Origin of the sequence: Kaistella montana, assembly GCF_024436175.1 — a bacterium.
In the GTDB taxonomy this organism is placed as follows: Bacteria; Bacteroidota; Bacteroidia; order Flavobacteriales; family Weeksellaceae; genus Kaistella; species Kaistella montana.
Genome location: NZ_JANFQP010000001.1, coordinates 346,028 through 461,370 on the forward strand (window position 1 = coordinate 346,028; position 115,343 = coordinate 461,370).

Below are 115,343 nucleotides of genomic sequence, written 5' to 3' on the forward strand. Positions count from 1 at the left end.
AGGAGAAAATCCTTTTTCTTGTTCGGCTGATGAGTTGGCCGAAAATCAAAAATTACCGACTCTATCCTTTGATTCTAAAACGATGATCGCAAATAAAACCGATAACTGTGTAAGGATTTTTTATGAAGCAGGTTACGGTCCATATACTCAAAACGGTTCTAATGTTGCTAAGACGACCAATTGGGTTACCTCGATGCACAATAATATTTCAACGCTTTATGCGAATGACGGAATTACCGTCGCTTTAAGTGAAGTAATGGTTTGGACGAAGACCGATCCTTATTCCGGAACTCCTTCGAATATCTTAAATCAATTCAGAAATACAAGAACTTCATTTAATGGTGATATTGCTCAACTATTGAGAAATCCTGCTACAACAAGTATCGCTTGGGTAAATGCTCTTTGCACAACATACAAATATTCTTATTCCGGAGTGAATTTAGCTTATGCTAATGTTCCTACTTATTCTTGGAATATCGAGGCAATGACTCACGAAATCGGGCATAATTTGGGTTCTCCACATACTCACGCTTGTAACTGGAACGGAAATAACACAGCAATTGATGGTTGCGGACCGGCTTCAGGAAATGATGAAGGTTGTGATGGCGCTCTACCTACAGAAACAGGCGGTACAATCATGAGTTATTGTCATTTGGTTTCTTCCGTAGGAATCAATTTTGCCAACGGATTTGGTCCTCAACCTGGAGCTTTAATCAGAGCTACAGTGAATTCTAAAGGATGTTTAGGCACTGATTGTATTACTTCTTGCGAATCAACCATTACGGGACTTGCCATAAGTAATGGTACAACCAATTCGGTTACTGCGACAATCGTGGATAATGTAGCGACAGGCTGGAAATATAAACTTGCTAAAATGGACGGAACTGTAATTACTTCTGGAACTACTTCGAATAAAGTTTTGAACTTTAATAATCTGAATGGAGGGACTTACTACAATGTTTCTGTAGGAACTGAATGTTCAGGACCTCAAGCTTTCGATTATGAGCAACTTATTTTTACGGATGCAAATTGGTGTAGTGGTGTTGCATTTTCCGACCCGGGAAGTGCAGAAGCCAATTACGGAGATAACCAAATTATCACCAAGACTTTCTATCCAACAAATTCAAATGAAAAGTTGAAACTTACCTTTACTCAATTTGATACAGAACAAGGATATGATTTTATGAATATTTACAACGGACCAACTACTGAATCACCTGGATTTGCCAACGGCACACAACTTAGCGGAAATACTATTCCTGGACCATTTACTTCTACCCATGCAACTGGAGCTATTACTGTAAGATTTATTTCTGATTCCAGAGTTACTGCAACAGGTTGGAATTCTAATTTCGAATGTTTGACCTTGGCAACAGACGAAACTGCTGCTTCAGCATCAGTAAGTATTTCTCAATCATCTGTGAAAGGAATTTTTGACATCAAATCAAAAGATAAAATACTTTTTTACTCGGTGTTTGATGCATCAGGAAAATTGGTGAAAAATAACGCTAAATCTAATTCAACCGAAGAAAAAGTAGATCTTGCCGCTTTCCCGAAAGGAACTTATGTGGTAAGTGTGACTACTTCAAAAGAAACTGTTACCAAAAAAGTAATTAGATAAAAACTCTAAAAGCAATGAAAAAGCCGTTTCGAAAGAAGCGGCTTTTTTTTATTAATAAAATTAAAGAAATTCAATATAAATGCTTTCTCCTACTTTCATTCCGAAAAGGGTTTTAGCGCCGTTTTGGCTATTTCCTTTGTAAATGGTAAGTTCCAGCAAACCTGCATCATTGAAAATAGCTACCGATTTTCCGTGATATTCATGCTCATTTTGCCAATCGTTGACGAATTCGGTGTACTGATTATAGATCCTTGTAAGCGCCAAATTCCTAAATTTCACGATGAAATTTTCATAACCAACACCGTTCTTTTCGAAGAATTTTTTGCTGATATTCGAAATTACATTCCCGAAATTATCAATGTACATGATTTCTCCGATAATCATTTTTTCACTTTCATTGTACACGGCTCTCGGAAAAGAAAGTTGCTTCGGATGTTTGTATTTTCTTCCGATCACTTCTGGCAATCCACCGTTTTTCAAATGAACAGCAGCGGGAGCAAAAATATCAGTAGAAGTAAAGTTTACTTCATCATCAAACCTATTATTAAACGTGATTTCGTACACCGCTTCCGGTTTGATATCATAAAAAATTAAACTTAAAACTCCATTATCCGCTGCGATAAAATAATGTCCATCCGCTTTATAAAGGATGCATTTTCTATCTTTGGTATAAAAACTATCTACCGCAATAATGTGTACGGTGCCTTTCGGGAAAAAAGAATATGCATTTCTAACAATATAGGCGGTTTGAAGGAGGTTGTAGGCTTGGATTTCATGTGAAATATCGACAATATTTACATTTTCATTTAAACTCAGGATTTTTCCTTTCACAGAAGGAACCCTGTGATCTACCAACCCGTAATCTGATGTGAATGTAATAATGGACATGATGAAATTTAAAGAAACGCAAATTTAGTTTAAAAAAAATATTTTGTTCCTATTGTGGAAAACAAAAATACCGTATTTGAAATTATTTCGATAATTTTAGAAAAAATATTAATATTAAAGAACACCTAAATGTTTGAACTGAACTACGAAATTACAGGCATCGATGCCAAAACTTTTTACGGAGTTAATAATCAGTATTTCAATCTTTTAAAATCGAGTTTTCCTACCCTTAAAATTACGGGAAGAGACCATTTTATATTTGCTTTGGGAAACAATGAAGCGCTTGATGTATTGAAAAATAAGTTGGATGATATCGTAAATTTTATCTCTAAACACAATTCCATTACCTTAAAAGATGTTGAAAATATTCTGAATATTAAAAATGAAACTGAAAAACAGTTAGTTTTCGATCAGGATATCATTGTAAAAGGCGTGAATGGAAAAGTAATCAAAGCCAAAACCACCAATCTAAAAAAACTCGTAAAAGAATGCGAGAAAAAAGACATGGTTTTCGCAATTGGACCCGCCGGAACCGGAAAAACTTATACGAGTGTAGCGCTTGCAGCAAGAGCTTTGCGCGATAAAGAAGTTAAAAGAATCATCCTCACGAGACCTGCGGTAGAAGCGGGGGAGAGTTTGGGGTTTCTTCCCGGAGATTTAAAAGAGAAGCTGGATCCTTATTTACAGCCACTTTACGACGCGCTGCGCGATATGATTCCTCACGAAAAGTTGGAGGGATTTATTGAGAAAAAAGTAATCGAAGTGGCTCCGTTGGCTTTCATGCGTGGGAGAACACTTGATGAAGCTTTTGTAATTCTTGACGAAGCGCAAAATACCACGCATTCGCAAATGAAAATGTTCCTTACCAGAATGGGAATGAATGCGAAATTCATCATCACCGGCGATCCGAGTCAGGTTGATTTGCCTTTAAGACAAAAATCCGGCCTCAAAGAAGCGATGAGAATTTTGAAGGATGTACAAGAAATTGGTTTTGTGCACCTTACCGACGAAGATGTGGTGCGACATCCTGTAGTCCGAAAAATCATCAATGCGTATGGAAATGAAGAAAAAAGGCAAAGAGAAGAGTAGTTACTAACAATTCCACAATAAGGGTTTGTTTAAATAATTAGATTGTTATTAAGTATTTAGAAAATAAATTGACAAAAATTATTAATAACTTGTTAATAAATAAATTTTCTTTATATTAGTTTTACTAATTTAAAAATAATTAATCATGAAAAATTTTTTTTAGTGGGTGCATTAGCACTTTTTGGTGCTTTGAACGCACAGACTTTTGGTGTAAAAGCCGGAATGAACATTTCAAGTGTATCGAATGCTGAAGATTCAAAATCTAGAGTGGGTCTTAATGCTGGAATTTTTATGAATGCTCCAATTGCTGAAAATTTCAGTATACAACCTGAATTGCTGTATAATTCAAAAGGTGTAAAGTGGGAAGGTAGTGAGGATGGTTCTACGGTTGGAGATTATCTATCTGTACCGGTATGTTTCAGTACAACGCAACGCCTCAGTTTTATTTAGAAGCAGGTCCTGAATTTAGTTTCTTGCTTAGTGCTAAAGATAAATGGGATGGTGGTAGTGATGATGTTAAAGATGAGTTCAATAGTTTCGACTTTGGAATTGGGTTAGGTATGGGTTATTATTTCATTCCTAATTTTGGGATTAACGCAAGATATGTAGCTGGTTTCACTGATATTGCGAAAGATAATCCAACAAGTGATACTTATAAAGATAATGTTTTCCAGATAGGTTTATCTTATAAATTCGGAAAATAATCTCTTTTCAATAAATTTATAAATCCCGCGTAGTTGCGGGATTTTTTTATGAGAAAAATCATATTAACGAAATGTTAATTAAATTTATCTTTGCAGCCAATTTAAATTAAAAATTCATGAAAAAATTATTGTTAGTTGGTGCATTGGCACTTTTCGCAGCGGTGAATGCGCAAACTGAAAAAGGAAATTGGATGGTATCAGGTAAATCTGAAATCGCTTTTAATTCAACCAATGCTAAAGTGAAATTTCAAGGAAATGAAGTTAGTGATGTTAAAACTTCTACATTTGCTTTCACTCCTGCAGCTAGCTATTTTGTAATTAATAATTTGGCAGTTGGTTTAGGATTAAGTTATAACCATTCCAAAACTGGAGATTCTAAATCTGATACATTCACTGTTATTCCTCAAACTACTTACTTTTTTCCTGTTGCTGGAGAAGTGAAGCCTTATGTTGAAGCAGGTATTGGATATGCTACTAACAAAACTACTGAAGGTGGTGAAGATTTTAAATTAAATGGTCTTGCTTACGGTTTCGGAGCTGGAGTTGCTTATTTCGTAACCCCAAATGTTGCATTTAATTTAGGATTAAATTATACTGCTGCTAATTTGAAATATAGCGAAAACAATGATCTAGAAAGCAATACCAATAACTTAGGTGCTGGAGTTGGAATTTCTGTTTTCTTTAAATAAGAAATTCATCTAAAAAAGAAATCCCGAATCATTACAATTCGGGATTTTTTTATTTCTAAATTTGGGATATTTAATTTTATTTTCCGAAAAGATTGCCGCCCATTCCTGGGATTTTCGGCATTCCTTTGCTCATCATTTCCATCATTTGTTTTCCTTGTGGACCTTGCATCATCTTCATCATTTTTCCCATTTGGTCAAATTGTTTCATCAAAGCATTTACATCTTCAATTTTTCTTCCGGAACCTTTTGCGATTCGGTTTTTTCTTTGGGTATTGATGATTGATGGTCGTCTTCTTTCCTCCGGCGTCATCGAGTGGATGATTGCTTCGATGTGTTTGAACGCATCATCTTGAATGTCCACATCTTTGATGGCCTTTCCAACTCCAGGAATCATTCCCATCAAATCTTTCATATTTCCCATTTTTTTGATCTGATTGATTTGCTTTAAGAAATCATCAAAACCAAATTCGTTTTTAGCAATTTTCTTGTGAAGTTTTTTCGCTTCTTCTTCGTCAAATTGTTCCTGAGCTCTTTCTACAAGGGAAACTACATCACCCATTCCCAAAATTCTGTCCGCCATTCTTTCAGGATAGAAAATATCCAAAGCTTCCATTTTTTCGCCGGTAGAAATGAATTTGATTGGTTTTTCAACCACGGAACGAATCGTTAAAGCTGCTCCACCTCGTGTATCACCATCTAATTTGGTCAAAACAACCCCGTCGAAATTCAAAGCTTCGTTGAAGGCTTTTGCAGTATTCACAGCATCCTGACCGGTCATGGAATCTACCACAAATAAAGTTTCGTGAGGTTTAATGAAATAATGTACCGATTTTATTTCGTTCATCATTTGCTCATCAATCGCCAATCGACCTGCGGTATCCACGATTACGACATCGTGGTTGTTTTCTTTCGCAAATTTCACTGCGTTTTCAGCAATTGAGGAAGGATTTACAGCGCCTTCTTCGGTATAAACAGGAATTCCGGTTTGGCTTCCCAAAACTTTCAATTGTTCTATCGCTGCAGGTCTGTAAACATCACAAGCGACCAATAAAGGTTTTTTGTTTCTTTTTTGTTTAAGGTAATTGGCCAATTTTCCGGAGAAAGTGGTTTTACCGGAACCTTGTAATCCGGCAATTAGAATTACGGTTGGTTTTCCAGAGAGGTTGATTCCTTCCTGAGTTCCGCCCATTAATTCTACCAACTCGTCGTGAACGATTTTGGTCATCAATTGTCCCGGAGTTAAACTGGTTAAAACATTTTGTCCTAAAGCTTTTTCCTGAACTCTTTTGGTTAAATCTTTCGCAACTTTATAATTAACATCGGCATCCACCAAAGCGCGGCGGATTTCTTTTACGGTTTCTGCAACGTTGATTTCGGTAATTTTTCCGCGTCCGGAAATATTATGAAGTGCTTTGTCTAACTTATCCTGTAAACTATTGAACATTGTTTTTTATTTAAGATGCGCAAAAATACAGAAATTTGATGAATTTTAAAATTCTAAATTTTTCTATTGTCTTATAATCATTAGATTTGCATAAACGAAAAGAAAATGTCCGACGAAAAACCAACAGAAGAGGAGTTCAGCAAAGAAGACCAAGAAAAGTTTGAAAAGAATGGTTTGCGGCAATATGGCGTCTATTCAGCGATTGTTTTTCAAATGCTCGCTACGATGGGACTTGCATTTTGGGGCGGAAAAAAAATTAACGATTATTTCGAGATTCAGAGTAATCTGTTAACGGTAGGTATCGGTTTTTTGGGAATGGGACTCGCTTTTTACAATCTTTTGCATCAATTAAAAAATATTCAGAATAATGAAAATAAAAAGTAGCACGTTATATGTCATCTTGTTTTTTTTGATGTTCTTTTTGCATTTTGTAATCTGGCAGATTTTAGAAATAGGTTTTGAAACCACATTTGTAAAGTATTATTTATTTCTTACGTTGCTTTTTATGATGGTGATTACGATTCTTTCAATCATCAAAAAAACTTTTCCAACGTATATAGGATTTGCTTTCATGGGTTTGGTAATGTTTAAATTGATGATTATGTTTCTTGTGATGAAGAAACTTAATTTGAGTGAAGTTCCCAATTATAAAATTCATTTTATTGTCCCTTATCTTGTCTCTTTGCTTCTCGAAACGCTGTATTCGGTGAAATTGATACAGAACGGTGAAGTCGGGGTTACGGAAAAAGATGAAAAAAATCAGTAAAAAAGGATTTTTATATTATGATTATTTATTCTATTTTTGCAAAACTTTAAAATAAGATATATCAATGCTGAAAAGAGTAGTACTTATCGTAGGTTTTTTATCGACATTTTCATCATCATTTGCACAGCATGAAAATGCAGCAGTAGCGGCCCCTAATCACGGAACTGAAGTGACTAAGGTGGTCTCTGAAGATGAAAAAATAAAAACAGAAAACAAGAACTTTATCGATCATCACTTATTAGATGCTCATAGCTTTGATATTATGGTGGCCAAAAATGCCGACGGAACCGAGAAGCATATTGGTTTCCCATTGCCGGTGATTTTTTATGATAAAGCCAACGGTTTTCATGCTTTTATGAGTTCTGAATTCCACCACGGAGAAAAACCAGTTGAAAGCAAAGGTGCTTATTACACGCTTTCTCACGAGAAAATTTATAAAACTGATGCTAACGGAACACTTACTTTAGACGAGCATCATCATGCAACCAACGAAAAAGTTATAGATCTTTCGATCACTAAAAGTGTTTTGATGATTTTGGTGACTGCTGTATTAATGTTGTTGATTTTCGGATCGATGGCGAGAAATTACAAAAAATCGCTTGTTCCTTCTGGAGTTGGAAAGATTTTCGAACCATTGGTACTTTTCGTAAGAGATGAAATCGCGAAACCAAACATCGGGAACAATTATAAAAAATATATGAGTTATTTATTGACCGTATTTTTCTTTATTTTGTTCTTAAATATATTTGGTCTAATGCCTTTTGGGATCAACGTTACGGGTAACTTGGCTATCACTGTTGCATTAGCTTTAATTACATTTTTCATTACTCAGTTTACTGCAAATAAAAATTACTGGCAACACATCTTCTGGATGCCGGGATTGCCTTGGCCGATGAAAATAGTAATGATGCCGATCGAGCTTGTTGGTTTATTCATTAAGCCTTTCTCATTGTTAATACGTCTATTTGCAAACATGTCTGCAGGACACATTATCATCATGAGTTTGATTGCTTTGATTTATTATTTCAAAAACGTAATTGCAGGGGTTGCTTTTCCATTCTTAACATTCGTTTTATATTTATTGGAAGTATTGGTAGCGTTTTTACAGGCGTATATTTTCACCATGCTTTCTGCAGTATATTTCGGGATGGCAAATGAGGAGCATCATCATGAAGAAGCTCATCACTAATTGAAAACATAGTTGTTCGTTTGGAACTTATTTAAATAGAAACTAATTTTTTAAAATTATATATTATGCAAGAAATGCCTAAAATCATTGGTGCAGGTTTAGTAGTAATCGGAACAGGTATTGGTATCGGTAAAATCGGTGCTGCTGCTCTAGAAGGTATGGCTAGACAACCAGAACAAGCTGGTAAACTTCAAACTGCGATGTTGATCGCTGCAGCTCTTGTAGAAGGGGTTGCGTTTGCTGCATTATTTGCTGTAAACTAAGAAGTTGTAAAACTCTATCACTTGCCGGGAACGGTTGGTTACGGCAAGTGATTTTTAAAAAATTAAAAAAAACAATTACAATATTTTATTATAACTCTTATGGGATTATTAGAAAATTTTTCATCAGGTTTATTCATCATCCAGTCGGTGATTTTTATCATCCTTTTATTGGTTCTAAGAAAATTCGCTTGGAAACCAATTATGGATGCTGTGAATGAAAGAGAAGTTACAATCGTTGACTCTCTAAACCAAGCGAAATTGGCAAAACAAGAAGTTCAGAATTTGAAAGCTGAAAACGAAATCATCATCCGCGAAGCAAAAGTAGAACGTGATAATATTTTGAAAGAAGCTAGAGAAATTAAAGACAGAATCGTAGGTGAAGCAAAAGATGCTGCTAAAACCGAAGCTGATAAAATCATTGAACAAGCTAGACAGTCTATCCAGTCTGAAAAAGCTGCTGCAATGAGCGATATTAAAAACCAAATCGGTGCATTGTCTGTAAATATTGCAGAATCTATTTTGAAACAAAAATTAGATAATAGCGATGCGCAAAATGCTTTGGTAGAAAATATTTTGAACAAATCTAATTTGAACTAAGATGCTTACAAGTAAAGTAGCAAAAAGATACGCACAAGGATTACTCAATTTCACTCAGGAATCAGGACAAACTGATGCTGTTTTTGGTGAAATGGGTGATATTGTGAAAACCATTGAAAAATCAAAAGAACTTCAGAATTTTTTCGGTTCTCCGATTATTGATGTAAAGAAAAAAGTGAGCATTGCTTTAGAGATTTTTAAAGATTTCTCGCCTGTAACTAAAAGTTTGCTTCAATTGATCATCAAGCACGGACGCGAAAGCCAAATGCAAAATATCGCACAGGAATTTATCAATAAAGTTGAAGATATGAAAGGAGTTCAGCGAATTACCTTAACTTCAGCAACCGAACTTTCTTCTGAAAATATCAGCAATATCCTGAAATCAACCAATTTGGTAAACCATGATAATCAGTTTGATGTGAAATCAATCATCAATCCCGATCTTTTGGGAGGTTATATTTTACGAGTTGGGGATCAGCAGATAGATCATTCAGTAAAATCAAAACTGAATAAGCTTAAAAAAGAATTTCAATTAAATTAAGACAAAAACAACCATAAAATGGCAGAAATAAATCCGGCAGAAGTATCTGCAATTCTTAAACAGCAGCTAGCAAACTTCGACACACAATCGAATGTGGAAGAAGTAGGAACTGTATTGACCATCGGTGATGGGATCGCTTTAGTATACGGTTTAGAAAATGTTCAGTACGGTGAATTGGTAAAATTCGAAAGCGGTATTGAAGGTATTGTTTTGAACCTTGCAGAAGATAATGTGGGTGTGGCACTTCTTGGTGAATCCAAATTGGTAAAAGAAGGTGATACCGTAAACAGAACCAAAAGAATCTCATCAATCAAAGTTGGTGAAGGGATGTTGGGAAGAGTAGTAGATACCCTTGGAAACCCTATCGACGGTAAAGGACCTATCGCTGGTGAATTATTCGAAATGCCATTGGAAAGAAAGGCTCCTGGAGTTATTTTCCGTCAACCTGTTACTGAGCCACTTCAAACTGGTATCGTAGCAATCGATTCCATGATTCCTGTAGGAAGAGGGCAAAGAGAGTTGATCATCGGTGACCGTCAAACTGGTAAAACCACTGTGGCAATCGATACTATTCTTAACCAAAAAGAATTTTATGATGCAGGAGAACCTGTATTCTGTATATATGTTGCAGTAGGACAAAAAGCTTCTACCGTAGCACAAATCGTAAAAACATTAGAAGATAAAGGAGCAGCAGCTTATACCGTAGTTGTAGCAGCAAACGCTTCCGATCCAACTCCAATGCAGGTTTACGCGCCAATGGCGGGAGCTTCAATCGGAGAATATTTCCGTGATACTGGTAGACCAGCTTTGATCATTTATGATGATTTATCTAAACAAGCGGTAGCTTACCGTGAGCTTTCTCTATTGTTGAGAAGACCACCGGGCCGTGAAGCTTATCCTGGAGACGTTTTCTATCTTCACTCCAGATTATTGGAAAGAGCTGCAAAAGTTATTAAAGATGATACCATTGCTGCTCAAATGAATGATTTGCCTGAATCTTTGAAACCAATCGTAAAAGGTGGTGGATCTTTAACAGCACTTCCGATTATTGAAACTCAAGCGGGTGACGTTTCTGCATATATCCCAACCAACGTAATTTCGATTACTGATGGACAGATTTTCTTGGAGTCAGATTTATTCAACTCTGGGGTTCGTCCAGCGATCAACGTAGGTATTTCTGTATCGCGTGTGGGTGGTAATGCTCAGATTAAATCAATGAAAAAAGTTTCTGGTACTTTAAAATTGGATCAAGCTCAATACAAAGAATTAGAAGCTTTTGCTAAATTCGGTTCCGATCTTGATGCTTCAACTCTTGGGGTAATTTCTAAAGGTGAAAGAAACGTAGAAATCTTGAAACAACCGGTAAACTCTCCACTTCCTGTAGATTCTCAGGTAGCAATGATTTACGCAGGTACTGAAAACTTATTGAGAAATATCCCTATCAGAAAAGTAAAAGAATTCCAAAAAGAATACGTAGAATTCTTGAGATCTAAACATCCTGATACTATGGCAGCCATCAAAGCAGGAAAAATTGATGACAGCATCACAGGAGTTTTGAAGCAAGCTGCTACAGAACTAGCTTCTAAATACAACTAAAATTAATTCAATATTCAATATTCAGAATAAATTTTCTGAATATTGAATTTTAAATTTTCAACCCATAGAATGGCAAACTTAAAGGAAATACGGGGAAGAATTACTTCAATCTCTTCTACAATGCAAATCACGAGTGCGATGAAAATGGTTTCGGCAGCGAAACTGAAAAAAGCAACTGATGCTATTGTAATGTTGAGACCTTACTCAGAAAAATTGCAGGAAATTATCGAAAATGTAAGTTCCACTACCGATCTTGAAGGAGTTTCTACTTTTACTGCTGAAAGAGAGGTGAAAAAAGTTCTTTATATTGTAGTTACTTCAAACAAAGGTCTTGCAGGAGCTTTCAACTCTTCAGTAATCAAAGAATTGAATAATGTCGTAGGCAATTCCCAACATGAGGTAGAAATTCTTTCTGTTGGAAAAAAAGTGTTTGATGCAGTAAAAAGAACCAGAAAAATCTATGATAATCAAAGTGCAATCTTTGATGGTATGAGTTTTCAGGTAGTTTCCAACTTTATGGAAAATGTGATGAAGGATTATAAAGAAGAAAAATTTGATAAAGTTTTTGTTATTTATAATAAATTCATCAACGCTGCAACCCAAGAAGTAAAAACCGAGCAAGTGTTGCCAATCGCAATGTCGGAAAGAGAAGGTAATACAAATACTGATTATCTTTTTGAACCGAATGCCGCTGAAATCCTCAATGTTTTGATTCCTAAATCCATCAAAACTCAGGTTTACAAAGCAATTCTAGACTCTATCGCTTCTGAACACGGAGCCAGAATGACAGCGATGCATAAGGCAACAGACAACGCGCAAGCATTGAAAAATGAACTTGTAATTTTCTATAACAAAGCCCGTCAAGCTGCAATTACCAATGAAATTTTGGAAATTGTTTCTGGTGCTGAAGCGCTGAAAAATTCTTAAAAGGAATATTTTTAATATCATAAAAAAGCATCGATTAAAGTCGGTGCTTTTTTTATATTCTTAAAAGAAAGGCCAATAAAATTCCAAAATATTTAATTATTTAATTTTCTATATCTTTGCATCAAATATTTTTTAAAATTTAAATGGATTCAGACGTCGTCAAGCTTTTATTAGCATTATTCTTAGTATTACTCAATGGGTTTTTCGTAGCCGCAGAATTTTCTATCGTAAAAGTTCGTTACTCTCAGATTCAGATTAAAGCCGCCGAAGGCAACTCGATGGCAAAACAAGCAGAACACATTATCAAGCATCTTGATGAATATCTTTCTGCAACACAACTCGGGATCACATTAGCTTCGCTTGCATTAGGTTGGGTCGGCGAAAGTGCGATGCACCACGTGATTGAAAATATTTTCCATTATTTTAATTTTGAAATAGCTGAAACGAGTGTCACCACGATTTCATTGGTTCTAAGTTTCCTTTTGATCACCGTGATGCATATTGTTTTCGGTGAATTGATTCCTAAATCTATTGCGATCCGTAAAGCTGAAGCCACCACAATGGCGATTGCGATGCCGTTGCGGGTTTTCTATACTATTTTTAAACCTTTCATTTGGACGATGAATAAAATGTCGAACACTGCTTTGCGTTTGATGAAAATTCATCCAGCTTCAGAACATGAAATTCACTCGACGGAAGAGCTGCAACTTTTGGTAAAACAATCTGCAGATTCTGGTGAAATAGAAGAAGAAAATTACGAAATCATCAAAAATGCTTTCGATTTTACCGATCATTCTGCGAAACAAATTATGGTTCCGCGACAGAATATTTCTTCCATCGATATCGAAGAACCTGTTGAAGATATAATCACCAGAATTATGGATGGTGGATATTCGCGACTTCCCGTTTATAAAGATTCTATAGACAATATTATTGGTATTTTTTATGCCAAAGAAATTATCCGTGAATATGTAAAAAGAAAAGGAGAGCTGAACCACAACGATTTGGAAGAATTGATGAGAGAAGCTTTCTTCGTAGTTGGAAGTAAGAAAATTTCCGATCTTTTGAAAGTTTTCCAGCAGAAAAAACAGCATTTAGCGGTTGTTATTGACGAATTCGGAGGAACTGAAGGAATCATTACTTTAGAAGATATTTTGGAAGAATTAGTAGGCGAAATTCAGGATGAAGAAGATGATGAAGAGAAAATCGTGGATAAAGTCGGTGAAAATGTTTTCTGGGTTCAGGCAACTCAGCCTTTGGATGAAATTAATGAGCATTTGCCAAAATTATTCCCGCTTTCTGAAGACGGTGAATACAATACTTTGGCAGGTTATATTTTGCATGAATTGGAAGATATTCCAGGTGAAAATCAGGAATTTAATATCAATGATTACCATGTGAAAATCTTGAAAATGCAGAACAAAAGTGTTGATTTGGTTGAATTGGTTTATGAAGAACCGAGTATTATCGACGATTTGACCGAAGAAATCAGTGAAATTTAATTTAAAAATTTAATCTTTGATGATTACTTTTAATAACAAACCCGGATTTGTAAAAGATTACGAAAAACCCCAGCGCGAATACGAAGAAGACGTTGCGCTGATGGAAAATGAAGACGAAGTTTACAAATTGGTGCTTTGGAACGACGATGTCAATACTTTCGATTATGTGATTGAATGCCTTATCGAAATCTGCGGACATACTTTGGAACAAGCCGAACAATGCACAATTTTGGTTCATTACAAAGGAAAATGTACCGTAAAAACAGGTAGTTTAGAACTCCTGAAACCGATGCACGAAAAATTAATCTCCAGAAGTTTAACTTCAGAAATAGTATAACCAAAGTTTCGTTTTCGAAACTTTTCTTTTATAACAAAATATGAGTTCAATTCTTTTAATCGTGATTGCGATTACCGCTGTTATCAGTTTTATCGCTTTCAACAATCAAAATATTTTCGAGAAATATAAATTCAACGTAGGTGCAATTCTTCGAAACAAAGAATACATCAGACTGCTTTCCGCCGGTTTTTTACATGGCGATTTGATGCATTTGCTTTTCAACATGATGACCTTGTATTTCTTCGGACCTATTGTTAATCAAGGTTTCGGTTATTTTGGTTTTTTGATTATTTATTTCGGATCGATTCTTCTTGGGAATTTATTTTCCTTGTATTTGTATAAAAATCAATCGTGGTATTCGGCAATCGGCGCGAGTGGCGGAGTTTCTGGGATTTTGTTTGCTTCTATAGCCATGATTCCGGATTTGGGAATTTATTTTTTCTTCATACCAATTCCAATTCCGGGTTATATTTTTGGATTTCTTTACTTCGGCTATTCGGTTTATAGTATGCTGAATCCGCGTCAACACGATAATATCGGTCATGCGGCGCATTTGGGAGGTGCATTTTTCGGTTTGGTTTATGCAGTAGCGTTACAACCTGAACGTGCATTTGAAAACGCACTTTTCCTTGGAATTATGTCGATTCCGTTGATTTATATGTCGTATCAGGTTTTTGTGAAAAAGAAAATAGGGTAGGTTTATTTCTTTCCCCAAACAAATCGGTCATTTCCAGAAATATCTTTCATTAAATGAACTTCCGATAAATTTTCGGTAAAAAGATTTTGTGTTTCAATACCCAATTTCTGGTTAATTTCCAGAAAAATCATTCCATTTTCTGTGAGATGATTTTTGCAATCTTCTGCAATTTTTTCATAGAAAATTAAAGCGTTTGAAGTAGGAGAGAAAAGTGCCATTTTGGGTTCAAATTCCTTTACCGAATCAGCAATTTCGTTTTCTTCGTCAATTCCGATGTACGGCGGATTTGAGATGATGATGTCGTATTTTGTTTTTAAATTTTCATCTAAATAATTTTGATGAATAAATTCAATTTCAACTTCATGAAATTTGGCGTTTTTCTGAGCAATTTTCAAAGCATTTTCCGAATAATCAATCGCGGAAACCTCCGAATTTGGGAAATTTTTCTTCAAAACAATTGGAATAATTCCGCTTCCAGTTCCGATATCCAAGATTTTTAATTCTTTTTTTTGAAAGTTTTCTTTTATTTTTTCAATCGCAAGTTCAAGCAATTCTTCGGTTTCCGGACGTGGAATCAGAACGTTTTCATCAACAAAAATTTGAAATCCATAAAATTCAGTTTCTCCTAAAATTTGCTGAAATGGTTTGCCGGTTTTCAGTTCGTCAATTATTTTTTCCAAATCTTCGATATGACTTTGCAAAAGCTCCTGATTCTGAAAACGTCTTTGCAAATGCCGATCAAATCCTACCATTTTCTGTACAAATATTGCATAAATTTCGGCGCTTTCAGATTCCGAATACAATTCGGCAAGTTCTTCTTTAAAGTGTCTTTTGAATTCTAAAATGGTCATTTTTTTGGTGCTTTTTCTTTTTTCTCTTTCAAAAATTAAATATAATTCCTTTTTTCTAAGGAACGCAATAAATAGGCTCAAACATTTATTAAATAAGGAAAAAATGTAAAATTAATATCAATTGAGAATAAATTTACTATTTTTGAGAAATTGCTTTTTTAAAATATGAAAAACTTATTTTTTTATGTCTTTGCTATGATGGTTTTAGTTTCTTGTGGATCTTCCAAAACCGTCGTTAAGAGATCATCACCTACAAAAACTGTGGCTAAAAGTCCAGATTTGAAAACTTTGTCTTCTCATTATTCTGGAAATATCAATGGTCAAATTAAAGAAATTTTAAAAGATGCCGAAAAATATTTAGGCGCACCATACAAATACGCTGGAAATACTTCAGCAGGATTCGATTGTTCGGGTTTGGTTTCCAAAGTTTTTGATGAAAACGATAAAAAACTTCCGCGTAGATCTGAAGACCAATCGAATACAGGCAAAGAAATCAGCATTAAAGAGGCAAAACCAGGCGATCTCGTATTTTTCGCAACATCGGGCGGAAGCAGAGTTTCTCATGTTGGAATTGTACAAGATATCGGCAATGACGGAGAAGTGAAATTTATTCACGCTTCTACTTCTAAAGGAGTGATTATTTCATCTCTCAATGAAAGATATTGGAACAAAGCCTACCTTTTCGCACGAAGAGTTTTGTAAATTTGCTGAAATTATTATTCTTAAAACTAAAATAAATTATGTTACAACAAACCATCGAAAATATCTGGGATAACAGAGAATTATTACAAAATGAAGACAGCCAGAAAGCCATTCGTGAAGTTATCCGACAATTAGATTTGGGCGAACTCCGCGTTGCTGAACCTACCGAAAATGGTTGGAAAGTAAATGAATGGGTGAAAAAAGCGGTCGTGATGTATTTCCCAATTCAGAAAATGGAAACCATTGAAGTTGGCCCTTTTGAATTCCACGATAAAATGCCATTAAAAAGAAATTATGCTGAAAAAGGAGTTCGTGTAGTTCCTCATGCGGTTGCTCGTGAAGGCGCTTTCATCGCTTCTGGAGTGATTTTGATGCCGTCTTATGTGAACATAGGCGCTTACGTAGATTCTGGAACGATGGTTGATACTTGGGCTACGGTTGGAAGTTGCGCGCAAATCGGAAAAAACGTTCACCTGAGCGGTGGAGTAGGAATTGGTGGAGTTTTAGAACCGCTTCAAGCTGCACCGGTAATTATTGAAGATGACGTTTTTGTAGGTTCAAGATGTATCGTTGTGGAAGGTGTTCACGTAGAAAAAGAAGCTGTTTTGGGCGCAAATGTAGTGCTTACCGCTTCCACAAAAATCATTGATGTTACCGGTTCCGAACCTGTAGAAATCAAAGGTCGAGTTCCTGCTCGTTCGGTGGTGATTCCTGGAAGTTATACGAAACAATTTCCGGCAGGTGAATTCCAAGTTCCTTGCGCATTGATTATCGGACAAAGAAAAGAATCTACTGATAAAAAAACCTCTCTAAATGATGCATTAAGAGAAAATAATGTTGCAGTTTAATTCATTTTAAACGTATTCATTTTGAAAGATAAATTCCTAAAATTTATTGCGAATCCTCGATATATTTTTGGGATTTATCTTTTGATTTCAGCAATTTCGTCCATTACAAAATATGCAGGAGGCCCGCTGAAATATAATAATTACTTGATTTTCAAGAATGTTTTTACCAATACTTTAGCTCAAAAAAACATTTATCTTCTGTATCCTGATGTGCATTTTGATTCTAATCATTACGGCGTTTTTTTCAGTATTTTAATAGCTCCGTTTGCAATTTTGCCCGATTGGCTAGGAATGATTTTGTGGAATGTTGCGAACACTTATGTTTTTTTATTTGCCATTCATAAACTGCCTTTTTCTAATGCTAAAAAAGCGTTTTTTGCGTGGCTTTGTTTGCAAGAATTCATTACCGCAGCAGTAAGTTTACAGTTTAATATTGCCTTAACCGGATTGCTGATTCTAACGGCGGTGTATGTTTATGAAAGAAAAGAAACCAAATCTGCAATCACGATTCTCATTGGTTTTTTCGTGAAATTATATGGAATTGCGGGGCTTTCTTCCTTCTTTTTTATTAAAAATAAATGGAAGTTTATCTTCTCAATGATAGGTTTTGGAATCTTATTTTTGGTTTTGCCAATGCTCATTTCGAGTCCACATTTCGGAATTCAATCTTATATGGATTGGTTTCAATCTTTATCAGAAAAAAATTCTTCAAATCAGGTCTTGGGAAATCGGCAAGATTATTCTTTGATGGGAATTGTACGTCGTGTTTTGGGGAATCCGGATATTTCAAATTTTGTTTTTTTGGTTCCGGGAATTTTGGTTTTCGGTTTGCCTTATTTAAGAATTAATCAATACAAAAATCTTGCTTTTCAGTTGATGATTTTGGCTTCAACGCTTTTATTCATCGTGCTTTTCAGTTCAAGTTCCGAATCGCCAACTTACATTATTGCCGTTTCTGGAGTGATGATTTGGTTTATTATTCAAAAAGAAAAATCGCCTTTGATCATCGGTTTGCTTATTTTTGTAATGATTTTAACCTGTTTTTCTTTTTCGGATCTTTTCCCGAAATTTATCAAAGAAAATTATATCATGAAATATTCTCTGAAAGCGCTACCTTGCTGCGTTGTTTGGCTTAGAATTATTTATGAATTAATGACCAAAAATTTTGAAAAAGATTACAAATTAAACTAAAAAATTAAACACAAAAGTGAAAAAAATTTCCATTGTTATTCCCGCTCACAACGAAGAAGGCAATATTCCACTGATTTATCAAAGGATTAAGGATATTTTTTCTAAAATCGCCAATTATCGATTCGAAATTATTTTTGTAAATGACGGTAGCCGCGATAATACGCAACAAATTCTGGAGCAAATTTCCCAAAATAATGAAGACATAAAATTCATTGAATTTTCTAGAAATTTCGGTCATCAACACGCTGTGAAAGCCGGAATGGACTATTCCACAGGAAATGCAATGATTTCCATGGATGCTGATTTGCAGCATCCGCCGGAACTTATTCCCGAGCTCATCAAAAAATGGGAAGAGGGTTTCGATATTGTTCATACGATCCGAAAATATCCGAAACAAATTTCATCTTTCAAAAGAAAAACTAGTAAATTATATTATCGTTTTTTAACAAGAATTTCAGATGTAAACCTAAGTGAAGGCGGCGGTTCAGATTTCCGATTGATGGATGCTTCAGTCGTAGATGTGGTTCGAAATATGCATGAATCTGATATTTTTTTACGCGGATTGTCTTATTGGATGGGTTTCAAATGTGTTGGTATACATTTCACTGCCTGCGAAAGAGCAACAGGAGAAAGCAGCTATAATCTCAAAAAAATGATGAAATTCGCCTTCACTGGTATTACCGCTTTCAGTGTGAAACCGCTTTATCTCGCAGCTTATTTGGGCTTTATATTTTCAGCAATTGCAACAGTGGGTTATGGTACTTATGTCATTCATTCTTTTCTTACCGGAACAGAAATTTCTGGTTGGGCATCGCTGATAATGACTGTGGTTTTTTTTGGTGGTGTTCAGTTGATTATTTTAGGAATTATGGGGATTTACCTTGGTAAAATTTTCAATCAGGTGAAACAAAGACCCAATTATATCATTCGTTCTAAAAATTTTTAATAAATGGTTTTACTTAGTTTCGACATCGAAGAATTTGATATGCCTTTGGAATACGAAGGTGAAATTCCCTTTGAAGAACAGCTTTCCATATCAAGAAAAGGTTTACAAAATATTTTGTCATTATTAAAAAAACATCAAGCAAAAGCGACTTTTTTTTCAACGGTTACTTTTGCGGAAAATAATAAAGACTTAATAGAACAATTACTTGCTGAAGGTCACGAATTGGCTTCCCATACTTGGTTTCATTCAAAATTTGAGAATAGCGATTTGAAAAAATCAAGAGAAAAACTAGCTGAACTTTTTAATACAAAAATCACAGGTTTGAGAATGCCGAGAATGATGAAAGTCGACGAAAATGAAGTTGAAAAAGCCGGCTACTCCTACAATTCTTCGGTGAATCCTACTTTTTTGCCAGGAAGATATAACAATTTGAAAGTTTCGCGAACGTATTTTAAAGAAGGAAATGTATTGCAAATTCCGGCTTCGGTTTCTCCAAACTTCAGGATTCCGCTTTTTTGGCTGAGTTTTCATAATTTTCCTTTAAGTTTTTATAAAAAATTAGCAGCTGATGTATTAAAAAATGATCATTATTTGAACATTTATTTCCATCCGTGGGAATTTGCAGATATCAATGATGAAAAATTTAAACTTCCGGGTTTTACTACTAAAAACACTGGAAATTCAATGGTAGAAAGGTTTGACGATTTTTTGAATTATTTAAAAGAAAAAAAATATTCATTCGGAACTTTTCAGGAATTTCAAAAAAGTATTCAATCATGAAAATTGCTTTCGACGGAAAACGTTTTTTCAACAATAGTTCGGGATTAGGAAATTATTCTCGCGATTTGGTGAGGATTATGGCAACTTATTTTCCTGATAATCAATATTTTATTTTAAACAATAAAAAATCAGAACGCGCAAAGGAAATTGTAGAATTGGAAAATGTCTCGTTTTTGGAAACTTCGAAAGGAAAGCTTTCCCGACAGTTTAAAATGGGAAAAGATGCACAAAATGCCGATTGCGATATTTTCCATGGACTTTCTGGGGAACTACCGTTAAAATGGAATGAAAAACCCATTAAAAAAATTGTGACAATTCACGATTTAATTTTCTTGAGATATCCTGAATATTACAGTTTTTTCGATCGGAAAATTCACTTTTGGAAGTTTAAAAAAGCAACTGCACAGGCAGATTTAATTATATCAATTTCCGAACAAACCAAAGCTGATATCATCAAATTTTTGAAAGTTCCGGAAAGCAAAATTAGGGTAGTTTATCAGGGTTGTCATCATTCTTTTAAAGAAACTCAGAGTCAAGACTTTTTAAATTCAGTTCAGGAAAAATATAAACTTCCTGAGAAATTTATTTTGAATGTTGGCACAATTGAAGAAAGAAAAAACCTCTTGAATATTGTAAAAGCTATACAAAACACCGAAATTCCTTTGGTGGTTGTAGGGAAGAAAAAAGAGAAATATTTCAAAAAAGTAGAGCGTTTTATCACCAAAAATAAGATGCGAAACCAAGTTTTTTTCTTGGAAAATGTTTCAATGGAAGAGTTGGCTGCAATTTATAAATTGGCAGAATTTTTTGTTTATCCAAGCGTTTTCGAAGGTTTCGGAATTCCGGTTATCGAAGCTCTTTTTTCAGGAACAGCAGTAATTACGAGTAATATGAGTTCGCTTCCGGAAGCCGGCGGAAATGATTCGCTTTATATTAATCCCAATAATTTTGAAGATTTAAAATCTAAAATTTCATTTCTTTGGAACAACGAATCCGAGCGGAAACGGCGTGTAGAAAAGGGTTTGATTTACGCACAGAAATTTAGCGATGAGAATATTGCAAATGAACTGATGAAAGTTTATAAGGAAACGATTTCGATATCGTGATTTTTTTCTATTTTGAAATGATGATTTTCTTGGTGAGTTTTTGGTCTTCAACATTCATCGTTTCGAAATAAATTCCGGGTGAAAGTTTGGAGATATCTACTTTTTTAGCGTTTTGAGTCTTGACCAAAAGTTTTCCTGACAAATCGGTAATGCTGAAAGAATAATCTCTTAAATTCGAATTCAACATTTCAATATTAATAAAATTTGAAGCCGGATTCGGATAAATTCTCAATGATTCTAACATTTTTTCCGGTGGACAATCTGCTGCCGACAAATTACTTGTTTCGGCAGTTGAAAAGTGCTGAACCGCGCCTAGAGCCGCTTTAGCAACATTATAAACAAAAACAGGATCCATATTTACGTAGGTGTCACTGGAAGAATGCGGTTGTGAGCTTTCATTATATTCGTAAAGTCCAGTAATCACCTCACCATTCGATTGAAAAGGCATATAATCCGATCCGTATGCATAAGATAAATTGGTTTGTAGCGGCGAATATAAAGTGACACAATTCATCAATTCTTGGGTAACGGTGTTCGAAGCTACGTTGTTGGTAGAAGGGGAGTTGCTAGTATCTCGTTCGCAGGTGATAGTGTTATTTACTTCGCCCGCAACGCCACCACTTGGTCAATATTGAAAACCACTTTGATATTCATCTTTGGATTAGTGCTATTTACAACGGTATTTACGTAGTTTTGGCTTCCTCGAAGTCCTTGTTCTTCACCGGTGAAATTGATGAATTTTATGGAATATTCTGTTGGAACATCTTTCAGAATTCTTGCCATTTCCAAAATAATGGAAGTTCCGCTTCTGTTGTCATTTACTCCAGGTCCGACGATGGTATGGTAATGCCCACAAACAATGACGTAGGTGTTTGGATATTTGGTTCCGGTTTTGGTGAGAATGAGGTTCTTCGTTGTATTTCCATTGTAGGAAAAGGCATTTTCAGAAACTTGAGCTTCGGTGTAGCCAAATGCGAGATATTTATTTTTAAGCCAATTAAATGCGTTATTGTTATTTGCGCTTCCAGTTGTTTTCACTCCAAAACTTGCAAATTCTGTAAGATAAGTATTTATATTATTCTGGGTGATTTGATTTACTCTGTCTTGATAAGCTTGAACAAAAGTTTGTGCAGAAAATGAAGTTGAAAGGGTAATAGCTGAAAGAAGAAATAGTTTTTTCATTTAATAAATTATATCGTCAAATTTAATAAAAAAAATCTCATACAAATTTGTATGAGATTTAAACATTGATAACAAAAAATTTTACATTTATTTGATTTGATCTACAACTGCTTTGAAAGCTTCAGGGTGATTCATTGCTAAATCTGCTAAAACTTTTCTGTTCAGTTCGATATTGTTGCTTTTTAGAGCGCCCATAAATTGAGAATAAGACATTCCGTGTTCTCTAGCACCTGCATTGATACGGGTAATCCAAAGGCTTCTGAAATTTCTTTTCTTCTCTTTTCTACCGCGGTAAGCATATTGCATTGCTTTTTCTACGGCGTTTTTAGCTACAGTCCAAACATTTTTTCTTCTACCGAAAAAACCTTTAGCCTGCTTCATTACTTTTTTTCTGCGAGCTCTAGAAGCTACTGCATTTACTGATCTTGGCATAATTTAAATTGTTTTTTTTGAAAAGGGCGGTAAATTATTTCATTACACTTTTCTGCTCCGTTTCAGGGTTAAAATTTCTGAATTTTTTTGAATTCTTATAAACCGAAAGATTTATAAAAACTACTTGATTGCTAATTGACGTAAAACGCTTTTCTCATCCACAGTAGCAACGTAAGAAGTTTGCGTAAGATTTCTCTTTTGCTTAGTTTCTTTTTTCGTCAAGATGTGGCTTTTGAAAGCATTTTTTCTTTTAATTTTACCTGTTCCGGTAAGCTTAAAACGCTTTTTAGCACCTGATTTAGTTTTTAATTTTGGCATTTTGCTTAATTTATAATATTTGTTATCAATATCTTTTTAGATGATTTAATCAAGTTAAATCTGAAAATTGCTTATTTCGCAGCTTTTTTCGGGCTCATCATCATAATCATTCTCTTGCCTTCTAGTTTTGGCAATTGGTCAACTTTTCCAACATGTTCCAACTCCTGAGCCAATTTTAAAAGAAGAATTTCTCCCTGATCTTTGAAAATAATTGAACGGCCTTTGAAGAAAACATAGGTTTTCAATTTAGAACCTTCTTCCAAGAACTTTTCAGCATGTTTTTTCTTGAATTCGTAATCGTGGTCATCAGTTTGTGGACCAAATCTAATTTCTTTTACGACTACTTTTACTTGCTTGGCTTTCAGCTCTTTTTGCTTCTTCTTTTGCTCGTAAAGGAATTTTTTATAATCCAGAATTCTGGAAATATAAGGTTCAGCTTTGTCGGAAATTACAACCAAATCCAGCTCCTGTTCTTTAGCTATTTCCAATGCTTTTGCTAAAGGATACACGCCTGGTTCTACGTTATCACCGACTAAGCGTACTTCTTTCGCACGAATCTTTTCATTGATCTGGTGCAAATCTTCTTGTACGCGTCTCTGTGGACCTCTACCTCGGTAATTAAATTTCTGTGCTATGGTGTTATGTTTTAAAGTTAATTCTAAATTTTTGATTCTTTTTTGAAGTAGGTGATGAATTCTTCTATGGTCATCGTTCCTAAATCTCCTTCGCCTCTTCTTCTTACAGAAACCGTTTCGCCAACTTCTTCATTTTCACCTACAATCAGCATAAATGGAAGTTTTTTCAACTCGGCATCACGGATTTTTTTACCCGTTTTCTCGTTTCTGTCGTCAATCAGCCCGCAAATATCGTGATTTTCTAGCAATTGTGAAACTTTTTTTGCATAATCAACATATTTTTCACTAATCGGCAAGATGGTGAATTGGTCTGGAGCAAGCCACAATGGGAAATCACCTGCGGTATTTTCCAATAAAATTGCGATGAATCTTTCCATAGAACCGAATGGTGCGCGGTGAATCATTACGGGTCTGTGTTTTTCGTTGTCGCTTCCGGTGTACCAAAGATCAAATCTTTCAGGCAAATTATAATCTACTTGAATGGTTCCCAATTGCCAGCTTCTTCCCAAAGCATCTTTCACCATGAAATCGAGTTTTGGTCCGTAGAAAGCAGCTTCGCCGTATTCGACAATGGTTTTTAAACCTTTCTTTTCAGCAGCTTGAATGATTGCGTCTTCCGCTTTTTTCCAGTTTTCGTCGCTTCCAATATATTTTTCTTTCTTCTCAGGATCTCTGAGTGAAACTTGCGTTACAAAATCTTCAAATCCTAATGATTTGAAAACATAAAGTGTTAAATCGATTACGTTTTCAAATTCAGCCAAAAGTTGATCTGGAGTACAGAAAAGGTGAGCATCATCTTGAGTAAAACCACGAACTCTGGTTAAACCGTGAAGTTCTCCGGATTGCTCATAACGATAAACGGTTCCGAATTCGGCAAATCTTTTTGGCAAATCTTTATAAGACCATTGTCCAACTTTGTAGATCTCGCAGTGGTGAGGACAGTTCATCGGTTTCAACATGAATTCTTCACCTTCATTTGGTGTTTTGATCGGTTGGAAACTATCTGCACCATATTTATCCCAGTGACCGGATGTTACGTATAATTCTTTGGCTCCGATATGTGGCGTCATTACGAATTCGTAACCCGATTTTTTCTGAGCTTCGGAAAGGAAGTTTTCCAATTTTTTTCTCAAAGCAGTTCCTTTTGGTAACCACAATGGAAGTCCGGCTCCTACTTTTTCTGAGAAAGCATAAATACCTAATTCTCTACCGAGTTTTCTGTGATCGCGGCGTTTTGCTTCTTCTAATCTTTCTAAATATTCGGTTAAATCTTTCTGTTTCGGGAAAGAAATTGCGTAAACTCTGGTAAGTTGCTTGTTTTTCTCATCACCTCGCCAATAAGCACCGGCTGCATTTAAAATTTTCACAGCTTTCACAATGCCGGTAGATGGAATGTGACCACCGCGACACAAATCTGTAAAGTTATCATGGGAACAGAAAGTGATTTCGCCGTCGTTCAAATTAGAGATGAGCTCGGTTTTGTATTCATTGCCTTCATATTCCTTCAAAGCATCGGCTTTAGAAACCGAATAAAGGTTGAATGTAGAATCTTTCTTTGCATTTTCGAGCATCTTTTTTTCGATTTTTTCGAAATCTTTTTCAGATAAACTTTCGTCGCCGAAATCTACATCATAATAAAATCCTTGCTCAATAGCTGGACCGATGGTAAGTTTTGCTTCAGGATAAAATTCCATAATTGCCTGTGCCAAAAGGTGTGCAGAGGAATGCCAGAATGCTTTTTTTCCCATATCATCATTCCACGTCAGAAGCTGTAGCGTAGAATCTGTGGTTATCGGTGTGGTGATTTCAACCTGCGTTCCGTTTACGATTGCGGAAATGGTGTTTCTTGCCAAACCTTCACTTATTGATTTTGCTACTTCAAGCGGTGTTACAGCGCTTTCGAATTCTCTGATGCTTCCGTCGGGAAGAGTAATTTTTATCATACTGAATTAAAAATTTTAAGTTGCAAAAATACGGATTTAATGTGAAAATTAAAGTGTTTTTAACCGACTATTTTATTAATTTGAAACTGATTTTTTAGAAAAGAATCTTCTAATTGTTTTTTATGTTTTTTTAGTTTGTAAATTTACTTGTACAATTTGAAAACTCTTTGAATTGTTTGATAATGAATAGTTTATTGTTAAAATGAGCGAAAAAAAGAAATCACCACTGAAGAAATTTTGGAAAATGATTGGTCCGGGTCTTGTAACCGGTGCAAGCGACGACGATCCTTCTGGAATTGCCACTTATTCGCAAGCCGGTGCTGCATTTGGATTGACAACGCTTTGGACCGCCATTGTGGCTTTTCCGCTTATGGCAGCAATTCAGCAGATGTGCGCCAGAATTGGCTTGGTTACTTCAGAAGGATTAACGGGAACATTAAAAAAACATTACCCAAAACCAATACTTTACCTGATGTTGCTGTTCAGTTTTCCGGCAATTGTAATGAACATCGGTGCGGATATTGCCGCGATGGGAGCTGTAGGAAATCTATTGTTTCCTGTAATTGATGCATCTTTTTTCAGTGTTTTTTTTACCTTACTTTTAATATTTTTAATCATTTATTTGCCTTATCGAAAAATTGTGGCTACCCTCAAATATTTGTGTATTGTAATGCTCGTATATTTTGTGGTTCCTTTTCTTTATAAGCAAGATTTGATGGCTATTTTAAAAGCTACTTTTATCCCGACTATCAAATTTGATAAGGAATTTATTGCGATTTTGGTAGGAATTTTAGGGACAACCATTTCTCCCTATCTTTTTTTCTGGCAGACATCGGTGGAAGTAGAAGAGACTAAGAGTAAGAAAACCCATGTGGTTATTGATAAAAAAATAATTTCTGAAATGAAGACAGATGTAGATTTCGGAATGACATTTTCTGCGCTGGTAATGTATTTCATTATTCTTGCGACGGGTACTGTACTTTACAATGGCAATATTCATCAAATTAATACAGTGGAAGAAGCGGCAATGGCGCTGAAACCTTTGGCCGGAAATCTGGCATATTTGCTGTTCGCAGTTGGGATTATAAGTACCGGACTTATCGCAATACCTGTTTTGGGAGGTTCTCTTTCCTATATTTTTTCAGAAACGTTCGGCTGGGAAGAAGGTTTAGACAAAAAATTTCATGAAGCCAAGGGGTTTTATTTCATCATTGCGATTTCTTTGCTGTTGGGATTATCTTTGAATTATGTGGGAATTTCTCCGATTAAGGCATTGATTTATACTGCGATTCTTTATGGAGTCACCGCGCCGGTTTTAATTGGAATTATTTTGCATATTTCGAATAACAAGAAAATTATGGGAATTTATGTCAACGGAATTTGGATGAATATTCTTGGTTTTGCGGCTTTAGTTATTATGTTAGTCGCTGCGATACTTTTATTTTTGGTGTAAAACTTTAAAATGTTGTTTTTACGGGAATTAAAAAAGCGAAAAAATTAATTTTCGCTATTTTTTTTAGTATTGTCGGTTTTGCCGTCTTTGTTGAGTTTCGAACTTTCTTGTATTTGCTTTTTCACAGTTTTTTCCGAGTTTATTTTTTCTGAAGAAGCAGGAATGTTCGGTAAATCCTGGTTTTCTTTCTTGGTTTCTGCTGATTTGGCTTTGTCTTTTTCCATCTTTTTTTATTTAAAGTTTTGAAGTATCGATCTGACCGGTTTGGTCCTCGATTTTATAATTCAAAGCCTTTGCCAAAACGAAAATATGATCCAAGTTTTCCAGAAGTTGTTTTCTTCCTTCACTTCGCAATCGCTCCTGATTTACGGTTTTATAAGCATTATCTTTCGCAGATTTTGTGATTTTTTGTAAATCTTTTTGATCAAAACGATCCAAGAAAGAATCATCCATGGATTGAATTTCTACACTTGGAATGATCCGAATATCGGCATTGGGAAGTTCCTTAATAATGAGTTTTTTGTTGACGGAATCTACCTCAAGTTTCATTTTGTTCAAATCGTAAGAAACTTGCGCATTCGTTTTGGTGAAAGTGATCAGCTCCTTTTCCATATTCGGAAGCATTCCTCCCATAAGCTGCGAAGTGATTTTGGTTTTCTGCATACTCGAAAAATCCTGCTCCATCACCACCATTTTGTTCATTTTTTTGATTTGATTGGTGATAATATAAAAATCGTTCTGAACTTTATCATCAGCTTTTTTGGTGATTGAATCCCAAATGAAAAACACGAGCAACATGGCAATTGCTCCTAAAATGAACGGTAATATTCTTTTGTCTGTTTTCAATTTATTTTAAAAGGTCTTTAAGGTTGGTATTGTCTTTTTTCAGAATTTCGAGTAGGTCTCTTTCCAGATAACCTGTCGTTGGATATTCGATAATCCTTCCAATTTCTTTGCCATATTTCTGCACGATGATGGTCGGTACTTTTTGAATATTGTAAACACCTTCTTCACCACTTGGAGATTCTTTTTTACGGTTTACCGCGATGATTGTTAATTTTTGCTCCGGAAAATTGATGCTTTCCAAAATTTTCATCAATCTTGGAACTTCTCGGTGACTATCTTCGCACCAAGTTCCCAAAAATACAGTGATTCCGTAGGAATTGAGTTTTTCTTTTTTAAGTTCTTCCACAGTTTTTTGGTCAATCGCGTATTCATCGTGTTCTTTTACGTACCAATCGCTGTAAGGTGCTTTTTGAAGTTGGTTTTTCGTTTGTGTTCCGAGTAGCATTTTGCCGTCATTGGTGGTTTCAACTTCGCGGTTTACGACTACTTTTTGCGAATCACAAGATTGAAAAGCTAGTAGGGAAGCAGCGGTAAACAAAAGGGTTTTAGTTATTTTTTTCATTGATGAATACATGTTGGTTAAAATTAAAAAAGGAAAAAATGATTTTTATTTTTTCAAGATAGTTTCCAAATCTGCAGGCGAATAATATTTGTTTTTCAATACTTTATAATCAGATTTTCGATGAACATTAATTTTATTTCCGGAAATTTCCGAGAACGCTTCTTCGCCTTTTTTGGCATAAAATGAAATAGTTTCATCTGCTTGTTGCTGATTATCACATGCTTTCGACATATTCGAACGGTGAACTTCATTGAACATTTCCACGAATTTTTCGCCCAAACCAAATTCTAAAACCGCACCACTCAAAACATATTGCAAATCGCAAAGTGCATCGGCAATTTCTACCATATTTTGGTCAGAAATGGCTTCTTTCAATTCATTTAATTCTTCCTGAAGCAGCGAAATTCTCAGTTCACACCTTTCTTTAGAAGGGATTTGAGGTATTTCTAAAATCGGTGCGTTAAAGGTTTTGTGGAATTCTGCAACTTGGTTCAGTGAATCTATTTTTTCCATTAAAATTAAATTTTAACAAATATAGAAAATCAAAAGTGATTTCTGTTAAAGACTTTTTCAAATAAATAACGAAAAAAAGCACCGAATTTCGATGCTTTTAGTATTTGAATGAAGATAAAATCCAATATTTTATTTAGAAATTTCTCTTCCGATCACCAGCCTTTGAATCTCGGAAGTTCCTTCTCCGATGGTGCAAAGCTTGGAATCTCTGTAGAATTTTTCCACAGGGAAATCTTTGGTATAACCGTAACCGCCGAAAACCTGAACTGCATTATTTGCGATTCTTACACAAGCTTCTGAAGCGTATAATTTTGCCATTGCACCTTCTTTGGTCATTGGTTTTTTTGCATTTTTAAGGTTGGAAGCGCGCTGAATCAGCAGTTCGGCAGCGTCGATTTCTGTTGCCATATCTGCAAGCATGAAATTAATTGCCTGAAATTCGTTGATGGCTTTTCCGAATTGTTTTCTTTCTAAAGAATATTTCAAAGCGGCTTTGTAAGCGCCTCTTGCTGTTCCTAAACTTAGCGCAGCGATTGAGATTCTTCCGCCGTCAAGAATTTTCATAGCTTGTTTGAAACCAGATCCTACTTCACCTAAACGATGAGAATCTGGAACTCTTATGTTATCGAAAATTAATTCAGCAGTTTCGGAAGCTCTCATCCCAAGTTTGTTTTCTTTTTTACCTGAAGAAAATCCTGGCATTCCTTTTTCCAAAACGAAAGCTGTAGAATTATTTTTTGCTCCTTTTTCGCCAGTTCTGGTCATTACAACAGCGATATCGCCGGAAATTGCGTGAGTAATGAAGTTTTTGGCACCGTTCAAAACCCATTCGTCACCGTCTTTAACTGCAGTTGTGCTCATTCCGCCTGAATCGGAACCGGTGTTATGTTCGGTAAGTCCCCATGCACCGATTACCTTTCCGGAAGCGAGTTGTGGGAGCCATTTTTTGCGTTGTTCTTCGTTTCCGAATTCATAAATATGATTGGTGCAAAGTGAGTTGTGAGCAGCAACTGACAATCCGATTGATGGATCAACTTGAGAAATTTCGTCCAAAATTGCCACATATTCATGATAGCCCAAACCAGATCCGCCATATTCTTCAGGAATTACAATTCCCATAAATCCCATTTCTCCCAATTGATGGAAAAGTTCTACCGGAAATGTTTGGCTTTCGTCCCATTCCAAGATATTCGGACGGATATTTTTTTCTGCAAAATCTTTTGCGGTTTCTGCAATCATTGCGATGTTGCTCAGCGTTTCACTATTCATATTTTGTTTATTTCTTATTTGTTCTCAAAGATAATTAAATTGATGAATTTTGAAAAAAAATAATGATAATTATGTTGATAATGTTTTTTATAAATAAATTATAATGGTAGAAAATGATAAAAATTAATGAAGTTTTCATCTCAAGAGCAAGTTATTTGACTAAATTGTAAACCAAATTTTTAGGAAATGAAAAGAATTTTATTTTTGATTTTATTGCCGTTTTTAGCTGAAGCACAGGCGCCTTCAGGATATTATGATGGTACTTCAACGCTTACGGGATATGCATTGAAATCGAAACTTCACCAGATAATTTCGGAGAAAAATATCAATTGGCATTATGGTGATTTGACGAATTTTTATAACCAAACCGATTTGGATCGATATTACGATCATGATGCTTCGAACACCACACTTTTATTGGATATTTACTCTGAAATTCCTAACGGACCCGATGCTTACGAATACACAACCGCAAATATCATAGGTTCCGCAAATGCAGAAGGACTCGGCTGGAACCGTGAACACATGATGACACAAAGTACTTTCAATAGCAATTATCCGATGTATTCTGATTTGTTTTATGTAATTCCTACCGACGCCAGAATTAACCAGTTGAGAAGCAATTACCCTTACGGAATTGCAAAAACGACAACAACTCCTTATTATACTTTTACCAACGGATCCAAAATTAACAACAACGCAACCGCCGGCTCAGGATACACCGGAAGAGTTTATGAACCGATTAATGAATTTAAAGGAGACATCGCAAGAAGTTTGCTTTATTTTGCGGTAAGATATGAAGGGAAATTAAGCTCTTTTAATTTCTACAACGGAACTTCAGCCGCCAATGATACCAGTCCTTTGGATGGAACTGAGGAAAAAGCTTTCGAGAATTGGTATTTGCAAATGTTGCTTCAGTGGAATGCTCAAGATCCGGTTTCGCAAAAGGAAATTGACCGAAATAATGCAGTTTTTGCCATTCAAAAAAACCGGAATCCTTTTATCGATCATCCGGAATGGGTGAATTTGATTTGGACTCAAACTCCTGATGCAGTTGCTCCGCAAGCGCCAACGAATTTGAATGTGGGCAAAAACAGCGCGTATTTCGTTACTTTAAATTGGAATGCCTCGACCGATTCAGATGTTATCGGCTATAAAATTTACCAAAATGGTGTTTTAGTTGCCAACACAAAAAATACCAACATCAATATCGATCATCTTCAACCCTCTACAGCTTATCAATTTACGGTAAAAGCTTATGACAACGGCTATTTGGAGTCTTCGGAAAGTAATTTGGTTCCTGTAACGACTTTGGCAAACGATGTTTTTGCAAAAGATTTAATAATCACAAAATATATCGAAGGATCTTCGAACAACAAAGCCATCGAAATCACCAATAAAACAGGACATCCTGTATATTTGGACAAATACCGATTGAGTATTCAGTTTTATAACAGTCTTAATTCCAATTATTATTTTCCTGCGCCGTTTGAATTGGAAGGAACGGTTCAACCAAATGAAACTTTTGTAATTCTAAATCCCAATGCGCAATTGCCTTGTATCACAAACAATCAAGCGAGATTTGTGACTGCGGCACCTCAAATGACTTTCTCTGGAAGCCAGTATTTGGAACTTCGCTACAGTTCCGAAACAATTGATGCGATTGGAACAAAAGATATGAGTAATTTTTCAACACTCGGAAATGTTTCTTTGTATCGCTTAAATTCAGTACAGCAACCGACTAATATTTTCACTCTTTCCGAATGGCAAAGCCATGCATCAGATTATTGCAAAAATATAGGAAGTTTAGCCGCGGCTGATGTTTCCACGATTAATGAGAATGAGTTTTCAGTATATTCGAATCCTGTTGGAGATTTACTTTTTGTAAAAGGAAAACAACTCGAAAAAGTTAAGAAAGCATCTCTAGTTGATATTTCCGGAAGATTATTGAAACAAGAAAATTCTCCTTTCAAAAACGGCAATTCATTGAATGTTCAGCAACTAAAATCGGGAGTTTATATCCTGAAACTTGATGATCATGCGGTGAAGTTTATCAAAAAATAATCACTTGAAAATATAAAATTGAAAATCCCCGCATGCAGATGTGGGGATTTTCTTTACTAGTCAAAAACACATGAATCACCTTAAATATAGCCTCATTCTGGCCTCATATTCAGGTTTTGTTTTCAGGAATTTCCATATCTTTTCGTCGCTTGGATAAGAAATTCTATAATATATAATTTTATCAGCAGAATATTTAAAATAAGGATGAGATTTCAACCATTCTTCGGGAGCGGAAACTAAAGTGTATTTTGGAACATTAGAATGGTCTAATCTTGCTGTGGAAACCAGTTTTTGCGCTAATTCTTTGTCAATATCGTAAGTCTCTACAATTTGTTGTTTGGTGACGAAACCACCGAGTTTTTTCCGATAATTCAGTAGCATTCCGGCACTTTTTTCATCAAAACCAAATTCTATAAGTTGTTTAAAAGTAATTTGGTTGAGATCCATTTTCGAAAAATCGGTTTTGGCTTCTGGCGCATTTTCAGTTTTTGAATAAGATGTTGAAGTTGAAGAATTTATTTTGAAATTTTGTGGATTCATTACAATGAAAGGTTTCATTTCATTAAATTTTTCCTCCGAAATCACAAAACATCGCGCGATATCATCAAGGTTTTTAAAACTTCCTTTCAAATTTCGGTCGCGATAATTGATGATTACTTGCGCCTGTTTTTCGGAGAAGCCGAGTTTTCGCCAACCTTCTAAATCGGTAATGTTGGGATCGAATTTTTGGTAACTAAATTTCTCTTTTTCTGAAGATGGGTTTCTGAAATTCGTCTTTGCGGTGAAGTTTTCCGGAGTTTTTTCGGGAAGCAGAAGAAATGGTTCCATTTTCCGATAATTTTCTTCACTGATGATGAAGCAATCTTTAAATTTTTCTTTACTAATGAAGCTTCCGCCGAGATATTGTTTGTATTTCAAGATCGAATTGGCTTGTTTTTCGGTAAAGCCCATTTTCACAAAATCTGCCGAACTGAAAGTATCAGGATTGAATTTTCCGGGAATTTTGAGTTCTTTTTTCTCGTAATTTCCTTGATTAGAGTTGTAAAAAGACTTGTAATTTGTGCTTTCATAAGAATTTTCGGCTTTGTCAGGAAGCAAGATATAAGGCTCTAATTCATCAAATTTTTCCTCAGAAATCGAATAACATTTTTTTAATTGAGCTTTTGAAGTGAATTCGCCGCCGACAATATTTTTATATTTCAAAATGGTGGCAACTTGTTTGTCGGAAAATCCAAGTTTTTTCCAGCCATTTTCATCTAAATCATTCGGGTCAAATTCTTGTAATTCTGTTTTTTCGACATTCGTAAACTCAATTTGTTCGGTAGGATTCGTTTGGTTTTCTTCATTTTTATCATGATCAAAATAAAACAGACCAGATAAAAGTATAGCTCCGGAAGTAGCAAAACCTAAAAAATAGTTTTTGGCTGCTGAAAATTGAAATGGAGGTTTCATAGCAATTCTTTTTTACAAAATTACTAGGAATTTTCTTTTCTTTAGTGGTAAAAAAAATTTTTTTGATGAGAGAAAAAAAACTTTTTTTCTACTCTGGTTTGTCAACTAAAGAATCTTTAAGTTTCTGTAACTCAGCTTTTACAAACTCCAATCGATCGATCATGGTGATGGTTTCCGAGATTTTAGAATTGGTCGTTAATGCGATTCTTGCACCATCCAAAGTGTAGCCTTTTTCTTTCACCAAATGATAGATAATTTGCAGATTTTTTAGATCTTCCGGAGTGAAATACCGGTTTCCCTTTTTGTTTTTCTTCGGTTTAATGATAGGAAATTCTTGTTCCCAATAGCGAATAAGGGAAGTATTGACGTTAAATGCTTTCGCAACTTCGCCAATAGAGTAGTAGAGTTTATCTGGAAGATTAAGTTTCATTGATTAAAAATCGAATTCTCAAAGATAATTATTTTTAATTCTTTTATACAAATTGTATCTTGCAATTTAGAATTTACATGATGAAAAATATTTGGAAGTTTGTTGCGGCTACAGGTTTGTTGATTTTAACCAACTGCAAAGTTCAAAATAACCGAGATAATCTGTTTGAAAATGAGCCGAACTTGGTCTCAAGTCAATTTGCATTTACGGAAGGACCAGCCTCTGATAATGCTGGAAATATATATTTCACGGATCAACCGAACGATAAAATTTATTTCTGGAACTGGAAAAATAACCGAGTTGAGTTATTTCTTGAAAAAACAGGAAGAGCCAACGGAACTTATTTTGATAAAGACGATAATTTGATCACTTGCTCCGATAATCAGGGTGAAATTTGGAAGATTAGTAAAAATAAAGACATTCATATCTTATCAAAAGGTTTTGAAGGCAAAAGATTGAACGGCCCGAATGATCTTTGGATTGACGGTTTCGGCGGAATTTATTTTACCGATCCTTTGTATGAAAGAAATTACTGGCAAAATTTCAAACAAGAAATTCCCCAGAAAAACTTGTATTATCGAAACCAAAACGGTACAATAACAAAGTTGGAAACTTTCGTGCAACCCAACGGAATTATAGGTTCCGAAAAGTTCAAAAAGTTGTTTGTTTCCGATATTGATGCCGGAAAAACTTATGTTTACGACATTTTGGGCGAAGGAAAACTTTCCGCAAAGAAATTATTTTGTGAAATGGGATCCGACGGAATGACGCTCGATAACCAAGGAAATCTCTATCTGACAGGAAATGGCGTAACAATTTTTAATAAAAAAGGTGAAAAAATTACCAATATTCCAATTCCGGAAGAGTGGACGGCAAATGTTACTTTCGGTGGTAAAAATAATGCTACTTTATTTATTACCGCTTCAAAATCTGTTTACACTTTAGAAATGAATGTTTCCGGAGTTGAATAAAAAAAATCGCTTTTAGTAAGCGATTTCTATTTTTACTTTTTTGCCTTTAAGTTTTTCGTTGGCCAATTTTTTCAGAAGTTCGATGGTTTTTTTTCGGTTGACAGCGACGTACGAAGTCGTATCTTTCACTTCAATCAGGCCGATTTCGTCTTTTTCCAAGCCACCTTTTTTGATGAGATAACCGACGATATCTACTTTGTTGACCTTATCTTTTTTCCCAGCGCTGATGTAGATGGTTTGGTTGGGCGTTCTTTCCGGCGCTTTATCGAAGCCAACGACACTTTCTTCCGGAGTATTATTTTTAATGAAAGAGAAATTTTCGTCTTCAGTCATAATTAAATACGCAAAACCTTTGGCGTTCATTCTCGCGGTTCGCCCATTTCGGTGGATGAAAGCGTCTTCTTTCGGCGGAAGTTGATAATGAACAATCGATTCCACTTCCGGAATATCCAAACCGCGTGCAGCCAAATCGGTGGTGATTAAAATCCTTGCTGAATCGTTCCGAAACTTCAGCAGCGCGCGTTCTCTTTCGTCTTGCTCCATTCCGCCGTGGAAAGTTTCTCGCTGGATTCCTTTTTCTCTTAATAATTCGGAAATTCGATCAACTGCATCGCGGTGATTACAGAAAATCAAGGTTCTTTTATTGCCTATTTTACAGATCAAATGGAATAGAGTATCTAATTTTTTCTCGGAAATTGTCATTACTTTTCTCAATTGGATGTCCGGTTTGGTTTCTTGAGTTTTAAGGAAATTAATGATTTTTTCATTCTTTAATCCTACAAAATCCGGAATTTTATCCATCGCAGTTGCGGAAGTGAGAATTCGTTGGGAATTATTTTCCAAAGCTTCGATGATTTCATTCATATCTTCCTCGAAACCGAGCTCCAAAGCTTTATCGAATTCATCTAAAACCAAAGTTTTAATCGTCGTAGGATCGAAATTTTGATTTCTTAAATGATAAGCAATTCTTCCCGGAGTTCCGATTAAAACCGCCGGAGAGTCCCGAAAATTGTTGATTTCAATTTTTTTATCATGACCTCCGTAGCAGATGGAAACTTTGAAATCGGTTCCCATTTGTTTGAAAACCTGCTCAATTTGCAGCGCGAGTTCTCTTACGGGAACGAGAATCATCGCCTGAATTCCGGTGTTTTCTTTTTTTAAATTTCTAAGCAAAGGAAACAAGAATGCGAGCGTTTTTCCCGATCCGGTGGGCGATAGCAGAATGACGTCTGTATCGTTTTCGGTCGCGGTATAAGTAGATTTCTGCATTTGATTCATGTCCTGAATCTGCAGTTTTTGGAAGATGGATTCTAAATTCATATTGCAAAGGTAAAGAAAAGGGCTTTGTTTGAGAAATCTAGTGTTTAAGAAATTTGATTTTAAAGTTCTGAAAATATTGTGATTATCAAATATTTTCTTAATTTTGCACCACTTTTTGTGGGAGCATTTGGCAAAGTTAAAATATTCATAACTAACAACTTCCGTATTTTTCGTGAACCACATTGGGCCAAGCAACGAGAAAGAAGGAATACAAATTTTATTAGAAAATGTCAAAAGAGACAAATTCAGCAGAGGTTTTATTAAACCAAAACGTAGCACCAGAACAATTTGATTGGGATTCTTTCGAATCAGGATTAGATGCTGATGCAAGAAAAGAGAAAAGTGATTTAGAGGAAATCTATAACGGATCTCTTAACAACCTTAGCGATAACGATGTATTGGTAGGAAAAGTTGTAAGACTTACTGATAAAGAAGCTATCGTAGATATCAACTTCAAATCTGAAGGGGTTATTTCATTAAACGAATTCCGTTATAACCAAGGATTGAAAGTTGGTGATGAAGTAGAAGTAATGGTTGACAGAAGAGAAGACAAATCTGGTCAATTGCAACTTTCTCACAAAAAAGCAAGAACTCTTAAAGCTTGGGATAAAGTAAACGAACTTCACGAAACTGGAGAAATCGTAAACGGTTTCGTAAAATCTAGAACTAAAGGTGGTATGATCGTTGACGTACACGGTATCGAAGCATTCTTACCAGGTTCTCAAATCGATGTGAAACCAATCAAAGATTACGATCAGTTTGTTGGTAAAACAATGGAATTCAAAGTTGTGAAAATCAACCCTGAGTTCAAAAACGTTGTTGTATCTCATAAAGCGCTTATCGAAGCAGATCTTGAAGGTCAAAAACGTGAAATCATCGGTCAATTAGAAAAAGGACAAGTTCTTGAAGGAACTGTTAAAAATATTACTTCTTACGGGGTATTCGTAGACTTAGGTGGTGTTGATGGATTGATCCACATTACCGACCTTTCTTGGTCTAGAGTAAACCACCCATCTGAAATCCTTTCTGACGGGGAAACTGTAAAAGTTGTAATCCTTGATTTCGATGACGAAAAAACAAGAATCCAATTAGGTATGAAGCAATTGGAAGCTCACCCATGGGATGCGCTTTCTGCTGACTTGAAAGTTGGTGATAAAGTGAAAGGAAAAGTAGTTGTTTTAGCTGATTACGGTGCATTCGTAGAAGTTGCTCCAGGTGTAGAGGGATTAATACACGTTTCTGAAATGTCTTGGTCAACTCACTTAAGAAGTGCAGGTGATTTCGTAAAAGTAGGTGATGAGGTAGAAGCAGAAGTTTTAACTCTTGACAGAGAAGACAGAAAAATCTCTTTAGGAATGAAACAACTTACTCAAGATCCTTGGGCGAACATCGAAGCTAAATATCCAGTAGGTTCTCAGCACGTAGGAACTGTAAGAAACTTCACCAACTTCGGTGTATTCGTAGAATTAGAAGAAGGTATCGATGGTTTGATCTACATTTCTGATCTTTCTTGGACTAAAAAAATCAAACACCCATCAGAATTCTGTGCGGTAGGAGATAAATTAGATGTTGTAGTTCTTGAACTAGATACTGCTGCAAGAAGACTTTCTTTAGGTCACAAACAACTTCTTGAAAATCCTTGGGATAAATTCGAAACTAAATATGCTGAAGGAACTGTACACGCAGGAAAAGCTACAGAAGTTTTCGATAAAGGAGCACAAGTTCAGTTTGAAGACGCTGAAGTTGAAGCATTCTGCCCATCAAGATTATTAGAAAAAGAAGATGGTTCTAAAATCAAGAAAGGAGAAGAAGCACAATTCAAAGTAATTGAATTCAACAAAGAATTCAAGAGAGTAGTAGTTTCACACACAGGAATCTTCAGAGACGAAGAGAAGAAAAACGTGAAAGAAGCCTCTTCTAAACCAGCTGCTTCATCTAGCAACGAAGAGAAATCTACTTTAGGTGATTTAGACGTTTTAGCAGAATTGAAAAAGAAAATGGAAGGAGGAAACTAATTCCTGATTTTCAATAATAAAAATGGCGCCTCAGTGATCTGGGGCGCTTTTTTTTGTTTAAATAATTAGCGAAGAAAATGTTTGCCATTTTCCTTGTTTTAAATCTGAAAAAATTATTTTGATAACATCTGTTCTTTTATATAAATTCAATCCAAAATTTCGCCATTGAAATCACAGTGGCATGTTTAATCATTTCTTTTAATATTCTAATATGGGAAAATAGAATTCTTTTGAAAATGCCTGAAGCGCATAACTATTTAAAAGTAAACAATTCCTAAAGATTTTATTGAAATTTGGTAGATGAAATTGAAATCAATATCTCTCAGCTTACCCATTTTAAAATGCAACACCATCAGCAGTTTCTTAAAAATTATTTAGAATAAAATCCACAAGTTTCTTGTTCTCTGCCAACTTTTTTGGAGAATTCGTGAAGCATGCATAGTCGCTTTACAACAATAAAAAACCCACCAAATAAATTTGATGGGTTTTCCTATTGTTGTTGTCTGAATTATTTTTTGTAAGCAGCGTCTTTAATTCTCGCTTTTTTACCTCTAAGGTCTCTGAAGTAGTAGATTCTTGCTCTTCTAACTTTACCTTTTCTGTCTAATTCAATTTTTTGAAGAGCAGGCATGTTCAATGGGAAAACTCTCTCTACACCTACATCACCACTCATTTTTCTGATGGTAAAAGTTTTGGTAAGGCCAGTTCCTCTCAACTGAATTACAGTACCTTTAAAGAACTGAGTTCTTGTTTTAGCACCTTCTTTAATTTCGTAATACACAGTGATGGTGTCACCGGCTTTGAATTCTGGGAATTCTTTTTTTGTGATGTACTTGTCTTGTACGTACTTTACTAAATCCATTTTTTTTTGTAAAAAATTGTTTTTGTCGAGCTAACCAACTTTCACGTCCTTCGTCAGAGGTTGATTAACAGGTTGCAAAAATAAAACAATTTTTTCTGACAGCCAACACTTTAGAAAATATTTTTTTTAAATTTTCAATTTCGTGGAGATTTTAAATCTGCTTCAAAAAATATCTGTACTAATCTGTAAGAATCCAAAGAAGATAATTAAAAAATTCGTAATTTCAAGCCATAAAATTTCAATAAAAAATGATCGATAAAAGAGTAAAAAACGTTCAAGAAGCCATCGCAGGGATCCAAAGTGGCATGACGCTCATGTTGGGTGGGTTCGGATTGTGCGGAATTCCTGAGAATACAATTGCAGCTTTGGTAGAAAGCGGTGTTACAGATTTAACCTGTATTTCAAACAATGCCGGAGTGGATGATTTCGGGCTTGGACTTTTATTGCAAAAAAAGCAAATCAAAAAAATGATTTCTTCTTATGTTGGTGAAAATGCCGAATTTGAAAGACAAATGCTCTCTGGTGAATTGGAAGTAGAACTCACTCCACAAGGAACTTTAGCAGAAAAATGCCGCGCTGCACAAGCCGGAATTCCTGCTTTTTATACGCCTGCCGGTTACGGAACTGAAGTTGCCGAAGGAAAAGAAACCAAAGAATTTCACGGGAAAATGCATATTTTAGAAAATGCATATGAAGCAGATTTTTCTATTGTAAAAGCTTGGAAAGGCGACCATGCTGGAAATTTAATTTTCAAAGGTTCTGCCAGAAATTTTAATTTTCCAATGGCGGGAGCAGGAAAAATTACCATCGCTGAAGTGGAAGAACTTTTAGAGCCAGGACAATTGGATCCCAATGAAATCCACATCCCGGGAATTATGGTTCAAAGAATTTTCCAAGGTGAAAAATTCGAGAAAAGAATTGAGCAAAGAACAGTAAGAAGGAAAGAGAATTAATTTCTTTGAATTTACATTATCTTGTTATTTAACATGAAAAACTTAACCTTCACAATATTATTCATTTTGTGCAGCCAAATAACTTTTGCACAGACCAACCGCTTTATCTACGAAATGAAATACCGAAATAATCCGGCGGAAGCCTATAGGACGGATTTGATGACATTGGATATCAATAAAGATGAGGTGAAATTTTACGATTATGAATTTGTAAAATATGATTCATTAAATAAGCGAGGAAATGAATATTCATCACGGTACAGCACAAAATCCGATCAGGTTTTGGTGAGAAAATTTAACACCAATAAAAATTTACAATACAGAGATTTTTTCGACTATTTCAAAGTAATTAGTAATGATGAAATGAAATGGAAGCTATTGCCCGAAACGCAAACGATAGACGGTTATAAACTACAGAAAGCGACTACACAGTTTGGTGGTAGAGATTGGACTGCATGGTTTGCTAAAGACATCAACATCTCTGAAGGGCCGTATAAATTTCGTGGTTTGCCTGGACTTATTTTTTCACTGGAAGATAGTGATAAAGATTTTTCCTATCGTTTGATTAAGAATATAAAACTCACAAAAACCTTTGATACTAAGGATTTTGTAGAAACTCACTACGGCAAGCCAGCGCTTCCTGTTACTAATGCGAAATTCAATGAATACATCCAGGATATTTACGTTGATCCTGTCAGAATGTTTTCATCCCAAATAAAAGATGGTGGCAAAGCATCTTTCAAAAACGAAACAGTAGAAAGTGTTGCGGAACTAAACAAAAAGAAGCAAATGCTACAAAATGGCATTAAAGGACGATATATCTTTATTGAAAAAGATAAAGCGCCCGTTTTTAAATAATAATCCTATTTTCTTTCCCCAATCTGTTGTCTCCACATTGCATAATACAGTCCCTTTTCGTTGAGTAAAGCCTCGTGTGAGCCGGTTTCGATGATTTGTCCACGTTCTAGGACGAAGATGCGGTCGGCGTGCATAATGGTGCTCAATCGGTGTGCAATAAGTACTGTAATCTGTTCTTTTTCAAGCGAAATTTCTCGGATGGTCGCTGTGATTTCCTCTTCCGTGATGCTGTCCAGCGCTGAAGTGGCTTCATCAAAAATTAAAAGATGCGGCTTACGCAAAAGCGCTCTTGCAATCGCGATGCGCTGTTTTTCACCGCCTGAAAGTTTTAGTCCACCTTCGCCGATAACGGTTTCGATACCCTTTTCAGCACGGTTCAGCAGGTTGGTACAGCTTGCTTTTTCTAATGCCGTACGGATGTCTTCATCGGTAGCATTGGGATTTACAAACAACAAGTTTTCACGGATGGTTCCGGCGAAAAGTTGGGTATCCTGAGTCACGAATCCGATTTGGTTGCGCAATTCATCAAAATCAAAATCTTTTCCGGGGATTTGGTTATAAAAAATCTCACCTTCCTGCGGGCGGTAAAGTCCTACAAGCATTTTTACCAAAGTAGATTTGCCGCTACCGCTTGGTCCTACAAATGCGATGGTTTCTCCGTTTTTCACTTCAAAGGATATTCGATTCAGGGCCTTGTATTGCGCTGATTGGTGCTTGAATGCCACATTTCTGAATTCCAAATCATTGATGGCACCTATTTTCCTTGGATTTTTCGGACTTGGTTCCGGCGATTTTTTCATTAATTGGTCAAAATTATTCAGCGACGCCTGAGCCTCACGGTAAGAAATAATGATGTTGCCGATTTCCTGCATAGGCCCGAAAATAAAGAATCCGTAGAACATCAGTGACAAATATTGCCCCGGCGAAACGATGTCTTTGAAGATGAGCAAAAGTAGCGTCAGCGTGATAAGTTGCTGCAGGAAATTGACCATTGTTCCTTGTATGAAACTCAGCGAACGGATGCTTTTTACCTTTTTCAGCTCCAAGTTCAGAATTTTGTAGGTATTGTTGTTCAATCGTTTAACTTCTTGATTGGTAAGTCCTAAACTCTTTACAATCTCGATATTACGCAAGCTTTCGGTGGTGGTTCCGGCGAGTGCATTGGTTTCGGAAACGATATTTTTTTGAATCGATTTAATCTTTTTACTTAAAATATTGGTCACAAAAGAAATCACGAAAATCCCCACGATATAAACCGGCATAATGCTCCAATGTAGTCGGATGGCATAGATGGAAACGAAAATAATGCTCACGATAATTCCAAAAAACACATTCACAAAACTGGTGATGAACCGCTCGGTATCGGTGCGCACTTTTGTCAGGATTGATAGGGTTTCACCGCTACTTTGATCTTCGAATTCCTGATATGGCAAACGCATAGAGTGTTGCAGACCATCGGTAAATATTTTGGCTCCAAATTTTTGAATAATTACATTAACCGCATAATCCTGAAAAGCCTTCGCAATACGGCTTACCATTGCTGTTCCGATTAAAAGACCAAGAAAATATAGAATGCCGTGGTTGGCATCTGTGCCGTAGATGTATTGGTCAATATTACGAGGAAGTGTTTTTTCTTTATCGAAAAATCCGGGATGCGTAACGAATCGGTCGAGAATATTTCCTGTAATAGCCGGTGAAAACAACGAGAAAACCTGATTGACCGCCGCCAATGCAAGCGATATAAAAAGTAAAGTTCTGTACGGTTTGAGGTAGTATAATAGGGTTTTCATATATTCTGAAAAGGGTTTTGGTTCTAAATGAATCGGCAAATTTACTTCATTTCTCCGTCTTTTTATCTACATTTTTGTATTACCTAAACTTTATTTAAATTAGCAACAAACAATGTAAACATGCTTACCAAAGAACAAATCGCTCAACGCATATCTAAAGAAGTAAAAGATCGTTACTACGTAAATCTCGGAATTGGGATTCCAACTTTGGTCGCAAACTATGTTCCGCAGGATATTTCTGTGGAATTCCAGAGTGAAAACGGAGTGCTTGGAATGGGCCCTTTTCCTTATGAAGGCAAAGAAGATGCAGATCTTATCAACGCCGGAAAACAAACGATTACTACGCTTCCCGGAGCGTCGTTCTTTGATTCTGCCTTTAGTTTCGGAATGATTCGAAGCCAAAAAGTGGATCTCACGATTCTTGGAGCAATGGAAGTTTCCGAAAACGGTGATATTGCCAATTGGAAAATTCCTGGAAAAATGGTGAAAGGAATGGGTGGCGCGATGGATTTGGTGGCTTCCGCAGAAAATATTATTGTTGCGATGATGCATGTAAACAAAGCTGGAGAAAGTAAAATTCTGAAAAAATGTACGCTTCCCTTAACTGGAGTGGGTTGTGTGAAGAAGGTAGTTACGGAATTGGCTGTTTTGGAAGTGACTGATAAAGGTTTCAAGCTTTTGGAACGAGCGCCGGGAGTTTCCGTTGAAGATATCGTGAAGGCTACCGAAGCCGATTTAATTATTGAGGGAGAAATTCCGGAGATGGTTTTCTAAGAAAACGAATTTATTTTATCATTGATTGTGAAAGAAGCGCAGATTTTATCTGTGCTTTTTTTTGTTTTGTAGATATTATAATCTAAATTTCCTTAATTATTAAAAATAAAATCTATAAATAGTTTGTTTTAAACAAAAATTATCTAATTTTGCGCTTTAATTTAGATGAAAGTGGATTTTAATAATGATTTTATAGTTAAAATTGCTGAAAATCAGCATATTGAATTTGTTCCTGCGATTTTAAAAGAAATTGAGGAATCGGCAAAAGAGCGCGGAACCGGTATTGCAAAGCGATCGGCATCTTATCTTGAAGAAAAAATTAAAGAAGGAAAAGCGGTAATTGCTTTTTCAGCTGAAGGTGAGTGGGCGGGTTTCTGCTACATCGAAACCTGGAGCAATAAAGAATACGTAGCCAATTCGGGTTTAATTGTCGCCAAAAAATTCAGGAAAGATGGTTTGGCAAAAGCGATTAAGCAGAAAATATTTTCCTATTCACGTGAAAAATATCCCAATGCAAAATTATTTGGTCTTACAACAGGTTTGGCGGTCATGAAAATCAATAGCAGCTTGGGTTACAAGCCGGTTACGTATTCTGAATTAACTCAAGATGATGTCTTTTGGAGTGGTTGTCAAAGTTGCGTGAATTTTGAAATTTTAAAAAGTAAAGATCGAAAAAACTGCCTTTGTACAGCGATGTTGTACAATCCGGAGGAACATCAATCTCAAGAAAGTGCTAATAATATCAAATCAGAAAATGACCAGAAGTTGTTTTCAAAATTTAAAAAAATAAAAACAATGTTATGGAAAAAGTAGTTTTAGCTTACAGTGGCGGACTCGATACTTCTTTTTGTGCCGTTTATCTTTCGAAAGTGAAGCAATTAGAAGTGCATGCGGTGATGGTCAATCTTGGTGGATTTTCTGAAGAAGAAATAAAAAAAACCGAGGAACGCGCTTATCAATTGGGCGTAAAATCTTTCCATGTAATCGATGATGCGGAGAATTATTATCAAAAATGCATCAAATATTTAATTTTCGGAAATGTTTTAAAAAACAATACTTATCCGCTTTCCGTAAGTTCTGAAAGGGTTTTTCAAGCAACAGCGATTGCAAATTATGCTAAAAAAATTGGTGCAAAATCCATCGCTCACGGCAGTACAGGCGCGGGAAATGATCAGGTGAGATTTGATATTATTTTTCAGATTCTTTTGCCCGAAATTGAAATCATCACGCCGATTCGTGATCTGAAACTTTCCAGAAATGAAGAAATAGAATTTTTAAAAGAAAATGGTTTCGAAATCAATTTTGAAAAATCACAATATTCGATCAATAAAGGTCTTTGGGGAACATCTGTAGGTGGAAAAGAAACCTTAACTTCAAATCTGTCACTTCCGGAAACGGCTTTTCCAACGCAAATTTCAAAATCTGAACCGGAAGAAATGAGCATTACTTTCGAAAAAGGCGAAATCAAAGCGGTGAATGGTCAAGAATTTTCTAAACCGATTGAGGCAATTCAGCTCATTCAGGAAATTGCGCAAGCTTTTGCAATTGGCCGTGATACGCATGTTGGCGATACGATTATCGGAATCAAAGGTCGGGTAAGTTTTGAAGCTGCAGCGCCTTTAATCATTTTGAAAGCGCATCATTTGCTGGAAAAACACACCTTAACCAAAAGCCAACTTTTCATTAAAGATCAGCTGAGTCTTTCCTACGGGAATTATCTGCACGATGGATTGGTTCTTGATCCGGTGATGCAGGATATTGAAATGCTTTTCGAGTCTTCACAGAAAACCGTGAATGGTATTGTGAAAATTTTACTTAAACCTTATCATTTTTCACTGATCGGAGTGGAGTCGGAAAACGATTTAATGTCTTCAAAATTCGGTTCTTACGGAGAAATGAACAAAACCTGGACGGAATCTGACGTAAAAGGTTTCTCCAAAATTTATTCGAATGCGCTCAGCATTTATCATCAGGTAAACAACAAGAATTAACATGGAAAAAATAAAAGTAGGAATTGTAGGCGGAACAGGTTTTACAGCAGGCGAATTAATTCGAATCTTGCTTTATCACCCGAATGTAGAGATTTCTTTCGTGACGAGTCAAAGTCTTCAGGGCGAATTTGTTTCTGATGTTCATAAAGATTTGTTTGGGGAAACGACTTTAAAATTTGAAAATCTTGCGCAACCCGCCGATATGATTTTTCTTTGTCTTCCGCATGGCGAAAGCAAAAACTGGCTTATCGAAAACGAAAAACGGATTGCTCCCGAAACTAAAATTATCGATTTGGGAAATGATTTTCGAGTGGATGAAGAATGGAATGATAAAAAATTCATCTATGGACTTTCGGAATTTAACAAAGAAAAAATTGCAAAAGCTTCGTATATCGCCAATCCGGGCTGTTTTGCGACAGCGATTCAGTTGGGGATTTTACCGATTTTAAAGCAAGAAAAAATTGAAAAAATACAATGCGTAGGAATCACTGGTTCTACCGGAGCTGGAAAAGCTTTGCACCAATCGCTGAATTTCAATTGGCGAAATGATAATATTTCTCCTTATAAAACCTTTACGCATCAACATATTGCAGAAATTAAGAAAAGCATTTCACTGATTTCTGAAACCAAAACCGAAATCAATTTCATCCCGTGGAGAGGTGATTTTACCCGTGGAATTTTCGTTTCATTAATGATGGAAAGCAATCTTTCTCAGGCAGAAATCGAGGAAATTTATAAATATGCTTATAAATATTCAAAATTCGTTTTCGTTTCCGCAAGTCCGATTGATCTGAAACAAGTCGTAAACACCAATAAAGCGGTGGTTTATATCGAAAAAGTAGGAAAAAATCTGGCAGTTCATGTCGCGATCGATAATCTGTTGAAAGGCGCTTCCGGACAAGCCATCCAAAATATGAATTTGATGTTCGGTTTTAATGAAAAAGCTGGATTAAATCTTAAACCTTCTGTTTTTTAATCATGAAATTATTTGATGTATATCCTTTGATGCCCGTAAATATTGTGAAGGCAGAAAACTGCAAACTTTGGGACGAAAACGGAACCGAATATCTCGATTTCTATGGCGGTCACGCGGTGATTTCTGTTGGCCATTCGCATCCTTTTTATGTGGAAAAAATTAAAAATCAGCTTGATAAAATTGGTTTTTATTCCAATTCCGTGATTAATAAATTGCAGGAACAATTGGCCGAAAAACTCGGAAAAATTTCAGGATATGAAGATTACAACCTTTTTTTGTGTAATTCCGGCGCGGAAGCGAATGAAAACGCCCTAAAAATTGCATCTTTTATTTCAGGGAAAAAGAAATTCATTACGTTTAAAAATTCTTTTCACGGACGAACTTCCGCGGCAGTTGCAGCGACCGACGATCCTTCGATTGTGGCTCCAGTAAACGAAACTTCGAATTTTATTTTTTGTGAATGGAATAATGTTGAAGCGTTTGAAAAGCTTTTTTTTGAAAATATTCAGGATTTGGCCGGAGTTATCATTGAAGGAATTCAGGGAATTGGCGGAATTCAAATTCCTTCGCAAGAATTGATGTCGAAAATCTCGAAATTGTGTGCTGAAAATTCGCTTTTCTTTATTTCAGATGAAATTCAGTCGGGTTACGCAAGAAGCGGAAAATTCTTTGCTCATCAGCATTTCGGTGTTAAACCTGATATTATTACGACTGCAAAAGGAATGGCAAACGGTTTTCCGATTGGTGGCGTGTTGGTTTCTCCGAAAATCCCTGCAAAACACAAAATGCTTGGAACTACTTTTGGCGGAAATCATTTGGCTTGTGCGGCAGCAATTGGGGTTTTAGAGATTATTTCTGATGAAGATCTTATTGAAGAATCTCTTCAAAAAGGAAAATATTTAGTCCAAAAATTAAATGAAATTCCACAGATCAAGGAAATCCGCGGAAAAGGTCTTTTAATCGGAATCGATTTTGAAATTCCGGCTTCACAAGTTTCAAAAAAATTAAGGGAAGAGTTTAAAATTTTTGTCGGAAGCGCTTCAAATCCTTTAACGATGAGGCTTTTGCCGCCACTTACTATTTCTTATCCTGAAATGGATTATTTGATTTCTTCTCTTCAATCAGTCTTAAATTCAATTTAAAAAATGAAAAATTTCACTTCAGTACACGATATATCAAATCCTGAAATCCTCGTTCAGGAAGCATTGGAACTAAAAAAAAATCTTTACGGGTTCAGTGATTTAGGGAAAAATAAAACGCTCGGATTGGTCTTTCTAAACCCAAGTTTAAGAACAAGAATGAGCAGCCAAAAAGCTGGAATGAATCTCGGAATGCAGGTTCAGGTCATCAACGCTGGACAAGATGCCTGGAATTGGGAATTTGCAGAAAACGCGGTGATGAACGGCTCTACGGTTGAACACATCAAAGATGCAGCAAAAGTTTTAAGTGAATATTGTGACGTTATCGGTTTGCGATGTTTTCCGGGTTTAAAAGATCGTGACGAAGATTACAGTGAGTTCGTTTTGAATTCATTCATCAAATACGCAACAGTTCCGGTAATTTCTCTGGAATCGGCTACACGACACCCTTTGCAGAGTTTTGCAGATTTAATTACGATTCGCGAAAACTGGAATAAACCTCAGAAACCGAAAGTAGTTTTGTCTTGGGCGCCACACATCAAAGCGCTTCCACAAGCGGTTGGGAACTCTTTCGCGGAATGGATGAACGCTTCGGAAGTCGATTTTTGTATCGCAAATCCGGAAGGTTATGATTTAAGCAAAGAATTTACGGGTGATGTAAAAGTGTATCACAATCAGGAAGAAGCGTTAAAGGATGCGGATTTTGTGTATGTTAAAAACTGGTCGTCATTTGATGATTATGGCGCAATGCCTGAAGTAAAAGGAAATTGGCTTTTGGGCGAAGAGTTCTTAAAAACTAATCCGGAAACGAAATTCATGCACTGTCTTCCGGTTCGTAGAAATCTGGAAATGAGCGATGCAGTTTTGGATTCTGCCAACTCTTTAATTTATCAGCAAGCTAATAACAGAACACTTTCTGCGCAATTAATCATTAAGAAAATTCTCGAAAATTCGTTGTAAAATGGAAGATTTATTCATCATAAAAATTGGTGGCGAAACCATTAATAATCCTGAAACGCTGAAAATTTGTTTAAAAACAATTGCGGCATCGGGAAGAAAAATAATTTTAGTTCACGGTGGTGGAAAAAAAGTAACAGAACTCGCCCAAAAACTGCAGATTCCACAACAAATGGTGGAAGGACGACGCATCACTTCTGCGGAAACTTTGGAACTTTGCACAATGGTTTACGCGGGTTTGATTAATAAAAATATTGTTGCGGGTTTATCTTCAAAAAATCGTTTAGCAATCGGAATTTCCGGTGCTGATTTGAACTGTATTGTTTCAAAAAAAAGAGATGTTTCTGTCATTAATTATGGTTTTGTGGGCGATATTGTGAAGGTTGATGAAATGGTTTTTGATGATTTTATTTCTAAAAATATCTTTCCGGTTGTCAACTCGATCAGCATCAGCGAAGAAAGCGAACTTTTGAATACCAATGCAGATGTAATGGCGGCGGAAATTGCAAAAGCAATGTCGGCAACTTATAAAACGCACCTCATTTATTGTTTCGAAAAAAATGGAGTTTTAAAAGACATTGCCGATGAAAATTCAGTTATTGAAGAAATTTCTAAAGCTGATTTTACGCAAATGAAAGAAACCAAACAAATCGCCGACGGAATGATTCCTAAGCTACAAACGGCTTTCAGAGCGTTGTATCATGGTGTGGAAGAAGCAAGAATTCTAAAAAGTGATGCGCTACAAAGTTATTTTAATCAGAAAAAACCGGGAACAAACATCATATTACATTAATGGAAATTTTAAAAAAAGACGCCCAAAATTTTTTGATGCAACTCATCGAAACGCCTTCTTTCAGTAGAGAAGAGGAAATTACGGCATTAATTATTGAAAAATATTTAAGCGAAAAGAATATTCCGTTTCAGAGAAAAGGAAATAATATTTGGGCAAAAAATCTTTATTTCGATAAAAGTTTGCCAACAATTCTGCTGAATTCTCACCACGACACGGTTAAACCCAATTCGGCGTACACATTGGATCCGTTTAAAGCTGTTGAAAAAGACGGAAAAATTTTCGGTTTAGGAAGCAATGATGCGGGTGCAAGTTTGGTGAGTTTATGGGCTGTTTTCACGCATTTTTATGATCAGAAACTCAAGTACAATTTAATTTACGCAGCTACAGCAGAAGAAGAAATTTCCGGCGAGAACGGAGTGAAATCGATTCTTGAAGATTTAGGAAAAATTGATTTCGCAATTGTCGGCGAACCTACGAAAATGGATTTGGCGATTGCTGAAAAAGGCTTGGTGGTTTTGAATTGTGTAGCGAAAGGAACGGCTTCTCACGCGGCTCACATCAATAACGATAATTCTATTTATAAAGCGTTTCGCGATATTCAGAAAATTCAGAATTTAAGTTTTGATAAGGTTTCTGATGTTTTGGGCAAAGTAAAAGCGACGGTGACGATTGTTAATGCTGGTTCGCAGCATAATGTGGTTCCGGATCAATGCCATTTTACGGTGGATGTACGGACGAACGAGCATTATTCAAATTCAGAAATTGTGGAAATTTTCAGAAATGAATTGGAGTCCGAAATTCAACCCAGATCTTTGGCTTTGAATTCTTCAAGTATTAATTTGGATCATCCTTTCGTGTTGGCTGCGAAGAAAGAAAACTGCGAACTTTACGGCTCGCCAACGGTTTCAGATCAGGCGTTAATGCCTTTCAATTCGGTCAAAATTGGTCCCGGAGATTCCACGCGTTCTCATACCGCGGATGAATTTATTTACGAAAAAGAACTCGCCGAAGGCATCGAAAAATACATTAAAATTCTCTCTCATATTCTCTAAAAAATGGAAAATAAAAAATTGTGGGCAAAAGATTCCGCGAATCTGAAATACTTAGAAATTATTGAAAAATTTACCGTTGGTAAAGATAAAGATTTCGATGTTTTATTGGCTCAATACGACATTGTCGGGACGAAAGCGCACTGTAAAATGCTCACCAAAATCGGATTTTTGACAGAGGAAGAGAATGAATCCATCCAAAAAGAATTGGATGAAATGTATGTATTGGCCAAAGAAAATCAGCTTTTTATTAAAGATGGAGTAGAGGATATACACAGCCAAATTGAGTTTAATTTAACGGAAAAATTAGGCGATGCCGGCAAAAAAATCCATACCGGAAGATCACGAAACGACCAAGTTTTATTGGCAATAAAATTATATTTAGTAGCGGAAATTAAATCGATTGCGCAACTTTCAAAAAAATTATTTGAACGATTAATTTCCCTTTCAGAAACGCATAAATCCGCCTTAATGCCCGGTTATACGCATTTTCAGATCGGAATGCCTTCTTCATTTGGGCTTTGGTTCAGCGCTTTTGCAGAATCTTTATCGGAAGATTTGGAGGTTTTGGCAGCGGCTTTATCGGTGGTTCAAAAAAATCCTTTGGGTTCGGGTGCTGGTTTTGGTTCTTCTTTTCCGCTCGACAGAGATTTTACGACCAAAGAATTGAATCTTAAAAAAATGAACATCAATTCCGTTTATGCGCAAATGACCCGCGGAAAATCAGAGAAAATCACGGCGATGGCGATGAGTACTTTGGCAGCAACTTTGGGAAAATTGGCTTATGATATCTGCATGTTCAGCAATCAGAATTACGGTTTTATCAGTTTTCCGTCGGAACTTACGACCGGAAGCAGCATTATGCCTCACAAAAAAAATCCTGATGTTTTTGAATTGATCCGCGCAAAATCTGCGAGAATCCAAAGTGTTCCGAATGAATTGACGTTGCTTACGAATAACCTTCCATCCGGTTACCACAGAGATTTTCAACTGACCAAAGAAATTATTTTCCCTGGAATTCAGGATTTGAAGGATTGTTTAAGCATTTTTGAATTCATGCTTCAACACATTATCGTGAAAGAAAATATTTTAAAGGACGAAAAATATGATTATCTTTTCAGCGTCGAAAAAATCAATGAGTTGGTGATGAATGGGGCAAGTTTTCGGGAAGCGTACCGCGAAGTCGGAAATTCCATTGAAAACGGCACTTATCATTACCGAAACGACGATCTGAAACATACTCATAAAGGAAGTATCGGCAATTTGTGTTTGGAAGAAATTACTCAGAATTTCGAGGAAATCTTTAGGAAATTTAATTGATAAAAATGAAAACATTAGACGCGAACGATCATAAAATACTCAATTTCCTGCAGGAAGATTCTACGGTATCGGTGAAAGATTTAGCCGAAAAAATAGGACTGTCTTTTACTGCGACCTATGAAAGAATTAAATCGTTGAGAAACAGCGGTATCATCCGGAAAACCATTGTTTTGATCGATGCGGAACTTGCCGGCTTCGAAATTATGGCTTATTGTAATGTTGTTTTGAAGGAGCAATCCAACGAAAAATTACAGGAATTTGAAGCCAAAATCAAAGCGGAACCTCAAGTTTTGGAAGTGGTGAGTCTTTCCGGAACCTATGATTATATGATTAAAGTCGTGGCAAAAAATATCAAAGATTACAATAATTTCGTGACCACCGTTATCGCCAACATCCCCAATATCGGACAGTATCACAGCAATATCGTGCTTTCAGTGATTAAAAATGACACGAAATTTACTTTTTAATTCAGGAAAAATTTGAAATGATAAAAAGATTCTAAAATTTAATGATTTTCAACTTTATTTCAATTTAGAAAACATAAAAAATCCTTTTCAAAACTGAAAAGGATTTTTATTTGAAGCTTTGGTCAGTAAATTTTGAAAGTAATTATTTCAAAATCTCTTTTAAAAACATCAAAGTATGGTTCCATGCGCGCTTCGCCATCGTCGGATTGTAATCTGGCGACTCCGGATTGGTGAAAGTATGTTTCGAGTTAGCGTAGGTAATGATTTGCCAATCGGCTTTTCCTTCATTCATTTCTTTAACGAGATTGCTGTAATCTTCGGCAGTCACACTTTGATCATCTGCCGGATGTTCAACCAAAATTTTGGTCAACAATTCCTCATTTTTTCTTTCCAAATTTTTCGCCAATCCACCATGAATAGAGACGAATCCTGCAGCTGGTAATTTTCTTCTTGCAGCTTCTAAAGCGCCGGTTCCGCCAAAACAATAACCGATAATCGCAATTTTTTCAGGTATTGCACCGTTTTTTTTCAGTTGTTCTAAAGCTAGCGAAATTCTTTTTTGATATGCTGCAAAATTTTCTTTGTAATATCCCGCTGTTTTTGCCGCAGAAGCATTATCTGTAGGAGTGTTTCCTTCGCCATAAATATCCGCGATGAATACAATATAACCTTCTTTTTCTAAATTGGTTGCTGCGGTTTTGGCTTCGTTGTCAATACCTTTCCACGCAGGTAAAATGAGAACTCCGGGAAGTTTTTTTCCTGCATTGGAAGTGACTAAACCTTTTAGTTTTTGGTTGCCGTCTTGATAAGAAACAGTTTTTAACGCTTGACTGAATAAAGTTCCTGAAGCTGCGATTGCAGCCGTGAGCAATAAGGATCGTATCATATTGGTGATTTTTATTAGGTCAAATTTACACATAAAAAATAAAGACAAATTAATTGTTTTTTTTTTAAGATCTTACCGATGTGTTTTTCCGAAAACAAAAGATAATCGTATTTTTGAATGACCTTAAAAAGATAAAATGTCCAAATATAAAATCCAAAAATCGCCTTTCGTGGTTCCGACCAATGATGGGAAGTTGATCGAAGAAATCTGGGGAAATTCTACCGGAAATTCCAATATTTCAATTGCACACATGGTGGCTCCGTCAAATTGGAGCGAGCCACATCAAACTCCTGAATTTGATGAGTTTACTTACATTATCAAAGGAAAAAAGCAATTTGAAATTGATGGTGAAACTGTTGTTTTGGAAGCCGGACAAAGTATTTTGATCGAAAAAGGCGCTAGAATTCGCTACAGCAATCCGTTCGAAAATCCATGCGAATATTTGGCAATTTGTTTGCCCGCTTTTTCAATGGAATTAGTTAATCGGGAAGAGGAATTATAGACTTTTTTAATTAAAATACCAGTTTTAAATCTCGAAGTTCTTTTGCTAAATCTGTTCCATCGTTGATGTGAACGGTTATGAAATCGATGTTTTTAGCAATTTCAATATTCTTTGGATTGTCATCAATGAAAACCGATTCTTCTGCATTTAATTGGTATTTTTCCAAAAGAACATGCCAGATTTTCGGATCGGGTTTGATGAGTTTTTCTTCTCCGGAAACCACGATTTTTTCCTCAAAAATTTCAAAGAAATCATAGTTTGACAAAGCATAAGGAAAGGTTTCCGCAGACCAGTTGGTTAACCCGAAAAGTTCGTATTCGGAATGTTTTAATTGCTTTAAAACCGCCACGTTTTCCGGAATATCCGATTTCAGCATAGTCGTCCAATTATCGTAATAAGCGCGGATTTCCGTTTCCCAATCTGGGAATTTTGTGACTAAAATTTCAGTTCCTTCAGCCAAACTTCTTCCGCGGTCTTGTTCCGCATTCCATTCATCATCGGCAATATTTTTAAGGAAAAACTCCATTTTTTCATCATCATTAAAATAATCTTTGAAAAAATACCGTGGATTCCAATCCATCAAAACTCCCCCGAAATCGAAAATAATATTTTTTATTGCTGAATTTTGCTGAGTCATACTGATTGTTTTTTACCGAAAAAAATGCTGATTAATGTGAATACTAAAAGGATATGAAGGTAAAATGAAAATTGAACGAGATCTGGATAATTGATTTTAAAATTACTCAGCGAAATTAAAATTAAAATTTGAGCGCCATAAGGAATCAAACCTTGAACATAACAAGAGAAAATATCAAGAATGGAAGCACTTTGCTGTGGTTTTAGTTCGTATTTATCATTAATTTCTTTCGCTACTTTTCCTGAAATAATAATCGAAATGGTATTGTTGGCAACGCAAAGATTGGCCACCGTAACCAAACCACCGATTCCTAAAAGTGCCGTTTTTTGTGAATTAATGATTTTGCTGATGTTTTTAATAACAAAAGAAATCCCACCAGCTTTTTCTACCAAAGCAGCCAAACCGCCTGTGAGAAGCGAAAGCAAGAATATTTCGGTCATGCTGGTAAATCCTTCGTACGTTTTTTTGGCAAAGCCGATAAAATCGAAACTTCCATAACCGAAACCGAGCAATCCTGCGAAAACCAATCCTGCAAATAAAACTACAAACACATTTAAACCAATCAATGACAGCACAATTACTAAAAGATAAGGCAAAATTAAAATGAGATTGAAATCTTTATCTCCGCTGATTACCGCAGTGCTTTCATGGTTAAAGCCCATCACAATTAAAATTAAAATCGTCACAAAGGCAGCCGGAAAAGCCAGTTTGGAATTGAAACGGAATTTATCTTTCATTTGACAACCCAAACTTTGGGTCGCGGCAATCGTAGTGTCTGAAATAATGGAAAGATTATCGCCAAACATCGATCCCGAAAGCAAACAAGCACCAATTAATCCCAATGGAGATTCGCTTTTTTCAGCTAAAGCAATAACGATGGGACCAAGCGTAACGATGGATCCAACCGAAGTTCCCGATGCAAATGAAAGAAAAGAAGCGATCACGAAAACGCCCACCGGAAAATACGCAGGAGAAACATAATTTAATCCTAAATTCACAATAGAATCTACACTTCCTGTTGCTTTGGTTAACGTTGCAAAAGCACCTGCCAAAAGGTAAATGATGCACATCGTGAGGATTTTTCCGTCGCCGCAACCTTTCAGGAAAGTATCAACTTTTTCGTTGATTTTCCCTTTTAATAAAACAAAAGCTGCGGTAATTCCGATCAACGCTGCGATAGGAGAAGGAAGCGCATAAAAATCATCATAATAAATTCCGAAACCCAGAAATACAAGAACAAAAATTAGTAAAGGGAAAATGGAAATAATAGGGTGGTTGAGTTTTAACATCCGGCAAAATTAATATGCAAAAGGCGAAAAAACATAACGATTTTCAGAAAATTTCGCAAAAATATGTTGCAATCCATTGGAAAGTATTATTTCTTCGGCACCGATGATGGAGTTGTAGCGAGCGATTTGCTCAAAAGTTTTTTCGGTGATTTTGATCTGCGGAGCTTTGCATTCGACCAAGATTTTTGGAAGGGTCTTTTCGGTGACCAAAAGATCAATTCTCTTGGTGGTACCGTTCAGTTTCAGCTTTTTTTCGAGGATTAGGGAGGAAAGATTTCTGCCTTTTTTTAGATGAAAATAATGCACCCAATGTTGCCGAACCCATTCTTCGGGCGTGAGCAAAAGCCAGTTTTTCCGAACCAAATCATAAATAAAAAACTTATCTTTGTCTCTCTTGATTTGAAAATCAAAAGTATCCTCAAAATTCAGTTTCGGAAGTTGCATTTATGAAAGAATTAGATTTAATCCTCAAAAATATTAAAAATAAAGAGTTATTACCGATTTATTTTTTCCACGGCGAAGAACCTTTTTTTATGGATGTGGCCGTGAGATCATTTGAAAATGATGTTTTGGAGGAAGATGAAAAAGCATTTAACCAAACGGTGGTTTATGGGAAAGATACTACTTTTAGCGATGTGCTTTCTTTAGCGCGACAATTCCCGATGATGGGCGATAAACAGGTGATTATCCTTAAAGAAGCCCAAGAAATTCGCTTAACCGAAAAAGATGCTGATGCCCTGAAAATCTATGTCGAAAACCCTGTGGAATCTACGCTTTTGGTGATCGCGCATAAACATAAAAAAATAGATTCCAGAAAAAGTTTTGCAAAAACCCTTGCGAAAAATAAGATGCTCTTTCTCAGCGAAAAAATGCGGGATTATGAAGTTCCAAAGTGGATTGAACAGGAACTGAGAAACCTAAAACTTCAGGCAAAACCTAATATTCCGGCAATGCTTTCAGAATATCTTGGGACCGATTTGTCGAGAATTTCCAATGAATTGCAGAAACTGAAAATGATTTTGAAAGAGGGCGACGTTCTCGACGAAAAAACCATCGAAACCCATATCGGAATCAGCAAAGATTTCAATGTTTTCGAACTCATCAAAGCATTGGGTAAAAAAGATGAAGCAACTGCAATGAGAATTGCTCATTTCATCGGAAAATCACCGAAAGCAAATCCTTTTGTAATGATGATCGGGAATTTGTATAATTTCTTTTCCAACCTCATCATTTACCATACTTTATCAGGGCAATCGCCACAAATACAGGCTTCCACAATGGGCGTGAGTCCGTATTTTATTAAAGATTACACAGAAGCTGCTCGGTTTTATAATCTTAAACATTGCACAAGAATTATTTCAATCCTCAGGGAGATTGACCTTAAAAATAAAGGTCTCGGTGCAATCAATATGGACGAAGGTGAACTGCTGAGAGAAATGGTGTATAAAATTTTAAGAGTGGATCAATTGAAAGTGAAACTATAATTTCCTGTCATTGAAAAAAAATATCAAAAATAAACTTCAACCAAAAATAAATCCCGATTTTTGAGCATTCAAATTTTTAAACTTAATTCATGGAACAAAATATTTTAGATTGCGTCATCGTAGGTTCCGGACCTTCCGGATTCACCGCTGCTATTTATGCTGCAAGAGCCGACCTTAAACCCGAATTGTACACCGGTCTTGAACCTGGAGGACAACTTACCACCACTACCGAAGTTGATAATTTCCCGGGATATCCCGATGGGGTTACGGGTCCGCAAATGATGATGGATTTGCAGAAACAAGCCGAAAGATTCGATACCAAAGTGCATTATGAACTCATCACCAAAGTTGAATTTTCTAAAGAAGTGGGCGGTGTTCATCATTTATGGGCAGGTAACAAAGAGATTTTAGCCAAAACAGTGATTATTTCAACCGGTGCAACTGCGAAATATTTAGGTCTTGAAGACGAGAAAAAATATTCCGGAGGCGGCGTTTCTGCTTGTGCAACCTGCGACGGATTTTTCTATAAAGGAAAAGATGTAGTGGTAGTAGGAGCGGGCGATACCGCAGCGGAAGAGGCAACTTACTTGGCGAAACTGACCAATAAAGTAACAATGTTGGTGAGAAAAGGCGAGTTTCGCGCTTCGAAAGCGATGGTTCATAGGGTTTTAAATACTCCAAATATCGAAGTGAAATTCAACCATGAATTAATCGCTATCGAAGGTGAAAATGCTTTGGTAGAAAGAGCGGTGGTAATCAATAACCAAACTCAAGAAACTTCAAAAATCGATGTACACGGAATTTTTATCGCGATTGGTCACAAACCCAACACCGATATTTTCGTTGGCCAAATCGACTTGGATGAAAACGGATACATCAAAACTATTCCTGGTTCGAGCTTAACCAACTTGCCGGGTGTTTTCGCTGCAGGTGATGTTCAGGATCATATGTATCGTCAGGCGATTACTGCAGCAGGAAGTGGTTGTATGGCAGCGATGGATGCCGAGAAATATTTAGCAGAACTTCACTAAGAGTTAATAGAAAATTAAGTCTAGCATCTAGCGTCTAGGCTCTTGATTCTAAATAATGAAAAATCTTTTCTACATATTCATCGGTGGCGGTTTCGGGAGTGTTCTGCGTTTCTTGGTTTCTAATTATACCCAGAAATTATGGAACATCAATGCCTTTCCGATGGGAACTTTTGCGGTGAATATCATCGGGTGTTTCCTGATCGGAGTTTTCAGTGCTTATTTTATTAAAATAGATAATTATCTGAAATTTCTTCTGATTACCGGGTTTTGCGGAGGTTTTACGACCTTCTCTACTTTTTCGGCGGAAAATATTTCCCTTTGGCAAAGTGGCGATTATTTCATCCTCATTTTATACGTTGTTCTCAGCGTAATATTGGGTTTGGGAGCAGTATATGCAGGGTTAAATCTTGCCAGAAACTAAATTTTTCTCTTTGAATATGAGTTTTTTACCAACTTTTTGCAAAAATAATTTGCTCAGTTTATAAAAGCGCTTTATATTTGCACCACTGAAAATGAGAAATCATTTTTACTGGAGGAATGGCAGAGTGGTCGATTGCGGCAGTCTTGAAAACTGTTGACTGTAACAGGTCCCGGGGTTCGAATCCCTGTTCCTCCGCGATGTAAATTTCACGGTTTACATTTAAACCCTTTAAAGCGTAAGTTTTAAAGGGTTTTTTGTTTTTATTTTATCTGTAAATTCTTTGATCTTTTTTTATCGTCAGCTATTTTTTGCTTATTTAATTTGTTTGAGTTTTTGGCAATAATATTCTTTTTGGATTCGTTATAAAGGTTTATTTCCTCCATAGGTTCAATCCAAATAATTAGTTTTCTGATGTTTCTTAAAAAAGGTGTTTCTTCTACTTCACATTCAACAGGGTATTGCTTCCACTTCCTAGTACCGTACTTGGCATTACCCCGTCCCATTTCAGCACGCGTTGGTATTCTACATAAGTAGGGGTGATTTCTTGCTGTTTCAGGCTGATGGCTTTTGCTTCTGCCTGTGCTCTAATCACCATCGAAGCTGAATCACCTTTTGCCAACTGAATTTTTCTTTGTGCATCGGCCTGTGCCACTCTTGCTTGTGCTTCAGCCTTGATGGCATCAGCATCTGCTGTTGCTTTATCTTCGATAGATTGGCGAATTGCTTTTGGAGGTTGAATATTAGTTTTTAATTGAGAAACCAAGAACCACTTTCCAATTCTTTTGTTTACTTCTGATAAAATTTCCGCTTCGTAAGTTTCCCGGTTATTAAAAAGATAATCAATTGAATGACGGTTTGCTACATCATTTATCGCGCCGATAATGGCATTATTCAGCCAACCTTCCTGTATCGCTTCCAATCCGCCTTTTTTATAAGTGGAGCGAAGGTTTGTGAACATATCTGCTGCGGTGGATTCTTTTACCGAATAGTTGAACGAAGGTTTGATCGGACAGGGGAAGCCACCTTTGGCTACGATTATGGATTCAGGGTATTCGATATGTCGCTGGTCGAGCGGAACTTCTTGAATTTCTTGGGTATATTTGTTATAGAATACTACACCCGACACTTCTTCAGTATTCGAAGCGCCCCTTTTATCGCCTAAAAGATTAATTAAAAGCCCTTTGTGCCCCACGCTGATTACTTCATAATTCATGGGCTGGAAGAGTGCTGCTAAAACAGCGAGGAAAATAAAAGTGACAGGCTTCCATTTGAAACCGGTGGGTTTTCTGTTCCCGTTTTTATCTGGTTCAGAATAGCTAAGGAGGTCGAGTTTTTTTGTAATGATTCCAATGGTAACAAGTACTGCGATCATTACCAGAAGTAGAAATGTTAGAGACATAAATAATATTTAGGATGTGAGTTTTAAAGATAATCATTTTTATGAATTCCACAAAATAATAAATCCTACGCTTCCAGTATTTCCAAACCGTTTAATCAGAATGTTTCTTTAAAATACACTTCTGAATATTGAATGGTAAATAAGCAATAAAAAAATAAAATAGAATCTGTTCTATCTGCTAAATCAGCATGAGAATAAATGCTTAATTAGTACAATGTACTGCCGATTACCAAAATTTTTCTGTGTATCGCTTATGGAAGCTCCCCAAATATGAAACAGAGGATTCTGTTTCAAAACATTTGGGTAAATTTGTATGCAAGAAAAACATGATGGTTTTCTGCAGAAGTGGTAACAGAAGCAGCCACGCCAAAAAACGCTCAATCAAAGTGGTATTAAAAACGTCGCAGACGAGGGAACTTGGCGAAATGTGCAACAACTCCTAACTAAGTAAACAATTTTATGATAGAACTTATCCAGCAGCCGTGGCCGTGGTATGTCGCGGGACCTTTGATCGGACTTATGGTTCCGGCGCTTCTCATTCTTGGGAACAAAACTTTCGGTATTTCCTCTTCGTTGCGCCATATTTGCGCATCGTGTTTGCCGGCAAATATTCCCTTTTTTAAATACAATTGGAAAAAAGAAGCATGGAATTTGTTCTTCGTTTTCGGGATTTTCCTGGGCGGAGTGATTACCATGTTGTTTTTCTCAAATCCTAATCCTGTCCAAGTGAATCCTGATCTTGCCAAGGAATTGGCGGGTTACGGCATCACCGATTACTCGAATTTGGTACCGGTTCAACTCATGAATTGGGAATCTCTTTTCACGCTTCGTGGTTTTCTGATGATGGTAGGCGGTGGTTTTCTTGTAGGTTTCGGAACCCGATACGCCGGAGGATGTACCAGTGGTCACTCCATCATGGGAATTGCGAATCTTCAACTTCCGAGTTTAATTGCCACTATTTGTTTTATGATTGGCGGATTTTTAATGGCGAATGTATTGCTTCCGATTATTCTTTCACTTTAATAATTTAAAAAATGCAACAAAATATAGAAGAAAAAAATGATCTGGAAATAAGATCTTTAGACGCAATGTGCGTGAACGAAAGTCAACTTCAGCATCGATGGTATCACAACTTGAAATATTTGGTTTTGGGAATTCTTTTCGGGTTTATTTTTATCAAAGCTGAAATCATCAGTTGGTTCCGGATTCAGGAGATGTTCCGATTGCAATCTTTCCACATGTACGGAATCATCGGAAGTGCTATTTTGGTGGCTATGATTTCCATTTTTATCATTAAAAAATTCAACATCAAAACCATTTATGGCGAAGAAATTATCTTTCATAAAAAAGAATTCAATAAAGGTCAAATCTATGGTGGCCTAATCTTCGGTTTGGGTTGGGCGATTACCGGAGCTTGTCCTGGTCCCTTATTTGCACAAATCGGAACCGGTGCTACAGTTGTGGCAGTTACCTTGATTAGCGCAATTGCAGGGACTTGGGTGTATGGATATTTTAGAGAAAAACTGCCTCACTAAACCTTTTATTTTTTGATATTCTTAGAGAATAAGAACCACAGATTTATCAGTTAAAACAAACACCGCTTTTGATGAAGAGAGGTGTTTTTTGTACTATTTATTTTTTTCTGTGACCAAGTATTCGGGATCTTCCAAAATATTAACTTCAATGATGGCTTCAGCATTTTTTAGCAAGGTGATGCAATCTGCGCTGAGGTGTTGCAGCCGAACAGTTTTCCCGGCTTGGTGATATCGATGGGTAATGGCATTCAGAGCTTCTATAGCAGACATATCGACCACGCGACTTTCCGCGAAATCGATGATGATTTCTTCTGGATCATTGGAGACATCAAATTTCTCTGCAAATCCGGTTACCGATCCGAAAAATAGGGGTCCATAAATATCGTAATGTTTCACTCCATTTTCATCGAGATACTTTCTGGCTCGAATTCTTTTTGCATTATCCCACGCGAAAACCAAGGCGGAAATAATCACTCCAATTAAAACGGCCAATGCAAGATTGTGAAGAAAAACGGTAATCAGCATCACCACAATCATCACGAAAATATCCGATTTGGGCATTCGTTTGAAAATTCTCAAACTCGTCCATTCAAAGGTGCCCACTGCGACCATCATCATCACACCAGTGAGAGCAGCCAACGGTAATTTTCCGATAACAGGCGCTCCAACCAAGATGATGATCAAAATCGTCAAAGCAGCTACAATTCCAGAAAGTCTTGCTCTGGAACCTGCGGAAAGATTCACCAAAGTCTGTGCAATCATCGGGCAACCGCCCATCCCAAAAAAGAAACCGTTCAGAATATTCGCACTGCCTTGCGCTACACATTCGCGGTTGGAATTTCCTTTGGTTCTCGTAATTTCATCTACCAAATTCAAGGTCAAAAGTCCTTCCGTTAATCCCACTGCTGCCATAATCAGCGCATAAGGAAAAATAATTTGCAACGACTCGAAATTGAAAGGAATATTCGGAACATGAAAAGGAGGGAGTGTACCACTGATTGAAGCAATATCTTCAACCTGTTTAGTATCGATATTGAAAATCATCACAATGGCAAAAACCACCGCAATAGCGATGAGTGAAGCGGGTATTTTCTTGGTAATTTTCGGAAAAAGCAACATAATGGAAATCGTCAGCGCTACCAAACCCGCCATGATCAGAAGCGGAGTTCCGCTAAGCCATTCAATCTTTCCGTTGACCGTCACCTTAAATTGCTCCAGTTGCGACATGAAGATAACGATAGCCAAACCATTGACAAAGCCATACATCACCGGTTGCGGGACAAGTCGAATAAACTTCCCCAATTTGAAAATTCCAACGATAATCTGTAAAACTCCGGCCAATGCTATCGCTCCAAAAACGTATTCCAACCCGTGAGATTTCATCAAAGCAATCAGCACGATTACCGTAGCGCCGGCTCCTCCCGAAATCAATCCCGATCTTCCACCGAAAATCGCGGTCACCAATCCCATGATAAATGCGCCATACAACCCTACCAAAGGCGGAAATCCTGCTAAAATAGCAAAAGAAAGCGACTCGGGAATCATTGTCATTGCAACGGTGAGTCCGGCAAGAATCTCTGTGCGGTAATTCACCTTCTGGGAAAAATCGAATAGCTTGAAAACACTGTCCATACTTTAATTTATCCTGCAAAAGTACTCGTTTGATTAGGAAAAGACAAGCATCACTTCCAATCTTCCCAATGCATCTCCTTAATTCACTCCCATATTAGTGTTATGGAAATACCTTCTTTACTTAAGGTTAAATCCCAGCATAATACAATAAAAATTAATTTTATATAAATAGTTTAAGAATAGTTTATATAGACTTACTATGGACTTTATATGGACCTACTATGGATAATCATTGGAGATAACCCTTATTTACCCTTTATTTATCCCTTACTAAAGTAGTGATTGACCCGTCCTGAAATAACTATACAGGTCAATGAATAAATCCTAATATAACTATGCAAGATAAAATTGACTCGCCTTTTAAAAGTGGTTTCAATAGATTAGTGTGTGAGATCTGTACAAGAAAAGAGAGGTTTATTAAGTATTGAGAAGAAGATTTCTTCTTTGTTTGTAAAAAATATGGAATGTTTTTAGTCAAAAAAAGCAGCAAAAAAAACGCTGCCTTTTAACTAAAATTTAAAGAATAATGAAGATTATTTCAGTTTTCCTTCGATTAAATCTTTGTCGCCTTTTCCTAAAATGAATTCGCCTTGTGTTCCCAGAAGAAATTGCCGTTGATATCTTGGTACTTAGCACCGCTTGCGCTTAAAGTAGTTTTCATGTCGTAAGTTTTTCCGGTGGTTTCATTTTTTACGGCAGCTGTTCCTTTTTCAGCATCAAAAATTACACTGAATTCGGTTTTTTTGTCGTTGCTGATATATTGGTACACTTCTCCTGTGGTGGATTTGGTAGTAACGGTTTTATCAGCGGTGGTTACTTTTTCTGTTTGTGCTACTGCGGTAGCAGAGTCGATTGGGGTTATCGTAGTAGTTGTAGTAGTTTCCGGGTTGGTTATTTCTGTGTTTTGGGTAGTGATGGTTCCGGTTTCTTGTTTTTTCTCACAAGATGTTGCAATCAGCGCGAGAAATGCTGCAAATACTAATTTTTTCATTGTTTATATTTTTTTTCCTGTTCATTACAAAATGCGTTCCATTTTTGGTTTTAATTAGGGAGAGTTGGAAAAACGGTATATAGAATTATTTCATACGAAATGAATTAAAAAGAATCCAGTGAATGGTGTAAAAATGTTACCAAGACCTTTGCATCAGAATTTCATTAACTTTTTTGGAAGTAAAAATTAATATTAAAGTAAAACTGTTTCAAGGAATTGAGAAATTTAACGAAAGGAAAGGAGGTATTTGTTTATGAATTAAACCATTGGAATTCATTGGTTTATTGCTTGGTGAATCTTTTTTTTCTTAGAAGTAAGTGGAGGTTAAATGGAAAGATATATGATTTTTGGAAGACGTTTTTCAGGATAATAAATCCCCTCATTTATTTTATCTTCTCAATTATTTCCTTATTTTTGACCAATGGAAAATTTCGTGGTTTCTGCAAGAAAATACCGTCCCCAAGAGTTTGATACTGTTGTGGGACAATCTCATATTACAGATACTTTGGAACACGCCATAGAAGAAAACCAGTTGGCTCAGGCGTTGTTGTTTTGCGGACCGAGAGGAGTAGGGAAAACTACCTGCGCTAGAATTCTTGCAAGAAAAATCAACGAAAAAGACGGTTCCACCTCTGAGGATGGCTTTGCTTATAATATTTTCGAACTCGATGCGGCTTCGAATAACTCGGTGGAAGATATTCGCGAATTGACCGACCAAGTACGTTTTGCTCCGCAAGTAGGAAAGTATAAAATCTATATTATTGATGAGGTTCATATGCTTTCTGCAGCAGCTTTCAATGCGTTTTTGAAAACCTTGGAAGAACCGCCAGCTCACGCAATTTTCATCCTTGCTACCACTGAAAAGCATAAAATTATTCCTACGATTTTGTCTCGATGTCAGATTTATGATTTCAAAAGAATCACCATTGAAGACATCCAGAATCATCTGAAAAATATCGCCGAAAAAGAAGGAATCGCTTACGAAGATGATGCACTCTACCTGATTGCTCAAAAAGCGGATGGTGCACTTCGGGATGCGCTTTCGATTTTCGATCGACTTTCGACCTTTACTCAGAAAAATATTACTTTGGTTAAAGCTGCCGAAGTTTTGAATATTCTAGATTACGACCAGTATCTCAATATCGTTGATATCGCACATGAAAACAGAATTTCTGATGTTTTGTTTGCCTTTAACGAGATTGTAAAAAAAGGTTTTGATCCACATATTTTCATTGCCGGATTGGGAAATCATTTCAGAGATTTAATGATGGCGCAGAATCCTGTTACTTTAAGTTTAATTGAAGTAGGGGAAAAAACAAAAGCCAAATTTGCTGAGCAAAGCAAAAAATGGAACGCCCAGCAACTCATTGATGCGATTGAAATCTGTAATCACGCAGATATTAATTATAAAAACTCCAAGAATCCGAGGCTTACTGTAGAAATTGCTTTGATGCAACTTTCATCCATCACCGCCAACGGCTCCGAAGTAAAAAAAAAAAGTATCTGATATTAGCACCGCTTCTTAAAACAGAATCTGTAGCTAAACCCCTTCCCAAAACCTCTAATATAAGGGTTTCAGAAGAGTTTCCGAAGGAGGAACCCCAAAAAATCCAAAAAACGGCAGAGCCGATTGCCCAAAAAAGTATTCAGCCAAAGTACAGTATTCTTGCAGCCTTAAACCCCTCCAAAAAGGAAGAAGAGCAAGAGAAAACTACCACGAAAGAGGACTTGCCGAGCAATCATTTTACTGAAACCGATTTGAACATCGAATGGAATAATTTTTTGGGTGAAATGCAAACCAAGGACATTATTGTATTTAACGCAATCAGTTCCTTTAAACTTCGGAAAAAAGATGAAAATACGGTTGAAATCACCTATCCATCGGAATCTGCAAAAAGCGAATTCGAGAAAGTGAGAGGAGATTTTTTCAATCATTTTATGCATAAAGTTAGTCATTTCAACATCGTAGTGGAGTATAAAAATGATGTAACTCTGAAGAAAGAAATCGTCACCAAACGAAAGATTTTTGATAAATTTGCCGAAATAAATCCTATTTTAAAGGATTTAGATGATATATTTAAGTTTGATCTCAATTAAAATTACCAATTAGCCAATGAAATTTTGGCTTCCCATGTTATAATGAATTTAAAAGATATAGAAAACAAATGGGTGAAGGATTTTCCAAGCCCGTTGATTATTGCTGGTCCGTGTAGTGCAGAAAGTGAATCTCAAATGCTGGAAACCGCAAGAAGAATTAAAGAAACCCATGCCGAAGTGCCTATTTTCCGTGCAGGAATCTGGAAACCAAGAACTAAACCCAATGGTTTTGAAGGAGTAGGAGTAATCGGTCTCAATTGGTTGAAGAAAGTAAAATCAGAATACGGTTTCAAAACCGCTACCGAAGTTGCTAATGCACATCACGTTGCTGCTGCATTGGAAGTGGATGTTGATATCTTATGGATCGGAGCGCGTTCTACTGTGAACCCATTTACCGTTCAGGAAATTGCAGAAGCATTGAAAGGAACCGACAAACCGGTTTTTGTGAAGAATCCTGTGAATCCTGATTTGGCTTTGTGGATCGGCGCTTTGGAAAGACTTTTAGGACAAGATGTGAAAAATTTAGGGGTTATTCACCGCGGTTTTTCTACTTACCAGAAAACAAAATATAGAAATATTCCGAACTGGCAAATTGCTTTAGATTTCAAGAACCAATATCCGAATATCCCGATGTTGGTAGATCCGTCGCATATTTGTGGAAACAGAACCGGTTTAGCAGGCATTGCTCAGGAAGCCTTTAATGTCGGTTACCAAGGAATGATTATCGAAACCCATTGCACACCTGATGAAGCTTGGAGTGACGCTTCACAGCAAATTACGCCTGAGGTTTTGGCAGATTTAATTAATAATTTACAGATTAGAAATTCCGATATTTCCGCTTTTGATGACGAAATGGGAAGACACCGTACTCTAATTTCGGATCTTGATTTTAATTTAATTGAACTTTTGTCTCAAAGGATGAAAATTTCTGAGAAAATCGGAACTTTAAAGAAAGAAAACAACATCGCGATCTTCCAGCCGGAAAGATGGAAAGTGATCACTGAATACGCAAGCCAAAAAGCGGACGAAACAGGAATGTCTCAGGAGTTTATCGAGAAAGTTTTCAAAGCTATTCACGAAGAATCGATTGATATTCAGAATAATATTTAAGATGGCGGCCATAAATTCTTTTTAATGAAAGGGCTCATCACCAAATCTACCGGTAGTTGGTACCAGGTTTTGGAACAAGAAACCGGACGGTTTTTTGAAGCGAGAATTCGGGGTAAGTTTAAACTTATTAAAACCAGGTTGACCAATCCTTTGGCGGTAGGCGATCGGGTAGAATTTTCTTTGGAGCAGGACGATGTTGCATGGATTACCAAGATTGAACCCAGAAAAAATTACCTGATCCGAAAATCGGTGAACCTCTCGAAAGAAGCACATATCATTGCGTCAAATATCGATGTGGCCTGTTTTATTTTTACCGTGAAACATCCGGAAACATCGTTGGGTTTCCTCGATCGCTTTTTGGCTTGTTGCGAAGCTTATAACATCACGCCACTCATTTTGTTCAATAAAATGGATATGTTGAATGATGATGAGAAAGATTTTGTGGCAAGTTTCCGGGCTTTGTATGAGCATATCGGTTATGAAACTATGGAGATTTCTTCCTATTCAAAAATGAATCTAGAAGTTCTCACAGAAACCATAAAAGATAAAGTTTCGGTGTTTTTCGGTCACTCGGGAAGTGGAAAATCTACTTTGGTTAATGCGATGCAACCGGATTTAAATATCAAAACTTCAGAGATTTCAGTATCTCAACTGAAAGGGAAACATACCACTACTTTTGCGCAAATGCATTTTTGGGATTTCGGCGGCAGTGTAATCGATACGCCAGGGGTCCGGGAATTTGCGATGATTGATGTGCAAAAAGAAGAAATTCAACATTATTTTCCGGAAATCTTTAGGATCGGAAGAGACTGTAAATTCCACAATTGCATGCATTTGAACGAACCCAAATGTGCAGTTTTGGCCAACATAGAAACCGGAGAAATTGAGGAAACTCGCTATCTCACCTATTTGAAACTCATGGAAGAAGCAGAGGAAAACTCTGCTTTATAACAATAAAAAAACCCAGCCGAAGCTGGGTAAAAACTAATAACCATGAAAACTCAAATTAAACATGAGAATCGAAAAATAATTTACAATTTCCGTGCCAAATAAATTTGGCTACTCGTCATGAGAATTTTCGGTGCAAATATAAGAAGTTTTTTTTGTACTTTTGCGCCACATTAAAACAAGATTTATGTCAGGTAAAATTACATTCACGATGATCAAGCCAGATGCAGTTGCAGATGGTCACATTGGAGCTATTTTAGGAAAAATTGCAGAAGGAGGTTTCAAAATCAAAGCATTGAAATTAACTCAACTTACGGTTGCAGATGCTCAAAAATTCTACGCAGTACACGCTGAAAGACCTTTCTATGGTGAGTTGGTAGAATTCATGTCTTCCGGACCAATTGTAGCAGCAGTTTTGGAAAAAGACAATGCTGTTGAAGATTTCCGTACGCTAATTGGTGCAACCAACCCAGCTGAAGCAGCAGAAGGAACCATCAGAAAAATGTTTGCGAGAAGCATCGGCGAAAATGCAGTTCACGGATCAGATTCTGATGAAAATGCATTGATCGAAGCGCAATTTCACTTTTCAGGAAGAGAGATTTTCTAATTAAGAATTCATCTTATTATTATAAAAGTCCGGAAATTTTTTCCGGACTTTTTTATTTATATTTGATAAAATTTACAAGATGAAAAAACTTTTCGCAGGAGTAATTTTAGGATTGATTTTCTTGACGACTCCAAGTGCATTTGCACAAAATAAAATATTTATATATAATTATAAATTCATTCCAGATTCAACAAATCACCAAAATGTGAAAGATGAATTAATGATTTTGAATATTCAAAAAGATAGATCGGAATTTTATAGTTCGGAAAGATATTCTTCCGATTCAACGCAGTTAGCAGAAAGTTTAAAAGGGCTTATGGCAATGCCGTATAATAAAGAAATGATTAGTGATAGAGTGATAAATTACCCTCAATCAAATCTGGCGGAATATATCACTTTTATGTCTTGGGACAAGTATGTCGTCAAACAAGAAATTGATTTAAAATGGAAATTGGAAAATGAGTTCTCAACAATTTTAAACTATGATGTTCAAAAGGCTACAAGTGAGTTCGGAGGACGAAAGTGGATAGCATGGTTTGCTAAAGAGATCCCAATTCAATATGGACCTTATAAATTCAAAAATCTTCCGGGCTTAATTCTGAAAGTGGAAGACACCAATAAGAATCACATTTTTGAATTAAAAGGAATTAAAAATAGCGTTGCCGACTTTGAATATCCAAAATTGAATAATTATAAAGAATTCAATTTAAGTTATGATCAATTTGTTAAAAAATTTAAAAATTATCGCAAGAATCCGACAGCCGATTTGATTGACAAAATTCCAGATCAAAGAGATGCAAATGGAAACTTTAGAACATCTGCGCAGATAATTAAAGAACTAAATGATCAATGGTTAGATAGTTTTAAAAAAGATAATAATATAATCGAAATCAATTTACTAAAATAAAAAGACAGTTGGTTATAGATGGTCTTGAGATGTAAGAAGTACCTCACATGAAAAAAATATTATTAATCCTTTTGCTCTTATCAAATTTTGTTTTTGCACAAAATATATCTTTTGTATACGAACTCAAATATAAACCCGATTCAAATAAAGATAGTCTTTTAACGGAAGTATATTATTTAGATGTATTAGGAAATCAATCTGTATTTAGGTCTGAACAGGCAAGGATTTCTGATTCTCTAAAATATAATATGGGCTTTAGAGGTATAGAAAAAATAACTTTCACAGAACTTTATGTTATTAAAAACAGAGAAAGTAAAGAGATAATAAAAAATATTACAACACCTTTAATGAATGATCTCTATTTCATAAGATTAAAAGATCATATCGATTGGCAAATATTGAATGATATACAGAAAATTGATAATATAGATTGCCAGAAAGCAACAGTGAATTATGGCGGAAGAAATTGGACAGCATGGTTTGATAAAAATACACTAATCCAAGATGGGCCTTATGTTTTTCAAGGTTTGCCTGGACTTATTGTAAAATTATACGATGATAAAGGAGACTACGATTTTAACTTGATGGAAATCAAAAATAATAAGGATCATCAACTGTTTTATCTGAGAAAAGGGAAAGAAATAAGTTGGGATATTTATAAGAAATTGCAGTATAATTATTATTCCGATCCATTCTCTGAAATTAAGAACGAGGTATAAAATACAAAATCGGCGACCAAAATGGTAATCCTGTTGATATGAATCTAAAACAGATGACAGAAAATATTCAAAAGAAAATGAGAGAAAATAATAATCCGATAGAACTCAATCATAAAATTGAATATAAATAATCTGTTGTTGTTGTGTTGTTGTTATTTTCTATCGAATATCGTCAATATCAGGTGAAGCATCAGTTCTGCTGATAAAATGGGTGCTTCCGTGTTTCTTTTTAATCTTATTTGCCCAAAGAATTCCTAAGCCAAAACCTATTGCATTAATAAATACTAAAAGAAAAATTCCTGTAGTTTTATTTTCCATCGAAAGGTAAATTGCAACTCCTATAATTGCAGAGAGAATGGTAGGAGAAAGAACAATTTTAATCCAATTAATCCATTCGATGACCGTTTCAAATACAGATTGTTTTTCCAAGATGTTTTTTATAATTAAATACGAAAAAATAGCGTCAGAAGTTACATTTTAAAAAAAGGTATTCTTAATCAGAAAAGTGATTTCCTACTATCTTTAAAAAAAAAATAAGGCAATTCCAATTTGAACTGCCTTATTTTATTTTTTTTAAATTTTCAAAAGTTCTATCGTTTTTTCAGGACTTTCAGAGGAAAATACAGCGTTTCCGGCGACGAGGACATCAGCTCCGGCTTCGAAAAGTTTCGCGGCATTGTCTAGATTTACGCCACCGTCGATTTGAATTAATGCAGTGGAATTATTGGATAAAATAAGATCTTTCGTTTCTGCGATTTTTTTGTAGGTATTTTCAATGAATTTTTGTCCACCAAAACCCGGATTTACACTCATTAATAATACCAAATCTACCTCCGAGATGATGTCTTCCAGCATCAAAACCGGCGTTGATGGATTCAAAACGACACCTGCTTTTGCGCCTTTGTCCTGAATGAAATTGATTGTGCGGTGAAGATGGGTACACGCTTCATAATGCACGGAAACCAAATCTGCACCCATGTTGATGAATTCTTCCACGTATTTTTCGGGTTCTACAATCATTAAATGGACATCCACAAATTTCTTCGCGTGTTGTTGAATGGTTTTCATTACCGGAAATCCGAAGGAAATGTTGGGTACAAATCTTCCGTCCATGACGTCCACATGCAGCCAATCTGCTTGGGAATTATTGAGCATTTCGATGTCGCGTTGCAGATTCCCAAAGTCTGCGGATAAAAGAGAAGGAGCTATTAACTTAGTTTTCATTTTTTTTCTTATTAGATGTTAGATACAAGATTCTTGACTCTATTTAATGATACTTCAATTTCATGTCAGGTTTAATCTTCAATAGCGTTTCATAAATCAACTGAATCACATTTCCGACATCTTCTTTGGAAACCATTTCTACCGTGGTGTGCATGTATCGCAAAGGAAGAGAGATTAAAGCAGAAGGAACTCCGCCGTTGGAATGCGCGAAAGCATCGGTGTCGGTTCCTGTTGCGCGGCTTGCTGCAGCTCTTTGGAAAGGGATTTTCTTGGTTTTTGCGGTTTCCACAATCAGTTCACGAATGATGTGATGAACGCTCGGTGCGAAGAAAACTACCGGTCCGTTGCCACATTTTTGGTCACCTTCTTTTTTCTTTTCAATCATCGGTGTGGATGTGTCGTGAGTAACATCCGTCACGATTGCGATGTTCGGTTTAATGGTATCTGCAATCATATCGGCGCCGTATAAACCGACTTCTTCCTGCACGGAATTGGTAATGTATAGACCGAAAGGCAGTTTCTTTTTGTTTTCTTTTAAAAGTCGAGCCACTTCGGCAATCATAAATCCGCCAATTCTGTTGTCCAAAGCACGACAAACGAAATATCGGTCATTCAGTTCGAAGAATTCGTCGGGATAAGTGATCATCGTACCAACGAAAATTCCTAAATCTTCCACTTCTTTTTTGCTGGTTGCGCCACAATCGATGAAAATATTTTCGAGTTTCGGAACCGGTTCGTTGGAATTTACGCCACGAGTATGAATTGCCGGCCAACCGAAAACACCTTTTACAATGCCTTTTTCGCCATGAATATGAACTACTTTGGAAGGAGCAATCATTTGATCAGAACCACCATTTCGGATGACATAAATTAAACCATCATCGGTGATGTAATTCACATACCAAGAAATTTCATCCGCGTGCGCTTCGATGACTACTTTGAATTCCGCTTCAGGATTGATAATTCCGTAGCAAGTTCCGTAGTGGTCTACTTCAATTTTGTCCACATAGGGTTTGATGTAATTCATCCAGACTTTTTGGCCGTTGTGTTCGTAACCAGTTGGACTTGCAGTGTTTAGATATTCTTCTAAAAATTTAAGAGATTTATTTTCAAATTTCATATAAAAGGGAATGAATTTTGTTGCTGATATTTGATTTTATAGGAAGTAAAAGTAATGAAATTTAATAAAATAATCGTAATATTTCTTTTGTTTTCGGGGTTTATAGCATATGCACAGCAGGATTCACTTTTTTCCCCGAAGCCTTTAAGCCAATATCCGCCAGAGCTTTTGAAAACGGATGAATTTGGAAATAAATATTACTACGACGAAGCGCAAAAAGCTAAGATATACGAAATCAATGGTGAAAATGTAGTGGTGATGGATGAGTTGATTCTACTGAATAAACCTAGATTTAATAATCAACTCGATCAAAATTATTACTATTTCCTCAACAAAAAACTCAACAGGGTTTATCCGTTGTTTCTTACGGCTTTAAGCCAGTACCAAAACATTCAAAAAGATCTTCAAAATCTTGACAGAAAGTCTCAACGCAAATATATTGATGAGCGCCAAAAAGCGCTTGCAGATCAATATGAAAAGCAATTAAGAGATTTGACGACTACAGAAGGGAAGGTTTTTGCGAAACTCATGAACCGCGCGACCGGAAAAACGGTTTTCGAAATTATTAAAGAATTGCGAGGCGGATGGAGTGCTTTCTGGTGGAACGTGAAAGGAAACATTGCAGATGTTGACCTCAAAGAGCCTTATGATCCCCATAGAAACAGATCCGACGAGTTTGTGGAATCCTTGCTTCAAAGCAACTGGAATGCTGGTTATTTCCTACCGTATCCAGGTTATCAGAATTTTAAAATTAAAAAATAGTTTATGAGAAAATTTCTAATGAACTTAGTGCTGATCATTTCGGTATTGAGTTTCAGTTTTGTGTATTCTTATGGTGTAACCGGTCACAGAGTGGTGGCGGAAATTGCCGAAAACCATCTTTCCGGAAAAGCGAAAAGAAACCTGAAGAAAATCATCGGGCAGGAAAAACTTGCTTATTGGGCAAATTGGCCGGATTTCATCAAATCTGATACTACCGGAGTTTGGAAACAGACTGATCGTTGGCATTATGTAAACATCAATCCACAACCGAATTTTAAGATGTTTTCTGATAGTTTGAAGGCACAAACCGGTCCGAATTTATATACCCAAATCAAAACGCTTTCAGAGCAAATTAAAGATAAAAAAACATCCGCCAAAGATCGCGAGATTGCACTGCGTTTTCTGATTCATTTGGTTGGAGACTCATCGCAACCATTGCATGTAGGGAGAGCGGAAGATTTAGGAGGAAACAAAGTGAAAATTAAATTTTTTGGTGAAAATACCAATTTGCATACGCTTTGGGATACTAAATTGATCGATTTTCAGAAATACAGCTACACTGAATATGCTGCTTTATTGGATGTAAAATCAAAAGAAGAAGTGAAGCAAATACAATCAGGAACTTTAGAAGATTGGTTGTACGAGAGTCACCTAAGTGCTAATAGAATTTATGCCAACACTTTAATGGATGGTTCTTATTCTTACGATTACAACTATAAATTTACAGATTTAATGGAGCGTCAGTTGCTCTATGGAGGTTTGAGATTAGCAAAAATATTGAACGAAATTTTATAAGAACTTTTCTTTCAGTTTTTCGAAAACAATTTTATCAATAGGTAACGGAAATGGATTTTCATCAATATCGATGGGAATCCATTCTGTTTTTTCAATGCAAGGATCCATGATGAGGAATTCATTTTCATCGATGATTTCCACCAAATAATACACCGTCAAAAGCTGTTCATTGTTTCGGAAGCGCGATACTAGGAAATCTTCTTGGGTATAAAGATGACCGAGAATATTTATTTTCACATTCAGTTCTTCCTCAAATTCCCGATGCAAGCAATCTTGTAATCCTTCTCCGAATTCCAGGCCACCACCAGGAAGTTTCATCAATTGTTCACCTGCATATTCTTCGTGTAAAACCAGCACTTTTTTATCTTTCACTGCAGCGGCATAAACACGAATATTGAACTTGTCGATCATAATAGACTGGCTTAATTGTTTTCACAAAGTTACTAAAAACCCTCATTTAATTTCACTGCGTTAATCATTTCTCGTTTTCCGGGAGGACCTGCTTTTTTCTCTATTTTAAAATTAAGTTCTTGTAGGATTCTTCTTACGCTTCCTTTAGAAGAATAGGTGGTGAGCAAACCGCCGATTGCCATTTTGTCGGAAACCATTTCAAATAAAGGTTTTTCCCATAAATCCGGTTGAACTCTCGCGCCGAAACAATCATAATAAACAAGGTTAATTTTCGGTAAATCAATGTTTTTCAGTTCAAAAAAATCAGCTTTGTATTTGGTGAAGAAAAAATTCGAGAGAATTTCTATGGTTTCATTCCATTCGCAAGAGTGAATTTGATGGTAATATTCTTTCATTTTTGGGTTTTGAAAGAAAGAATCATAGGCTAGCTCCTCGATTTCTGAATTGTTTACAGGATATTTTTCAATTGTAAAGAATTTGATTATATGATTTTTGTCAGTTTTCAAAAATTCATCAATTGTTACCAAAACGTTAAGTCCTGTTCCAAAACCGAGTTCTAAAATATTAATATCGCAAAAATAAACCAGATTTAATCCATTTTTAATAAACACGTGTATCGCCTCTTGGAGGGCTCCGTAATGTGAATGGTAATTTTCATTTAATTCATTGATATATAATGTTTTACTTCCGTCTGAAGTGGTTTTAATTTCCCGATTCATCTTAATTTTTTTTCAAAATTAAATCAAAATTTTGATATTTAAAAAATTATATTAAATTTGTAGAACATCAACTAAAATTTTTAAAATGATAATTCAAAAATCTACAAATCCGCGAATTTCGACATTCGACCCTGATAATTTTTCCTTTGGAAATACCTTTATCGATCACATGGTTATTTGCGAATATGAAAACGGTAAATGGGGTGATGTGAAGGTAATGCCTTATGGAGGATTGCCTTTTTCACCAGCAATGATGGGAGTAAATTATGGTCAGGCGTGTTTCGAAGGAATGAAGGCGTACAAAGATCCAAATGGAGACGTTTTCCTTTTCAGGCCGGAGAAGAATTTTGAAAGAATCAATAAATCGGCGAAACGACTTGCAATGCCGGAAGTTACTGAAGAAATGTTCATAGGAGGACTGAAAGCTTTGGTAGATATCGACAGAGCTTGGATTCCACAAGGAGAAGGAATGTCGTTGTATATCCGACCACTTATTTTCGCTACTGAAGAAGCTTTGAAGGCTAGAATTTCCGACAAATATATGTTTGCAATTGTAGCAACTCCTGCAAAAAGTTATTACACAGAACCGGTTTCTGTTTTAATTTCTGACTTCTATTCGAGATCAGCAAACGGAGGAGTAGGATCAGCGAAAGCGGCAGGAAACTATGCTGCGTCGTTTTATCCAACTCAACTTGCGATTGAACAAGGTTACGAGCAAATTATCTGGACTGATGATTCTACCCACGAATATTTCGAAGAAAGTGGAACTATGAACGTTTTTGTAAGAATTAATGATACTATTTATACGCCACCAACTTCTGAGAAAATCTTGGATGGTGTTACTAGAGACAGTTTTATTAATTTAGCGAAGAAGCGCGGAATTGAAGTAAAAATAGAACCAGTAGCTGTAAAAACCGTTATTGAAGCTCAGAAAAATGGTACTTTAAAAGAAGTTTGGGGAGTTGGAACTGCTGTTGTAACCAGTGTTTTCCAGGCATTAGGATATAAAGGTGAAAAACTAATGTTGCCAACCCTTCCTGCTGAAGAAAGTTATGCATTAACCCTTCAAAAAGATTTGGTCGATATCCAAACCAATAAATCTGAAGATCCTTTCGGATGGAGAGTTTTGGTAGAAAAGAAAATTATGGAAACTGCATAAGTTTTTACAAAATACAATCTGAAACCGGGGAAATTTTAATCCTCGGTTTTTTCGTTTTACTATGTTGTTCGAAATGCTTATTTTCGCAAAAGTTTTATATGAAAAAAAGTATTTTAATATCGTTTTTGTTTTTGATTTCTTGTGCTCAAAATACGCAGACGCATCCTCCTGTAGGCGGTTTTCTGAGTGAAAAAGATTTGAATACTTCCAAAAACAGGGCGAAAAATCTCAACGAAACCGAAAGGAAACAAATTCAGGATTGGATTGCCAATCAGCAAGAGAAATTTTATCCAATGAGCATGAATTATTGGGTAAACATTGAAAATTTGCAACAAAATCCGAAAAGGAACGATGGCGAAACTGTTTCTTATCAATATGATTTGTATGATTTCGACCTTGTCAAACTTTATAATGCTCCCAAGAAAAATAGCAATGTTCAGTTTGGTCGTTTCGAAGAATTGAAAGCCGTGGAAGATGCCTTAAGATATTTGAAAAAAGGCCAGGAAGCAACGCTTTTAGTCCCATCAGTATTGGCTTTCGGAACTTATGGTGATAATGACAAAATTCCGAATGATATGCCTCTGATCATCAAAATAAAAGTATTGTAAAATAAAAATTAATGATAAAGAAGAATTTTTTAATCGCATTAGCAGCAATATTGCTAACAAGTTGTACCCCAATTTATAAAAAAATGAACGTAGACAAAGAAACTTACGAAGGCCTAAAAGATGGTCTTTATGCAAATTTCCAAACATCAAAAGGAAATATGATTGTTAAATTCGAAGATAAAAAAGCGCCGGTTACCGTTGCCAATTTCGTCGGATTAGCAGAAGGAAAAATAGAAAACAAATCCAAAGCGAAAGGAGTTCCTTTCTATGATGGAACCATTTTTCACCGTGTGATTAAGGATTTCATGATTCAAGGTGGTGATCCAAAAGGAACCGGAATGGGCGATCCTGGTTATAAATTTGATGATGAAAAGAACGATTTGCAACACAAAGGCAAAGGAATTCTTTCCATGGCGAATTCTGGTCCAAACACCAATGGTTCCCAGTTTTTCATTACCGAAGTTGCAACGCCTTGGTTGGACGGAAGACATACTATTTTCGGTGAAGTAGTGAAAGGTGAAGAGGTAATTGATGCCATCGCGAATGTAGAAAAAGGAGCGCAGGACAAACCAAAAACCGATGTGGTTTTAGAGAAAGTTTCTGTTTTTTCAAAAGGTGATGAATACAAAGATTACGATGCAGCCAAACTTTTCAACGAAGGAAAAGGAAAAATTCAGGAAAATAACAAGGCAATTCTCGCTAAAATAGAAGCTGAAAAGAAGAAAAAAGAAGAAGAATTTGCCGCAAACCAACAAAAATTAGTTGATGATTTGAAAGCAGGAATGCAAGTAACTCCATCTGGTTTGTACTACAAAATTACCAAAACTACCCACGGTGTAGCTCCAAAAGCTGGAGATGAAGTTTCTGTGCATTATGCTGGAAAATTGGTTGATGGCAGCGAATTCGATTCCTCTTTCAAAAGAAATCAGCCGATCGAAATTCCTATCGGAGTTGGACAAGTAATCAAAGGTTGGGACGAAGGAATCTTGCTTTTAAAAGAAGGAGAAGCAGCAACACTTTTAATTCCATCTGAATTAGGTTACGGAGCAAGAGGGGCAGGAGGCGTAATTCCACCAAACGCTTGGCTCATCTTCGATGTAGAATTGGTAAAAGTAAATTAATGCTGTGAGGTGGTAATCGTTAAAGAGATAACATTGAAAAAACACTCCGATTTTGGAGTATTTTTTTTGAGTATGATTTTGTCTGATCCTAAAATAACTATACCAATATATTGGATACATGATACAATCGTGCGACAACGGAACTATTTTGGATAAACAATAGCTTTATCTAATTCAATAGGGTTATTATATTTTTTGATTATGTTTTTTAATTGTTCATTAATTTCTCTGCTATTTTTACAATTAACGAAGGTTCCATCATTTAGAAAAAATTGATCGCTATTTGTTTCTCCAATTCCGTTTTTAATGAAATTAATTGGTGATTCATAATATTTCAATTTTGTGGTTTTGTATTTTTCTAGTGTTATTGGAACACTCATTTCTATTGCCATTTCAATAAATTGATTTTCTACCAAAGCTTTTTTATTTTCTGATTTAGCAAGTTGAAAATGATAATTGTTTTTGTCATCAAAAATTTCAACAATTAATCCGGGTAAACCATGAAATTTATAAGGTCCCTCTTGAAAAGGAATGTCCATTGTAAACCATGCTGTCCAATTTCTTCCGCCCCAAGTTGTGGTTGCTTTTTGTAGGTTTAGTTCCTTGACTCGTTTGTTTTCGTTGCTCAACTTCCAATTTTGAATATCTGTAGTCTGTAGGTTTAAGACGGTATTTTCCAATAAATCATATTGGCTGAAAGCGTTGCTGTTATTTTTATGGACAATTATATCGGAAGTGTTTAATTTCATTTCTTTTGGAAACGGAATGTTATTACTAATCAAAGAATCCGCAATGAAAAAATCATAGGTATAGTACTTCGTTTCAGTAGGTCCTATGTCAAGGATATAATTTTCTTTGGTTAAAATTGTTGATGTAGAATCCTTTTTATATGGAACATCATAAATGAATCGATGTGTTTGCGCTTTTGGAAAGACAAAGACACTTAGAGTTAAAATCAAAATAAAAAGCTTAATTTTCATCGTCGTTTTTGTTAATGTTGATATTCTTATCAGTAATAAATTTTTGTTCTTCATTTGTTAAAAGAACATCGCCTTTGTCATCGCTTATTTTCAATTTAGTCCAATATGCTTGATTTATTTTCACAGGGTTTTCTAAACCTTTTTTATCAGTTGTTTCGAAGCTTTTAAAAATCACATCTCTGGAAGAGCTGTATTCAAATGTTTGACTTTCTGTAATAGTCTTAAATCCTTTGGTTTTAAAAGAAATTTTAGAAGGAAAATATTTATCGTCTCTTTTATAATAGTCGAAAATAATGATGCCATTGCCGAGTTGTCTTTTAAATTCTTTTCCGTTTTCGTCTTTGTAGATCCTTGGCTCAGATTTATTTTGTGTAAAATCCAACTCTAAATGGGTAATTGCTTTGTCTTTTTTATTGTAAATGAATTTTCCACTGTAGACATAAGAAGAATCAGTTTTTATAGAGTAAGAAATCTCCTGATCTTCTTCATCTTCATTGATTAATTTGCCACTTATTTTCGCGCCTTTGTTTTTAGAAAGTCGGTGTGTTCTCCATAATTCATAATGCAAAAATAAATCACCAATGTTATCGTGTGAAATTTTTGGTTTTTTTTCACGAACAAAGTTTTGATAAGGTTCGGTTTTTAGATAACGTAAATTATCAATTTGAAGTTGTACAAAATTATCGAAGTTATCATTAAAGGCATCTTTTGAATTATACATTCCGTTTTTGCTCCAGAATTTCCCATCCGCTATCATCAGTACTTTTAATTCTTGGTTTTCAAAGGCTTTTTGCTTTATTTCAACATCGTAAATTATAGGTTTGTTATAATATATATCAGTATAATTATCCGAAACCTCTTTTAATATTTTCTGAAAATCAATGCTTACTATTTTTACTTCATCAATTTGATTATAAAGCGGTTTCAGCTTTAAAATTGTATTATAATCTTGATTTTTTAATGTTTCATACCCATAAGCAGAAATTTCAAGATTCTTAGATGTTTCTGGTAACAAAACAAAGCCGTCGTCATTACTATAATACACATTGTTTGTAGAAATTATTCTTGCATTGGAAATTGCATTCAAAGTTTCCGCATCGATGATTTTGATTTTTTGAGAAAACAAAAGTGAATTGCATAAAATTAGAATAAAAATAAATTTTTTAACCATAATGATGAATTATTTATTTCACAAAATAATGTTATTTTCGTGTATCATGATTAATTGTAATTGCTAATTTTTTTATAAACTTTGATGTAAAAATGTTAAATATTGCGAATTTTTAATAATGCTCAATTACTGGTGTGAATATTTTGCGAACAGAGCGTCATATAAACTAAAGATAGCGTTCCTACGGAACGCTGTGGGGTGCCTGTTTCAAGATTTCTAAACTCTACTCATTCCGTAGGAATGAGTAGAGGTGCAGATTTCTCATTACTAAGCGAAATGCCTTTGTACCCTATTAAAATCAATACTCGTCAATAATCTTGGCGTCCCTTGCGTTAAAACAAATATTATTTCATGAGTATTTTACGCTAAACCCAACTCTTAAATGTCATTCATCTCGTCAAAAAATGTTTGTCCGAATTCAGAACTGATTCCTTAATATTGACTTTTTCATGATTTGTTTAATGCAGTAAAAACCGTCTTTTTTCTTGTACAGAAACTTAAGTTCAAAAAAACACTCCGATTTTGGAGTGTTTTTTTATTTCAATCAATTAATTTTAAAGGCTCATAAACAATTTCGGATTTACCGGAGTATTGTTTTTATGAACTTCATAATGCAGATGCGGACCGGTCGAACGCCCAGAATTTCCGGATCTTGCGATAACTTGGTTGACATTGATATTGTCATTCGTTTCCACCAAAATCTCCGAAAGATGGCCATAAAGTGTCGCCAAACCATTTCCGTGGGAAACAATCACGCAATTGCCGTAACCTCCTTTTTTACCCGCGAAAATCACGGTTCCTTTTGCCGCAGCGCGCACATCGGTTCCGTAAGCTACCGCGATATCAAGACCTTTGTGGAATTGGATTTGATCCGCTTCAGCTGGTGGATTGTTCTTTTCCACTACCGCTTTTGGCGCAGGAGTAGTTTTGATGATATTTCCGGCGCTGTCTCTTTCTACGATTACTTCCGGCGCAGTTTTAGTTTCAATTTTCATCGGTTTTGCAGACGCTAAAAGGATGTTTCTAAATGGAATCGGGTTTTTTCTCTTTCCGAAATTAGAAGAAATGTAACCTTCAGTAGGAATTCCCAGCGGAACTTGTTGCAGCTTATTCTGCAAATCCATCAAATATTGGCTGTAGCGATTGGTTTGTTTTGCCAAATATACTGCGTTGGAAATGCTGTCTTGCGCAAGAGTTGCGATTTTTCCATCGGTTATGTTTTTTTCTGCCAGAAAAGAATTCAACTCTCGAACCGTTTGATCTACTAAAGCAAGATTATTTTTCATTTCAAGATAATCGATGCTGTCTTTTTGGGTGTTTATTTTTACCAGATTTACCTCATAAGTCTTGTCGGTTTTTCCGGTATAAAGTTTAGTAATTATCAATGCTTGCGCAAAGATTACCAGTAAAAAAGCGCCAAGTAAGATATTTACTTTTTTCTTGTTGCTTAGAAAATTCTTCATATACTATTTTGTAACAGTTGTTTATATTTTCGGGTTGCAAAAATAATATTAATTTTTTAAAGTGGATTTTGTGCGATTATTTTATCAGTTTTTTAACGGTTGTTGTCTTTAGAAATTACAGTGATGGTTAATTTTTAATCCAAAAAAATAGAAAAATCTTAATGTCCAAATTGGTTTTTTTTACTTGTGCACTTTTGTATCTTTGCAACATAAGTGAAGATTATGGCTAAGAAAGATCAGAAAAAAGAACCGATTATCGGGGTAGTAGGTAGCGGAAGTTTTGCTACCGCCATCGTGAAGATGCTTACCGAAAACAGCAAAGTGATTCACTGGTGTGTGCGCAACGAGTTCGTAAAAGGAGCAATCGAACTTCGGCATCATAACCCTACTTATCTTACTGCGGTTAATTTCAATGTGAAAACGCTCCGGCTAACCACTGATATCAACGAGTTGGTTTCGGCGTGTGATATCGTCGTATTAGCAACTCCATCCATCTATCTTTCAGATACTTTAGACAAGATGACCTGCGATTATAGCAATAAAATATTTGTTTCCGCCATCAAAGGAATTGTACCGAAAGTCAATGATGTGGTAGCACATTATCTCCGTGATGAGTTTAAAATCGGTTTCCGAAGCCAAGCTGTAATCGCCGGGCCTTGCCACGCCGAAGAAGTCGCGATGGAAAGACTTTCTTACCTGACCATTGCTACCGTAGAGGAAAACAGAGAGGTGCTTTGCAATAAATTCGCTTCAAGGTTTATTAAAGTAAACAGCAGTTGCGATATTCTCGGAAATGAGTACAGCGCAATTTTGAAAAATATTTATGCAGTAGGAGCCGGTATTGCAAGTGGTTTAGGTTATGGAGATAACTTTACGGCCGTTTTCGTATCGAATGCGATCCGCGAAATGGAACTTTTCCTTGAAGGAATCCACGAAATGCCACGCGATGTGAACGAAAGTGCCTATTTGGGAGATTTGCTCGTAACGGCGTATTCTCTTTTTTCCAGAAACCGAAACTTAGGAAATCTTATCGGAAAAGGATATACCGTGAAATCGGCCATACAATCGATGAACATGATTGCCGAAGGTTACTACGCTGCAGATTCTATCTACAAAACCGCAAAAGAAAAGAAAATGAAAACCCCAATTATCGATGCGGTTTACAGAATTCTTTACGAAGATAAAAATGCAGAAAAAGAATTTAAAAAACTTACTGCGAAATTGAATTGATATTAGAAATACAACAATCTATTAATTTCTATTTTTAAACAAACATGCCTAAATCTTTAAATAAAAGAACTCCAAAACCTCACTACGATGTCGTTTTAATCGGTGGAGGAATTATGAGCACCACGCTCGCTACTTTGCTTAGTGAGTTGGATCCTCATCTCGAAATTGCGATATTCGAAAGACTCGGAAGATTTGCCCGGGAAAGTTCTGCTGCATGGAACAATGCAGGAACAGGACATTCTGCTTTTTGTGAACTCAATTATACTCCGGAAAAAGAGGATGGAAGTATTGATATTTCGAAAGCAGAAAATATTGCTGAGCAATTTGAAATTTCCAAACAGTTCTGGGCTTATTTGGTGAATAAAAATTTCATTCGGAACCCCAAAGAATTCATCAGCTCTTGTCCTCACATGAGTTTGGTTTTTGGTGTAAATGATGCCGAATACCTTAGAAAAAGACATGAGAAATTGACTCAATCCATCCTTTTCAAAGGAATGGAATATACCACCGATCATCAAAAACTTCAAGAATGGATTCCGCTGGTAATGAGCAAAAGAAAAGATAATGAAGTTCTCGCAGCAACAAAAATGGATTTGGGTACCGATGTGAATTTTGGTATTCTTACCAGAAAAATGGGACGGTATCTGGTAGATCATTCCAATGTTGAAGTTTTCCTTTATCATGAAGCCAAAGATTTGGATCTGCAAAAAGACAGCAAATGGAGTATACAAGTGAAAGACCGTTTGAACCAGCATAAACAAGAAGTGGTTGCGGATTTTGTTTTTATTGGTGCAGGAGGTTATGCGTTGCCGCTTCTCGACAGTTCGGATATTCCGGAAAGCGAAGGCTACGGAGGTTTCCCTGTTTCTGGGGAATGGCTGGTTTCTCATAACCAAGAGTTGGTAGAAAAGCATCACGCCAAAGTGTACACTCAGGCTACGGTAGATGCACCACCAATGAGCGTTCCACATTTGGATCTCAGAATTATTGATGGCAAAAAAGCCTTACTTTTTGGACCGTTCGCAGGTTTCTCTACCAAATTTCTAAAAGAAGGAAGCTATCTCGATTTACCAGAAAGTGTGAACTTTAAAAATATCAGATCTCTTTTTGGAGCTTGGTGGCATAATATTCCACTCACCAAATATCTCGTTCAGCAGGTCGCAATGACTAAATCTCAAAGAATGCAGCATTTGAGAGAGTTTGTGAAAGATGCAAAAGAAGAGGATTGGGAAATAAAAGTGGCAGGACAAAGAGTACAAATCATTAAAAAAGATGAAAAACTCGGCGGGAAGCTGGAATTCGGTACTGAAGTAGTGGTGAATAAAAACGGAACAATCGCTTCGCTTCTTGGTGCTTCTCCGGGCGCTTCCACTGCGGTTTATGCAATGATTCAAGTACTGGAAAAATGTTTCGGTGAGAAAATGAAAAATGAGTGGAAAGACAAAATCCTAGAGATTGTTCCGTCTTACGGGAAAAAGCTTGCTGAAAATCCTGAACTTGCCGAAGAAATTAGAAATTATACCAAAGAAAAATTAGAACTTGAATATTAATATTCAGTATCATTTTCATTAAAAAAAGTGAGTACCATTACCAAACCCATCATATCGCCCGAAATACTGGAAGCTCTGCAAACCAAAGTAGAGGAGGAGAAACAAGTGATTGTACATTGCTGTTATCCCGCTACTTTTTTTCCCGGAGATCTGATTAGAATTTGGCAATCTACCTTTTTAATTGATGAAAATACCCACCACAAAAGCCACCTTATTCATCACGAGAATATCTCTCTGTTTCCTTATTGGACCGAGGTTCCGCCGATGAAGGATTTCTGGTTTACCTTAGTTTTTTCAGGCTTGCCTAAAGAATGTAAATCATTTAACCTGAAAGAAGAAATTCCCGAAGAAGGTGGCTTTTTTGTTCAGAATATCAAAAGAAATGGTACTGATGTTTATCGTGTGAAAATCGTATAGTAAAGAAGGAAATCGGTATTCTTTGATTATTTTATATTAAACTGGAAAGGAAATTCCGATTAGGAAAAAAGTTAGACCATGAAAAAACTCACTTTTCTGTTCATCCTGATTTCTACATTAGGAATTGCACAAACTCTTAAAAAACAGGTTCTGGAGATTAAAAAATTTCAGTCGGCGCTGAACCAAGAATATAAAAACCCAAAGGAAACTCCTTTGCGAGGCGATAATTACACCAATTTCAGACAGCATCCGTTCTTTCCAATCAATTTAAAATACCGTGTTACTGCCAAATTTACAAAAACAGAAAATGCAGTTCCTTTTGAAATTCCCACTTCCTTAGGCAAAACGAAGCCTTATGTAGAATTCGGTAAAGTGAGTTTTGATTTGGATGCTCAAACCTATGTATTGACCGTTTATCAAAGTTTAGATTTAAGAAAGAAAAAAGGGTTTGAAGATTATCTTTTTTTACCTTTCAGAGACGGAACCAATGGAAAAGAAACTTATGGTGGAGGAAAATATATGGATTTAAGAATCCCGAAAAGCAATACGATCATTCTCGATTTCAATCAATCTTATCAACCCTACTGTGCTTACAATGCCTATGATTACAACTGCCCGACGGTTCCGGAAGGGAATTTTCTACCTGTTAGAATAGAGGCGGGAGTGATGTATGAGGACGTTTATCATAAGTGAAAAAATATTTCTGCATCTTAAATTGTATTAAAAATTAAGCCACAGAAAATTCAAAAAAAACATATAGGAACCACTCGTAATTGCGTCTGTTACAATTACCGTTTTATTGATTGTTTTTTATCATTACCTTTTTTTCCGGATTTGTTGAACATCATGGGTACGAGTAACGTTAAGAAGCTAACTGCGAATTAAATTTTCGCCAGAAACTCTTCAAAAGCAGGAATTACAGAAACTGTTCCGTCGTTTTCAATTTGGTTGAGTTTTAAGACTTCAATTTGATTGATGGAATTTTCGTCGAAAGGTTTTTGTACACGGACATAATTTTCAGTAAAACCGAACATTAAACCGTTTTTATTTTCGTGTTCCCAAAGTATCGGCAATGTTTTCCCCAACTGAGTTTGGTAGAACGCCATTTTCTTTTTCTCGGAAAGAATTCTAAGCATTTTATTGCGTTTTTTTCTTTCAGGAATAGGTACAATACCTTCCATTTCAGCAGCTTCCGTATTTTCTCTTTCAGAATAAGTGAAAACATGCAAATAGCTGATCGGAAGTTCATTCAGGAAGTTATAAGTTTCCAAGAATTTTTCTTCGGTTTCGCCCGGAAATCCAACAATTACATCTACGCCAATTGCTGCATCCGGCATTACTTCACGGATTTTTGCAACTCTGTTTTGGTATAAATTTGTTAAGTAGCGACGTTTCATTTTTTTCAATAAATCATCGCTTCCGCTTTGCAACGGAATGTGAAAATGCGGAACAAAACTTCTGCTTTTAGAAACCAATTCGATGCTTTCGTCTTTCAAAAGATTTGGTTCAATCGAAGAAATGCGGATTCTCTCGATGCCTTCCACTTTGTCGAGTTCCGAAATCAAATCAAGAAAAGTATGTTCGTGTTTTTTATTTCCAAATTCACCTTTTCCGTAATCGCCGATGTTGACGCCGGTTAAAACAATTTCTCTGATTCCTTTTCCGGCAATTTCCTTCGCGTTGTTTACCACATTTTCTATGGTATCACTTCGGGAGATTCCTCTAGCCAAAGGAATTGTGCAATAAGTACATTTGTAATCGCAACCATCTTGAACTTTCAAAAAAGCGCGTGTTCGATCACCAATTGAATAGCTTCCGATGAAAAAATCGGTTTCTTCAATTTCACAAGAATGGATCGTTCCTTGATTTTCAGATTTGTGCAAATCATCCAAATAACTCAAGATGTTGAATTTTTCTTTTGCGCCCAAAACCAAATCTACACCTTCAATTGCCGAAATTTCTTCCGGTTTTAGCTGAGCATAGCAACCGACAATAACTACCAAACCTTCGGGATTGGCTTTCATGGCACGTTTCACGTGAAGTTTACATTCGCGGTCGGCATTTTCGGTCACCGAACAAGTGTTGATGACATATACGTTGGCTTTGTCTTCGAAAGTTACTTTCTCGTAACCAGCATCGGTCAATTGTCTCGCAATAGTCGAGGTTTCCGCAAAGTTGAGTTTGCAGCCCAATGTGTGGAAAGCGGCGGTTTTGGGTTGATTTGAGTTCAATTCAGTATAAAATTCAGGCTGCAAAGATAGTGATTTTAGAATTTTTAAACTAAAAAGGAATCTGGCCTTTATTGATGAGGTTATTCCGTTTTATAATCATCACGAACTTCATTGCTTTTTGCATAACAAACTGGAGATGAATTCTGTTGTAGAAACATTTGATCATTGAAATCTTTGGATTGATTTCTGGCGATAGAAAGGGTTTTCCAATCCTCATTTTTCAACATTTTTGCGATGTACACGATTTGCCCGATATGATAAGGATAATGCGCTAATTGTCGTAAAACCGCATCAATCACCGAATGTTTTTCGCCACGAATAAAAATGGTTTGATGAAGGTTTTCTTCGTTGATTTGGTCTAAAGCATTGAACAGAATTTTCCAGCCTTTTTCCCATAATTCCTGCATTTCGGTTTTGGTATTTATACTGTTTTCAAATTCAGAATCGCGGTTTCGCCAGTCTTTTTCACCATCTTCAGTGAGGAAGTTGGTCCAGCGAGAAATCATGTTTCCGGAAAGGTGTTTTACAATCGTTGCGATTGAATTACTTTCTGCATTGTATTGCCACAAAATCTCTTGTTCATTGAGCTGCGTGAAGGTTTTGTCGCCCAAATCTTTGTAATACTGAAACCGTTTGATGAAAAGATCTTTCATGATTTTTATCCTTTTGACTCATCAAATTTACAAAAAACGTTGGGTGTTTTTTATTTAATCATTGTTAAATTTCCGCAGAGGTTTTCGAGATGAAAAATCTTGTGAAACGGCGATTGTATTTGGTGTAGATTTTCTTTGTTTTGAATAAAAGTATAGCGTGACGCAAGCGAATTCATATCCGAAACGATCACGAGCCAACATTCATCAACGCTGCGATCGTAATAAGGAAATTTCTCGTTTTTCTTTTCGATTAAATCAATAATTTTTTCGGAAGATAGTTCATCAAAAAGTCCCATCGTAAAATCCGGCGTGATGAAAACATTTCGGCGGTGAGGCGATTTTCGGATTTTTTTCACATAGCCATAACTTTTATTTTGGCGAATGGATTTCACGATGTTGATGACCATTTCGTTCTGTTTTTCGAGCAAATCAATCTTCGAAATATGGTGGAATTCTAAAAAATAAACACCACGAAATTTCGCGGTGTCTTCTTGTTCCAAAAGTATTTCAGCTTGGCGGAAAATTTTATTTAATTGGCTTTCGATCTTTTTTATTTCGAGGTGGTTGATCACTTCGGTCAGTTCGATTCCGATTTTTTTATTGTTGAAACTGGCAATAAAATCGGGACTTTCGCAGGTGAGATTTTCAAATTGTACATCGGGAAAATGATGGAGAAACGAGTTCAGCAAAAGGATTTCTGCCTTTTTTTTGTACTTTTCTCTATCGTGAAGTTCGGAGTTGTCGATTTGCCGATGGTAGCGCTCGATCGGCTTTTTTTTCAAGTGGCGGTTCAGGTAGTAAAGCGAGAGGTTTTTCACCAAATCTTCGTCGGAAAATACTTTCTTCATAACCTTATTTTTTATAATCAAAAAATTGAATACCAATATTTTACGATTTAAAGTTATATAAAAAATTTAGATAATCAACCGTTTAGTTTAAATTTAAACTATAATTAATATTCAATTTTATCGAAAATGGTTTTTTCCTTATGTTTTTGGGAAAAAAAAGACGCTGAAACAGTAGGTTTTTCTCATAAAATTATTAAAAAATATCGATTATATCATATTTAACAAAAAATAAACGTAATATTTTCGGGCAGTAATTAAAATTTTTACCTTTGCAACTTAAATTTATTCACGATTATGGATTTTAAAAACTTTACGATGCCTTTCAGTATCAACCCTGAATATTCAAAAAAAGTTGCCTATTTTTCGATGGAATTTGCCATCGATCAAGCATTAAAAATATATTCCGGCGGCCTCGGATTTTTGGCTGGTTCACACATGAAAAGTGCTTATAACCTTAAGCAAGATTTAATAGGAATCGGTATTTTATGGAAATTTGGTTACTATGACCAAGCCAGAAATCACGATCAAACTTTGCAACCAACTTGGACGAAAAAAATGTATTCTTTCTTGCAAGATACCGGAATTAAATTTCAAATTGAGATTCATTCTGCACCGGTTTGGGTGAAAGTTTGGTATTTAGATCCTGAGATTTTCCAATCTGCGCCGATGTTTTTCCTATCAACCGACGTTCCGGAAAACGATCATGTTTCCAAAACAATTTGTCACCGTTTGTACGATGCTAATGAATCCACCAAACTTGCACAGTACATTTTGCTCGGAAAAGGTGGAGCTAAATTGCTGGATTTGATGAACTTTGAGCGTGATGTTTATCATTTGAATGAAGCGCACGGTTTGCCTGCAGCATTCTATTTGTTGAAAAAATTTGGCGGTGATTTAGAAAAAGTAAAAGAAAAATTAGTTTTCACCACGCATACGCCGGAAGAAGCCGGAAACGAGAAACACAATATCTACCTTTGCCATGATATGTCCTATTTTTCCGGACTCAGCATTGATGAAGTAAAAACCATTGAAGGCGTGGAAGACGATCGTTTCAATCACTCGCTTTGTGCGCTGAGAATGGCGAGAGTAGCGAATGGTGTTTCGCAACTTCACGGTGAAGTTTCCCGAAAAATGTGGAGCAAATATTCTAAAATTTGTGAAATTAAAGCCATTACCAACGCTCAGGAATTTAAATATTGGGCAGATAAACCGCTTTACGACGCAAAAGATGAAAACGATGCTGTGCTTTTTGATTTCAGAAAAAAACATTTAAAGAAAAGATTTTTCAAAACAGTAGCCGACCAAACCGGAAATTTATTCGATCCGAATGTCTTCACCATTGTTTGGGCACGTAGATTTGCAGGTTACAAAAGAGCAGATTTATTGTTGCAAGACAAAGAAAGATTTGCGAGATTATTGAACAATCCGAAATATCCTGTGCAAATTATTTGGGCGGGAAAACCTTATCCGATGGATTATTCGGCGATTTCAACCTTCAATTCTTTGGTAGAAGAAAGCAAATTCCACAAAAATATGGCTGTACTTACCGGTTACGAATTGGCTTTAAGTAAATTGATGAAACAAGGATCAGATCTTTGGTTGAACAACCCAAGAGTTCCAAGAGAAGCGTCTGGAACTTCCGGAATGACTGCTGCAATGAACGGATCTGTGAATCTTTCAACCGATGATGGTTGGATTCCGGAATTTACCAAAAACGGAGTGAACGGTTTTGTGGTTCCACAAGCGGATTACGACAACACCAGTGTTTACGATCAGGATAATTTCGATCTTGAAAACCTCTATGCAGCTTTGGAAAACGAAATTCTTCCAACATATTATGATCGTCCGGACGAATGGAGAAAAATTCAACAAACCGCAATGGATGATGTGAAAAACAATTTCAATTCTGATAGAATGGCGGACGAATATTATAAGCAGATTTACGCTTAATTTCATCGACTTTTTAAAATACAAAATCCGGGAAGCATTGGTTTCCCGGATTTTATTTTTATCTTAGAAATCAAAATTCAGGAATTTATGGAGCCAAGTATTTGGGAAGCTGAAACTTTTTATCGAAACCGTAATATCATCATTATTGGTGCGGGTTTTACAGGTTTATGGACTGCTATTTCCGTGAAAGAAAAGTTTCCAGAGAAATCGGTTTTGGTTATAGAGAGAAGTCCGGTTCCGATGGGAGCTTCCACACGAAATGCTGGTTTTGCCTGTTTCGGGAGTTTAACTGAAATTATTGCTGATTCGGAAAAAATGGGATGGGAAAAAACCTTTGGTTTGGTGAAAATGCGCTTCGAAGGTTTGCAGAAAATTCAGAATTATTTTGAACCTGAAGAAATCGATTTTAAATTATGTGGTGGTTACGAAATTCTGAATGATGATAGCCCTTTGCAACGGATTGATGAAGTGAATGAACGATTGAAAAGTATTACCAATTTTGAAAAAACATTTAATTTAAACCAGAATAAAATTGAAGAATTTGGTTTAGGAAATGCTGAATATTTGGTTGAAAATCTTTGTGAAGGAAGTTTACATTCCGGGAAATTGTTGCAGAAATTATTGAAAAAATGTCAGGATTTAGGGGTGGAATTTCTCTTTGGAACTGAAGTTCTCGAAATTTCGGAAACAGAAGGTTCAGTAAAAATCATTGCTGGAAATTTTGAAATTCAATCTGAAAAACTGGTGATTGCTACGAATGCTTTTACTCAAAATCTTTTACCTAAAATCGATTTGTTCCCTGCACGCGGACAAATTTTACTCACCGAACCTATCGAAAATCTGAAAATTAAAGGAACTTTTCATTATGACGAAGGTTTTTATTATTTCCGGAATTTAGGAAATCGAATTGTGTTGGGTGGCGCAAGAAATCTGGATTTTAAAAACGAAGAAACTACGGAACTGAAAATCACCGAATTACTCCAAAACCATTTAGAGAACTTTCTGAAAACCGTGATTCTTCCTCATCAAAACTTCAAAATAGAAAAACGCTGGAGTGGAATTATGGCGATGGGAACTGAAAAATCACCGATTGTCGAAAAAGTATCATCGCGACAAGTTGCGGCGGTTCGGCTTTCCGGAATGGGCGTTGCGTTGGCTCCGAAAATTGGAGAAATGGTGGCGGAAATGCTTTAATAATATTTCCACAATCCGAGTGCGTTTTTTCGGGCTTTTTCCTCAGACTTCCTGAAAACATCGACGTATTTGATGTTTGGCGGAAAAGTCGCCATTCTTGCATACCCTTTTTGTACCAAATATTGGTTGAGAAATATGCCATTTTCAAGGTAAACATACGCCAAAGTTCTTCCGTATCGATCGATTTTTTGCACATCGAATTCTAATCGCACTTTTTTATCGGCAAGCATTTTTTTTAAATGACTTTTTGCTTCAAAGCCAAAAACCTGAACTTGTTTTCTTTTGCCCACATTTCTGCTTTCGGGAGCATCTATTCCTATGAATCGAATTTTATATTCATTTTGAGATTCATCCTGAATGACCACGGTATCGCCATCTGAAACTCGTTTTATGCTGTAATATTTCCCAGAAATCTGAGCATTAATGTTTAAAGAAAATAAGAAGATGAGAAGGAAATGAAAATAATGTCGCATTCGGCAAAAGTAGTATAAATTCATCTGAAAACTCCACGGAAATTATCATTAACTTGCTGTATTTTCTAAATCTTTTTTAATGTTTGAATTTGTAAATTTGTTGCGATTCCAAAATTTCAAATCCGTATTTTTGCAATATGATTAATAGCGACCAGATAAAAGATGCCCAATCCCGAATTGAGGATTTATATAAATTTTTGCAGATTGAAAAAAAGAAAATCGAAATTTCTAATGATGAGGAAAAAACCGTTTCGCCAGAGTTTTGGGACAACCCGAAAGAGGCAGAAATTTTCATGAAGCAGCTTCGTTCAAAGAAAAAATGGGTGAGTGATTATGAAGAAATTTTCTCGAGATTTGAAGATATTCAGGTTTTAATCGATTTTGCTAAAGAAGATCCGGATTCCGAGAAAGAACTCGATGAATCTTTCCCTTTATTGCTGGAAAAAATTGAAGATTTAGAGTTCAAAAATATGTTGTCGAATGAAGGCGACGAACTTTCTGCGGTGTTGCAAATTACAGCAGGAGCGGGTGGAACCGAATCTTGCGACTGGGCTTCAATGCTCATGAGAATGTACACGATGTGGGCTGAAAAACAAGGATACAAAATTCGCGAATTGAATTATCAGGAAGGCGATGTAGCTGGTGTGAAGACTGTAACTTTGGAAATTGACGGGGAATTTGCTTTCGGATATTTGCGTGGAGAAAATGGAGTTCATCGTTTGGTGAGAATTTCACCGTTTGATTCCAACGCGAAGCGCCATACGAGTTTTGTTTCGGTGTATGTATATCCGTTGGTGGATGATACGATTGAAATTAATATCAATCCGGCTGATATTTCCTTTGAAACCATGCGTTCGAGTGGAGCAGGTGGACAAAACGTAAACAAAGTAGAAACGGCAGTTCGTCTTCGTCACGCACCTACGGGAATCATTATTGAAAACTCCGAAAGTCGTTCTCAACTTCAGAATAAAGAAAAAGCGATGCAATTATTGCGTTCCCGATTGTATGAAATGGAATTGGAGGAACGAATGAAAGCCCGAAATGAAATTGAAGCCGGGAAAATGAAAATAGAGTGGGGAAGCCAGATTCGGAATTACGTGATGCACCCTTATAAACTGGTGAAAGATGTGCGTTCCGGCTACGAAACTTCGGATGTGGACGGCGTGATGAATGGTGATTTAACTCCTTTTCTAAAAGCCTTCTTGATGGCTGATGGAACTGCTGCAACAGAAGATGATTTTAATCTTTAAGATTTGGCAAACTTTAACAATTTATTAATCCACATAAAACACCTTGTTTTATTATCTTTGCGAATATGGAACATTTTGAAAGTTGGAAGGATCTTTTAAATCCTGAATTTTATATAAATAATGGAGGTTTTTGGCTCATATTATTTATCATTTTTGCTGAAACCGGTTTGTTTGTAGGGTTTTTCTTACCAGGCGACAGTTTGTTGTTTGTATCCGGGATTTATGCGGTTACTATCATTACTGAAACCTTCGGGTCCACAGGAAATGATTTCTTAGATACCACGATTTTAGCCACAGCTGTAGCAATTGCTGCGGTTTTGGGAAATGAAGTTGGTTACTGGTTCGGCCGAAAAGCAGGTCCGGCGCTTTACAAAAGAGAAGATTCATTCCTTTTCAAGAAAAAATATCTTTTTCAGGCACATGATTTCTTTGAACAACACGGTGCTCTTGCGGTAATTATGGCGAGATTTTTACCGGTTGTGAGAACTTTTACGCCAATTGTTGCAGGAATTGTAAAAATGGATAAAACTCGGTTTTTAATAGATAATATTATCGGAGCATTTCTTTGGTCTTTTTCCCTCATTTTTGCAGGCCATTATCTGGATAAACTTTTCCAAGATCAGTTTGGAATCGATTTGAAATCTCACTTGGAGATGATCATTATTATCATTGTCCTTATTACCACAGTTCCTATTATTGTTAAGTTTTTCTTTGGTAAAAAGAAGGAAGAGGAAACAACAACTCAAGAATAATTAAGAGAACCATAAAGCATAAAAAAAGCAACCTGATCAATTCGGGTTGCTTTTTTTGTAGTATATTGAATTTTCCTAATGCTAAAACAGATTATTTAAAATCAAATAGTCTTGAAAAAATCTTTTTTATTGAGGTTCAATTAAAGAGGTCGCGTACTTTATCGAAGAACGTTTTTTCTTTTCCGGACGGTTCAGCCATCATTTCTCCGTTTTTGATTTGATTTTCGAAGAATTCTTTTTGTTCCGGCGAAAGATGTTGTGGAGTCCAAACGTTTACATGAACAAACATATCACCTTTTCCGTAGCTGTCGATGCTTGGTAAGCCTTTGCCGGACAATCTGAGGATTTTACCGGACTGTGTACCCGCATCGATTTTTATTTTTACTTTTCCGCCAACTGTAGGGATTTCTTTTTGAGTTCCCAAAGCCGCTTCAGCAAATGAAATATATAATTCTTGATGAAGATTATCACCTTCACGCTTGATTTTAGAATCGGTTTCTTCCTCTACTACAACCAATAAATCACCCGGATTTCCACCAAATGGTGCATCATTTCCTTTGCCGCGTACATTGAGTTGGATGCCTTCTCTTGCTCCCGCAGGAATGTTGATGGTTACTTCCTCGTCTTCTTTTATTAAACCTTGCGCATTCGCTCCTGCAGGAATTTTATCGGCAACTTTTCCGATTCCCTGACAAGTTCCGCAATGAGTTTGAGTTTGCATTTGTCCGAACATGGTGTTCATCACTTTCACTTGTACACCACTTCCGTTACAAGTCGGGCAGGTTTTAGAGGTTGCTCCCGGTGCCATTTTCAGTTTTTTAACTTTAATGGTTTTTTGGGTGCCGTTCACCATTTCTTCAAGGTTGAGTTTAATTCTTACTCGAAGATTCGTTCCTCGTAATTGTTGTCTTTGAGCGCCACCGCCGCCGCCGAAATGACCGCCGAAAATATCTCCAAACTGGCTGAAAATATCTTCCATATTCATTCCACCACCGAAACCACCGCCACCGCCAAAGCCACCACCGCCACTCATTCCGGCGTGACCATATTGGTCATAACGTGCTTTTTTGTTGGCATCGCTCAAAACTTCATAAGCTTCTGCTGCTTCCTTGAAACTTTCTTCAGCAGCTTTATCACCCGGGTTTTTATCTGGGTGATATTTCAAAGCCATTTTTCGGTAAGCTTTCTTTATTTCATCGGCGCTTGCAGATTTGCTCACTCCAAGCACTTCGTAATAATCTTTTTTTGACATAATAAAATTTTGAATAATTTAAAATCTAAGGAATTAGAATTTAAAATTAGTTTCCTGTAACCACTTTAGCGAAACGAATTACCTTTTCATTTAAAGTATAACCAGTTTCGATGACATCTACGATTTTGCCTTTCAAATCTTCCGAAGGAGCCGGGATTTGGGTAATTGCTTCGTGAAAATCAACATTAAAAGAATCGCCGGAGTTTACTTCCATTGGTTTTAAACCTTTTTCTGAAAGTTTGTTTTTGAATTTTTGATAGATGAGTTCCACGCCCTGTAGGTCGGCTTCATTACCATTTTTAGCCATTTCTTTTAAAGCTCTTTCAAAGTCATCCAAAACGCCCAACATTGAAATCATCATATCCTGATTGGCATACTGGAAGAAATCCATTTTTTCTTTTGCGGTTCTTTTTTTGTAATTTTCAAACTCAGCAAAAAGTCTTACGTAACGGTCTTTTTCTTCTGCCAAAAGTTCTTCCGGAGTCGGAGCAGCTGTCACATTTTCGGTAGTTTCTGTTTCGGGATTTTGAGTATTTTCCTCAGGTGTATTTACGTTTTCTTCGTGTATATCTTGGTTTTCTGACATAATATTACATTTTTATAAGCATCAGTTCGCAACAATTTTGCCAAATAAAGTTTTAGGACAATTCGGCAGATTATTGATGGAGTTTCTATTTTTTGTTGATAAATATTCAAAAAATGAATAATTCTTATTTCTTAATTACAAAAAAGGTGAACAGAGTTGTATTACGATGGAAAAAAAGTTTCAATTAAAAGATATAAATTGAGAACAATGATTATGATCGCAATAATCCATACCAAAATCTTTAGCCATGGTTTATTGACAAATTCTCCCATTTTCAATTTAGATCCGGTAAACATAACGAGCGGAACCACAGCAAAACTAAGCTGCATAGAAAGAATAACTTGACTGAGAACCAATAAATCAGTAGTTCCTTTTTCCCCATAAAGTATGGTGACGATGAGTGCGGGAATTACAGCAATAAGGCGGGTAATCAATCGGCGTAACCATGGTTTTAGGCGGATGTTTAGGAAGCCTTCCATTACGATTTGTCCTGCTAAAGTACCTGTAAGCGTAGAATTTTGTCCGGAAGCAAGGAGTGCGATGGCGAAGAAAATACTTGCGAAAGTGGTTCCTAAAAGTGGAGTAAGCATTTTATAAGCATCATGAATATCTGCAACATCTTTGTTTCCGGAAGTGTGGAATGTAGCTGCTGCAACAATCAGAATCGCTGCATTAATGAAAAACGCAAGAAATAGGGATAGAGAGCTGTCAATGGTAGCAAATTTTATCGCTTCTTTTTTCCCTTCGGTGGTACGGTCGTAATTCCTGGTTTGCACAATGCTGCTGTGCAAATAGAGATTATGTGGCATTACCGTTGCTCCCAAAATTCCTATAGCAATATAAAGCATTGAAGGATTGGTAACTACTTCTTTTTGAGGAACCAAACCGCTTAGAATTGGGAAGATGTCGGGTTTACTCAAGATAATTTCATAAGCGAAGCATCCCAAAATAATAAAAATCAAGCCACCAACAATACTTTCAATTAGTCTAAAACCCTTTGCTTGAAGGAATAAAATAAGAAATACATCGATGACCGTAATGACCACTCCCCAGGTTAAAGGAATTCCGAACAATAAATTTAAAGCAATTGCAGAACCGATAACTTCTGCCAAATCGCAAGCTGCAATTGCGATTTCACAAAAAATCCATAAAATAAAATTAGTTGTAGGGCTGAAATGATCCCGGCAAGCTTGTGCAAGATCTCTTTCCGCAACGATTCCTAATTTCAAAGATAGGTGTTGTAGAATAATTGCAAATAGGTTTGAAATTAAGATTACAGAAAGTAACGTATAGCCAAATTGTGCCCCTCCTGCGATATCTGTAGCCCAATTTCCAGGATCCATGTAACCTACAGCGACCATTAAACCTGGACCGGCGAAGGCAAAGAGTTTTCGCCAAAATCCTGCATCTTTAGGAATGTTGATGCTTGAAAAGACTTCTGGCAACGAGTTGGAATGTTTAGCCCGACGCCATCCTGTATTGATTTTATTCACAAATGTTAGATTAATCTAACAAATTTAGTTAAATAAATATAGTATGCAAATATTTAATGAAAAATAATCTTATTTCTAAAAGAACTGCTTGTTTTAGAGCTGTTAAATTAGTTGATTGTTTAAAGTTAACACAAAAAAAATCCCGACCATTGCCGGGATTCTTATGTTTTAATCTAAATATTATTTAGTAAATCTGATAGCAGTTTTTCTATCTGCTTCTCTTTCTTTATCAGAAGCTGTTTCAGCAACAGTAGCAAATTCTTCTCCGTAACCTTCAGCACCTGTTACTTGTGCAGAACCAAGAGCAGCTTTCACAGCATCAGCTCTTTTTTGAGATAATGCTTTGTTACCAGCATCATCACCTTTTTTATCGGTATAAGCACCAATTTTCACTTTAGCATCCGGATAAGCTGCGAGAATTTCTTTCAAGTTATCCAATTGAACTTGAGATTCAGCAGTTAATTTAGTAGTTCCGAATTCGAAGTTCAAGTTATCAAAGTTGAACCATTTGTTTTTAAGCGCATCTTCGTTAGCATTTTTGTACTCATCAGAATTAAGGTAAGCTACAACTTGATCTTCGATACCGCCTTTGTAAGCGTTCAAAGTTTTTCCATCAGGTAATGTAACTGTTGTAGATTCTTTGGTTGCTGTTGTTGTAGCAGTAGAATCAACAGCAACTACTGCAGAAGAATCTGTTACTACTGCCGTAGAATCTGTTACTGCTGTAGTTGTTTCAGCTGGTTTGTTGCATTGTTTCCAAAGGAACCATGCTGCAAGAGCAAGAAGCAATAAAGGCAATAACCATTTCCAGATAGATCCACCTCCGTTATCGTCGTTTCTATCAACGTTAACATGGGTATTTCCACCTCTGTTTACTTCCACTTTTGGTTGGTCGTAAGAGGTAACTTTTACTTTTTCAGTTTCAAGAGAAGCATCTGAACCTGACCAATTTCCAAAACCTAATGAAGCTAAAGAAAGACCAGCAGGAAGTAACGATGAAACGATTCCTTTTTGATCATTTAAAAGCCCAGATAATCCTGAAGCACCCAAGTTATTATCAGCTGCATACTTTCCTAACGAGCCCAATGAAGCACCTGTCACCATATTCAATAAAGAGTTTGATGAAGAGTTGCTAATTCCAGCGTACCCAGCAACAGCATTTACTAAACCGCCAATTTTGTCTCCAAAAATAGCAGAAAGAACGGTACTAACTAAAGAATTATTGGATGAACCACCCAATAAATTTCCTAGTAAACCGCTACTCGCAGCTCCGGTAATGGCATCTAAAACACCAGGTTTGTCCGCATTTTCTGCTAAACCACCTACAACAGCAGGTAAAAGTCCGCTGATTGCTTTAGAAATTCCTGATTCGCTTTCTCCTAATTGAGAAGCAGCTTGTGAAACCAACGCAGGACCTAGCTGTCCTTTGATAAGATCGATAACATTTAATGACATAATAGTTTATTTTTAAAATTTAACTTACTAAAGTTATACAAATTTTAATCCAAGTCTACTATGAAAGGTGTAATTTATAAAAAAATTAACGTTTCGTTAAATATTGTCAATGAAAAACAGATTCTTAATAAGATTTCGCAAAAATAACTCTTTGTTTCGAAGGTTTTCCTGAAATAAGCGAGATTCCGTCTTCCTGTGGGTTATCCAAAGGAATGCATCGGATGGTTGCTTTTGTTTCGTTCTTGATTTGTTCTTCTTCTTCAGCGGTTCCGTCCCAATGCGCAGAAATAAATCCACCTTTTTCTTCCAAAACTTTTTTGAATTCTTCGTAAGTATTCACTTTTGTGGTATGTTCAGCACGATGATTCAATGCTTTTTGGAATATATCTTTTTGGATGGTTTCTAGTAACTGTTCGATATAAACCTCTAGATTTTCAATCGGTTGAGTTTCTTTGGTTAAATTGTCCCTTCTGGCGATTTCTACGGTTTTATTTTCTAGGTCTCTTGCTCCGATTGCAACTCTTACCGGTACTCCTTTTAATTCGTATTCTGCGAATTTCCAGCCTGGTTTGTTCTCAGTACGGTTATCGTATTTCACCGAAATTCCTTTCGCTTTTAATTTTTGCTGAAGATCAGAAGCAACTTCATCAATTTGCTGCAATTGTTCTTCTCCTTTAAAAATAGGAACAATTACCACCTGAATTGGCGCTAAAGTAGGAGGTAATACCAAACCAAAATCATCGGAATGAGTCATGATTAATGCTCCCATCAATCGGGTAGAAGTTCCCCAAGATGTTCCCCATGCATGTTCAATTTTTCCTTCTCTGTTGGTGAATTTCACATCAAATGCTTTACCGAAATTCTGTCCTAAAAAGTGAGAAGTTCCCGCTTGTAGTGCTTTTCCGTCTTGCATCAATGCTTCGATGCAATAAGTTTCATCAGCGCCGGCAAATCTTTCAGAAGGAGTTTTGATACCACGGATTACAGGAATTGCCATGAAGTTTTCGGCAAAATCGGCATATACGTCGAGCATTTTTTCGGTTTCTTCCACGGCTTCTTCTTTGGTCGCATGTGCGGTGTGTCCTTCTTGCCAAAGGAATTCAGCAGTTCTCAGGAAAAGACGGGTTCTCATTTCCCAACGCACTACATTTGCCCATTGGTTGATGAGAATTGGCAAATCACGATAAGACTGAATCCAGTTTTTATAAGTATTCCAGATGATGGCTTCGGAAGTTGGGCGCACGATGAGTTCTTCTTCTAGCTTTGCTTCAGGATCTACGATAAGTTTTTTTGGATTTTCTGGATCAGTTTTTAGTCTGTAATGAGTTACTACGGCGCATTCTTTAGCAAAACCTTCGGCATTTTTTTCTTCAGCTTCAAATAAGCTTTTGGGAATAAAAATGGGGAAATATGCATTTTCGTGGCCGGTTTCTTTGAATCTTTTGTCCATTTGATCGCGCATTTTTTCCCAAATTGCGTATCCGTAAGGTTTAATTACCATACATCCACGAACTCCGGAATTTTCTGCCAAATCAGCCTTTACTACTAATTCATTGTACCATTTGCTGTAGTCTTCGGCTCTTGAAGTAAGTTTTGCCATTTATTTGATCTTTTGATTTAACTTTTGTATTTTGCTTTAATCTAAACTTAAAATTGTATTTTTACTCAAAATTTACAAGCCTTGGTTGGTATGTTTTTGGTGTAAAATGCAAATATAATTCAAATTAAAACTTTTCACCTTATCATGAAAAAAATTACTTATAAAAATTTCCTTGAATTGCTTAAATCTAAAACGGTTTTGGCGGTTTCCGGTGGTTTAATTTTGATGTCGTGTGGCGCTCAAGTGGGTGGTTATACGGAGACTGATGGGATTTATTACGATCCTAACAAAGATACTCTGCCTGAAGGTACTGTGATGAACAGCGGGAATAGGGTAGGCGAATATTATGATTATCAGCAAACGGATAATCCCAATCAATATTTGAATTCCGATAACAGAAATGAAAATTGGAAGGATAATCAAAATTCTGATTGGGGAAACTATGCCGGAACAGATACTTATTACAATGATAACTGGGGCTATCCTTATGGATTTTATTCAGGTTTTGGATTTGGAATAGGTTACGGATGGGGTTCGCCTTGGGGTTTTGGTGGTTATTATAGTCCTTGGGGATTTGGATTTGATCCTTGGTACGGATATTATAATCCGTGGGGATTTGGTTATAATTCTTGGTATGGCTATTACAATCCTTATTATGGTTACGGAAATCCTTATTATGGTTATTACAGTCCTTATTATTACAACAATTATGGATATGGCTATAATTCCTACGGTGGTGGATTTACCTATAAAAGAAGTGGTGCAGATGGTGCTTTTAGAAACTCAATGAGAACTTCTAATTCAAATTTCCGTACTGATAATAGCTCAAATTCAGGATTCAGAAATGATAGTCAATACAGAAATCAACCAGGATCTATAAGACCAAATAATAATGGTACCCAACCGAGAATGAGAACTTCGCCACAACCGAATACTCGTCCTAGATATAATTCGGCACCACGCCAAAGCATGCCAAATTATGATGCCCCAACTAGATCAAGTTCTAGCGATGGTGGTGGATTCAGAAGCGGTGGTGGTTTCGGAAGTGGTTCATCGAGTTCAAGCTCCGGTTCTACAAGATCATCAGGTGGTTTCAGAAGATAATATTTAATAAGTGTATATTAATAAAATGATTAAAAAATCTTTAATGATCTTGAGCATTTCCGCTGCTTATTTTGCGAATGCACAAGATATTTCAACAATCAGAAATACTTCAGAGGTATATTCTAATTCATCATTAAACGGAACTTCAAAATACAACTCAATGGCTGGTTCCATGGGAGCTTTGGGTGGAGATTTCTCTGTTTTAAATTCAAACCCGGCAGGTGTCGGAGTGAGTATTGCGAGCGAAGTTTCAGGAACTTTAAGTATTGAAAGCAGCAAAAATACTACGTCCTACGTCGGAAAATCTTTGGATTATAAGGTTAATAATACCGATTTAGGTAATGTGGGTGGAATTGCAGTTTTTCAAATCGATTCTTCGCCTTGGAAGTTTGTGAATGTTGCTGTGAATTACTCCAACCAATCTTTAGAAGATTACACCGAAACTCCTGGAAACAGCGATTTGGTTTATGAAATCAGAGATGCCGATAATAATTTGGTAGATGAGTTGGCTTTCGCAGGTCATGCTTATAACCGATACGGAAACCTTTCGAAAATGAGCATCGGTGTTGGTGGAAATTACGATAACCGAATTTATGTCGGAGCTGGATTAAATTTCCATAATTCGGTTCTTGATCAGTATGATTCTGCGGCTTTTAGCGATAATACAGGTGTTACCGATGTTTATGACAAGCAATACACACCATTTTCCGAATCATCGAGTGGTTTTTCAGCTTCCGTTGGGGTGATCGGGAAAATTAGTCCTCAATTGAGATTAGGTGCAGCTCTCGAAACACCGACTTGGTGGAAAATTGCAAGAGTTTACAGTGAATATGAAAATCCTGTGGATGGAACTTATACTGAAGATCGTGATCTTTCTACGCCAATGAAAGCTACATTGAGTGCGGCCTATGTTGCCAACAAAAACTTTGCAGTCAATGTGGATTATTCATTAGGTCTTACTAAACCGAAATATAAAGTTCACGGAGACGCAGAAACCGAATTGAATCAATTCTTTTCAGATAATTATTCCAATCTTTCTGAGTTGAAAGTAGGTGCAGAATACCGTGTGCAAGCTTTCAGATTGAGAGGCGGATATGGTTTTGCGGCAAGTCCTTTCGATTCCATGTCAATTCAAACCGTTGCAGGAAATACGGCTTATGATAATTTGATTTTAGGAAAAAGAAATACCATCGCTGCCGGAATTGGATATGATTTCAAATCCTTTTTCATCGATGCAGCTTATCAAAATGTGAGTTCAGAATATAGCAATCCTTTCATTCAAGGATCTGCAGCCAATAATACAGGTTATTTTTCTAGCCAATACATTGTAGAATCTGATGCAGCCATCGTTTCAAACGTGAAAAACAAAAAAGATAATTTCTTTATTACACTCGGCTGGAAATTTTAATTTCCAGAATTAAGTGAAATAATGATGAGAGACTCCGAAGAAATTCGGAGTCTTTTTTTTATTTAATGGCTGTGAAATAAATGTCCGACCAAAGCCAAAGAGATACCGCAAATTACCATCAGGATCTTCATCCAGTCGATATTGTGGTTTTTGTTGCTTTCGAAAATAATAACGGAAGAAATATGAAGGAAAATTCCACCGACCAATGCAAGAAAATACACTTTGTAATCAGGATTAAAGTAATTGCCCAAAAGCAGTCCTAAAGGAGAAGCTACCGCAAAAAAAGCGATAACAAGCCAAGAGGAAGTGGTGAATTTGTCTTTTTGAACAAGAAACGCCCCCAAAACAAATGAAATAGGCAAATTATGAAATAAAATTCCCATCAAATAAGGGCTGAAAATATTTTTCTCATTCGCGAGAGGAATTCCTTCTAAAAATGCATGGATAAACATTCCGATCATTAAGGCAACCGGTAAAATGTTTTTTTCTTCGTGATGATGATGAAAATGGCCGTGCTCAAAACCTTTGGTAAGATTTTCTAAAAGCATTTGTAGCAAAACCCCGATTATCACAAAGATTCCGATATTATGATTGTCCCCAGAATATACTTCCGGGAAAACATCATTCAAACAGATGGTAATTAGAAATCCGGCGCTGAGAATCAAAAGATTTTTGGCGAATTTTTGTTTTTCGCCGAAGAATTTTCCGAGGAAAACACCGGCTAAAACACTTAATATCAATAAAATAATAATCATGATTATTGCGCTTTTTTCTTAAAAACATTGATACAACGAGACGAATTTTCCGGATCAAATGATCCAAGATGATAATCGCCGTAAATTTTCACTCTTTCAAAACCAAACTCTTCCGCATAATTCCCGATAGTTTCTAAGGTATGGAGCTTCACTTTTTCGAAAAAATGAAAATCTTTTCCTTGATCCTGAAATCGAATGTCTTTAATAACAAATTGATTCTCAATTTTTTTTGAGATTTGAAAAGCAATTCCTTCTTTCGTGATTTCATCTTCCGGAATCAAGGTGTTTTTCACCCATTTTTCATTCAAGAAATCCAAAACAAAATAACATTCGTCTTTTAAAACATTCGATACCGACTTGAAGATTTTTTTGTCCTCAATTTCATCATCAAAATACCCAAAACTTGTGAAAAGATTAAAAACCGCATCTACTTTCTCCGCAGAAACTTCCGGATAAATCTCATTTCGCATATCATGAACTGAAAACTTTAAGAAATGCTCCGCAGTAGCATCAGTTTCTAATTTTTTATTTTGAGAAATGCTTTCTTTCGATAGATCAAGTCCTAAAACATTGTATCCTAATTTGTTAAGATAAACCGAATGTCGTCCTTTTCCGCAAGCCAAATCGATAATGGTGCTGTCTTTTTTTATCTTTAAATCATTGATTAATAGAGTAATAAATTGTTCTGCTTCTCGGAAATCCCGATCTTTATAGAGAATGTGATAATAAGGAGTATCAAACCATGTTTCAAACCAAGCCATGCTGCAAAAATAACTAAATTTGACTTAATTATATACGATCTCTCGCTTATCGATTGATTACTTTGATTATCAAACTTTTATAAGTTCTAAAACTCACGATGCAAGAACTTCGAAAATCATTACCTTTGCAAAGTATGGATATCGACAATTTACAAATTCAAATCAAAACCTTTTTCGGTCTCGAAGAAGTATTGGCAGAGGAAATCAAGAAATTAGGCGGCAGAAATGTCGAAATTAAAAACCGCGCGGTCAACTGCGAAGGTGATCTTGGTTTTCTTTATAAAATTAATTATTCTGCGCGAACTGCCCTCAAAATCTTAATTCCAGTGATCACTTTTAAAGCATGGGACGAAAGCCGGTTTTACGATAAACTTTTCGCTTTTCCCTGGGATGATTTCATGAGTGTGGATCAAACTTTCGCGATTGATGCAACCGTGTATTCAGAAAGATTTAAACATTCTCAGTTTATGTCGCAGAAAATGAAAGATGCGATTGTAGATTATTTTAAATTTCACAACCGAAAAAGACCCAATGTCGATGTTCAGAACCCCGATATCAAGTTTCATTTGCATATCGACCGCGAATTGGTGACGATTTCTTTGGATTCTGCGGGAGATCCGTTGTTCAAACGTGGTTACCGAAAAGAGCAAGGTGAAGCTCCAATCAATGAAGTTTTAGCAAGCGGAATGTTGCAATTGGCAGGTTGGGACGGAAAAGGGAATTTCCTCGATCCGATGTGTGGTTCAGGAACTTTACTCATCGAAGCTGCGATGATTGCAATGGATTTGCCGGCGCAGATTTTCAGAAAGAAATTCGCTTTCCAAAACTGGAAAAATTATGATGCAGAACTTTTTCAAAAAATAAAAGAAGTAAGAATCAACCGAATCAAAGAATTCACCGGAAAAATTGTTGGTTACGATTTGGATTCTCAAATGCTGAATGCGGCTCATCTCAACATCGAAGCTGCAGAAATGGAAGATGTAATCGAAGTAAAACGACAAGATTTCTTCGAATCTAAAAAAGAATTATTCCCATTGATGATGGTTTTCAATCCACCATACGACGAGCGAATTGAAATCACTGATGACGAATTTTACAAGAAAATCGGCGATACTTTTAAGAAAAATTATCCAAATACTTTGGCTTGGTTTATCTCTTCCGACCTCGATGCAGCGAAGAAAGTTGGATTAAGACCTTCCCGAAGAATCAAACTTTTCAACGGAAAATTGGAATGTCGTTTTCTGCAGTTTGAAATGTACGAAGGAACCAAGAAAGTTCATAAATTGGAGAATAAATAATAGACTTCTTATTATGTTGTGGGACATTTTAGATATGATTCTCAATTTATTTTACCTTTTTCCAAACAAAAGGAAAGAGGAAGATGATGCCACTAAACATTTCAAAAAATAGTTTTGAATTCAATTTCAATTATAATAGCAATCTACAACCGAAAAGACGAACTTTTCGAGTTGCTCAATTCATTATCTCATCAAACCGATAAAGATTTTGAAATCATCATTGTGGATGATGGTTCCAAGATTGATTTGCGACCAACGGCCGAACTTTTTCATGAAAGTTTAACCATTCAGTTTTTCCGAAAAGACAATTCCGGACCAGGTTTAAGCCGAAATTACGGCGCGAGAAGAGCGAAAAATGACTGGCTCGTTTTCGTGGATTCCGATGTGATTGTGGAGAAAGATTACATCGAAAATATCAAAAAAAATATCACTGAAATTCCTTGCGATGCGTTTGGTGGTGCCGACAAAGCCCACAAAGGTTTCAATCTGATGCAGAAAGCAATTTCCTATTCGATGACTTCGGTTTTTACCACCGGTGGAATTCGAGGAAGCAAAAAAGCGGTTACCAAATTTCAGCCGAGGAGTTTCAATATGGGCGTTCGAAAATCCGCTTTTGAAAAAGTCGGCGGTTTCTCCGAAATGAGAATTGGCGAAGATCCGGATCTGTCGATGAAATTGTGGGAAAACGGCTTCACTACAGCTTTTTTTGAAAATATCGGCGTGTATCACAAGCGTCGCGTCGATTTCGGGAAATTCTCCAAACAAGTCTATCAATTCGGCTGTGCGAGACCGATTCTCAACCAGCGACACCCGAATTATGTGAAAATTTCTTTCGCATTTCCATCGATATTTTTGCTCGGTTACGTGTTGGGATTCATCGAATATTTCACGCTCCAAAAAGGATTAATCCTCGGATTTTATGGGCTTTACACATTTATCGTGTTTTTCCACGCGTTGCTTTTAACCAAAAACATCAGCATCGCCGCGATGGCTGTAATTTCCACCTATATCCAAATGTTTTCCTACGGTTACGGCTTCCTGAAATCGTGGATTTTACTCAATATTTTCCGCCAAAAACCCGAAGAAGCATTTCCTTCGCATTTTCATCAAAACTAATGAAAGTTGGGAATTATTTTCCTTTGGGCGCACATTTCCGGCTTTCACTACTCGCTTTTTTGTTCCGCTGCGCTCCACAAAAAGAGCTCAAACAGGCCGTTCAATCCGGGGCGCAGTTCGGTTATCATTAGAAAATTAACTATTTTTACAAAAAAATTAAAATGAATAATTACTTAGAATTCAACTTCAAAATATCGCCTTTGCAACCTTGGAACGAAATCCTGATGGCCGAACTCATCGAGATCGGTTTCGACAGTTTCACCGAGGAACACGAAGGAATTTTAGCCTATATCCAGAAAGATCTTTTCAAAGAAGAAGATTTAAAAGAAATTCATTTGCTTCAAAATCCGGAAATCAAAATTTCCTACACGTATCAGGAAATGCCAAATATCAACTGGAATGAGGAATGGGAAAAGAATTTTGATCCGATTAATGTAGAAAATCAGGTTTCGATTCGTGCAGAGTTTCACGAGAACCAAAATCTTCCTCATGAAATCATTATTCAACCGAAAATGTCTTTCGGAACGGGGCACCATGCGACTACTTACTTGATGGTTCAGCAAATGCTCGACATGGATTTCGAGAACAAAACCGTGCTCGATATGGGTTGTGGAACTTCGGTTCTTGCCATTTTCGCGAAACAAAAAGGCGCTGGAAAAACCGTGGCCATCGACATCGATGAATGGTCAGTAGAGAATTCCAAAGAAAATGCGGCGCGAAACAATGTGGAATTGGAGATTTCGCAAGGAACCGCAGAAAATTTGGGCAGTGAGCATTTCGATATTATTTTGGCCAACATCAACAGGAATATTTTAATTTCCGATATTCCGACTTATGTTTCTGTATTGAACGATGGGGGACAACTCTTACTTTCCGGATTGTGTTTCTTCGATGTAGATGATATTTTGGAAGTTTGTACCGAGCAAAAACTCACCCTGAAAAGAAAGCTGCAACGGGAAGAATGGGTTTCTTTACTTCTCGAAAAATAAAAAAGAGGCTGTCTCAAAAGGACAGTCTTTTTTTATGCCGTGATGTTTCGTGAATAGATAAAAATTGAATGAAAACACTTTATCCCAAAGCCTAGTATTCTCCTAGTCAAAGCCCAGTCCTAGCCCACCATAAAGGCACTGATCTCCTCTCGGCAAAAAGCTCCCTTTTCGGCAAATTCGGCAAAAACGGTTTTGGGAACGAGTGAAAAACAACAAAGTGTTTTGTTTTGTCTGCAAGTCAGAAATCAAAGATTCACCGAAGATAAATGAATTAATAATCACGGATTCCAATAAAAAAAAATAAAAAGAAGAGGTAAAGCCCTTGAACGAGAGTTTCTGTAACTTTTCAGCAGTATGATGGTCTCCTTATGTGGATTTCGTTTTTAGATATAAAGCAGTTTTTTTAGAAGGGCTGCTTTCTTTTTGTGTCGTTGGGTAGTCATTGGGAGTGGGTAAATATCTGTTTTTTCAAGTATTTAGAAGATCTATTTTGAGTTTTATTTTGGATAAAACGATTAAGGAATCAAGAAAATTAGGACAAATGAGAAGAAATCTATCAATATAGCGCGCAGATTTTTATACATAATTAAAAGAAAGTCAAAGGAAAGTCAAAGGAATGTTAAAGGAATGTCAAAGGAATGTCAAAGTAAAGTATAAGTAATGTCTGGCTGACCCGTCCTAATTCCATACCTACTGAGCTAATTTATAGGAGCTAGTCTTCTCCTTAATTTTCCTTTGTACAAAATTATAAATTCATTATTTTGATAAGAGCAAAGCTATGAAGGAGGGTACGTTATCGTAGATTAGAATAAACCACATTTTATAATGTTTATTTATTTCTCAAAAAACTATAAATGAATTTTGCGATTTATTTATTCGTGGTACATTGTAAAAGGTTATTAATTCTTTTATCACCATATTTACTTTTTCTAAAAATGGAAATATCAATAAGACACGAAAGGAGTAAGGATATTCAACAAATATCTTAAGGTTATATTAATTTTTTTCAAAAAAAATATCGATTATAAAGCATTTATTTTATCTTTGATAAGACTAGTAAAAAAAGCCACCACTAATATTACAGAATCATACTATGAAAATTGAAAAAATACAGGTTTTAAAGGGCCCCAATATCTGGAGCATCAGAAGGAAAAAACTTATTCAGATGCGGCTCGATTTGGAGGAAATGGAGCATCTACCGACCAACAAAATTGAAGGGTTTCGGGAAAGATTAGAACAGCTTATTCCTTCCTTGATTACCCATCGTTGCTCGGAAGGAGTGGAGGGTGGCTTTTTTCAACGGGTAGAAATGGGTACTTGGATGGGACATGTCATCGAACATATCGCTCTGGAAATTCAGACTTTAGCAGGAATGGATACCGGTTTCGGAAGAACCCGAGAAACGAAAACTCCGGGTGTATATAATGTTGTTTTTAGTTATTTGGAAGAAAATTCAGGAGTGTACGCTGCTGAACAGTCGGTAGAAATCGCCAACTGCCTTATCGAAGCAAAATATTACGACATCCACGAGTGTATTCATCAGTTAAAAGTGATTCGTGAGAGAGAACGATTAGGTCCTTCTACCGGAAGTATCGTGGAAGAAGCGGTGGCAAGAAATATTCCGTGGATTCGATTGGGAAGAAATTCTTTGGTACAATTGGGTTACGGGGTGAATCAACAACGTTTTCAAGCTACTATTACCGGAAAAACCAGTTCAATTGCGGTGGATATTGCCTGTAACAAAGAATTAACCAAAAAAATGCTCGACGATGCCGCAATTCCTGTGCCTTCGGGAGATTTGGTTACAGAACCGGAAGAATTGGAAAGAGTCATCCGTAAAATTGGTTATCCCATTGTTCTGAAACCGCTCGACGGGAATCATGGAAAAGGATCATCAATCAACGTTAATGATCTGGAAACAGCAAAAATAGGACTTCAGCATGCCCAAAATTATTCAAGAAAAGTCATTGTTGAGAAGTATATTACTGGATATGATTTCCGAGTTTTGGTCATTAATCATAAAATGGTAGCTGCTGCTAGAAGAGTTCCTGCGCACATCGTTGGAGATGGTGAAATGACCATTCAGCAACTTATTGATAAAGAAAATCTGGATCCAAGAAGAGGTTATGGCCATGAAAATGTGCTCACCGAAATTTTGGTTGATAAAGATACCAATGAACTGCTCGAAAAACTGAATTACACCTTGGAAACTGTTCCGCAAAAAGGAGAAATTGTTTATCTGAAATCTACCGCAAACCTTTCTACAGGCGGAACCTCCATCGATGTTACCGATATGGTGCATCCGGAAAATGTGACGATGTGTGAAAGAATTTCTAAAATCATCGGACTTGATGTTTGCGGAATCGATATCATGGCAGAAAACCTTACTCAACCATTAAAAGAAAGTGGTGGAGCGATTCTGGAAGTAAATGCTGCACCAGGATTCAGAATGCATTTGGCACCAAGCGAAGGATTGCCGAGAAATGTGGCAGCGCCGGTTGTTGATATGCTGTATCCTCAAGGGAAACCTTTCCGAATTCCGATTATCGCGGTTACGGGAACTAATGGTAAAACCACCACAACTCGTTTGATTGCCCATATAGTGAAGAATAATGGTCATCGTGTAGGATTTACGACTTCCGACGGAATTTATATTCAAAACACGATGTTGACTAAAGGCGATACTACAGGACCGATTTCTGCGGAATTTATCTTGAAAGATCCTACTGTAGAATTTGCGATTCTGGAAACTGCAAGAGGCGGAATTCTGCGTTCAGGTTTAGGATTTTCCAGCTGTGATATCGGAGTTTTAACCAATATTAAAGAAGATCATCTTGGTTTAAATGACATTCACAACTTAAAAGATTTAACCAGAGTAAAAAGAGTAGTGCTCGATTCGGTAAAAAAAGATGGGTGGTGCGTATTGAATGCTGATGATGAATATTCGATGAGATTGATGCCAGATTTGGATGCTAAAGTGGCTATTTTCAGTCTTGATGAAAACAATCCTCACATTAAGAAATTTGCTAAAGAAGGTAAAATCACTTGTGTTTATGAAGAAGGTTTCGTCACTATCAAAAAAGGAGATTGGAAAATCCGAATCGTAAAAGCCCACAATGTTCCGATTACGATGGAAGGAAAGGCAAAATTCATGATTTCCAATGTTTTGGCGGCGAGTTTGGCAACTTATCTTCATGGTTTCGAGATTGAGGATATTGCGAATTCGCTTCGTACTTTCATTCCAAGTCCAGCGCTTACTCCAGGAAGATTGAATATTTTTAAATTTAAAAAATTCAAAGTCTTAATTGATTTTGCTCATAATCCAGCAGGTTACGAAGCAATTGAAGATTACCTGAAAAATGTAGAATCACCGAAGAAAATAGGAATTATTTCCGGAGTTGGTGATCGTCGCGATGAAGATATCCGAGAATGTGGAAAAATTGCAGGAAGAATGTTCGATCATATCATCATCCGAAACGAAAAACATCTTCGTGGAAGAAAAGAAGAAGAAATCAACGGATTACTTATCGATGGTATTCAGGAATCCGGACGTGATTTAAGCTACGAAATCATCCCAAAAGAGATTGATGCCCTTAAACACGCCATGAGTCTTGCGGAAGAAAATACATTTATCACCGCTCTGAGCGACGTTATTTCCAATGCTATCGACTTGGTGCAGGAATATCAGAACAAAGAAATTCTAGAAGACGGACAACTCTAATTTTTGAGTATTAAATAAAAAAAATCCCTTCTAGTAGGGATTTTTTTTTTATAAACTATCGTTTTTAATCAGAATATTAAAGACTATTGTTCTACAGGCAAGTTTGATCTGTACTGAACTTTTTTGTAAGTATAAGCACTCATCATAATGCTGAATTCATACAACAAAAGAAGCGGGAAAGCAGCCATCAACATGCTCAAAACATCTGCAGGTGTAATTACCGCTGCTACAACCATAATCAAAACGATTGCGTGTCGGCGGTAAGTTCTCATGAATTTTGGAGTTAAAATTCCGATCGAAGTGAGGAAATAAACAATCACTGGGAAAAGGAAAACAATACCCATTCCCAAAACTACCTGCATGAACAAAGTCGTATAATCACTGAGATCAAATAGTTGGGTGATGGAATCGGAGATTTTGAAGAGCAAACCGAAGTTGATCGCAAATGGTAAAATGAGGAAATATCCACAAAGAATTCCGACAAGGAAAAGAATCCAAACAAAATTAATGAGAAAAACCGAATTTTTTCTTTCATTAGGATGAAGCGCCGGAGAAATAAATCGCCAAAGTTCCCAAACAATATACGGAAAAGCCGCTACCATCCCTCCAAAAATTGAAACCGACATCATCACATTGAATTGTTGGAAGAGTTTCTTCTGCTGTACCGCAAAATGATCGGGCAAAATAATACTGTCGTGGCCAATTAGTTCACGAGAATAATGGTTTACGACCCGAAACGTGAGGAAATCATTGCGTGTTGGACCGAAAAAAATATGATCCATAATCCAGTTCACATTGAAGCCTACCAGAATTGCTCCGACAATAATTGCTATCAACGAACGGATAAGGTGACCGCGCAATTCGCCGATGTGTCCCCAAAACGACATCTCTTTTCCTTCACTCATTTTATATATTCAAAGGTTAAATTTTAAGTTTGCGAAATTACTGAATTATTGATGAAAACCGAAACGGAATATTTTCGAAAAATTAATTAATTCCCTCATCCAAAAGACGGTGGATATCGATAATTCCAAAATATTTTCCCTGATCTGTTACAATCAGCTGACCGATGTTTTTATCTTTCAGGATTTGCATGGCTTCTTTTGCCAAAGCATTTTTGTCGATGCTTTTCGGGTTGCTGCTCATGATATCTTTCGCTGAAATTTTCGATAGATCTTGTTCGCTCATCAACATTCTTCGCAAATCTCCATCAGTAATGACTCCGACGATTTTTTCTCCATCTTCAACAACGGTAATTCCGTGTGTGGAAGCGCTGATCGAGATGATGATTTCACGAATATTGGAATCTGCGGAAACCAAAGGTTTTTGTGGGGAAAGGAATTGTTCCACTTTTGCTGTAAGATTTTTTCCTAAACTTCCACCCGGATGAAATTTAGCAAAATCATTTTCCCGAAATCCGCTGAGCTCCATCAAACAAACGGCCAAAGCATCTCCTAAAGCCATTTGGACAGTGGTAGAACTTGTAGGAGCGAGTTTAATTGGACAAGCTTCTTTTTCAACTGAAGTATTGAGTACTACTTCCGAAAATTCGGCAAGTTTGGAGTTCAAATTTCCTGTCATTCCAATTAATGATGAAGAATAATCTTTCAAAAATGGAAGAAGGTTTACGATTTCCGGAGAATTTCCAGAATTTGAAATACAAAGCACAACATCGGATTTTTGGATGACGCCCAAATCTCCGTGAATTGCTTCTGAAGCGTGCAAAAATTGAGATGGAGTTCCGGTGGAATTCAAGGTTGCTACCATTTTGTTTCCCACATGCGCAGACTTGCCAATTCCTACGATGATGAGTTTTCCTTTGGCTGAACTAATGATTTCTACGGCTTTCAGAAAGCTCTCGTCGAGGCGGTTTTTCAAATTTTTGAGCTCATTGATTTCGATGGAAAGAGCATTTTTGGCGATGTGGAGTAGGTCAGGATGATTCATTTTGATGGTTTGGGAAAGAAATTTAATCCTATAATATACGCAAATGTTTTTGTTATATTTTAATTAAAATTAAGCTTCAATTTTTTTATTTTGATTTTTATTTTCTAACTTTGGTTAATATGCAAATTTAGCAAACAATTTTAGATGAACAGCCCGTAAACTGCAATTGAATTTTAGAAAAAAACACTTGGGATGTTCAACTTTTGTTATAAAAACTGGAATTAAAATGAAAACAAATACTGCCGATTTATCGAAGGAACTAAAAAAATATTTCGGCTTTTCTACTTTTAAAGGCCAACAGGAAGAGATTGTCAAAAATCTTTTGGAAGGGAAAGATATCTTTGTATTAATGCCTACAGGAGGTGGTAAATCGCTTTGCTACCAACTTCCGGCGCTGATTTCCGAAGGTACCGCGATTGTCGTTTCGCCTTTAATTGCCTTGATGAAAAATCAGGTCGATGCGATTAATGGGCTTTCTTCCGATGAAGGTGTTGCTCATGTTTTGAATTCGTCTTTAAATAAAACCCAAACTAAGCAGGTTTTCGATGACATCAAAGCAAAAAAAACAAAATTACTATATGTTGCTCCCGAATCTCTTATTAAAGAAGATTATCTTGAATTTTTGAAAGATATCACTATTTCTTTTGTTGCAATTGATGAAGCGCATTGTATCTCCGAATGGGGACATGATTTCCGCCCAGAATATCGAAACTTGAAATTAATTATCGATAAAATTGCCGATGTTCCTGTGATTGCACTTACCGCAACCGCAACTCCTAAAGTTCAGGATGATATCCAAAAAACCTTGGGAATGTCGAAAGCATTAGTGTTTAAAGAAAGTTTCAACCGACCTAATCTTTTTTATGAAGTACGCCCGAAAGTAAATATCGATCGTGAAATTGTAAAATTCATTAATCAACATAAAGGAAAATCCGGAATTGTCTATTGCTTGAGCAGAAGAAAAGTGGAGGAAT

The 115,343-nt window shown here is 36.3% G+C and carries 116 protein-coding genes, 1 tRNA gene and 1 pseudogene (2 of these 118 running past the window's edge); 71 read left to right on the top strand and 47 right to left on the bottom strand.

The window, feature by feature from the left end; genetic code table 11:
- Window positions 1-1,621, top strand: the 3' portion of a protein-coding gene (locus tag NOV28_RS01615) for a M12 family metallo-peptidase (RefSeq protein WP_255926876.1). 539 nt of this gene lie to the left of the window's left edge; 1,621 of the gene's 2,160 nt are visible here — the last part of the coding sequence; the start codon falls outside the window, past its left edge; the stop codon is at window positions 1,619-1,621.
- A 60-nt stretch (window positions 1,622-1,681) separates the two neighbouring features.
- On the opposite strand, the gene NOV28_RS01620 is transcribed toward NOV28_RS01615, so the two are convergent.
- Window positions 1,682-2,509 (bottom strand): SAM hydrolase/SAM-dependent halogenase family protein, encoded by an 828-nt coding sequence (locus tag NOV28_RS01620; RefSeq protein ID WP_255926878.1) that lies wholly within the window; start codon window positions 2,507-2,509, stop codon window positions 1,682-1,684.
- A gap of 129 nt (window positions 2,510-2,638) precedes the next feature.
- Here NOV28_RS01620 and NOV28_RS01625 point away from each other — a divergent pair, with 129 nt between their 5' ends.
- From NOV28_RS01625 to NOV28_RS01640, 3 genes and pseudogenes are all read left to right on the top strand, one after another.
- Window positions 2,639-3,598: a PhoH family protein gene (locus NOV28_RS01625; protein ID WP_255926881.1), complete on the top strand. Its 960-nt coding sequence runs from the start codon at window positions 2,639-2,641 to the stop codon at window positions 3,596-3,598.
- Window positions 3,599-3,736: 138 nt separating this feature from the next.
- A pseudogene (locus NOV28_RS11225) lies at window positions 3,737-4,302 on the top strand (porin family protein).
- Window positions 4,303-4,418: 116 nt separating this feature from the next.
- Window positions 4,419-4,991, top strand: a complete 573-nt coding sequence (locus tag NOV28_RS01640) for a porin family protein (protein WP_255926887.1) — start codon at window positions 4,419-4,421, stop codon at window positions 4,989-4,991.
- Window positions 4,992-5,067: 76 nt separating this feature from the next.
- Here the strand turns inward: NOV28_RS01640 and ffh are convergent, their stop codons facing one another.
- The gene (gene ffh, locus NOV28_RS01645; RefSeq protein ID WP_255926889.1) at window positions 5,068-6,435 is read right to left on the bottom strand and encodes a signal recognition particle protein; all 1,368 of its coding nucleotides are present in this window, start codon (window positions 6,433-6,435) and stop codon (window positions 5,068-5,070) included.
- Window positions 6,436-6,540: 105 nt separating this feature from the next.
- Here ffh and NOV28_RS01650 point away from each other — a divergent pair, with 105 nt between their 5' ends.
- From NOV28_RS01650 to NOV28_RS01700, 11 genes are all read left to right on the top strand, one after another.
- Window positions 6,541-6,819, top strand: coding sequence for an AtpZ/AtpI family protein (locus tag NOV28_RS01650; protein WP_255926891.1), 279 nt, complete (start codon window positions 6,541-6,543; stop codon window positions 6,817-6,819).
- Entirely contained in the window at window positions 6,803-7,201 is a 399-nt protein-coding gene (locus tag NOV28_RS01655) for a hypothetical protein (protein WP_255926893.1), read from the top strand. Before NOV28_RS01650 ends, NOV28_RS01655 begins: the two co-directional genes overlap by 17 nt.
- Window positions 7,202-7,265: 64 nt before the next feature.
- Window positions 7,266-8,390: a F0F1 ATP synthase subunit A gene (gene atpB, locus NOV28_RS01660; protein WP_255926895.1), complete on the top strand. Its 1,125-nt coding sequence runs from the start codon at window positions 7,266-7,268 to the stop codon at window positions 8,388-8,390.
- A 65-nt stretch (window positions 8,391-8,455) separates the two neighbouring features.
- Window positions 8,456-8,653, top strand: a complete 198-nt coding sequence (gene atpE / locus NOV28_RS01665; RefSeq protein ID WP_027377418.1) for an ATP synthase F0 subunit C — start codon at window positions 8,456-8,458, stop codon at window positions 8,651-8,653.
- 99 nt (window positions 8,654-8,752) lie between these two features.
- A complete protein-coding gene (gene atpF / locus NOV28_RS01670) occupies window positions 8,753-9,250 on the top strand; it encodes a F0F1 ATP synthase subunit B (protein WP_255926902.1) in 498 nt (165 codons plus the stop codon).
- Between the two features lies 1 nt (window position 9,251).
- Window positions 9,252-9,791 (top strand): ATP synthase F1 subunit delta, encoded by a 540-nt coding sequence (gene atpH / locus NOV28_RS01675; RefSeq protein WP_255926904.1) that lies wholly within the window; start codon window positions 9,252-9,254, stop codon window positions 9,789-9,791.
- Between the two features lie 18 nt (window positions 9,792-9,809).
- A complete protein-coding gene (gene atpA / locus NOV28_RS01680) occupies window positions 9,810-11,387 on the top strand; it encodes a F0F1 ATP synthase subunit alpha (protein WP_255926906.1) in 1,578 nt (525 codons plus the stop codon).
- Between the two features lie 69 nt (window positions 11,388-11,456).
- A complete protein-coding gene (gene atpG, locus NOV28_RS01685) occupies window positions 11,457-12,314 on the top strand; it encodes an ATP synthase F1 subunit gamma (RefSeq protein WP_255926908.1) in 858 nt (285 codons plus the stop codon).
- A gap of 143 nt (window positions 12,315-12,457) precedes the next feature.
- Window positions 12,458-13,816, top strand: coding sequence for a hemolysin family protein (locus NOV28_RS01690; protein ID WP_255926910.1), 1,359 nt, complete (start codon window positions 12,458-12,460; stop codon window positions 13,814-13,816).
- 19 nt (window positions 13,817-13,835) lie between these two features.
- Window positions 13,836-14,153 carry an ATP-dependent Clp protease adaptor ClpS gene (locus NOV28_RS01695; RefSeq protein WP_255926912.1) on the top strand — a complete coding sequence of 106 codons (318 nt, stop codon included), beginning with the start codon at window positions 13,836-13,838 and terminating at the stop codon, window positions 14,151-14,153.
- A gap of 40 nt (window positions 14,154-14,193) precedes the next feature.
- Entirely contained in the window at window positions 14,194-14,850 is a 657-nt protein-coding gene (locus NOV28_RS01700; RefSeq protein WP_255926914.1) for a rhomboid family intramembrane serine protease, read from the top strand.
- A 2-nt stretch (window positions 14,851-14,852) separates the two neighbouring features.
- Here the strand turns inward: NOV28_RS01700 and prmC are convergent, their stop codons facing one another.
- Window positions 14,853-15,701, bottom strand: a complete 849-nt coding sequence (gene prmC, locus NOV28_RS01705; RefSeq protein WP_255926916.1) for a peptide chain release factor N(5)-glutamine methyltransferase — start codon at window positions 15,699-15,701, stop codon at window positions 14,853-14,855.
- A gap of 165 nt (window positions 15,702-15,866) precedes the next feature.
- On the opposite strand from prmC, the gene NOV28_RS01710 reads away from it, so the two are divergent.
- From NOV28_RS01710 to NOV28_RS01735, 6 genes are read left to right on the top strand one after another with little or no spacing between them, the layout of a single operon-like run.
- On the top strand, window positions 15,867-16,403 hold the full coding sequence (locus tag NOV28_RS01710) for a C40 family peptidase (RefSeq protein ID WP_255926918.1): 537 nt from the start codon (window positions 15,867-15,869) through the stop codon (window positions 16,401-16,403).
- 35 nt (window positions 16,404-16,438) lie between these two features.
- Window positions 16,439-17,251, top strand: a complete 813-nt coding sequence (locus NOV28_RS01715) for a 2,3,4,5-tetrahydropyridine-2,6-dicarboxylate N-succinyltransferase (protein WP_255928674.1) — start codon at window positions 16,439-16,441, stop codon at window positions 17,249-17,251.
- A gap of 21 nt (window positions 17,252-17,272) precedes the next feature.
- Window positions 17,273-18,442: a glycosyltransferase family 87 protein gene (locus tag NOV28_RS01720; RefSeq protein WP_255926920.1), complete on the top strand. Its 1,170-nt coding sequence runs from the start codon at window positions 17,273-17,275 to the stop codon at window positions 18,440-18,442.
- A 16-nt stretch (window positions 18,443-18,458) separates the two neighbouring features.
- Window positions 18,459-19,388, top strand: a complete 930-nt coding sequence (locus NOV28_RS01725; protein WP_255926922.1) for a glycosyltransferase family 2 protein — start codon at window positions 18,459-18,461, stop codon at window positions 19,386-19,388.
- A gap of 3 nt (window positions 19,389-19,391) precedes the next feature.
- On the top strand, window positions 19,392-20,168 hold the full coding sequence (locus NOV28_RS01730) for a polysaccharide deacetylase family protein (RefSeq protein ID WP_255926924.1): 777 nt from the start codon (window positions 19,392-19,394) through the stop codon (window positions 20,166-20,168).
- Window positions 20,165-21,274, top strand: coding sequence for a glycosyltransferase family 4 protein (locus NOV28_RS01735; RefSeq protein WP_255926926.1), 1,110 nt, complete (start codon window positions 20,165-20,167; stop codon window positions 21,272-21,274). The genes NOV28_RS01730 and NOV28_RS01735 overlap by 4 nt, the downstream gene beginning before the upstream one ends.
- A gap of 7 nt (window positions 21,275-21,281) precedes the next feature.
- Here the strand turns inward: NOV28_RS01735 and NOV28_RS01740 are convergent, their stop codons facing one another.
- The 6 genes from NOV28_RS01740 to thrS form a co-directional block, all read right to left on the bottom strand.
- A complete protein-coding gene (locus NOV28_RS01740; protein ID WP_255926928.1) occupies window positions 21,282-21,788 on the bottom strand; it encodes a T9SS type A sorting domain-containing protein in 507 nt (168 codons plus the stop codon).
- An 83-nt stretch (window positions 21,789-21,871) separates the two neighbouring features.
- Complete coding sequence (locus tag NOV28_RS01745) at window positions 21,872-22,456, bottom strand: M28 family metallopeptidase (protein ID WP_255926930.1); 585 nt, start codon at window positions 22,454-22,456, stop codon at window positions 21,872-21,874.
- 87 nt (window positions 22,457-22,543) lie between these two features.
- Entirely contained in the window at window positions 22,544-22,888 is a 345-nt protein-coding gene (gene rplT / locus NOV28_RS01750) for a 50S ribosomal protein L20 (protein ID WP_055042814.1), read from the bottom strand.
- 120 nt (window positions 22,889-23,008) lie between these two features.
- The gene (gene rpmI, locus NOV28_RS01755) at window positions 23,009-23,206 is read right to left on the bottom strand and encodes a 50S ribosomal protein L35 (RefSeq protein ID WP_088468848.1); all 198 of its coding nucleotides are present in this window, start codon (window positions 23,204-23,206) and stop codon (window positions 23,009-23,011) included.
- Between the two features lie 71 nt (window positions 23,207-23,277).
- The gene (infC, locus tag NOV28_RS01760; RefSeq protein WP_255926942.1) at window positions 23,278-23,784 is read right to left on the bottom strand and encodes a translation initiation factor IF-3; all 507 of its coding nucleotides are present in this window, start codon (window positions 23,782-23,784) and stop codon (window positions 23,278-23,280) included.
- 80 nt (window positions 23,785-23,864) lie between these two features.
- Entirely contained in the window at window positions 23,865-25,784 is a 1,920-nt protein-coding gene (gene thrS, locus NOV28_RS01765) for a threonine--tRNA ligase (protein ID WP_255926944.1), read from the bottom strand.
- Between the two features lie 202 nt (window positions 25,785-25,986).
- On the opposite strand from thrS, the gene NOV28_RS01770 reads away from it, so the two are divergent.
- Window positions 25,987-27,237, top strand: a complete 1,251-nt coding sequence (locus NOV28_RS01770) for an NRAMP family divalent metal transporter (RefSeq protein ID WP_255926946.1) — start codon at window positions 25,987-25,989, stop codon at window positions 27,235-27,237.
- Between the two features lie 44 nt (window positions 27,238-27,281).
- Here NOV28_RS01770 and NOV28_RS01775 read toward each other — a convergent pair whose 3' ends face one another.
- The 5 genes from NOV28_RS01775 to NOV28_RS01795 all read right to left on the bottom strand — a co-directional run bounded on the left by NOV28_RS01775 (window position 27,282) and on the right by NOV28_RS01795 (window position 30,427).
- Window positions 27,282-27,461, bottom strand: a complete 180-nt coding sequence (locus NOV28_RS01775) for a hypothetical protein (RefSeq protein WP_255926948.1) — start codon at window positions 27,459-27,461, stop codon at window positions 27,282-27,284.
- Between the two features lie 10 nt (window positions 27,462-27,471).
- A complete protein-coding gene (locus tag NOV28_RS01780) occupies window positions 27,472-28,083 on the bottom strand; it encodes a DUF4230 domain-containing protein (RefSeq protein ID WP_255926950.1) in 612 nt (203 codons plus the stop codon).
- A 1-nt stretch (window position 28,084) separates the two neighbouring features.
- Window positions 28,085-28,645, bottom strand: a complete 561-nt coding sequence (locus tag NOV28_RS01785) for a TlpA family protein disulfide reductase (RefSeq protein WP_255926952.1) — start codon at window positions 28,643-28,645, stop codon at window positions 28,085-28,087.
- Between the two features lie 45 nt (window positions 28,646-28,690).
- The gene (locus NOV28_RS01790; protein WP_255926954.1) at window positions 28,691-29,158 is read right to left on the bottom strand and encodes a pyrophosphohydrolase domain-containing protein; all 468 of its coding nucleotides are present in this window, start codon (window positions 29,156-29,158) and stop codon (window positions 28,691-28,693) included.
- Window positions 29,159-29,287: 129 nt separating this feature from the next.
- Complete coding sequence (locus NOV28_RS01795; RefSeq protein WP_255926956.1) at window positions 29,288-30,427, bottom strand: acyl-CoA dehydrogenase family protein; 1,140 nt, start codon at window positions 30,425-30,427, stop codon at window positions 29,288-29,290.
- Window positions 30,428-30,613: 186 nt separating this feature from the next.
- Here NOV28_RS01795 and NOV28_RS01800 point away from each other — a divergent pair, with 186 nt between their 5' ends.
- Window positions 30,614-32,491 (top strand): endonuclease, encoded by a 1,878-nt coding sequence (locus tag NOV28_RS01800; protein ID WP_255926958.1) that lies wholly within the window; start codon window positions 30,614-30,616, stop codon window positions 32,489-32,491.
- A 75-nt stretch (window positions 32,492-32,566) separates the two neighbouring features.
- Here the strand turns inward: NOV28_RS01800 and NOV28_RS01805 are convergent, their stop codons facing one another.
- Together NOV28_RS01805 and NOV28_RS01810 are read right to left on the bottom strand one after the other, a co-directional pair.
- The gene (locus tag NOV28_RS01805) at window positions 32,567-33,943 is read right to left on the bottom strand and encodes a ComEA family DNA-binding protein (protein WP_255926960.1); all 1,377 of its coding nucleotides are present in this window, start codon (window positions 33,941-33,943) and stop codon (window positions 32,567-32,569) included.
- 88 nt (window positions 33,944-34,031) lie between these two features.
- Window positions 34,032-34,373, bottom strand: coding sequence for a MerR family transcriptional regulator (locus NOV28_RS01810; protein WP_255926962.1), 342 nt, complete (start codon window positions 34,371-34,373; stop codon window positions 34,032-34,034).
- 77 nt (window positions 34,374-34,450) lie between these two features.
- Between NOV28_RS01810 and NOV28_RS01815 the strand changes: the two genes are divergently transcribed.
- Window positions 34,451-35,344: an SMP-30/gluconolactonase/LRE family protein gene (locus NOV28_RS01815; RefSeq protein ID WP_255926964.1), complete on the top strand. Its 894-nt coding sequence runs from the start codon at window positions 34,451-34,453 to the stop codon at window positions 35,342-35,344.
- A 12-nt stretch (window positions 35,345-35,356) separates the two neighbouring features.
- On the opposite strand, the gene NOV28_RS01820 is transcribed toward NOV28_RS01815, so the two are convergent.
- A complete protein-coding gene (locus NOV28_RS01820; protein ID WP_255926966.1) occupies window positions 35,357-36,664 on the bottom strand; it encodes a DEAD/DEAH box helicase in 1,308 nt (435 codons plus the stop codon).
- A gap of 227 nt (window positions 36,665-36,891) precedes the next feature.
- Here NOV28_RS01820 and rpsA point away from each other — a divergent pair, with 227 nt between their 5' ends.
- Window positions 36,892-38,679, top strand: a complete 1,788-nt coding sequence (gene rpsA, locus NOV28_RS01825) for a 30S ribosomal protein S1 (protein WP_255926968.1) — start codon at window positions 36,892-36,894, stop codon at window positions 38,677-38,679.
- Window positions 38,680-39,187: 508 nt separating this feature from the next.
- Here rpsA and rplS read toward each other — a convergent pair.
- Window positions 39,188-39,541, bottom strand: a complete 354-nt coding sequence (rplS, locus tag NOV28_RS01830; protein WP_255926970.1) for a 50S ribosomal protein L19 — start codon at window positions 39,539-39,541, stop codon at window positions 39,188-39,190.
- 248 nt (window positions 39,542-39,789) lie between these two features.
- Here rplS and NOV28_RS01835 point away from each other — a divergent pair, with 248 nt between their 5' ends.
- Together NOV28_RS01835 and NOV28_RS01840 are read left to right on the top strand one after the other, a co-directional pair.
- Window positions 39,790-40,494 carry a CoA transferase subunit A gene (locus tag NOV28_RS01835; RefSeq protein ID WP_255926972.1) on the top strand — a complete coding sequence of 235 codons (705 nt, stop codon included), beginning with the start codon at window positions 39,790-39,792 and terminating at the stop codon, window positions 40,492-40,494.
- Between the two features lie 33 nt (window positions 40,495-40,527).
- A complete protein-coding gene (locus tag NOV28_RS01840; RefSeq protein WP_255926974.1) occupies window positions 40,528-41,352 on the top strand; it encodes a GLPGLI family protein in 825 nt (274 codons plus the stop codon).
- 5 nt (window positions 41,353-41,357) lie between these two features.
- On the opposite strand, the gene NOV28_RS01845 is transcribed toward NOV28_RS01840, so the two are convergent.
- Window positions 41,358-43,142 (bottom strand): ABC transporter ATP-binding protein, encoded by a 1,785-nt coding sequence (locus tag NOV28_RS01845; RefSeq protein WP_255926976.1) that lies wholly within the window; start codon window positions 43,140-43,142, stop codon window positions 41,358-41,360.
- 120 nt (window positions 43,143-43,262) lie between these two features.
- Here NOV28_RS01845 and NOV28_RS01850 point away from each other — a divergent pair, with 120 nt between their 5' ends.
- The 10 genes from NOV28_RS01850 to NOV28_RS01895 all read left to right on the top strand — a co-directional run bounded on the left by NOV28_RS01850 (window position 43,263) and on the right by NOV28_RS01895 (window position 52,608).
- On the top strand, window positions 43,263-43,916 hold the full coding sequence (locus NOV28_RS01850) for a CoA transferase subunit B (protein ID WP_255926978.1): 654 nt from the start codon (window positions 43,263-43,265) through the stop codon (window positions 43,914-43,916).
- A 165-nt stretch (window positions 43,917-44,081) separates the two neighbouring features.
- Complete coding sequence (locus tag NOV28_RS01855; protein WP_305119983.1) at window positions 44,082-44,729, top strand: N-acetyltransferase; 648 nt, start codon at window positions 44,082-44,084, stop codon at window positions 44,727-44,729.
- Entirely contained in the window at window positions 44,717-45,907 is a 1,191-nt protein-coding gene (argG, locus tag NOV28_RS01860) for an argininosuccinate synthase (RefSeq protein ID WP_255926982.1), read from the top strand. Before NOV28_RS01855 ends, argG begins: the two co-directional genes overlap by 13 nt.
- A 1-nt stretch (window position 45,908) precedes the next feature.
- Window positions 45,909-46,883 carry an N-acetyl-gamma-glutamyl-phosphate reductase gene (gene argC, locus NOV28_RS01865; RefSeq protein ID WP_255926984.1) on the top strand — a complete coding sequence of 325 codons (975 nt, stop codon included), beginning with the start codon at window positions 45,909-45,911 and terminating at the stop codon, window positions 46,881-46,883.
- Window positions 46,884-46,885: 2 nt separating this feature from the next.
- On the top strand, window positions 46,886-48,025 hold the full coding sequence (locus NOV28_RS01870) for an aspartate aminotransferase family protein (RefSeq protein ID WP_255926986.1): 1,140 nt from the start codon (window positions 46,886-46,888) through the stop codon (window positions 48,023-48,025).
- Window positions 48,026-48,028: 3 nt separating this feature from the next.
- Window positions 48,029-48,982, top strand: coding sequence for a Rossmann-fold NAD(P)-binding domain-containing protein (locus tag NOV28_RS01875; RefSeq protein WP_255926988.1), 954 nt, complete (start codon window positions 48,029-48,031; stop codon window positions 48,980-48,982).
- Between the two features lies 1 nt (window position 48,983).
- A complete protein-coding gene (argB, locus tag NOV28_RS01880; protein WP_255926990.1) occupies window positions 48,984-49,772 on the top strand; it encodes an acetylglutamate kinase in 789 nt (262 codons plus the stop codon).
- The gene (locus NOV28_RS01885; RefSeq protein WP_255926992.1) at window positions 49,772-50,824 is read left to right on the top strand and encodes a M20 family metallo-hydrolase; all 1,053 of its coding nucleotides are present in this window, start codon (window positions 49,772-49,774) and stop codon (window positions 50,822-50,824) included. The genes argB and NOV28_RS01885 overlap by 1 nt, the downstream gene beginning before the upstream one ends.
- Before the next feature lie 3 nt (window positions 50,825-50,827).
- A complete protein-coding gene (argH, locus tag NOV28_RS01890; protein WP_255926994.1) occupies window positions 50,828-52,141 on the top strand; it encodes an argininosuccinate lyase in 1,314 nt (437 codons plus the stop codon).
- A gap of 5 nt (window positions 52,142-52,146) precedes the next feature.
- On the top strand, window positions 52,147-52,608 hold the full coding sequence (locus tag NOV28_RS01895) for an Lrp/AsnC family transcriptional regulator (protein WP_255926996.1): 462 nt from the start codon (window positions 52,147-52,149) through the stop codon (window positions 52,606-52,608).
- A 142-nt stretch (window positions 52,609-52,750) separates the two neighbouring features.
- Here the strand turns inward: NOV28_RS01895 and NOV28_RS01900 are convergent, their stop codons facing one another.
- Entirely contained in the window at window positions 52,751-53,494 is a 744-nt protein-coding gene (locus tag NOV28_RS01900; protein WP_255926998.1) for a dienelactone hydrolase family protein, read from the bottom strand.
- A gap of 136 nt (window positions 53,495-53,630) precedes the next feature.
- Here NOV28_RS01900 and NOV28_RS01905 point away from each other — a divergent pair, with 136 nt between their 5' ends.
- Window positions 53,631-53,996: a cupin domain-containing protein gene (locus NOV28_RS01905; RefSeq protein WP_255927000.1), complete on the top strand. Its 366-nt coding sequence runs from the start codon at window positions 53,631-53,633 to the stop codon at window positions 53,994-53,996.
- Between the two features lie 10 nt (window positions 53,997-54,006).
- On the opposite strand, the gene NOV28_RS01910 is transcribed toward NOV28_RS01905, so the two are convergent.
- The 3 genes from NOV28_RS01910 to NOV28_RS01920 are packed head-to-tail and all read right to left on the bottom strand — an operon-like array spanning window position 54,007 to window position 56,366.
- Window positions 54,007-54,633 (bottom strand): HAD family hydrolase, encoded by a 627-nt coding sequence (locus NOV28_RS01910; RefSeq protein WP_255927002.1) that lies wholly within the window; start codon window positions 54,631-54,633, stop codon window positions 54,007-54,009.
- Complete coding sequence (locus NOV28_RS01915) at window positions 54,630-55,922, bottom strand: Na+/H+ antiporter NhaC family protein (RefSeq protein ID WP_255927004.1); 1,293 nt, start codon at window positions 55,920-55,922, stop codon at window positions 54,630-54,632. Before NOV28_RS01915 ends, NOV28_RS01910 begins: the two co-directional genes overlap by 4 nt.
- A 9-nt stretch (window positions 55,923-55,931) precedes the next feature.
- A complete protein-coding gene (locus NOV28_RS01920; RefSeq protein ID WP_255927007.1) occupies window positions 55,932-56,366 on the bottom strand; it encodes a type I restriction enzyme HsdR N-terminal domain-containing protein in 435 nt (144 codons plus the stop codon).
- Window positions 56,367-56,368: 2 nt separating this feature from the next.
- On the opposite strand from NOV28_RS01920, the gene holA reads away from it, so the two are divergent.
- From holA to NOV28_RS01940, 4 genes are all read left to right on the top strand, one after another.
- Complete coding sequence (gene holA / locus NOV28_RS01925) at window positions 56,369-57,406, top strand: DNA polymerase III subunit delta (protein WP_255927009.1); 1,038 nt, start codon at window positions 56,369-56,371, stop codon at window positions 57,404-57,406.
- A gap of 89 nt (window positions 57,407-57,495) precedes the next feature.
- Entirely contained in the window at window positions 57,496-58,437 is a 942-nt protein-coding gene (gene trxB, locus NOV28_RS01930; protein WP_255927011.1) for a thioredoxin-disulfide reductase, read from the top strand.
- Window positions 58,438-58,492: 55 nt separating this feature from the next.
- Window positions 58,493-58,858 carry a fluoride efflux transporter CrcB gene (gene crcB, locus NOV28_RS01935; RefSeq protein ID WP_255927013.1) on the top strand — a complete coding sequence of 122 codons (366 nt, stop codon included), beginning with the start codon at window positions 58,493-58,495 and terminating at the stop codon, window positions 58,856-58,858.
- Between the two features lie 110 nt (window positions 58,859-58,968).
- Window positions 58,969-59,053, top strand: a tRNA-Ser gene (locus tag NOV28_RS01940).
- A gap of 241 nt (window positions 59,054-59,294) precedes the next feature.
- On the opposite strand, the gene NOV28_RS01945 is transcribed toward NOV28_RS01940, so the two are convergent.
- Window positions 59,295-60,257 (bottom strand): SPFH domain-containing protein, encoded by a 963-nt coding sequence (locus NOV28_RS01945; protein WP_255927015.1) that lies wholly within the window; start codon window positions 60,255-60,257, stop codon window positions 59,295-59,297.
- Between the two features lie 459 nt (window positions 60,258-60,716).
- Here NOV28_RS01945 and NOV28_RS01950 point away from each other — a divergent pair, with 459 nt between their 5' ends.
- Both NOV28_RS01950 and NOV28_RS01955 read left to right on the top strand, forming a co-directional pair.
- A complete protein-coding gene (locus tag NOV28_RS01950) occupies window positions 60,717-61,280 on the top strand; it encodes a YeeE/YedE family protein (RefSeq protein WP_255927017.1) in 564 nt (187 codons plus the stop codon).
- A gap of 11 nt (window positions 61,281-61,291) precedes the next feature.
- Complete coding sequence (locus tag NOV28_RS01955) at window positions 61,292-61,792, top strand: DUF6691 family protein (protein ID WP_255927019.1); 501 nt, start codon at window positions 61,292-61,294, stop codon at window positions 61,790-61,792.
- 93 nt (window positions 61,793-61,885) lie between these two features.
- Here the strand turns inward: NOV28_RS01955 and NOV28_RS01960 are convergent, their stop codons facing one another.
- Both NOV28_RS01960 and NOV28_RS01965 read right to left on the bottom strand, forming a co-directional pair.
- Window positions 61,886-63,424: a SulP family inorganic anion transporter gene (locus tag NOV28_RS01960; protein WP_255927021.1), complete on the bottom strand. Its 1,539-nt coding sequence runs from the start codon at window positions 63,422-63,424 to the stop codon at window positions 61,886-61,888.
- A gap of 574 nt (window positions 63,425-63,998) precedes the next feature.
- On the bottom strand, window positions 63,999-64,415 hold the full coding sequence (locus NOV28_RS01965; protein ID WP_255927023.1) for an MliC family protein: 417 nt from the start codon (window positions 64,413-64,415) through the stop codon (window positions 63,999-64,001).
- A 421-nt stretch (window positions 64,416-64,836) separates the two neighbouring features.
- Between NOV28_RS01965 and dnaX the strand changes: the two genes are divergently transcribed.
- From dnaX to NOV28_RS02000, 7 genes are all read left to right on the top strand, one after another.
- On the top strand, window positions 64,837-65,922 hold the full coding sequence (dnaX, locus tag NOV28_RS01970; RefSeq protein ID WP_255927025.1) for a DNA polymerase III subunit gamma/tau: 1,086 nt from the start codon (window positions 64,837-64,839) through the stop codon (window positions 65,920-65,922).
- A 221-nt stretch (window positions 65,923-66,143) separates the two neighbouring features.
- Window positions 66,144-66,512, top strand: a complete 369-nt coding sequence (locus tag NOV28_RS01975; protein WP_255927027.1) for a DUF8439 domain-containing protein — start codon at window positions 66,144-66,146, stop codon at window positions 66,510-66,512.
- Window positions 66,513-66,554: 42 nt separating this feature from the next.
- Window positions 66,555-67,622, top strand: a complete 1,068-nt coding sequence (locus NOV28_RS01980; protein WP_255927029.1) for a chorismate mutase — start codon at window positions 66,555-66,557, stop codon at window positions 67,620-67,622.
- A gap of 24 nt (window positions 67,623-67,646) precedes the next feature.
- Window positions 67,647-68,573, top strand: a complete 927-nt coding sequence (gene rsgA, locus NOV28_RS01985; protein ID WP_255927031.1) for a ribosome small subunit-dependent GTPase A — start codon at window positions 67,647-67,649, stop codon at window positions 68,571-68,573.
- Window positions 68,574-68,757: 184 nt separating this feature from the next.
- Window positions 68,758-69,177 (top strand): nucleoside-diphosphate kinase, encoded by a 420-nt coding sequence (locus tag NOV28_RS01990; RefSeq protein ID WP_255927033.1) that lies wholly within the window; start codon window positions 68,758-68,760, stop codon window positions 69,175-69,177.
- Between the two features lie 79 nt (window positions 69,178-69,256).
- Window positions 69,257-70,084 (top strand): GLPGLI family protein, encoded by an 828-nt coding sequence (locus tag NOV28_RS01995; protein WP_255927035.1) that lies wholly within the window; start codon window positions 69,257-69,259, stop codon window positions 70,082-70,084.
- 47 nt (window positions 70,085-70,131) lie between these two features.
- Window positions 70,132-70,803, top strand: coding sequence for a GLPGLI family protein (locus tag NOV28_RS02000; protein ID WP_255927037.1), 672 nt, complete (start codon window positions 70,132-70,134; stop codon window positions 70,801-70,803).
- A 159-nt stretch (window positions 70,804-70,962) separates the two neighbouring features.
- Here the strand turns inward: NOV28_RS02000 and NOV28_RS02005 are convergent, their stop codons facing one another.
- The 3 genes from NOV28_RS02005 to NOV28_RS02015 all read right to left on the bottom strand — a co-directional run bounded on the left by NOV28_RS02005 (window position 70,963) and on the right by NOV28_RS02015 (window position 73,147).
- Window positions 70,963-71,232 (bottom strand): hypothetical protein, encoded by a 270-nt coding sequence (locus NOV28_RS02005; protein WP_255927039.1) that lies wholly within the window; start codon window positions 71,230-71,232, stop codon window positions 70,963-70,965.
- A gap of 144 nt (window positions 71,233-71,376) precedes the next feature.
- Window positions 71,377-72,027 (bottom strand): ribulose-phosphate 3-epimerase, encoded by a 651-nt coding sequence (gene rpe, locus NOV28_RS02010; RefSeq protein WP_255927041.1) that lies wholly within the window; start codon window positions 72,025-72,027, stop codon window positions 71,377-71,379.
- A gap of 43 nt (window positions 72,028-72,070) precedes the next feature.
- Window positions 72,071-73,147 carry a M42 family metallopeptidase gene (locus tag NOV28_RS02015; RefSeq protein ID WP_255927043.1) on the bottom strand — a complete coding sequence of 359 codons (1,077 nt, stop codon included), beginning with the start codon at window positions 73,145-73,147 and terminating at the stop codon, window positions 72,071-72,073.
- 54 nt (window positions 73,148-73,201) lie between these two features.
- On the opposite strand from NOV28_RS02015, the gene NOV28_RS02020 reads away from it, so the two are divergent.
- Window positions 73,202-73,909 carry a DUF4294 domain-containing protein gene (locus tag NOV28_RS02020; protein WP_255927045.1) on the top strand — a complete coding sequence of 236 codons (708 nt, stop codon included), beginning with the start codon at window positions 73,202-73,204 and terminating at the stop codon, window positions 73,907-73,909.
- 18 nt (window positions 73,910-73,927) lie between these two features.
- Window positions 73,928-74,704 (top strand): S1/P1 nuclease, encoded by a 777-nt coding sequence (locus NOV28_RS02025; protein ID WP_380265228.1) that lies wholly within the window; start codon window positions 73,928-73,930, stop codon window positions 74,702-74,704.
- On the opposite strand, the gene NOV28_RS02030 is transcribed toward NOV28_RS02025, so the two are convergent.
- Together NOV28_RS02030 and mnmC2 are read right to left on the bottom strand one after the other, a co-directional pair.
- Window positions 74,699-75,115 carry an NUDIX domain-containing protein gene (locus NOV28_RS02030; RefSeq protein ID WP_255927049.1) on the bottom strand — a complete coding sequence of 139 codons (417 nt, stop codon included), beginning with the start codon at window positions 75,113-75,115 and terminating at the stop codon, window positions 74,699-74,701. The two genes, NOV28_RS02025 and NOV28_RS02030, sit on opposite strands and share 6 nt — an antisense overlap.
- Window positions 75,116-75,147: 32 nt before the next feature.
- Window positions 75,148-75,834, bottom strand: a complete 687-nt coding sequence (mnmC2, locus tag NOV28_RS02035) for a tRNA (5-methylaminomethyl-2-thiouridine)(34)-methyltransferase MnmC2 (RefSeq protein ID WP_255927051.1) — start codon at window positions 75,832-75,834, stop codon at window positions 75,148-75,150.
- 85 nt (window positions 75,835-75,919) lie between these two features.
- Here mnmC2 and NOV28_RS02040 point away from each other — a divergent pair, with 85 nt between their 5' ends.
- The 3 genes from NOV28_RS02040 (at window position 75,920) to NOV28_RS02050 (ending at window position 78,722) form a co-directional block, all read left to right on the top strand.
- Window positions 75,920-76,993 (top strand): branched-chain amino acid aminotransferase, encoded by a 1,074-nt coding sequence (locus tag NOV28_RS02040; RefSeq protein WP_255927053.1) that lies wholly within the window; start codon window positions 75,920-75,922, stop codon window positions 76,991-76,993.
- A 98-nt stretch (window positions 76,994-77,091) separates the two neighbouring features.
- Window positions 77,092-77,601, top strand: a complete 510-nt coding sequence (locus NOV28_RS02045; RefSeq protein WP_255927055.1) for an FKBP-type peptidyl-prolyl cis-trans isomerase — start codon at window positions 77,092-77,094, stop codon at window positions 77,599-77,601.
- Window positions 77,602-77,684: 83 nt separating this feature from the next.
- Window positions 77,685-78,722 carry a peptidylprolyl isomerase gene (locus NOV28_RS02050; protein ID WP_255927057.1) on the top strand — a complete coding sequence of 346 codons (1,038 nt, stop codon included), beginning with the start codon at window positions 77,685-77,687 and terminating at the stop codon, window positions 78,720-78,722.
- Window positions 78,723-78,865: 143 nt separating this feature from the next.
- On the opposite strand, the gene NOV28_RS02055 is transcribed toward NOV28_RS02050, so the two are convergent.
- From NOV28_RS02055 to NOV28_RS02065, 3 genes are all read right to left on the bottom strand, one after another.
- Window positions 78,866-79,702 (bottom strand): GLPGLI family protein, encoded by an 837-nt coding sequence (locus tag NOV28_RS02055; protein ID WP_255927059.1) that lies wholly within the window; start codon window positions 79,700-79,702, stop codon window positions 78,866-78,868.
- Window positions 79,692-80,828 (bottom strand): hypothetical protein, encoded by a 1,137-nt coding sequence (locus NOV28_RS02060; RefSeq protein ID WP_255927061.1) that lies wholly within the window; start codon window positions 80,826-80,828, stop codon window positions 79,692-79,694. Before NOV28_RS02060 ends, NOV28_RS02055 begins: the two co-directional genes overlap by 11 nt.
- Before the next feature lie 599 nt (window positions 80,829-81,427).
- Window positions 81,428-82,336 carry a M23 family metallopeptidase gene (locus tag NOV28_RS02065; RefSeq protein ID WP_255927063.1) on the bottom strand — a complete coding sequence of 303 codons (909 nt, stop codon included), beginning with the start codon at window positions 82,334-82,336 and terminating at the stop codon, window positions 81,428-81,430.
- Window positions 82,337-82,558: 222 nt separating this feature from the next.
- On the opposite strand from NOV28_RS02065, the gene NOV28_RS02070 reads away from it, so the two are divergent.
- From NOV28_RS02070 to NOV28_RS02085, 4 genes are all read left to right on the top strand, one after another.
- Window positions 82,559-83,566: an NAD(P)H-dependent glycerol-3-phosphate dehydrogenase gene (locus NOV28_RS02070; RefSeq protein ID WP_255927065.1), complete on the top strand. Its 1,008-nt coding sequence runs from the start codon at window positions 82,559-82,561 to the stop codon at window positions 83,564-83,566.
- A gap of 44 nt (window positions 83,567-83,610) precedes the next feature.
- A complete protein-coding gene (gene mqo, locus NOV28_RS02075) occupies window positions 83,611-85,116 on the top strand; it encodes a malate dehydrogenase (quinone) (RefSeq protein WP_255927067.1) in 1,506 nt (501 codons plus the stop codon).
- Window positions 85,117-85,143: 27 nt separating this feature from the next.
- Window positions 85,144-85,533: a hypothetical protein gene (locus NOV28_RS02080; protein WP_255927069.1), complete on the top strand. Its 390-nt coding sequence runs from the start codon at window positions 85,144-85,146 to the stop codon at window positions 85,531-85,533.
- A 78-nt stretch (window positions 85,534-85,611) separates the two neighbouring features.
- Window positions 85,612-86,226, top strand: a complete 615-nt coding sequence (locus NOV28_RS02085) for a DUF1684 domain-containing protein (protein WP_255927071.1) — start codon at window positions 85,612-85,614, stop codon at window positions 86,224-86,226.
- Window positions 86,227-86,414: 188 nt separating this feature from the next.
- On the opposite strand, the gene mtaB is transcribed toward NOV28_RS02085, so the two are convergent.
- Genes mtaB through NOV28_RS02100 form a run of 3 tightly spaced genes read right to left on the bottom strand, consistent with a single transcriptional unit; the run spans window position 86,415 to window position 89,265 of the window.
- The gene (gene mtaB / locus NOV28_RS02090; RefSeq protein WP_255927073.1) at window positions 86,415-87,788 is read right to left on the bottom strand and encodes a tRNA (N(6)-L-threonylcarbamoyladenosine(37)-C(2))-methylthiotransferase MtaB; all 1,374 of its coding nucleotides are present in this window, start codon (window positions 87,786-87,788) and stop codon (window positions 86,415-86,417) included.
- Between the two features lie 56 nt (window positions 87,789-87,844).
- On the bottom strand, window positions 87,845-88,417 hold the full coding sequence (locus NOV28_RS02095) for a DUF1572 family protein (RefSeq protein WP_255927075.1): 573 nt from the start codon (window positions 88,415-88,417) through the stop codon (window positions 87,845-87,847).
- Between the two features lie 50 nt (window positions 88,418-88,467).
- Entirely contained in the window at window positions 88,468-89,265 is a 798-nt protein-coding gene (locus tag NOV28_RS02100; RefSeq protein ID WP_255927077.1) for a hypothetical protein, read from the bottom strand.
- A gap of 294 nt (window positions 89,266-89,559) precedes the next feature.
- On the opposite strand from NOV28_RS02100, the gene glgP reads away from it, so the two are divergent.
- Together glgP and NOV28_RS02110 are read left to right on the top strand one after the other, a co-directional pair.
- Window positions 89,560-91,215: an alpha-glucan family phosphorylase gene (gene glgP / locus NOV28_RS02105; RefSeq protein ID WP_255927079.1), complete on the top strand. Its 1,656-nt coding sequence runs from the start codon at window positions 89,560-89,562 to the stop codon at window positions 91,213-91,215.
- A gap of 87 nt (window positions 91,216-91,302) precedes the next feature.
- Window positions 91,303-92,409: an NAD(P)/FAD-dependent oxidoreductase gene (locus NOV28_RS02110; protein ID WP_255927081.1), complete on the top strand. Its 1,107-nt coding sequence runs from the start codon at window positions 91,303-91,305 to the stop codon at window positions 92,407-92,409.
- Here NOV28_RS02110 and NOV28_RS02115 read toward each other — a convergent pair.
- Entirely contained in the window at window positions 92,406-92,882 is a 477-nt protein-coding gene (locus tag NOV28_RS02115) for a thermonuclease family protein (RefSeq protein ID WP_255927083.1), read from the bottom strand. The genes NOV28_RS02110 and NOV28_RS02115 overlap by 4 nt on opposite strands.
- A 137-nt stretch (window positions 92,883-93,019) precedes the next feature.
- Between NOV28_RS02115 and prfB the strand changes: the two genes are divergently transcribed.
- Together prfB and NOV28_RS02125 are read left to right on the top strand one after the other, a co-directional pair.
- Window positions 93,020-94,132 carry a peptide chain release factor 2 gene (prfB, locus tag NOV28_RS02120; protein ID WP_255927084.1) on the top strand — a complete coding sequence of 371 codons (1,113 nt, stop codon included), beginning with the start codon at window positions 93,020-93,022 and terminating at the stop codon, window positions 94,130-94,132.
- A 65-nt stretch (window positions 94,133-94,197) separates the two neighbouring features.
- Window positions 94,198-94,884: a DedA family protein gene (locus tag NOV28_RS02125; protein WP_255927086.1), complete on the top strand. Its 687-nt coding sequence runs from the start codon at window positions 94,198-94,200 to the stop codon at window positions 94,882-94,884.
- A gap of 136 nt (window positions 94,885-95,020) precedes the next feature.
- Here NOV28_RS02125 and dnaJ read toward each other — a convergent pair whose 3' ends face one another.
- From dnaJ to proS, 5 genes are all read right to left on the bottom strand, one after another.
- Window positions 95,021-96,136: a molecular chaperone DnaJ gene (gene dnaJ, locus NOV28_RS02130; RefSeq protein WP_255927088.1), complete on the bottom strand. Its 1,116-nt coding sequence runs from the start codon at window positions 96,134-96,136 to the stop codon at window positions 95,021-95,023.
- Between the two features lie 46 nt (window positions 96,137-96,182).
- Window positions 96,183-96,722: a nucleotide exchange factor GrpE gene (locus NOV28_RS02135; protein WP_255927090.1), complete on the bottom strand. Its 540-nt coding sequence runs from the start codon at window positions 96,720-96,722 to the stop codon at window positions 96,183-96,185.
- A gap of 161 nt (window positions 96,723-96,883) precedes the next feature.
- Window positions 96,884-98,215 carry an Nramp family divalent metal transporter gene (locus NOV28_RS02140; protein ID WP_255927092.1) on the bottom strand — a complete coding sequence of 444 codons (1,332 nt, stop codon included), beginning with the start codon at window positions 98,213-98,215 and terminating at the stop codon, window positions 96,884-96,886.
- Between the two features lie 180 nt (window positions 98,216-98,395).
- Window positions 98,396-99,670, bottom strand: coding sequence for an OmpA family protein (locus NOV28_RS02145; protein ID WP_255927094.1), 1,275 nt, complete (start codon window positions 99,668-99,670; stop codon window positions 98,396-98,398).
- Between the two features lie 124 nt (window positions 99,671-99,794).
- Window positions 99,795-101,270 carry a proline--tRNA ligase gene (gene proS, locus NOV28_RS02150; RefSeq protein WP_255927096.1) on the bottom strand — a complete coding sequence of 492 codons (1,476 nt, stop codon included), beginning with the start codon at window positions 101,268-101,270 and terminating at the stop codon, window positions 99,795-99,797.
- Between the two features lie 144 nt (window positions 101,271-101,414).
- Between proS and NOV28_RS02155 the strand changes: the two genes are divergently transcribed.
- A complete protein-coding gene (locus NOV28_RS02155; RefSeq protein WP_255927098.1) occupies window positions 101,415-102,374 on the top strand; it encodes a prolyl-tRNA synthetase in 960 nt (319 codons plus the stop codon).
- Between the two features lie 25 nt (window positions 102,375-102,399).
- Entirely contained in the window at window positions 102,400-103,782 is a 1,383-nt protein-coding gene (locus tag NOV28_RS02160) for an OmpP1/FadL family transporter (protein ID WP_255927100.1), read from the top strand.
- A gap of 62 nt (window positions 103,783-103,844) precedes the next feature.
- Here NOV28_RS02160 and NOV28_RS02165 read toward each other — a convergent pair whose 3' ends face one another.
- On the bottom strand, window positions 103,845-104,537 hold the full coding sequence (locus NOV28_RS02165) for a ZIP family metal transporter (RefSeq protein WP_255927102.1): 693 nt from the start codon (window positions 104,535-104,537) through the stop codon (window positions 103,845-103,847).
- 2 nt (window positions 104,538-104,539) lie between these two features.
- A complete protein-coding gene (locus NOV28_RS02170; RefSeq protein ID WP_255927104.1) occupies window positions 104,540-105,298 on the bottom strand; it encodes a class I SAM-dependent DNA methyltransferase in 759 nt (252 codons plus the stop codon).
- 134 nt (window positions 105,299-105,432) lie between these two features.
- Here NOV28_RS02170 and NOV28_RS02175 point away from each other — a divergent pair, with 134 nt between their 5' ends.
- From NOV28_RS02175 to cphA, 4 genes are all read left to right on the top strand, one after another.
- On the top strand, window positions 105,433-106,596 hold the full coding sequence (locus NOV28_RS02175; protein WP_255928676.1) for a THUMP domain-containing class I SAM-dependent RNA methyltransferase: 1,164 nt from the start codon (window positions 105,433-105,435) through the stop codon (window positions 106,594-106,596).
- A gap of 114 nt (window positions 106,597-106,710) precedes the next feature.
- Window positions 106,711-107,712 (top strand): glycosyltransferase family 2 protein, encoded by a 1,002-nt coding sequence (locus NOV28_RS02180; RefSeq protein WP_255927106.1) that lies wholly within the window; start codon window positions 106,711-106,713, stop codon window positions 107,710-107,712.
- Window positions 107,713-107,873: 161 nt separating this feature from the next.
- Window positions 107,874-108,701: a 50S ribosomal protein L11 methyltransferase gene (gene prmA / locus NOV28_RS02185; RefSeq protein ID WP_255927108.1), complete on the top strand. Its 828-nt coding sequence runs from the start codon at window positions 107,874-107,876 to the stop codon at window positions 108,699-108,701.
- 1,093 nt (window positions 108,702-109,794) lie between these two features.
- Window positions 109,795-112,422 carry a cyanophycin synthetase gene (gene cphA, locus NOV28_RS02190; RefSeq protein ID WP_255927110.1) on the top strand — a complete coding sequence of 876 codons (2,628 nt, stop codon included), beginning with the start codon at window positions 109,795-109,797 and terminating at the stop codon, window positions 112,420-112,422.
- Between the two features lie 83 nt (window positions 112,423-112,505).
- Here cphA and tatC read toward each other — a convergent pair whose 3' ends face one another.
- Window positions 112,506-113,327, bottom strand: coding sequence for a twin-arginine translocase subunit TatC (gene tatC / locus NOV28_RS02195; protein ID WP_255927112.1), 822 nt, complete (start codon window positions 113,325-113,327; stop codon window positions 112,506-112,508).
- Window positions 113,328-113,409: 82 nt separating this feature from the next.
- Complete coding sequence (locus NOV28_RS02200; RefSeq protein WP_255927114.1) at window positions 113,410-114,369, bottom strand: KpsF/GutQ family sugar-phosphate isomerase; 960 nt, start codon at window positions 114,367-114,369, stop codon at window positions 113,410-113,412.
- A gap of 226 nt (window positions 114,370-114,595) precedes the next feature.
- On the opposite strand from NOV28_RS02200, the gene recQ reads away from it, so the two are divergent.
- Window positions 114,596-115,343: the start of a DNA helicase RecQ gene (gene recQ, locus NOV28_RS02205; protein WP_255927116.1), read on the top strand. 1,457 nt of this gene lie beyond the right edge of the window; only the first 748 of its 2,205 coding nucleotides appear in the window; it begins with the start codon at window positions 114,596-114,598; its stop codon lies off the right edge, out of view.

Bases quoted from the DNA above. Each gene is read 5' to 3' on its own strand.
- NOV28_RS01620 (WP_255926878.1), bottom strand. From the start codon at position 2,509: ATGTCCATTATTACATTCACATCAGATTACGGGTTGGTAGATCACAGG.
- NOV28_RS01625 (WP_255926881.1), top strand. From the start codon at position 2,639: ATGTTTGAACTGAACTACGAAATTACAGGCATCGATGCCAAAACTTTT.
- NOV28_RS01640 (WP_255926887.1), top strand. From the start codon at position 4,419: ATGAAAAAATTATTGTTAGTTGGTGCATTGGCACTTTTCGCAGCGGTG.
- ffh (WP_255926889.1), bottom strand. From the start codon at position 6,435: ATGTTCAATAGTTTACAGGATAAGTTAGACAAAGCACTTCATAATATT.
- NOV28_RS01650 (WP_255926891.1), top strand. From the start codon at position 6,541: ATGTCCGACGAAAAACCAACAGAAGAGGAGTTCAGCAAAGAAGACCAA.
- NOV28_RS01655 (WP_255926893.1), top strand. From the start codon at position 6,803: ATGAAAATAAAAAGTAGCACGTTATATGTCATCTTGTTTTTTTTGATG.
- atpB (WP_255926895.1), top strand. From the start codon at position 7,266: ATGCTGAAAAGAGTAGTACTTATCGTAGGTTTTTTATCGACATTTTCA.
- atpE (WP_027377418.1), top strand. From the start codon at position 8,456: ATGCAAGAAATGCCTAAAATCATTGGTGCAGGTTTAGTAGTAATCGGA.
- atpF (WP_255926902.1), top strand. From the start codon at position 8,753: ATGGGATTATTAGAAAATTTTTCATCAGGTTTATTCATCATCCAGTCG.
- atpH (WP_255926904.1), top strand. From the start codon at position 9,252: ATGCTTACAAGTAAAGTAGCAAAAAGATACGCACAAGGATTACTCAAT.
- atpA (WP_255926906.1), top strand. From the start codon at position 9,810: ATGGCAGAAATAAATCCGGCAGAAGTATCTGCAATTCTTAAACAGCAG.
- atpG (WP_255926908.1), top strand. From the start codon at position 11,457: ATGGCAAACTTAAAGGAAATACGGGGAAGAATTACTTCAATCTCTTCT.
- NOV28_RS01690 (WP_255926910.1), top strand. From the start codon at position 12,458: ATGGATTCAGACGTCGTCAAGCTTTTATTAGCATTATTCTTAGTATTA.
- NOV28_RS01695 (WP_255926912.1), top strand. From the start codon at position 13,836: ATGATTACTTTTAATAACAAACCCGGATTTGTAAAAGATTACGAAAAA.
- NOV28_RS01700 (WP_255926914.1), top strand. From the start codon at position 14,194: ATGAGTTCAATTCTTTTAATCGTGATTGCGATTACCGCTGTTATCAGT.
- prmC (WP_255926916.1), bottom strand. From the start codon at position 15,701: ATGACCATTTTAGAATTCAAAAGACACTTTAAAGAAGAACTTGCCGAA.
- NOV28_RS01710 (WP_255926918.1), top strand. From the start codon at position 15,867: ATGAAAAACTTATTTTTTTATGTCTTTGCTATGATGGTTTTAGTTTCT.
- NOV28_RS01730 (WP_255926924.1), top strand. From the start codon at position 19,392: ATGGTTTTACTTAGTTTCGACATCGAAGAATTTGATATGCCTTTGGAA.
- NOV28_RS01735 (WP_255926926.1), top strand. From the start codon at position 20,165: ATGAAAATTGCTTTCGACGGAAAACGTTTTTTCAACAATAGTTCGGGA.
- NOV28_RS01740 (WP_255926928.1), bottom strand. From the start codon at position 21,788: ATGAATTGTGTCACTTTATATTCGCCGCTACAAACCAATTTATCTTAT.
- NOV28_RS01745 (WP_255926930.1), bottom strand. From the start codon at position 22,456: ATGAAAAAACTATTTCTTCTTTCAGCTATTACCCTTTCAACTTCATTT.
- rplT (WP_055042814.1), bottom strand. From the start codon at position 22,888: ATGCCAAGATCAGTAAATGCAGTAGCTTCTAGAGCTCGCAGAAAAAAA.
- rpmI (WP_088468848.1), bottom strand. From the start codon at position 23,206: ATGCCAAAATTAAAAACTAAATCAGGTGCTAAAAAGCGTTTTAAGCTT.
- thrS (WP_255926944.1), bottom strand. From the start codon at position 25,784: ATGATAAAAATTACTCTTCCCGACGGAAGCATCAGAGAATTCGAAAGC.
- NOV28_RS01770 (WP_255926946.1), top strand. From the start codon at position 25,987: ATGAGCGAAAAAAAGAAATCACCACTGAAGAAATTTTGGAAAATGATT.
- NOV28_RS01775 (WP_255926948.1), bottom strand. From the start codon at position 27,461: ATGGAAAAAGACAAAGCCAAATCAGCAGAAACCAAGAAAGAAAACCAG.
- NOV28_RS01785 (WP_255926952.1), bottom strand. From the start codon at position 28,645: ATGAAAAAAATAACTAAAACCCTTTTGTTTACCGCTGCTTCCCTACTA.
- NOV28_RS01790 (WP_255926954.1), bottom strand. From the start codon at position 29,158: ATGGAAAAAATAGATTCACTGAACCAAGTTGCAGAATTCCACAAAACC.
- NOV28_RS01795 (WP_255926956.1), bottom strand. From the start codon at position 30,427: ATGAATAGTGAAACGCTGAGCAACATCGCAATGATTGCAGAAACCGCA.
- NOV28_RS01800 (WP_255926958.1), top strand. From the start codon at position 30,614: ATGAAAAGAATTTTATTTTTGATTTTATTGCCGTTTTTAGCTGAAGCA.
- NOV28_RS01805 (WP_255926960.1), bottom strand. From the start codon at position 33,943: ATGAAACCTCCATTTCAATTTTCAGCAGCCAAAAACTATTTTTTAGGT.
- NOV28_RS01810 (WP_255926962.1), bottom strand. From the start codon at position 34,373: ATGAAACTTAATCTTCCAGATAAACTCTACTACTCTATTGGCGAAGTT.
- NOV28_RS01815 (WP_255926964.1), top strand. From the start codon at position 34,451: ATGATGAAAAATATTTGGAAGTTTGTTGCGGCTACAGGTTTGTTGATT.
- NOV28_RS01820 (WP_255926966.1), bottom strand. From the start codon at position 36,664: ATGAATTTAGAATCCATCTTCCAAAAACTGCAGATTCAGGACATGAAT.
- rpsA (WP_255926968.1), top strand. From the start codon at position 36,892: ATGTCAAAAGAGACAAATTCAGCAGAGGTTTTATTAAACCAAAACGTA.
- rplS (WP_255926970.1), bottom strand. From the start codon at position 39,541: ATGGATTTAGTAAAGTACGTACAAGACAAGTACATCACAAAAAAAGAA.
- NOV28_RS01835 (WP_255926972.1), top strand. From the start codon at position 39,790: ATGATCGATAAAAGAGTAAAAAACGTTCAAGAAGCCATCGCAGGGATC.
- NOV28_RS01840 (WP_255926974.1), top strand. From the start codon at position 40,528: ATGAAAAACTTAACCTTCACAATATTATTCATTTTGTGCAGCCAAATA.
- NOV28_RS01845 (WP_255926976.1), bottom strand. From the start codon at position 43,142: ATGAAAACCCTATTATACTACCTCAAACCGTACAGAACTTTACTTTTT.
- NOV28_RS01850 (WP_255926978.1), top strand. From the start codon at position 43,263: ATGCTTACCAAAGAACAAATCGCTCAACGCATATCTAAAGAAGTAAAA.
- NOV28_RS01855 (WP_305119983.1), top strand. From the start codon at position 44,082: ATGAAAGTGGATTTTAATAATGATTTTATAGTTAAAATTGCTGAAAAT.
- argG (WP_255926982.1), top strand. From the start codon at position 44,717: ATGGAAAAAGTAGTTTTAGCTTACAGTGGCGGACTCGATACTTCTTTT.
- argC (WP_255926984.1), top strand. From the start codon at position 45,909: ATGGAAAAAATAAAAGTAGGAATTGTAGGCGGAACAGGTTTTACAGCA.
- NOV28_RS01870 (WP_255926986.1), top strand. From the start codon at position 46,886: ATGAAATTATTTGATGTATATCCTTTGATGCCCGTAAATATTGTGAAG.
- NOV28_RS01875 (WP_255926988.1), top strand. From the start codon at position 48,029: ATGAAAAATTTCACTTCAGTACACGATATATCAAATCCTGAAATCCTC.
- argB (WP_255926990.1), top strand. From the start codon at position 48,984: ATGGAAGATTTATTCATCATAAAAATTGGTGGCGAAACCATTAATAAT.
- NOV28_RS01885 (WP_255926992.1), top strand. From the start codon at position 49,772: ATGGAAATTTTAAAAAAAGACGCCCAAAATTTTTTGATGCAACTCATC.
- argH (WP_255926994.1), top strand. From the start codon at position 50,828: ATGGAAAATAAAAAATTGTGGGCAAAAGATTCCGCGAATCTGAAATAC.
- NOV28_RS01895 (WP_255926996.1), top strand. From the start codon at position 52,147: ATGAAAACATTAGACGCGAACGATCATAAAATACTCAATTTCCTGCAG.
- NOV28_RS01900 (WP_255926998.1), bottom strand. From the start codon at position 53,494: ATGATACGATCCTTATTGCTCACGGCTGCAATCGCAGCTTCAGGAACT.
- NOV28_RS01905 (WP_255927000.1), top strand. From the start codon at position 53,631: ATGTCCAAATATAAAATCCAAAAATCGCCTTTCGTGGTTCCGACCAAT.
- NOV28_RS01910 (WP_255927002.1), bottom strand. From the start codon at position 54,633: ATGACTCAGCAAAATTCAGCAATAAAAAATATTATTTTCGATTTCGGG.
- NOV28_RS01915 (WP_255927004.1), bottom strand. From the start codon at position 55,922: ATGTTAAAACTCAACCACCCTATTATTTCCATTTTCCCTTTACTAATT.
- NOV28_RS01920 (WP_255927007.1), bottom strand. From the start codon at position 56,366: ATGCAACTTCCGAAACTGAATTTTGAGGATACTTTTGATTTTCAAATC.
- holA (WP_255927009.1), top strand. From the start codon at position 56,369: ATGAAAGAATTAGATTTAATCCTCAAAAATATTAAAAATAAAGAGTTA.
- trxB (WP_255927011.1), top strand. From the start codon at position 57,496: ATGGAACAAAATATTTTAGATTGCGTCATCGTAGGTTCCGGACCTTCC.
- crcB (WP_255927013.1), top strand. From the start codon at position 58,493: ATGAAAAATCTTTTCTACATATTCATCGGTGGCGGTTTCGGGAGTGTT.
- NOV28_RS01945 (WP_255927015.1), bottom strand. From the start codon at position 60,257: ATGTCTCTAACATTTCTACTTCTGGTAATGATCGCAGTACTTGTTACC.
- NOV28_RS01950 (WP_255927017.1), top strand. From the start codon at position 60,717: ATGATAGAACTTATCCAGCAGCCGTGGCCGTGGTATGTCGCGGGACCT.
- NOV28_RS01955 (WP_255927019.1), top strand. From the start codon at position 61,292: ATGCAACAAAATATAGAAGAAAAAAATGATCTGGAAATAAGATCTTTA.
- NOV28_RS01960 (WP_255927021.1), bottom strand. From the start codon at position 63,424: ATGGACAGTGTTTTCAAGCTATTCGATTTTTCCCAGAAGGTGAATTAC.
- NOV28_RS01965 (WP_255927023.1), bottom strand. From the start codon at position 64,415: ATGAAAAAATTAGTATTTGCAGCATTTCTCGCGCTGATTGCAACATCT.
- dnaX (WP_255927025.1), top strand. From the start codon at position 64,837: ATGGAAAATTTCGTGGTTTCTGCAAGAAAATACCGTCCCCAAGAGTTT.
- NOV28_RS01980 (WP_255927029.1), top strand. From the start codon at position 66,555: ATGAATTTAAAAGATATAGAAAACAAATGGGTGAAGGATTTTCCAAGC.
- rsgA (WP_255927031.1), top strand. From the start codon at position 67,647: ATGAAAGGGCTCATCACCAAATCTACCGGTAGTTGGTACCAGGTTTTG.
- NOV28_RS01990 (WP_255927033.1), top strand. From the start codon at position 68,758: ATGTCAGGTAAAATTACATTCACGATGATCAAGCCAGATGCAGTTGCA.
- NOV28_RS01995 (WP_255927035.1), top strand. From the start codon at position 69,257: ATGAAAAAACTTTTCGCAGGAGTAATTTTAGGATTGATTTTCTTGACG.
- NOV28_RS02000 (WP_255927037.1), top strand. From the start codon at position 70,132: ATGAAAAAAATATTATTAATCCTTTTGCTCTTATCAAATTTTGTTTTT.
- rpe (WP_255927041.1), bottom strand. From the start codon at position 72,027: ATGAAAACTAAGTTAATAGCTCCTTCTCTTTTATCCGCAGACTTTGGG.
- NOV28_RS02015 (WP_255927043.1), bottom strand. From the start codon at position 73,147: ATGAAATTTGAAAATAAATCTCTTAAATTTTTAGAAGAATATCTAAAC.
- NOV28_RS02020 (WP_255927045.1), top strand. From the start codon at position 73,202: ATGAAATTTAATAAAATAATCGTAATATTTCTTTTGTTTTCGGGGTTT.
- NOV28_RS02025 (WP_380265228.1), top strand. From the start codon at position 73,928: ATGAACTTAGTGCTGATCATTTCGGTATTGAGTTTCAGTTTTGTGTAT.
- NOV28_RS02030 (WP_255927049.1), bottom strand. From the start codon at position 75,115: ATGATCGACAAGTTCAATATTCGTGTTTATGCCGCTGCAGTGAAAGAT.
- mnmC2 (WP_255927051.1), bottom strand. From the start codon at position 75,834: ATGAATCGGGAAATTAAAACCACTTCAGACGGAAGTAAAACATTATAT.
- NOV28_RS02040 (WP_255927053.1), top strand. From the start codon at position 75,920: ATGATAATTCAAAAATCTACAAATCCGCGAATTTCGACATTCGACCCT.
- NOV28_RS02045 (WP_255927055.1), top strand. From the start codon at position 77,092: ATGAAAAAAAGTATTTTAATATCGTTTTTGTTTTTGATTTCTTGTGCT.
- NOV28_RS02050 (WP_255927057.1), top strand. From the start codon at position 77,685: ATGAACGTAGACAAAGAAACTTACGAAGGCCTAAAAGATGGTCTTTAT.
- NOV28_RS02055 (WP_255927059.1), bottom strand. From the start codon at position 79,702: ATGAAAATTAAGCTTTTTATTTTGATTTTAACTCTAAGTGTCTTTGTC.
- NOV28_RS02065 (WP_255927063.1), bottom strand. From the start codon at position 82,336: ATGAAGAATTTTCTAAGCAACAAGAAAAAAGTAAATATCTTACTTGGC.
- NOV28_RS02070 (WP_255927065.1), top strand. From the start codon at position 82,559: ATGGCTAAGAAAGATCAGAAAAAAGAACCGATTATCGGGGTAGTAGGT.
- mqo (WP_255927067.1), top strand. From the start codon at position 83,611: ATGCCTAAATCTTTAAATAAAAGAACTCCAAAACCTCACTACGATGTC.
- NOV28_RS02085 (WP_255927071.1), top strand. From the start codon at position 85,612: ATGAAAAAACTCACTTTTCTGTTCATCCTGATTTCTACATTAGGAATT.
- NOV28_RS02095 (WP_255927075.1), bottom strand. From the start codon at position 88,417: ATGAAAGATCTTTTCATCAAACGGTTTCAGTATTACAAAGATTTGGGC.
- NOV28_RS02100 (WP_255927077.1), bottom strand. From the start codon at position 89,265: ATGAAGAAAGTATTTTCCGACGAAGATTTGGTGAAAAACCTCTCGCTT.
- glgP (WP_255927079.1), top strand. From the start codon at position 89,560: ATGGATTTTAAAAACTTTACGATGCCTTTCAGTATCAACCCTGAATAT.
- NOV28_RS02110 (WP_255927081.1), top strand. From the start codon at position 91,303: ATGGAGCCAAGTATTTGGGAAGCTGAAACTTTTTATCGAAACCGTAAT.
- NOV28_RS02115 (WP_255927083.1), bottom strand. From the start codon at position 92,882: ATGCGACATTATTTTCATTTCCTTCTCATCTTCTTATTTTCTTTAAAC.
- prfB (WP_255927084.1), top strand. From the start codon at position 93,020: ATGATTAATAGCGACCAGATAAAAGATGCCCAATCCCGAATTGAGGAT.
- NOV28_RS02125 (WP_255927086.1), top strand. From the start codon at position 94,198: ATGGAACATTTTGAAAGTTGGAAGGATCTTTTAAATCCTGAATTTTAT.
- dnaJ (WP_255927088.1), bottom strand. From the start codon at position 96,136: ATGTCAAAAAAAGATTATTACGAAGTGCTTGGAGTGAGCAAATCTGCA.
- NOV28_RS02135 (WP_255927090.1), bottom strand. From the start codon at position 96,722: ATGTCAGAAAACCAAGATATACACGAAGAAAACGTAAATACACCTGAG.
- NOV28_RS02145 (WP_255927094.1), bottom strand. From the start codon at position 99,670: ATGTCATTAAATGTTATCGATCTTATCAAAGGACAGCTAGGTCCTGCG.
- proS (WP_255927096.1), bottom strand. From the start codon at position 101,270: ATGGCAAAACTTACTTCAAGAGCCGAAGACTACAGCAAATGGTACAAT.
- NOV28_RS02155 (WP_255927098.1), top strand. From the start codon at position 101,415: ATGAAAAAAATTACTTATAAAAATTTCCTTGAATTGCTTAAATCTAAA.
- NOV28_RS02160 (WP_255927100.1), top strand. From the start codon at position 102,400: ATGATTAAAAAATCTTTAATGATCTTGAGCATTTCCGCTGCTTATTTT.
- NOV28_RS02165 (WP_255927102.1), bottom strand. From the start codon at position 104,537: ATGATTATTATTTTATTGATATTAAGTGTTTTAGCCGGTGTTTTCCTC.
- NOV28_RS02170 (WP_255927104.1), bottom strand. From the start codon at position 105,298: ATGGCTTGGTTTGAAACATGGTTTGATACTCCTTATTATCACATTCTC.
- NOV28_RS02175 (WP_255928676.1), top strand. From the start codon at position 105,433: ATGGATATCGACAATTTACAAATTCAAATCAAAACCTTTTTCGGTCTC.
- prmA (WP_255927108.1), top strand. From the start codon at position 107,874: ATGAATAATTACTTAGAATTCAACTTCAAAATATCGCCTTTGCAACCT.
- cphA (WP_255927110.1), top strand. From the start codon at position 109,795: ATGAAAATTGAAAAAATACAGGTTTTAAAGGGCCCCAATATCTGGAGC.
- tatC (WP_255927112.1), bottom strand. From the start codon at position 113,327: ATGAGTGAAGGAAAAGAGATGTCGTTTTGGGGACACATCGGCGAATTG.
- NOV28_RS02200 (WP_255927114.1), bottom strand. From the start codon at position 114,369: ATGAATCATCCTGACCTACTCCACATCGCCAAAAATGCTCTTTCCATC.